Source organism: Pseudomonas sp. FBCC-B1667 (genome assembly GCF_059133255.1).
In genome coordinates this window covers 6,055,272-6,155,000 of record NZ_CP101437.1, presented here as the reverse complement: position 1 = coordinate 6,155,000, position 99,729 = coordinate 6,055,272, and the positions used below count along the sequence as shown (strand labels likewise).

Below are 99,729 nucleotides of genomic sequence, written 5' to 3'. Positions count from 1 at the left end.
CGAATTTTCGGCGAATGTCGTCTTCACAGTATAACCAGATTGCTTGGGGTTATATGGTCAAGTGAAGAAGCGCATACGGTGGATGCCTTGGCAGTCAGAGGCGATGAAAGACGTGGTAGCCTGCGAAAAGCTTCGGGGAGTCGGCAAACAGACTTTGATCCGGAGATGTCTGAATGGGGGAACCCAGCCATCATAAGATGGTTATCTTAAGCTGAATACATAGGCTTAAGAAGCGAACCAGGGGAACTGAAACATCTAAGTACCCTGAGGAAAAGAAATCAACCGAGATTCCCTTAGTAGTGGCGAGCGAACGGGGACTAGCCCTTAAGTGGCTTTGAGATTAGCGGAACGCTCTGGAAAGTGCGGCCATAGTGGGTGATAGCCCTGTACGCGAAAATCTCTTGGTCATGAAATCGAGTAGGACGGAGCACGAGAAACTTTGTCTGAATATGGGGGGACCATCCTCCAAGGCTAAATACTACTGACTGACCGATAGTGAACTAGTACCGTGAGGGAAAGGCGAAAAGAACCCCGGAGAGGGGAGTGAAATAGATCCTGAAACCGTATGCGTACAAGCAGTGGGAGCCCACTTTGTTGGGTGACTGCGTACCTTTTGTATAATGGGTCAGCGACTTATTTTCAGTGGCGAGCTTAACCGAATAGGGGAGGCGTAGCGAAAGCGAGTCTTAATAGGGCGTCTAGTCGCTGGGAATAGACCCGAAACCGGGCGATCTATCCATGGGCAGGTTGAAGGTTGGGTAACACTAACTGGAGGACCGAACCGACTACCGTTGAAAAGTTAGCGGATGACCTGTGGATCGGAGTGAAAGGCTAATCAAGCTCGGAGATAGCTGGTTCTCCTCGAAAGCTATTTAGGTAGCGCCTCATGTATCACTGTAGGGGGTAGAGCACTGTTTCGGCTAGGGGGTCATCCCGACTTACCAAACCGATGCAAACTCCGAATACCTACAAGTGCCGAGCATGGGAGACACACGGCGGGTGCTAACGTCCGTCGTGAAAAGGGAAACAACCCAGACCGTCAGCTAAGGTCCCAAAGTTATGGTTAAGTGGGAAACGATGTGGGAAGGCTTAGACAGCTAGGAGGTTGGCTTAGAAGCAGCCACCCTTTAAAGAAAGCGTAATAGCTCACTAGTCGAGTCGGCCTGCGCGGAAGATGTAACGGGGCTCAAACCATACACCGAAGCTACGGGTATCACTTAGGTGATGCGGTAGAGGAGCGTTCTGTAAGCCTGTGAAGGTGAGTTGAGAAGCTTGCTGGAGGTATCAGAAGTGCGAATGCTGACATGAGTAACGACAATGGGTGTGAAAAACACCCACGCCGAAAGACCAAGGTTTCCTGCGCAACGTTAATCGACGCAGGGTTAGTCGGTCCCTAAGGCGAGGCTGAAAAGCGTAGTCGATGGAAAACAGGTTAATATTCCTGTACTTCTGGTTATTGCGATGGAGGGACGGAGAAGGCTAGGCCAGCTTGGCGTTGGTTGTCCAAGTTTAAGGTGGTAGGCTGGAATCTTAGGTAAATCCGGGATTCTAAGGCCGAGAGCTGATGACGAGTGTTCTTTTAGAACACGAAGTGGTTGATGCCATGCTTCCAAGAAAAGCTTCTAAGCTTCAGGTAACCAGGAACCGTACCCCAAACCGACACAGGTGGTTGGGTAGAGAATACCAAGGCGCTTGAGAGAACTCGGGTGAAGGAACTAGGCAAAATGGCACCGTAACTTCGGGAGAAGGTGCGCCGGTGAGGGTGAAGCATTTACTGCGTAAGCCCATGCCGGTCGAAGATACCAGGCCGCTGCGACTGTTTATTAAAAACACAGCACTCTGCAAACACGAAAGTGGACGTATAGGGTGTGACGCCTGCCCGGTGCCGGAAGGTTAATTGATGGGGTTAGCTAACGCGAAGCTCTTGATCGAAGCCCCGGTAAACGGCGGCCGTAACTATAACGGTCCTAAGGTAGCGAAATTCCTTGTCGGGTAAGTTCCGACCTGCACGAATGGCGTAACGATGGCGGCGCTGTCTCCACCCGAGACTCAGTGAAATTGAAATCGCTGTGAAGATGCAGTGTATCCGCGGCTAGACGGAAAGACCCCGTGAACCTTTACTATAGCTTTGCACTGGACTTTGAATTTGCTTGTGTAGGATAGGTGGGAGGCTTTGAAGCGTGGACGCCAGTTCGCGTGGAGCCAACCTTGAAATACCACCCTGGCAACTTTGAGGTTCTAACTCAGGTCCGTTATCCGGATCGAGGACAGTGTATGGTGGGTAGTTTGACTGGGGCGGTCTCCTCCTAAAGAGTAACGGAGGAGTACGAAGGTGCGCTCAGACCGGTCGGAAATCGGTCGTAGAGTATAAAGGCAAAAGCGCGCTTGACTGCGAGACAGACACGTCGAGCAGGTACGAAAGTAGGTCTTAGTGATCCGGTGGTTCTGTATGGAAGGGCCATCGCTCAACGGATAAAAGGTACTCCGGGGATAACAGGCTGATACCGCCCAAGAGTTCATATCGACGGCGGTGTTTGGCACCTCGATGTCGGCTCATCACATCCTGGGGCTGAAGCCGGTCCCAAGGGTATGGCTGTTCGCCATTTAAAGTGGTACGCGAGCTGGGTTTAGAACGTCGTGAGACAGTTCGGTCCCTATCTGCCGTGGACGTTTGAGATTTGAGAGGGGCTGCTCCTAGTACGAGAGGACCGGAGTGGACGAACCTCTGGTGTTCCGGTTGTCACGCCAGTGGCATTGCCGGGTAGCTATGTTCGGAATAGATAACCGCTGAAAGCATCTAAGCGGGAAACTAGCCTCAAGATGAGATCTCACTGGGACCTTGAGTCCCCTGAAGGGCCGTCGAAGACTACGACGTTGATAGGTTGGGTGTGTAAGCGCTGTGAGGCGTTGAGCTAACCAATACTAATTGCCCGTGAGGCTTGACCATATAACACCCAAGCAATTTGACTACTCGAAAGAGCATCAGATTGCGGTGTGTGAAGACGAAATGAACCGAAAGTTCGACGCTCACAAAACACCGAAAGCTGTCACATACCCAATTTGCTGAAGCGCGGCCAACTGGCCACGACTCAGTACCCGAATTTCTTGACGACCATAGAGCATTGGAACCACCTGATCCCATCCCGAACTCAGCAGTGAAACGATGCATCGCCGATGGTAGTGTGGGGTTTCCCCATGTGAGAGTAGGTCATCGTCAAGATTAAATTCCGAAACCCCTATCTGCGTATGCAGGTAGGGGTTTTGTTTTGCCTGCAGGAAATCCGTCTTGTCGGTTTTCTATGCAACGGCTCGGGGCATGGCTATCATGCGGGCCTCATTGTGAGGCGAAACTTGCATGCTGACGTTGTTAAAGCTACTTAAAGATGGTCGGTTCCATTCGGGCCAAGCCCTGGGCGTTGCCCTGGGAGTCAGTCGTAGTGCGGTGTGGAAGCAGCTGCAGCATCTAGAAGCTGAGCTTGGCTTGTCAATTCATAAGGTGCGCGGCCGCGGATATCAGCTGGCTGCACCGTTGACGCTACTTGATCCTGTGGCCATAACGCGCGACGCGTCTGCTTGTGGCTGGCCAATTCTGCTCTTCGATTCAATAGACTCCACCAACGCTGAGGCTTTGCGCGCTATCGAGCGTGGTCAGGCTGCGCCATTTTTGGTTCTTGCCGAGCGCCAGACCGCAGGTCGTGGGCGGCGGGGGCGCAGGTGGATCAGTCCTTTCGCAGAAAATGTCTATTACAGCCTGGTATTGCGCATTGAAGGCGGAATGCGGCAGCTGGAAGGGTTGAGCCTTGTTGTTGGTCTTGCGGTCATGCAAGCGTTGCGAGCGCTCGGTATTCCAGGGGTGGGGTTAAAATGGCCCAATGATGTTTTGGTGGGGCAAAAAAAAATCGCCGGGATACTGCTTGAATTGGTGGGTGATCCGGCGGATGTATGTCACGTGGTGTTGGGTGTTGGAATTAACGTCAATATGCAGATCACTGAAGAGGTTGATCAATTATGGACGTCAATGCGTCTGGAGTCGGGCAGGGCGTTTGATCGCAATCACCTGGTTTCGGAGTTGGGCTCGATGCTCCAGGAATATCTGGCTCGCCACCAGCATGACGGATTTTCCTCTATCCAGTCGGAGTGGGAGCAAAACCATCTGTGGCAGGGGCGGGCTGTGTCTTTGATCGCCGGCGTAACTCGAATAGATGGTGAGGTATTGGGAATCGACAGTCAGGGGGCTTTGCGCTTGAAAGTAGATGGCGTTGAAAAAGTCTTTAGTGGCGGTGAGCTCAGCTTGAGGTTGCGCGATGATTCTTGAGCTTGACTGTGGAAACAGTTTTATAAAATGGCGTGTGCTCTGTGCAGATGTCAGGCAGGTATTCAGTGAGGGCGTGGTTGATTCGGATGATGCTTTGCTGGAGAGCTTGGGTATGCTGGAAGGGCTCGCACTTGAGCATTGTCGGTTGGTCAGTGTTAGAACGGCCGAAGAAACCGCCGCTTTAGCTTCTATATTGACGCAAGCTTTCGCGGTGTCCGTCGTATGTGCGGCACCAGCCCGCGAAATGGCCGGGGTGCGCAATGGATATGACGAGTTTGAGCGGCTGGGTCTCGATCGCTGGCTCGCGATGCTCGGAGGGTTTCATTTGGCCTCCGGTGCGTGCCTGGTGCTTGATTTCGGTACCGCGGTGACGGCCGACTTCATTGCTCCGGACGGAGAGCATCTTGGTGGCTTTATTTGCCCAGGGATGCCCCTGATGCGCAACCAGTTGCGAACCCATACCCGCAGAATCCGATACGGCGACCTGGATGCCGAGCGAGCGCTTGAAAGTCTTGTGCCTGGCCGTACAACCGTCGAAGCGGTGGAGCGAGGGTGCTCTCTCATGCTGAGGGGGTTTGTCCTGACTCAGCTTGAGTTGGCGCGTAGTTATTGGGGGGAGAGCTTCACTGTGTTTCTCACTGGGGGGGATGCAACATTGGTCTGCGAAGTTGTGCCCGAGGCCAGGCTGGTTCCCGACCTGATTTTTGTAGGTTTAGCGATGGCATGCCCATTGTCCTGAGGTTTTTATGCGTTGGTTGTTTCTGTTGCTGCTGGTTCTCAACGTCTTCTACTACATTTGGCATCAGCAAGAGGCTCCGCTGCGGGCGAAAGATGTAACGCCTTTGAGTTTGTATCAGGGATCGCAACAGGACATCCGCTTGATAAGCGAGGCGGCGGACCTTGCTCGTGACAAAGGAAAATCCACAGTGGCAGGCAATAACTGCCTGTATCTGGGCGGGGTTGTTCGCCAGGAGACAGCATTGGCGGTTGGGCGTCGACTTGGTGAGCTAGGCGTCAGGTATCAGTCTTTGTCAAAAGACACGATTGAATCATCCGGTTTTTGGGTGCGCGTAGCTCCAGAAAGCCAGCGTTTGCTTGATGATTTGCAGCTGTTAAACCTTTCTAAAGAATTCAATGAGTTAAAACATAAAATAATGCCGTGTGAAGGGGTTGCACCGGCTGAATAGTTTGCATAGAATGGCGCCCGCTTCGCAGTGAAGACCTTTAGCGGTCAGCAATGCGGAAGTGGTGTCAATGCAGCTAACCTCAGGTTTTTAATGAGAAAAATGCTTGACAGAAGGCTGGCATGATATAGAATGCCGGCTCGCTTAGGAGGGGTTCCCGAGCGGCCAAAGGGATCAGACTGTAAATCTGACGTCTACGACTTCGAAGGTTCGAATCCTTCCCCCTCCACCAATTTTAGCGAGAGCTGCAAGCTCCGCGGGTATAGTTTAGTGGTAGAACCTCAGCCTTCCAAGCTGATGATGCGGGTTCGATTCCCGCTACCCGCTCCAAGTTTGCAGATCCTGCAAAGTGTTACGCTCTTGTAGCTCAGTTGGTAGAGCACACCCTTGGTAAGGGTGAGGTCAGCGGTTCAAATCCGCTCAAGAGCTCCATATAACAAGGCAGATATGAAAATATCTGCCTTTGTTTTAATGGTTGGTATTGCTTGCTCAATTTTTTTGTTGGGGGTTGTTTCGATGGCTAAGGAAAAGTTCGATCGTTCGCTGCCGCACGTTAACGTTGGTACTATCGGTCATGTTGACCATGGTAAGACTACGCTGACTGCTGCTCTGACTCGTGTTTGCTCCGAGGTTTTCGGTTCGGCCATCGTTGATTTCGATAAAATCGACAGCGCGCCAGAAGAAAAAGCTCGTGGTATCACCATCAATACCGCACACGTCGAGTACAACTCGAAGATCCGTCACTACGCTCACGTTGACTGCCCAGGTCACGCTGACTATGTGAAGAACATGATCACCGGTGCTGCGCAGATGGACGGCGCTATCCTGGTTTGCTCGGCCGCTGATGGTCCGATGCCACAAACCCGTGAGCACATCCTGCTGTCCCGTCAGGTAGGCGTTCCGTACATCGTGGTTTTCCTGAACAAGGCTGACCTGGTAGACGACGCTGAGCTGCTGGAACTGGTTGAGATGGAAGTGCGCGATCTGCTGAGCACTTACGACTTCCCAGGCGACGACACTCCGATCATCATCGGTTCGGCGCGTATGGCTCTGGAAGGCAAAGACGACAACGAAATGGGCACCACTGCCGTTCGTAAACTGGTTGAGACTCTGGACAGCTACATCCCAGAACCAGTTCGTCTGACCGACAAGCCGTTCCTGATGCCAATCGAAGACGTATTCTCGATTTCTGGTCGCGGTACTGTTGTGACTGGTCGTATCGAGCGCGGTATCGTTCGTGTTCAGGATCCACTGGAAATCGTTGGTCTGCGTGACACTACCGTCACCACCTGCACCGGTGTTGAAATGTTCCGCAAGCTGCTCGACGAAGGTCGTGCTGGCGAGAACTGCGGCGTGCTGCTGCGTGGCACAAAGCGTGACGACGTTGAGCGTGGCCAGGTTCTGGTTAAGCCGGGTTCGGTTAAGCCGCACACCAAGTTCACCGCAGAAGTTTACGTTCTGAGCAAGGAAGAAGGCGGCCGTCATACTCCGTTCTTCAAAGGCTACCGTCCACAGTTCTACTTCCGTACTACTGACGTGACCGGTAACTGCGAATTGCCAGAAGGCGTTGAAATGGTAATGCCAGGCGATAACATTCAGATGACTGTTACCCTGATCAAAACCATCGCGATGGAAGATGGTCTGCGTTTCGCTATCCGTGAAGGCGGTCGTACCGTCGGCGCTGGTGTCGTGGCCAAAATCATCGAGTAAATTGTTGTAATGTCTTTTTCGGGCCGGCATAATGGTCGGCCTGATTTTGTTTTAGGTCAGTAGCTCAATTGGCAGAGCGACGGTCTCCAAAACCGTAGGTTGGGGGTTCGATTCCCTCCTGACCTGCCAGATTCACTTGGTGTGTCTGGCTTTCTTTTCACAGGATCTTCATAGATGACTCCTAAAGCTGAAGCTCAAGGCTCTCGCTTCGATCTACTCAAGTGGCTAGTAGTAGTCGCTTTGGTGGTTGTTGGCGTTGTTGGCAATCAGTATTACTCTGCTTCGCCGATCCTGTACCGTGTACTTGCACTGCTCGTCATTGCTGCTGTAGCTGCCTTTGTAGGCCTGCAGACAGTCAAGGGCAAGTCTTTCTTTGTACTGGTTAAGGAAGCTCGCACCGAGATTCGTAAAGTCGTATGGCCAACTCGCCAAGAGACCACGCAGACCACGTTGATTGTTGTGGCTGTTGTTCTGGTTATGGCGTTGCTGTTGTGGGGGCTTGATTCCCTCCTCGGCTGGCTTGTTTCCTTGATTGTCGGCTAAGGGTGTCCCGTGGCTAAGCGTTGGTACGTTGTGCATGCTTACTCCGGTTACGAGAAGCATGTCATGCGCTCGTTGGTAGAGCGCGTAAAGCTGGCTGGCATGGAAGATGGCTTCGGCGAAATTCTGGTTCCCACTGAAGAAGTGGTTGAAATGCGTAATGGCCAGAAGCGCAAAAGCGAGCGTAAGTTCTTCCCGGGTTACGTGCTGGTACAGATGGATATGAACGAGGGTACTTGGCACTTGGTCAAGGATACACCTCGGGTGATGGGCTTCATTGGCGGTACTGCCGACAAGCCTGCGCCGATTACAGATAAAGAGGCAGAAGCGATTCTGCGTCGCGTTGCTGATGGTAGCGACAAGCCGAAGCCGAAGACGCTGTTCGAGCCGGGTGAGTCGGTGCGCGTCAATGACGGGCCGTTTGCTGATTTTACTGGCACGGTTGAAGAGGTTAACTACGAGAAGAGCCGGATCCAAGTGGCAGTGCTCATTTTCGGACGCTCTACCCCGGTAGAGCTAGAGTTCAGCCAGGTCGAAAAAGTCTAGCTGAGCAAGCATCCCAACCCCACAGCCCTAGGCTGTGGGGTTTTGTCGTCACTGGGATAAACGCGCAAGTAACCGGGGAGCCTTTCGAGGCGTTTGAACCCGTAATTGGAGTGCCTCATGGCCAAGAAAATTACCGCTTACATCAAGCTGCAAGTGAAGGCCGCTCAGGCTAACCCAAGCCCACCTGTTGGTCCTGCTCTGGGTCAGCACGGCGTGAACATCATGGAATTCTGCAAGGCCTTCAACGCCCGTACTCAGGGTCTTGAGCCAGGTCTGCCGACTCCTGTGATCATCACTGTCTACAGCGACCGTAGCTTCACTTTTGAAACCAAGTCCACCCCTGCTTCGGTTCTGCTGAAGAAGGCTGCTGGTCTGACTAGCGGTTCCGCTCGTCCGAACACCGTTAAGGTTGGCACCGTGACCCGTGCTCAGCTGGAAGAAATCGCGAAAACCAAAAACGCGGATCTGACTGCAGCTGATATGGACGCAGCCGTGCGTACTATCGCCGGTTCTGCTCGTAGCATGGGCCTTAACGTGGAGGGTGTGTAATGGCTAAGTTGACCAAGCGTCAAAAAGCTATCGCCGGCAAAATCGAAGCAGGCAAGTCCTACAATTTTGTAGACGCTGCTGCTTTGCTGGCTGAGCTGTCGACTGTCAAGTTCAGCGAGTCGTTCGACGTTGCTGTTAACCTGGGTGTTGACCCGCGTAAATCTGACCAGGTTGTTCGTAGCGCTACTGTGCTGCCACACGGCACTGGCAAGACCGTTCGCGTTGCTGTGTTCACCCAGGGTCCAGCTGCTGAGGCCGCTCTGGCTGCCGGCGCTGACCGTGTAGGTATGGACGACCTGGCTGCCGAAATGAAAGGCGGCGATCTGAACTATGACGTAGTTATCGCATCCCCGGATGCAATGCGCGTTGTGGGTCAGTTGGGTCAAATCCTCGGTCCACGCGGCCTGATGCCTAACCCTAAAGTCGGCACCGTAACGCCAGACGTAGCTACCGCGGTTAAAAACGCCAAGGCTGGTCAGGTTCGTTATCGTACCGACAAAAACGGCATCATCCACACTTCCGTTGGCAAGATCGGCTTCGACGCCGTCAAGTTGAAGGAAAACGTTGAAGCCCTGATCGCTGATTTGAAGCGCATCAAGCCAGCTTCCTCGAAAGGCATTTACGTCAAGCGCGTTACCCTGAGCACCACTATGGGCCCGGGTCTGGTCATCGACCAAAGCTCGCTCGACGCGTAAGACACAGGTTGGCGCGAGCGATCGCGCCAATTGAAAGATTGGGGTCCCTGCCTGGCGGGGGCTATCCAAGACCGTAGGCGACGCAAGTCTTAAACCTCAAGCCTACGCAGATGGTGCTCCCGGTTCCTTACCGAATCAGACACCAAAACGACATCCGGCTCCGGCCAGATGAAACGGTAACAAGCAGGAGTTAAACCCGTGGCAATTAATCTCGAAGACAAGAAGGCCATCGTCGCTGAAGTCAACGAGGCTGCCAAAGTCGCTCTGTCCGCTGTCGTGGCTGATGCCCGTGGCGTAACAGTAGGCGCGATGACCGGACTCCGTAAAGAGGCTCGTGAAGCTGGCGTTTACGTACGTGTTGTACGTAACACCCTGCTCAAGCGCGCTGTTGCTGACACTGAATACAGTGTCCTCAACGACGTGTTCACCGGCCCGACTCTGATCGCGTTCTCCAAGGATCATCCAGGCGCTGCTGCCCGTTTGTTCAAGGAATTCGCCAAGAGTCAGGATAAGTTCGAGATCAAGGCAGCTGCGTTCGAGGGCAAGTTCCTCGCAGCTAACCAAATCGACGTACTGGCAACACTGCCGACCCGTGACGAAGCAATTTCTCAGCTGATGAGCGTGATTCAAGGCGCTACCAGCAAGTTGGCTCGTATTCTGGCTGCAGTTCGCGAGCAAAAAGAAGCTGCTGCAGCCTAAGGCTGAGCATCTCCTCTCGCGTATTTTTGTTTATTTCGATGGCCGCGTAGGCCGTCCCCCAATTCAGGAAATACAGTAATGTCTATCTCCCAAGAAGATATCCTCAACGCCGTAGCTGAAATGTCGGTTCTGCAGGTTGTTGAGCTGATCAAAGCTTTCGAAGAAAAATTCGGCGTTTCCGCTGCTGCTGCATCGGCTGGTCCAGCTGCTGCTGCCGCTGTTGTTGAAGAGCAAACCGAATTCAACGTCATGCTGCTGGAAGCTGGCGAGAAGAAAGTAAACGTGATCAAGGCAGTACGTGAACTGACCGGTCTGGGCCTGAAAGAAGCCAAGGCTGTAGTTGACGGCGCTCCTGCCATGGTTCTGGAAGCCGTTTCGAAAGATGCCGGTGACAAAGCCAAAGCTACTCTGGAAGAAGCAGGCGCTAAAGTCGAGCTGAAATAAGCATCGACTTTGCTCCTCCAGCCCAAGCGTAAAGCGAAAGGCTGATGGCTGGTGGCTCTTGCCACCGGCCTTTTTCCGTTATTGGCAGCCGACTGGGTCGGTGCTGATAACGAGCTGTAACCACCCGATGTGGTGGCGCAAACCATGGGGTTTGCACGATTTTCTGGCTGCTCCCGTCGGGAGGGGCCAAACAAGCAGGTGACCAAGCTGGGGAACGCTGATGGCTTACTCATATACTGAGAAAAAACGTATCCGCAAGGACTTTAGCAAGTTGCCGGACGTCATGGATGTGCCGTACCTCCTGGCCATCCAGCTGGATTCGTATCGTGAATTCTTGCAAGCGGGAGCGACTAAAGATCAGTTCCGCGACGTGGGCCTGCATGCGGCCTTCAAATCCGTTTTCCCGATCATCAGCTACTCCGGCAATGCTGCGCTGGAGTACGTCGGTTATCGCCTGGGCGAACCGGCATTTGATGTCAAAGAATGCGTATTGCGCGGTGTAACTTACGCCGTACCTTTGCGGGTGAAAGTGCGCCTGATCATTTTCGACAAAGAATCGTCGAACAAAGCGATCAAGGACATTAAAGAGCAAGAAGTCTACATGGGTGAAATCCCCCTGATGACTGAGAACGGTACCTTCGTAATCAACGGTACCGAGCGTGTAATCGTTTCCCAGCTGCACCGTTCTCCGGGCGTGTTCTTCGACCACGACCGTGGCAAGACGCACAGCTCCGGCAAACTGCTGTACTCCGCGCGCATCATTCCTTACCGCGGTTCGTGGCTGGACTTCGAGTTCGACCCGAAAGACTGCGTATTCGTGCGTATCGACCGTCGTCGCAAGCTGCCTGCATCGGTACTGCTGCGCGCGCTCGGCTATACCACTGAAGAAGTGCTCGACGCGTTCTACACCACCAACGTTTTCCACCTGAGCGGCGAAACCCTCAGTCTGGAACTGATTGCTTCGCGTCTGCGTGGTGAAATCGCTGTACTTGATATTCAGGACGAGAAGGGCAAGGTCATCGTTGAGGCTGGTCGCCGTATTACTGCGCGCCACATCAACCAGATCGAAAAAGCCGGTCTCAAGACCCTGGAAGTGCCTCTGGACTACGTTCTGGGTCGCACTACCGCCAAGGCCATCGTGCATCCGGCAACCGGCGAAATCCTGGCAGAGTGCAACACCGAGCTGAACACCGAGATCCTGGCCAAAATCGCCAAGGCTCAGGTTGTTCGCATTGAAACTCTGTACACCAACGATATCGACTGCGGTCCGTTCGTCTCTGACACACTGAAGATCGACTCCACCAGCAACCAATTGGAAGCGCTGGTCGAGATCTATCGCATGATGCGTCCAGGCGAGCCGCCAACCAAAGACGCTGCCGAGACCCTGTTCAACAACCTGTTCTTCAGCCCTGAGCGCTATGATCTGTCCGCGGTCGGTCGGATGAAGTTCAACCGTCGTATCGGTCGTACCGAGATCGAAGGTTCGGGTGTGTTGTGCAAAGAAGACATCGTCGCGGTACTGAAGACTCTGGTCGACATCCGTAACGGCAAAGGCATCGTCGATGACATCGACCACCTGGGTAACCGCCGTGTTCGCTGCGTTGGCGAAATGGCTGAGAACCAGTTCCGCGTTGGCCTGGTACGTGTTGAGCGTGCGGTCAAAGAGCGTCTGTCGATGGCTGAAAGCGAAGGCCTGATGCCGCAAGACCTGATCAACGCCAAGCCAGTGGCTGCGGCGGTGAAAGAGTTCTTCGGTTCAAGCCAGCTGTCCCAGTTCATGGACCAGAACAACCCGCTGTCCGAGATCACCCACAAGCGTCGTGTTTCTGCACTCGGCCCTGGCGGTTTGACTCGTGAGCGTGCTGGCTTTGAAGTGCGTGACGTACACCCGACTCACTACGGTCGTGTATGCCCGATTGAAACGCCGGAAGGTCCGAACATCGGTCTGATCAACTCCCTGGCCGCTTATGCGCGTACCAACCAGTACGGCTTCCTTGAGAGCCCGTACCGTGTGGTGAAAGACGCTCTGGTCACCGACGAGATCGTGTTCCTGTCCGCCATCGAAGAAGCAGATCACGTGATCGCTCAGGCTTCGGCCACGATGAACGACAAGAAAGTCCTGATCGACGAGCTGGTAGCTGTTCGTCACTTGAACGAGTTCACCGTCAAGGCGCCGGAAGACGTCACCTTGATGGACGTATCGCCGAAGCAGGTAGTTTCGGTTGCTGCGTCGCTGATCCCGTTCCTCGAGCACGACGACGCCAACCGTGCGTTGATGGGTTCGAACATGCAGCGTCAAGCTGTACCAACCCTGCGCGCTGACAAGCCGCTGGTCGGTACCGGCATGGAGCGTAACGTAGCTCGTGACTCCGGCGTTTGCGTCGTGGCTCGTCGTGGCGGTGTTATCGATTCCGTCGACGCCAGCCGTATCGTGGTTCGTGTTGCTGATGACGAAGTTGAAACCGGCGAAGCTGGTGTCGACATCTACAACCTGACCAAGTACACCCGCTCGAACCAGAATACCTGCATCAACCAGCGTCCGCTGGTGCGTAAAGGTGATCGGGTTCAGCGCAGCGACATCATGGCTGACGGTCCGTCCACCGACATGGGTGAACTGGCTCTGGGTCAGAACATGCGCATCGCGTTCATGGCATGGAACGGCTTCAACTTCGAAGACTCCATCTGCCTGTCCGAGCGTGTGGTTCAGGAAGATCGCTTCACCACGATCCACATTCAGGAACTGACCTGTGTGGCACGTGACACCAAGCTTGGGCCGGAGGAAATCACTGCAGACATCCCGAACGTGGGTGAAGCTGCACTGAACAAACTGGACGAAGCCGGTATCGTTTACGTAGGTGCTGAAGTTGGCGCAGGCGACATTCTGGTCGGTAAGGTCACTCCGAAAGGCGAGACCCAACTGACTCCGGAAGAGAAGCTGTTGCGTGCCATCTTCGGTGAAAAAGCCAGCGACGTTAAAGACACCTCCCTGCGCGTGCCGACCGGCACCAAGGGTACCGTCATCGACGTACAGGTCTTCACCCGTGACGGCGTTGAGCGTGATGCTCGTGCACTGTCGATCGAGAAGACTCAACTCGACGAGATCCGCAAGGATCTGAACGAAGAGTTCCGTATCGTTGAAGGCGCAACTTTCGAACGTCTGCGTTCCGCTCTGGTCGGCCACAAAGCCGAAGGCGGCGCCGGTCTGAAGAAAGGTCAGGACATCACCGACGAAGTTCTCGACGGTCTTGAGCATGGTCAGTGGTTCAAACTGCGCATGGCTGAAGATGCTCTGAACGAGCAGCTCGAGAAGGCTCAGGCCTACATCGTTGATCGCCGCCGTCTGCTGGACGACAAGTTCGAAGACAAGAAGCGCAAACTGCAGCAGGGCGATGACCTGGCTCCAGGCGTGCTGAAAATCGTCAAGGTTTACCTGGCAATCCGTCGCCGCATCCAGCCGGGCGACAAGATGGCCGGTCGTCACGGTAACAAAGGTGTGGTCTCCGTGATCATGCCGGTTGAAGACATGCCGCACGATGCCAATGGCACCCCGGTCGATGTTGTCCTCAACCCGTTGGGCGTACCTTCGCGTATGAACGTTGGTCAGATCCTTGAAACCCACCTCGGTCTCGCGGCCAAAGGTCTGGGCGAGAAGATCAACCGGATGATCGAAGAGCAGCGCAAAGTGGCTGAGCTTCGGACCTTCCTGGACGAGATCTACAACCAGATCGGCGGTCGTAACGAAGATCTGGATAGCTTCTCCGACCAGGAAATCCTGGATCTGGCGAAGAACCTGCGTGGCGGTGTTCCAATGGCCACTCCAGTGTTCGACGGCGCCAAAGAAAGCGAAATCAAGGCCATGCTGAAACTGGCAGACCTGCCAGAAAGCGGCCAGATGCAGCTGACTGACGGCCGTACCGGCAACAAGTTCGAGCGCCCGGTGACTGTTGGCTACATGTACATGCTGAAGCTGAACCACTTGGTAGACGACAAGATGCACGCTCGTTCTACCGGTTCGTACAGCCTGGTTACCCAGCAGCCGCTGGGTGGTAAGGCGCAGTTCGGTGGTCAGCGTTTCGGGGAGATGGAGGTCTGGGCACTGGAAGCTTACGGTGCCGCTTACACTCTGCAAGAAATGCTCACAGTGAAGTCGGACGATGTGAACGGCCGTACCAAGATGTACAAAAACATCGTGGATGGTGATCACCGTATGGAGCCGGGCATGCCCGAGTCTTTCAACGTGTTGATCAAGGAAATTCGTTCCCTCGGCATCGATATCGATCTGGAAACCGAATAACACGTGACGCGAATCGAGAGCGGGGCAGGATTGCCCGCTCTCTGCTCCGTCAGGAGGAAAGGCCTTGAAAGACCTACTGAATTTGCTGAAAAACCAGGGTCAAGTCGAAGAGTTCGACGCTATCCGTATTGGATTGGCATCGCCTGAGATGATCCGTTCGTGGTCGTTCGGTGAAGTTAAAAAGCCGGAAACCATCAACTACCGTACGTTCAAACCTGAACGTGACGGCCTGTTCTGCGCCAAGATCTTTGGCCCGGTAAAGGATTACGAGTGCCTGTGCGGTAAGTACAAGCGCTTGAAGCACCGTGGTGTGATCTGCGAGAAGTGCGGTGTTGAAGTCGCGCTGGCTAAAGTTCGTCGTGAGCGCATGGCGCACATCGAACTGGCCTCGCCAGTTGCCCACATCTGGTTCCTGAAATCGCTGCCGTCGCGTATCGGCTTGCTGATGGACATGACCCTGCGTGATATCGAACGCGTTCTCTACTTCGAGAGCTATGTCGTTATCGACCCAGGCATGACCACCCTTGAAAAAGGTCAGCTGCTCAACGATGAGCAGTACTTCGAAGCGCTGGAAGAGTTCGGTGACGATTTCGATGCCCGCATGGGTGCCGAAGCTGTCCGCGAACTGCTGCACGCTATCGACCTGGAACACGAGATTGGCCGCCTGCGTGAAGAAATTCCGCAAACCAACTCCGAAACCAAAATCAAGAAGCTGTCCAAGCGTCTGAAGTTGATGGAAGCCTTCCAGGGTTCCGGCAACCTTCCAGAATGGATGGTGCTGACCGTTCTGCCGGTTCTGCCGCCAGATCTGCGTCCACTGGTTCCGCTGGATGGCGGTCGCTTCGCAACGTCCGACCTCAACGATCTGTATCGTCGAGTGATCAACCGTAACAACCGCTTGAAGCGCCTGCTTGATCTGTCCGCTCCGGACATCATCGTGCGCAACGAAAAGCGTATGTTGCAGGAAGCCGTCGACGCACTGCTCGACAACGGTCGTCGTGGTCGCGCTATCACCGGTTCCAACAAGCGTCCTCTGAAATCCCTGGCTGACATGATCAAGGGTAAGCAAGGTCGTTTCCGTCAGAACTTGCTCGGTAAGCGTGTTGACTACTCCGGTCGTTCGGTAATTACCGTAGGTCCGACCCTGCGTTTGCACCAGTGCGGTCTGCCGAAGAAAATGGCTCTCGAGCTGTTCAAACCGTTCATTTTCGGCAAGCTGGAAATGCGTGGTCTCGCGACCACCATCAAAGCAGCCAAGAAGATGGTTGAGCGCGAGCTGCCAGAGGTTTGGGACGTTCTCGCTGAAGTGATCCGTGAACACCCGGTTCTCCTCAACCGTGCACCGACCCTTCACCGTCTGGGTATCCAGGCGTTTGAACCGGTACTGATCGAAGGTAAGGCTATCCAGCTGCACCCTCTGGTCTGTGCTGCGTACAACGCCGACTTCGACGGCGACCAAATGGCCGTGCACGTACCGCTGACACTGGAAGCCCAGTTGGAAGCGCGTGCGTTGATGATGTCGACCAACAACATTCTGTCGCCAGCCAACGGTGAGCCAATCATCGTTCCGTCGCAGGACGTTGTATTGGGTCTGTACTACATGACTCGTGAAGCGATCAACGCCAAGGGCGAAGGTCGTGTGTTCGCGGATCTGCAAGAAGTTGACCGGGTGTTCCGTGCTGGCGAAGCCGCACTGCACGCCAAAGTCAAAGTGCGGATCAACGAAACCGTCAACGATCGTGATGGTGGCAGCGTCAAGAACACCCGTATCGTCGACACCACCGTCGGTCGTGCGTTGTTGTTCCAGGTTGTTCCACCTGGCCTGTCCTACGATGTCGTCAACCAGCCGATGAAGAAAAAGGCGATCTCCAAGCTGATCAACCAATGCTACCGCGTGGTTGGTTTGAAAGAGACCGTGATCTTCGCTGACCAGTTGATGTACACCGGTTTTGCTTATTCGACCATCTCCGGCGTTTCCATCGGCGTTAACGACTTCGTTATCCCTGATGAAAAAGCCCGCATCATCGGTGCTGCTACCGACGAAGTGAAAGAGATCGAAAGTCAGTACGCCTCCGGCCTGGTAACCCAGGGCGAGAAGTACAACAAAGTGATCGACCTTTGGTCCAAGGCGAACGACGAAGTTTCCAAGGCGATGATGGCCAACCTCTCGAAAGAGAAAGTCATCGACCGTCATGGCGTTGAAGTCGACCAGGAATCTTTCAACTCGATGTACATGATGGCCGACTCGGGCGCACGGGGTTCTGCTGCGCAGATCCGTCAGCTCGCCGGTATGCGTGGCCTGATGGCCAAGCCGGACGGTTCCATCATCGAAACGCCGATTACTGCGAACTTCCGTGAAGGTTTGAGCGTACTTCAGTACTTCATCTCCACTCACGGTGCTCGTAAAGGTTTGGCGGATACCGCGTTGAAAACTGCGAACTCCGGTTACTTGACTCGTCGTCTGGTAGACGTGGCGCAGGATCTGGTAGTAACCGAGATCGATTGCGGCACCGAGCATGGCTTGGTAATGACTCCGCACATTGAAGGCGGTGACGTTGTTGAGCCGTTGGGTGAGCGAGTATTGGGTCGTGTTATTGCCCGCGACGTGTTCAAGCCAGGTACCGAAGAAATCATCGTTCCTGCCGGCACGCTGGTAGACGAGAAGTGGGTCGAGTTCATCGAGCTGAACAGCATCGACGAAGTGATCGTGCGTTCGCCGATCAGCTGCGAAACCCGCTACGGCATTTGCGCCAAGTGCTACGGCCGTGACCTGGCTCGTGGTCACCAGGTGAACATCGGTGAAGCGGTCGGCGTTATCGCTGCCCAGTCCATCGGTGAGCCGGGTACCCAGCTGACCATGCGTACGTTCCACATCGGTGGTGCGGCAAGCCGGACCTCCGCAGCTGATAGCGTTCAGGTGAAGAATGGCGGTACCGTCCGTCTGCATAACCTGAAGCACGTTGAGCGAGTGGATGGTTGCCTGGTTGCTGTGTCCCGTTCCGGTGAGCTGGCGATCGCTGATGACTTCGGTCGTGAGCGCGAGCGTTACAAGCTGCCGTACGGTGCTGTGATTTCGGTTAAAGAGGGTGACAAGGTCGACGCTGGCGCAATCGTGGCCAAGTGGGATCCGCACACTCACCCAATCGTTACCGAAATGAAAGGTACCGTGACCTACGTGGGCATGGAAGAAGGCATCACGATCAAGCGTCAGACTGACGAATTGACCGGTATGACCAACATTGAAGTACTCGACGCCAAAGACCGTCCAGCTGCCGGTAAAGATATCCGTCCTGCTGTGAAGATGGTTGATGACAACGGCAAGGATCTCTTGCTGCCGGGCACTGACGTAATTGCTCAGTACTTCCTGCCTGCTAACGCCCTGGTCGGTGTAGCGGACGGTGCGAAAATCGCGATCGGTGATGTTATCGCTCGTATTCCGCAAGAGACTTCGAAGACCCGTGACATCACCGGTGGTTTGCCGCGTGTTGCCGACTTGTTCGAAGCCCGTCGTCCGAAAGAAGCCTCGATTCTGGCTGAAGTCAGCGGCACCATCGCGTTCGGTAAAGAGACCAAAGGCAAGCGCCGTCTGGTCATTACCCCGAACGACGGTAGCGATCCGTACGAAGAGCTGATTCCGAAGTGGCGTCACCTGAACGTGTTCGAAGGCGAACAGGTAAACCGCGGCGAAGTTATCTCCGACGGTCCGAGCGATCCGCACGATATCCTGCGTCTGCTGGGTGTGAGTGCGCTGGCCAAGTACATCGTGAACGAGATCCAGGACGTTTACCGTCTGCAAGGCGTGAAGATCAACGACAAGCACATCGAGACCATCCTGCGTCAGATGCTGCGTAAAGTTGAAATCGCTGAATCCGGCGATTCCAGTTTCATCAAGGGCGACCAGATGGAATTGACTCACGTTCTGGTAGAGAACGAGCGTCTGGCTGGCGACGAGAAATTCGTTTCCAAGTTCACTCGCGTGCTGTTGGGTATCACCAAGGCGTCGTTGTCCACCGAATCGTTCATCTCGGCGGCTTCCTTCCAGGAAACCACTCGCGTACTGACCGAAGCGGCGGTAACCGGCAAGCGCGATTACCTGCGCGGCCTGAAAGAAAACGTGGTCGTGGGTCGTCTGATCCCGGCTGGTACCGGTCTGGCTTATCACAGCGAGCGCAAGCGTCGCCGTGATGCTGACAAACCGTTGCGCGTAAGCGCCAGTGAAGTGGAAGCTGCACTGACCGAAGCGCTGAACTCTAGCGGTAACTGAGTTCTGCGATAAATGAGCGTAAGGCCCTGGCTGCTCCGTTCATCGAATCGAGACAATTTGTCGAGGTTGGATGGGTGGGGAGGTCGGGGCCTTGCCTTGACTGGGGGCAAGATCCTCTTTAGACTCTTGTACCCCTAAATTTGGCGGGAATTCGTTCCTGCCATTTTGCTTTTCTTGCAAGACAATAGCGTCGCAAGACAACAGTGGAGCTAGTAGATGGCAACTATCAACCAGCTGGTACGTCAGCCGCGTAAGCGTATCGTCGAGAAATCCGACGTGCCTGCGCTGCAGAACTGCCCGCAACGTCGTGGCGTATGCACTCGTGTGTATACCACCACGCCGAAAAAACCTAACTCGGCACTGCGTAAAGTATGCCGTGTGCGTCTGACCAACGGTTTCGAGGTTTCCTCGTACATCGGCGGTGAAGGCCACAACCTGCAAGAGCACAGCGTGGTACTGATCCGCGGCGGTCGTGTAAAAGACTTGCCAGGTGTTCGTTACCACACCGTACGCGGTTCTTTGGATACTTCCGGCGTTAAAGGTCGTAACCAGGGTCGTTCGAAGTACGGTACCAAGAAGCCTAAGTAGTAGCGGCTTTTTGTAAAAACTGATTTTCTATTTTTCTGAGTCGATAAGAGTAAGGTCGGAGGCGTCCCGCAAGGGCACCGATTCCGAGCGAACCTGAAGACCGTTTGAGGGCTTATCCATGCCAAGAAGACGCGTAGCAGCCAAGCGCGAAGTGCTTGACGATCCGAAGTACGGCAGCCAGATCCTGGCCAAGTTCATGAACCACGTTATGGAAAGCGGCAAGAAAGCCGTCGCCGAACGTATCGTTTATGGCGCGCTGGAAAAAGTTAAAGAACGCAAGAACAGCGATCCCCTGGAAATCTTCGAGAAAGCTCTCGACGCCATCGCTCCGCTGGTCGAAGTAAAGTCGCGCCGTGTAGGCGGTGCTACTTACCAGGTTCCGGTCGAAGTTCGTCCGTCCCGTCGTAACGCTCTGGCAATGCGCTGGTTGGTAGACTTCGCCCGCAAGCGCGGCGAGAAGTCTATGGCTCTGCGTTTGGCTGGCGAACTGTTGGACGCCGCTGAAGGTAAAGGTGCTGCAGTTAAGAAGCGTGAAGACGTGCACCGTATGGCTGAAGCCAACAAGGCTTTCTCGCACTACCGCTTCTAATTTTAGCGTCACTAATTTTGCGAGGGCTTTATGGCTCGTACTACACCGATTAACCGCTACCGTAACATTGGTATCGTTGCTCACGTGGATGCTGGTAAAACCACCACCACCGAGCGCGTCCTTTTTTACACTGGCAAAAGCCACAAGATGGGCGAGGTGCATGACGGCGCCGCGACCACAGACTGGATGGTTCAGGAGCAGGAGCGTGGTATTACCATTACTTCTGCTGCTATTACCGCCTTCTGGCAGGGTTCCGAGAAGCAGCACAAAGACCAATACCGTTTCAACGTCATCGACACCCCGGGCCACGTTGACTTCACTATTGAAGTTGAGCGTTCCCTGCGTGTTCTCGACGGCGCGGTCGTTGTGTTCTGTGGCACCTCGGGTGTTGAGCCTCAGTCGGAAACCGTATGGCGTCAAGCCAACAAGTACGGCGTTCCACGTCTTGTTTACGTAAACAAGATGGACCGTGCTGGTGCGAACTTCCTGCGCGTGATCGGCCAGATCAAGCAGCGTCTGGGTCACACTCCGGTGCCAATCCAGTTGGCCATCGGTTCCGAAGACAACTTCCAGGGTCAGATCGATCTGATGGCTATGGAAGCTGTTTACTGGAATGACTCTGACAAAGGCATGGTTCCAGTTCGTAAGCCTATCCCTGCTGAACTGCAGGAGTTGGCTAACGAGTGGCGCGGCAACATGATTGAAGCTGCGGCAGAAGCCAGCGAAGAGCTGATGAACAAGTACCTCGAAGGTGAAGAACTCACCAACGCGGAAATCAAGGCGGCTCTTCGTCAGCGTACTATCGCTGGCGAGATCGTTTTGGCTGTTTGCGGTTCTTCCTTCAAGAACAAGGGTGTTCCCCTGGTTCTCGACGCCGTTATCGACTACCTGCCTGCTCCTTCCGAAATTCCTGCCATCAAGGGTACTGACCCGGATGACGAGACTATCGAGCTGGAGCGTCATGCAGACGACAACGAGCCGTTCTCGGCTCTGGCGTTCAAGATTGCTACCGACCCATTCGTGGGTACCTTGACCTTTGTTCGAGTTTACTCGGGCGTGTTGGCCTCCGGCGACGGCGTGATCAACTCGGTTAAAGGCAAGAAAGAGCGCGTGGGTCGTATGGTGCAAATGCACGCAAACGCCCGTGAAGAAATCAAGGAAGTGCGCGCTGGTGACATCGCGGCCTTGATCGGCATGAAGGACGTCACCACTGGTGAAACTTTGTGCAACGCTGACAAGCCAATCATCCTGGTTCGTATGGACTTCCCGGAGCCGGTTATTTCGGTTGCTGTAGAGCCTAAGACCAAGGATGACCAGGAAAAAATGGGTATCGCTCTGGGCAAGCTTGCTCAGGAAGATCCATCTTTCCGCGTCAAAACCGATGAAGAGACTGGTCAAACGATCATCTCCGGCATGGGCGAGTTGCACCTGGACATCCTGGTTGACCGGATGCGCCGTGAGTTCAACGTCGAAGCCAACATCGGTAAGCCTCAGGTTTCCTATCGTGAGCGCATCACGAAGAACTGTGAAATCGAAGGCAAATTCGTTCGTCAATCCGGCGGTCGTGGCCAGTTCGGTCATTGCTGGATTCGTTTTGCTCCTGCTGACGAAGGTCAGGAAGGTCTGCAATTCGTGAACGAAGTCGTGGGTGGTGTGGTTCCTAAGGAATACATCCCGGCGATCCAGAAGGGTATCGAAGAGCAGATGAAGAACGGCGTTGTTGCCGGCTATCCGCTGATCGGCCTGAAGGCTACCGTGTTTGATGGTTCTTACCACGACGTCGACTCCAACGAGATGGCGTTTAAGGTGGCTGCTTCCATGGCGACCAAGCAACTGGCCCAGAAGGGCGGTGGTGAGTTGCTTGAGCCGATCATGGCGGTAGAGGTTGTTACGCCTGAAGACTATATGGGTGACGTGATGGGCGACCTTAACCGTCGTCGCGGCATGATTTTGGGTATGGAAGACACGGTCTCCGGTAAAGTAATTCGCGCCGAAGTTCCGCTGGGCGAGATGTTCGGTTATGCGACCGACGTTCGTTCCATGTCCCAGGGTCGCGCAAGCTACTCTATGGAATTCAAAAAATACAATACAGCTCCGTCGCACATCGTCGAAACTGTTACCAAAAAACAAGGCTGATTCAGCCCTTTAGGCAAGGAGTTAATTGTCGTGGCTAAAGAAAAATTTGATCGTTCCCTACCGCACGTCAACGTTGGCACCATCGGTCACGTTGACCACGGTAAAACCACGCTGACTGCAGCTCTGACTCGCGTCTGCTCCGAAGTATTCGGTTCGGCCATCGTTGATTTCGATAAAATCGACAGCGCGCCAGAAGAAAAAGCTCGTGGTATCACCATCAACACCGCACACGTCGAGTACAACTCGAAGATCCGTCACTACGCTCACGTTGACTGCCCAGGTCACGCTGACTATGTGAAGAACATGATCACCGGTGCTGCCCAGATGGACGGCGCTATCCTGGTTTGCTCGGCCGCTGATGGTCCGATGCCACAAACCCGTGAGCACATCCTGCTGTCCCGTCAGGTAGGCGTTCCGTACATCGTGGTTTTCCTGAACAAGGCTGACCTGGTAGACGACGCTGAGCTGCTGGAACTGGTTGAGATGGAAGTGCGCGATCTGCTGAGCACTTACGACTTCCCAGGCGACGACACTCCGATCATCATCGGTTCGGCGCGTATGGCTCTGGAAGGCAAAGACGACAACGAAATGGGCACCACTGCCGTTCGTAAACTGGTTGAGACTCTGGACAGCTACATCCCAGAACCAGTTCGTCTGACCGACAAGCCGTTCCTGATGCCAATCGAAGACGTATTCTCGATCTCTGGTCGCGGTACTGTTGTGACTGGTCGTATCGAGCGCGGTATCGTTCGCGTTCAGGATCCACTGGAAATCGTTGGTCTGCGTGACACTACCGTCACCACCTGCACCGGTGTTGAAATGTTCCGCAAGCTGCTCGACGAAGGTCGTGCTGGCGAGAACTGCGGCGTGCTGCTGCGTGGCACAAAGCGTGACGACGTTGAGCGTGGCCAGGTTCTGGTTAAGCCGGGTTCGGTTAAGCCGCACACCAAGTTCACCGCAGAAGTTTACGTTCTGAGCAAGGAAGAAGGCGGCCGTCATACTCCGTTCTTCAAAGGCTACCGTCCACAGTTCTACTTCCGTACTACTGACGTGACCGGTAACTGCGAATTGCCAGAAGGCGTTGAAATGGTAATGCCAGGCGATAACATTCAGATGACTGTTACCCTGATCAAAACCATCGCGATGGAAGATGGTCTGCGTTTCGCTATCCGTGAAGGCGGCCGTACCGTTGGTGCTGGCGTTGTAGCTAAAATCATCGAGTAATTATCTCTTCTGAGATAGCTCGATTTTTTGAGAAGGCCCCCGCTTAGCGGGGGCCTTTTTTATTGGGTTGACACCTATCTGGGGCGTCTATAGAATTGCGCCTCCTTTTAACGGGCGTATTGCGCTCGGTGGGAATAGCAGCCGGAGTCTGAAATCCAATGCAAAATCAGCAAATCCGTATCAGGTTGAAGGCTTTTGACCATCGCCTGATCGACCAATCCACCCAGGAAATCGTGGAAACCGCGAAACGTACTGGTGCTCAAGTGCGTGGTCCAATTCCACTGCCTACCCGTAAAGAGCGGTTCACCGTTCTGGTCTCCCCGCACGTCAACAAAGACGCGCGTGACCAGTACGAGATCCGTACTCATAAGCGCGTTCTGGACATCGTCCAGCCAACGGATAAAACCGTTGATGCTCTTATGAAGCTTGATCTTGCGGCCGGTGTGGAAGTGCAGATCAGCCTCGGCTAAGACTTGGTCTTAGTCGTGTAACGCTCTGAAATGGGCGGCCATAGCGGGTGAAAGCCCCGTACACTCATGAGGTTTACAACATGACTATTGGTGTAGTCGGTCGTAAATGCGGTATGACCCGTATTTTCACCGAAGAAGGTGTCTCCATTCCGGTCACGGTCATTGAGATCGAACCGAATCGCGTCACCCAGTTCAAAACTGAAGAGACCGATGGCTATCGTGCAGTGCAAGTCACTGTAGGCGAGCGTCGTGCTTCGCGTGTTACAGCTGCTCAAGCTGGCCACTTCGCTAAGGCGAACGTTGCCGCTGGTCGTACCGTAATGGAATTCCGTCTTGAAGAAGGCGAGTACCAGGCCGGCGATCTGATCAACGCTGAAATCTTCGCCGCTGGTCAACTGGTTGATGTAACCGGTCAGTCCAAGGGTAAAGGGTTCCAGGGTACGATCAAGCGTTGGAACTTCCGCGGGCAAGATAATACCCACGGTAACTCCGTGTCCCACCGCGTTCCAGGCTCTATCGGCCAGTGCCAGACTCCTGGTCGTGTATTCAAGGGCAAAAAAATGTCCGGTCATATGGGCGCTGAGCGCGTGACCGTGCAGTCCCTCGAAGTAGTGCGCGTGGACGCTGAACGCAATCTGTTGTTGGTCAAGGGCGCTGTTCCTGGCGCTACTGGCGGCAACTTGGTTGTACGTCCAGCAGCCAAGGCTCGCGGTTAAGGGGAAGCTGACATGCAATTAAATGTAAATGACGCTCAAGCGATCGAAGTTTCCGAACTGACATTTGGCGGCGAATTCAACGAGACGCTGGTTCACCAAGCAGTCGTGGCCTACATGGCCGGCGGCCGTCAGGGTTCCAAGCAGCAAAAGACCCGTTCCGACGTTCGTGGTGGCGGTAAGCGCCCATGGCGTCAGAAAGGTACTGGCCGTGCTCGTGCCGGTACTATCCGTAGCCCAATCTGGCGTGGCGGCGGTACCACTTTCGCAGCTCGTCCTCAGGATCACACCCAGAAGCTGAACAAGAAGATGTATCGCGCAGCAATGCGTTCCATCCTTGCTGAGCTGGTGCGTACTGATCGTCTGGTAGTGGTTCAGGACTTCGCTGTTGATGCACCGAAGACCAAAGATCTGCTGAACAAACTGACCGGCATGGGCTTGACTGACGTCTTGATCGTGTCTGAAGTCGTTGATCAGAACCTGTACCTGGCTGCTCGTAACCTGCCACACGTTGATGTACGTGACGTGCAAGGTTCCGATCCAGTTAGTCTGATCGCATACGACAAGGTGTTGATCACCGTGTCGGCCGTGAAGAAATTCGAGGAGCTGCTGGGATGAACCAGGAACGCGTATTTAAAGTTCTGCTTGGCCCGCACGTTTCCGAGAAGGCTACGGTTCTGGCTGACAAGAAAGGCCAGTTCGTTTTCAAGGTTGCAACTGACGCAACCAAGCTGGAAATCAAGAAGGCCGTCGAAAGCCTGTTCAGCGTGAAAGTAGAGCGTGTTACTACCCTGAATGTTCTGGGTAAGAGCAAGCGCACTGCTCGCGGTCTGGGCAAGCGTAATGACTGGAAGAAGGCAGTTATCTCCCTTCAGCCAGGCCAAGATCTCGATTTCAGCAGCAGTGCTGAGTAAGGAAGGGGTGCATCATGGCAATCGTTAAATGCAAACCGACTTCCCCTGGCCGCCGTTTTGTGGTCAAGGTGGTCAACCAGGAGCTGCATAAAGGCGCTCCTCACGCACCGCTGCTCGAGAAAAAATCGAAGACTGGTGGTCGTAACAACAATGGTCGCATTACCACTCGTCACATCGGTGGTGGCCATAAGCAGCATTATCGTCTGGTCGATTTCCGTCGCAACGACAAAGATGGCATCTCTGCCACTGTCGAGCGTATCGAATACGATCCAAACCGTACTGCTCACATCGCTCTGCTGCTGTACGCAGATGGCGAGCGTCGCTACATCATCGCCCCTAAAGGCGTGAGTGCTGGTGACCAGCTGATCGCAGGTGCTCTGGCACCGATCAAGCCGGGCAACGCTCTGCAACTGCGTAACATTCCAGTTGGTAGCACCGTACACGGCATCGAATTGAAGCCAGGTAAAGGCGCACAGATCGCTCGTTCCGCTGGTGCTTCGGCTCAGTTGATCGCTCGTGAAGGTGTCTACGTGACCCTGCGTCTGCGTTCTGGTGAGATGCGTAAAGTGCTGGCTGAATGCCGCGCGACCCTGGGCGAAGTCTCGAACTCCGAGCACAGCCTGCGTTCGCTGGGTAAAGCTGGTGCCAAACGCTGGCGTGGCGTTCGCCCAACCGTTCGTGGTGTTGCCATGAACCCGGTTGACCACCCACATGGTGGTGGTGAAGGTCGTACCTCTGGTGGTCGTCATCCGGTATCGCCATGGGGCTTCCCGACTAAGGGCGCGAAGACTCGTGGTAATAAGCGTACCGACAAAATGATCGTCCGTCGTCGCAAGTAAATAGAGGGATACGACAGTGCCACGTTCTCTGAAAAAAGGTCCTTTTATCGATCTTCACCTACTGAAGAAGATCGAAGTGGCGGCGGAAAAGAATGATCGCAAACCGGTGAAAACCTGGTCGCGTCGTTCGATGATCCTGCCACAAATGGTCGGTTTGACCATCGCAGTACACAACGGTCGTCAACACGTCCCAGTTCTCGTTAACGAAGACATGGTCGGCCACAAACTGGGCGAGTTCGCCGGTACCCGCACTTATCGTGGGCACGTGGCAGACAAGAAAGCCAAGCGTTAAGGGGTTAGGAAATGGAAGTAGCCGCTAAGTTGTCGGGCGCTCGAATCTCCGCCCAGAAAGCCCGCTTGGTCGCCGACCAGATCCGCGGGAAGAAGGTGGGCGAAGCGCTCAACTTGTTGGCTTTCAGCAGTAAGAAAGCCGCCGAGATCATGAAGAAAGTGCTGGAGTCGGCCGTAGCCAACGCCGAGCATAACGAAGGCGCAGACGTTGATGACCTTAAAGTCAGCACCGTTTTCGTCAACGAAGGGCGTTCGCTGAAGCGCATCATGCCACGTGCCAAAGGCCGTGCTGATCGCATCGTCAAGCGGTCTTGCCATATCACTGTCAAGGTTGCTGACAAGTAACGGAGTCGAAGAGATGGGTCAGAAAGTACATCCCATTGGCATTCGCCTGGGAATCGTCAAGGAGCACACCTCCGTCTGGTACGCAGACGGTCGGACTTATGCGGACTATTTGTTCGCTGATCTGAAGGTGCGTGAGTATCTCCAAGACAAACTAAAAAGCGCGTCCGTAAGCCGTATCGATATCCATCGTCCGGCGCAGACTGCACGTATCACCATCCACACCGCTCGTCCAGGTATCGTTATCGGGAAGAAAGGTGAAGATGTTGAGAAACTGCGTCAGGACCTGACCAAGCAAATGGGTGTGCCTGTGCACATCAATATCGAAGAGATCCGCAAGCCGGAGCTCGACGGTATGCTGGTTGCGCAGAGCGTAGCTCAGCAGCTGGAGCGTCGCGTAATGTTCCGTCGCGCTATGAAGCGCGCTGTTCAGAACGCCATGCGCATTGGTGCCAAAGGCATCAAAATCCAAGTGAGCGGTCGTCTCGGCGGTGCTGAAATCGCACGTACTGAATGGTATCGCGAAGGTCGTGTGCCACTGCACACCCTGCGTGCCGACATCGACTATGCCAACTACGAAGCTCACACCACTTACGGTGTGATCGGTGTAAAGGTTTGGATCTTCAAAGGCGAAGTAATTGGTGGTCGCCAAGAAGAACTGAAACCACAAGCACCAGCGCCTCGTAAAAAAGCTGCTAAGTAAGGGGTACGCCAAATGTTGCAACCAAAGCGTACGAAGTTCCGCAAGCAGATGACAGGCCACAACCGTGGTCTGGCACAGCGCGGTAGCAAAGTCAGCTTCGGCGAATATGCGCTGAAGTCTGTAGCTCGTGGTCGTCTCACCGCTCGTCAGATCGAGTCAGCGCGTCGTGCTCTGACCCGTCACGTTAAACGTGGCGGCAAGATCTGGATCCGTGTATTCCCGGACAAGCCTATTTCCAAAAAGCCCCTCGAAGTTCGTATGGGTAAAGGTAAGGGTAGTGTGGAGTACTGGGTTGCCCAGATTCAGCCAGGCAAAGTCCTGTATGAAATCGAGGGTGTTTCTGAAGAGCTGGCGCGTGAGGCTTTTGCCCTGGCTGCTGCAAAGCTGCCGCTCGCCACCGCCTTTGTTAAACGGACGGTGATGTGATGAAAGCGAATGAACTTCGTGAAAAATCCGCACAGCAGCTGAACGAGCAACTGCTCGGCTTGCTGCGCGACCAGTTCAATCTGCGTATGCAGAAAGCAACTGGCCAGTTGGGGCAGTCTCATCTGCTCTCGCAAGTTAAGCGTGACATCGCTCGCGTGAAGACTGTGCTCAACCAGCAGGCAGGTAAGTAATCATGGCTGAAGCCGAAAAAACTGTCCGTACGCTGACTGGCCGTGTTGTCAGCGACAAGATGGACAAAACCATCACCGTACTGATCGAGCGTCGCGTAAAGCACCCGATCTACGGTAAATACGTTAAGCGTTCGACTAAGCTGCACGCGCACGACGAAACCAATCAGTGCCACATCGGCGACAAAGTCACTATTCGTGAAACTCGTCCTTTGGCCAAGACCAAGTCTTGGGCACTGGTTGATGTTCTCGAACGCGCTGTGGAAGTCTAAGGACTAGGGGTCGGAGAAATTATATGATTCAGACTCAATCCATGCTCGATGTGGCCGATAACAGCGGCGCTCGCCGTGTTATGTGCATCAAGGTGCTGGGTGGCTCCCATCGTCGTTACGCTGGTATCGGTGACATCATCAAAGTTACCGTAAAGGAAGCAATTCCTCGCGGTAAAGTGAAAAAAGGCCAAGTGATGACTGCTGTTGTAGTCCGCACTCGTCACGGCGTACGTCGTGCTGATGGCTCCATTATCCGCTTTGATGGCAACGCTGCTGTTCTTCTGAACAACAAGCAAGAGCCGATCGGCACCCGTATCTTTGGGCCAGTGACCCGTGAACTTCGTACTGAGAAGTTCATGAAGATCGTCTCGCTCGCCCCAGAAGTGCTGTAAGGAGATCCGACATGCAAAAGATTCGTCGTGACGACGAGATCATCGTGATCGCCGGCAAAGACAAAGGTAAGCGCGGTAAGGTGCTTAAGGTTCTCTCTAACAACCGTCTGGTTATTGGTGGTCTGAACCTGGTTAAGCGTCATACCAAGCCTAACCCGATGTCGGGCGTACAAGGCGGTATCGTCGAAAAAGAAGCTCCACTGGACGCTTCTAACGTCGCCATTTTCAACGGCGAAACCAACAAGGCTGACCGCGTTGGTTTCAAAGTAGAAGACGGCAAGAAAATTCGTGTCTTCAAGTCGACCCAAAAAGCGGTTGATGCTTGAACACTGCTAGGTAGAAGACCATGGCACGACTAAAAGAGATTTACTGGAAGGAAATCGCACCGAAACTTAAGGAAGAACTTAAGCTTTCGAACGTGATGGAAGTTCCACGCGTTACAAAAATCACCCTGAACATGGGTCTGGGCGAAGCCGTCGGTGACAAAAAAGTCATCGAGCACGCTGTTGCCGACCTGGAAAAGATCACCGGCCAGAAAGTCGTTGTGACCTACGCTCGGAAATCCATCGCTGGCTTTAAAGTCCGTGAAGGTTGGCCGATCGGCGTCAAAGTGACTCTGCGCCGTGAGCGTATGTACGAGTTCCTGGATCGTCTGCTGTCGATCTCCCTGCCTCGGGTTCGCGACTTCCGCGGCCTGAATGCCAAGTCCTTCGATGGTCGTGGTAACTACAGCATGGGCGTTAAAGAGCAGATCATCTTCCCGGAAATCGACTACGACAAGATCGATGCTCTCCGCGGTCTGGACATTACCCTGACCACCACTGCCAAGAACGATGATGAAGGTCGCGCCCTGTTGCGTGCTTTCAAATTCCCGTTCCGCAACTGATTGGAGTAGGAAAATGGCCAAGATGAGCATGAAAAACCGCGAGCTGAAGCGTCAGCTCACGGTTGCCAAGTACGCCAAAAAGCGTGCAGCACTGAAAGCTATCATTGTTGATCTGAACGCAAGTCCAGAAGCACGTTGGGAAGCTACAGTTGCTCTGCAGAAGCAGCCACGTGACGCAAGCGCTTCGCGCATGCGTAACCGCTGCCGCCTGACCGGTCGTCCACACGGCGTTTACCGCAAGTTCGGCCTCGGCCGTAACAAACTGCGTGAAGCTGCAATGCGTGGTGACGTACCTGGTCTGGTTAAAGCCAGCTGGTAAGCACTATCAAAGTCTCGGTGTTCGGAATCGCAAGATACTGACCGCCGGTGACCTTGAACTTGAATCAAGCCCCTTTTGGGGCTTGATTCATTTGTGGGGTGTGTCTAGAATACCCGGCTCGCCTGAGCCCGTGCTTTTTCCGCATGGATGAGCTCGGCGACAAGTAGTAGCCGCAAGGCTAATTTTTTTGTATTAGGAGCGTCTAGCCCATGAGTATGCAGGACCCGTTAGCGGACATGCTAACTCGAATCCGTAATGCCCAGATGGCTGAAAAGTCCGTCGTAAGCATGCCATCTTCTACTTTGAAGGTAGCTGTTGCCAAAGTCCTGAAGGACGAAGGTTACATTGCGGGTTATCAGATCAGCAGCGAAATCAAACCACTGCTGTCCATCGAGCTGAAGTACTTCGAAGGCCGTCCGGTCATCGAGGAAGTGAAGCGCGTTAGCCGTCCAGGCCTGCGTCAGTACAAGTCCGTCGATGATCTGCCAAAAGTTCGTGGCGGTCTCGGTGTGTCTATCGTCTCCACCAACAAAGGTGTGATGACGGATCGTGCTGCGCGCGCTGCCGGTGTCGGCGGCGAAGTTCTTTGCACTGTGTTCTAAGGGGGGATAAGCATGTCACGCGTCGCTAAGAACCCCGTTAAGCTGCCAGCCGGTGTCGAAGTCAAATTCGCAGGCCAACAGCTTTCGGTGAAGGGTGCCAAGGGCACTCTCGAACTGAACATCCATTCGTCCGTTGAGATCGTTGAAGAAGCTGGTGAGCTGCGTTTCGCTGCTCGCAATGGCGATCAACAAACTCGCGCAATGGCTGGTACCACTCGTGCGTTGGTAAACAACATGGTCCAAGGCGTAAGCCAAGGCTTCGAGCGCAAGCTCCAGCTGGTCGGTGTTGGTTACAAAGCGCAAGCAAAAGGCACAGTGCTGAACCTGGCTCTTGGCTTCTCGCACCCAGTGGATTATGAACTGCCGGAAGGCATCACCGCTGAGACTCCTAGCCAGACCGATATCCTGATCAAGGGCATCGATAAGCAGCTGGTAGGTCAAGTGGCCGCCGAGATCCGCGACTTCCGTCCACCAGAGCCGTACAAAGGCAAAGGTGTGCGCTACGCGGACGAAGTCGTCCGTCGTAAAGAAGCCAAGAAGAAGTAGGGCATAGCAAATGACCGACAAAAAAGTTACTCGACTGCGTCGCGCTCGCAAAGCACGCCTGAAAATGCACGAACTCGAAGTCGTGCGTCTCTGCGTGTTCCGCTCGTCGCAGCACATCTACGCCCAGGTCATTTCGGCCGACGGCAACAAAGTTTTGGCATCTGCCTCGACTTTGGATAAAGAACTGCGTGATGGCGCCACTGGCAACATCGACGCGGCCACTAAGGTTGGCCAGCTGGTCGCTACGCGTGCTAAAGCCGCTGGCGTCTCGCAGGTGGCTTTCGACCGCTCTGGCTTCAAGTACCATGGCCGCGTCAAGGCGCTGGCTGATGCTGCTCGTGAAGCTGGGCTGGAGTTCTAAGTTATGTCAAATAACGACCAAAAGCGCGACGAAGGCTACATCGAGAAGCTGGTTCAAGTTAACCGCGTAGCCAAAACAGTTAAAGGCGGCCGTATCTTCACTTTCACCGCGTTGACCGTGGTTGGTGATGGTAAAGGGCGTGTTGGCTTCGGCCGTGGCAAGTCGCGTGAAGTGCCTGCTGCGATCCAGAAGGCAATGGAAGCTGCTCGCCGCAACATGATCCAAGTTGATCTGAACGGCACCACTCTGCAGTACGCAATGAAGTCCGGTCACGGCGCTTCGAAGGTGTACATGCAGCCTGCTTCTGAAGGTACCGGTATCATCGCTGGCGGCGCTATGCGTGCTGTCCTCGAAGTTGCTGGCGTTCAGAACGTTCTGGCCAAGTGCTACGGCTCGACTAACCCGGTAAACGTGGTTCACGCCACTTTCAAAGGTTTGAAAGCTATGCAGTCTCCTGAATCCATTGCCGCCAAGCGTGGCAAAAGCGTCAAGGAGATCTTCTGATCATGGCTACCGTTAAAGTTACGCTGATCAAAAGCATGACCGGCCGTATCCCTAACCACAAACTGTGCGTTAAGGGTCTGGGTCTGCGTCGCATCGGTCACACTGTAGAAGTACTTGATACTCCCGAGAATCGCGGGATGATCAACAAGGCTTACTACATGCTGCGTGTCGAGGGTTAATCGATGAAACTCAATGATCTGAGTCCAGCGCCGGGTTCCCGTCGCGAAAAGCATCGTCCGGGCCGTGGTATCGGTAGTGGTTTGGGCAAGACCGGTGGCCGTGGCCACAAAGGTCAGTCCTCCCGCTCCGGTGGCACCATTGCTCCAGGCTTTGAAGGCGGTCAACAGCCGCTGCATCGTCGCCTGCCGAAGTTCGGTTTCGTTTCCCTGAAAGCCATGGACCGCGCAGAAGTGCGTTTGTCCGAGTTGGCTAAAGTGGAAGGCGACATCGTCACCGTGCAGTCCCTGAAAGATGCCAACGTGATCAACGTCAACGTACAGCGTGTGAAAATCATGCTGTCCGGCGAAGTTACTCGCGCTGTTACCATCGGAAAGGGAATCGGCGCCACCAAAGGTGCGCGTGCGGCTATCGAAGCAGCTGGCGGCAAGTTCGAGGAATAAATGGCTAAGCAAGGTGCTCTCTCTGCGCTCGGCAAAGGCGGTATGTCTGAACTCTGGGCTCGTCTGCGTTTTCTGTTCCTGGCGATTATCGTCTACCGAATAGGCGCACACATCCCGGTTCCAGGTATCAACCCGGACCGACTCGCGGACCTGTTTCGACAGAATGAGGGGACCATTCTTAGCTTGTTCAACATGTTTTCCGGCGGCGCGCTTGAGCGGATGAGCATCTTTGCACTGGGGATCATGCCGTACATTTCGGCATCGATCATCATGCAACTGATGACCGCCGTCAGCCCGCAGTTGGAACAGTTGAAGAAGGAAGGTGAAGCTGGCCGTCGCAAGATCAGCCAGTACACCCGCTACGGCACTGTCGTCCTCGCTCTCGTTCAGGCTATTGGCATGTCCATTGGTCTGGCAGGGCAGGGCGTTGCGTTCACTGGTGACTTTGGCTTCCATTTCGTCGCGGTATCCACTTTTGTGGCTGGTGCGATGTTCATGATGTGGCTGGGTGAGCAGATTACTGAGCGTGGTGTTGGCAACGGTATCTCGATGTTGATTTTTTCGGGTATCGTCGCCGGTCTTCCGAGAGCGATCGGGCAGTCTTTCGAGTCTGCACGTCAGGGTGATATCAACATCTTCGCCCTGGTTGCCATCGGTTTGCTGGCAGTAGCGATTATCGGTTTCGTGGTGTTCATTGAGCGTGGTCAGCGTCGTATTGCTGTTCACTACGCCAAGCGTCAGCAGGGCCGGAAGGTCTTCGCTGCGCAGACTAGCCACTTGCCGCTGAAGGTGAACATGGCCGGTGTTATTCCGGCCATTTTCGCGAGCAGCATTTTGCTGTTCCCGGCTTCGTTGGGTGCCTGGTTCGGTCAGTCTGAAGGTATGGGCTGGTTGCAGGACATCTCGCAGTCGATCGCTCCTGGTCAGCCGTTGAATATTCTGCTGTTTAGTGCAGGGATTATTTTCTTCTGCTTCTTCTATACGGCGTTGATGTTCAATCCGAAAGACGTAGCGGAAAACCTGAAGAAGTCCGGTGCCTTTATTCCGGGCATCCGTCCAGGTGAGCAGTCTGCGCGCTACATTGATGGCGTTCTGACCCGCTTGACCATGTTCGGTGCTCTTTACATGACGGCCGTGTGCTTGTTGCCCCAGTTCCTGGTGGTTGCAGCAAACGTACCGTTCTACCTTGGCGGGACCTCGTTGCTGATCGTCGTCGTGGTTGTGATGGACTTCATGTCCCAAGTACAATCGCACCTCGTTTCGCACCAGTACGAATCCCTGATGAAGAAAGCCAACCTGAAGGGTTACGGCAGCGGCATGTTGCGCTGAGTACCCATAAGGTTCGAGGAGTTGGTGATGAAAGTTCGTGCATCGGTGAAAAAGCTGTGCCGTAACTGCAAAATTATTCGCCGCGAAGGTGTTGTTCGAGTAATTTGCAGCGCGGAACCGCGTCACAAACAGCGCCAAGGCTGAGTGTGATTGTGCTTCAAGCCCGGTAGCTAGTGCGCTACCGGGTTGATTATTTGTTATTACAGCGATATTATCTCGCGCCCTATTTCTTGGCTTCCGGGGCGTAGGTAGCTGTCAATTGGAGTCCCACTGAATGGCCCGTATTGCAGGCGTTAACATTCCAGATAACAAGCATACTGTTATCTCGCTGACCTACATCTATGGTGTTGGTCGCACTACTGCACAGAAGATCTGTGCAGTGACTGGGGTAAACCCAGCCGCAAAGATCAAAGATCTGAGCGACGAGCAGATTGAACAGCTGCGTGGCGAAGTGGCGAAGTTCACCACTGAAGGTGACCTGCGTCGCGAAATCAACATGAAAATCAAGCGTTTGATGGACCTCGGTTGCTATCGCGGTCTGCGTCATCGTCGTGGTCTTCCAGTGCGCGGTCAGCGTACCAAGACTAACGCGCGTACCCGTAAAGGTCCGCGTAAGCCGATCCGCAAGTAATCGCCCCCGCGAATCGACAGGAAAATTATCATGGCAAAACCTGCTGCTCGTCCTCGTAAAAAAGTTAAAAAGACAGTGGTTGATGGCATCGCCCACATCCATGCATCTTTTAACAACACAATCGTGACCATCACCGACCGTCAAGGCAACGCTCTTTCCTGGGCTACCTCCGGTGGTTCGGGTTTCCGCGGTTCCCGCAAGTCCACACCGTTTGCTGCTCAAGTAGCTGCTGAACGTGCTGGTCAAGCTGCGCTGGAATACGGCCTGAAAAACCTCGACGTTAACGTCAAAGGTCCAGGCCCAGGTCGTGAATCTGCAGTCCGCGCTTTGAACGGCTGTGGCTACAAGATCGCCAGCATCACCGACGTGACGCCAATCCCGCACAACGGGTGCCGTCCGCCGAAGAAGCGCCGCGTGTAATCCAGGAGATTGTAAAGAATGGCTCGTTACATTGGTCCAAAATGCAAACTCGCTCGTCGCGAAGGCACCGATCTCTTTCTGAAGAGCGGCGTGCGCGCGATCGAATCGAAGTGCAACATTGAAGCAGCACCTGGTATCCACGGCCAGCGCCGCGGTCGCCAGTCCGATTACGGCACCCAACTGCGTGAAAAGCAGAAGGTCCGTCGTATCTACGGCGTTCTCGAGCGTCAATTCAGCGGCTACTACAAAGAAGCTGCTGGCAAGAAAGGTGCAACCGGTGAAAACCTGCTGCAACTGCTCGAATGCCGTCTGGACAACGTTGTATACCGTATGGGTTTTGGCTCTACTCGTGCCGAATCCCGTCAGCTGGTATCGCACAAATCCGTCAGCGTTAACGGTCAGACCGTAAACGTACCGTCTTACCAGGTTCGTGCTGGTGACGTGGTCGCGATTCGCGAGAAAGCAAAGAACCAACTTCGCATTGTCCAAGCTCTCGATCTGTGTGCCCAACGTGGCCGCGTAGAATGGGTAGAAGTAGACACTGAGAAGAAGTCGGGCGTTTTCAAGAACGTTCCAGCTCGCAGTGATCTGTCCGCCGACATCAACGAAAGCCTGATTGTCGAGCTCTACTCCAAGTAAGGGCTAGAAAATAGGTGCATCCATGCAGATTTCGGTAAATGAGTTCCTGACACCCCGCCACATTGATGTGCAGGTTGTCAGTCCAACCCGCGCCAAGATCACACTCGAGCCTCTCGAGCGTGGTTTCGGCCACACCCTGGGCAACGCGCTGCGACGCATCCTGTTGTCCTCAATGCCCGGCTGTGCAGTAGTCGAGGCCGAGATTGACGGTGTACTCCATGAGTACAGCGCCATCGAAGGCGTACAGGAAGACGTAATTGAAATCCTGTTGAACCTTAAAGGTCTGGCTATCAAGCTGCACGGTCGTGACGAAGTTACGCTGACCTTGTCGAAGAAGGGTTCGGGGGTGGTTACCGCTGCCGATATTCAGCTGGATCATGATGTCGAGATCGTTAACCCCGATCACGTAATCGCTAACCTGGCGTCTAACGGCGCCCTGAACATGAAGCTCACCGTAGCTCGTGGTCGTGGTTATGAACCGGCAGACTCGCGTCAGAGCGATGAAGACGAAAGCCGCAGCATCGGTCGCTTGCAGCTTGACTCTTCGTTCAGCCCGGTTCGCCGTATCGCATACGTGGTGGAAAACGCCCGTGTCGAGCAGCGTACTAACCTGGACAAGCTGGTTATTGATCTGGAAACCAACGGTACTCTGGATCCTGAAGAGGCTATCCGCCGCGCTGCAACCATTCTGCAACAGCAGTTGGCTGCGTTCGTCGATCTCAAAGGTGACAGTGAGCCAGTGGTTGTTGAGCAGGAAGACGAGATCGATCCGATCCTGCTTCGCCCGGTTGACGATCTGGAACTGACTGTACGTTCGGCTAACTGCCTTAAGGCGGAAAACATCTACTACATCGGTGACCTGATTCAGCGTACCGAAGTAGAGCTGTTGAAGACTCCGAACCTTGGCAAGAAATCCTTGACTGAAATCAAGGACGTTCTGGCCTCCCGCGGTCTGTCCCTCGGCATGCGCCTCGACAACTGGCCGCCTGCAAGTCTTAAGAAGGACGACAAGGCGACTGCCTGATCGTCGTAATCACCGAACGTCGTGTTTGGTAAGGAATGAACCATGCGTCATCGTAAAAGTGGTCGTCACCTGAGCCGCACTAGCTCGCATCGCAAGGCCATGTTTCAAAACATGGCAGTGTCGCTGTTCGAGCACGAGCTGATCAAAACTACACTGCCGAAAGCTAAAGAACTGCGTCGCGTTGCTGAGCCGCTGATCACTTTGGCCAAGACAGACAGCCTGGCTAACCGCCGTCTGGCTTTCGACCGTACTCGTTCGAAAGCTATCGTTGGTAAGCTCTTCAACGACCTGGGCAAGCGTTACGCTACCCGTGAGGGTGGCTACCTGCGCATCCTCAAGTGCGGCTTCCGCACTGGCGACAACGCGCCTATGGCGTACGTTGAGTTGGTTGATCGTGCTACTGCCGGCGAAGCTGTATCCGCCGAGTAAGACGTCAGTCTGAAACGAAAAACCGGGCCTAGTGCCCGGTTTTTTGTGCCTGTAGGAAACGCGCTGTTCATACAAGCTTTTCTGCGATCCATGTCGTCATTCTGTGACCGGGCTTCGTTGGTAGTATTTTTCTATTGATCTCTGCAAGTTAATGAATTTGTAGCCTACTTGATCAATGGTCAATACTCCGTCCCAAGCCGATTAGCCGGCAGTTATAGACTGACAAAGGAAGAGATCGCATGAGCCAAAGTAAAACGCTTACCACCGCCAGTGGCGCTCCTGTCGCCGACAACCAGAATTCCCGTTCCGCTGGCCCTCGTGGCCCACTGCTGCTCGACGACTTTCACCTGATCGAGAAGCTTGCCCACTTCAACCGCGAAAACATCCCGGAGCGCCGTGTACACGCCAAGGGCTCGGGTGCATACGGTACTTTCACCGTTACGCGTGACATCACCGAGTACACCAGTGCCAAACTGTTTGAGTCCGTCGGCAAGCAAACCCCTACCTTCCTGCGGTTCTCCACCGTCGGCGGTGAGCGTGGTTCAGCCGATACCGAGCGCGATCCACGTGGTTTTGCCCTGAAGTTCTACACTGAGGAAGGTAACTGGGACATCGTTGGCAACAACACGCCTGTGTTCTTCATCCGCGATCCTTTGAAATTTCCAGATTTCATCCACACTCAAAAGCGCCTGCCGCAAAGCAACCTGAAAAGTGCACAGATGATGTGGGACTTCTGGTCGCATTCGCCCGAGGCGCTGCACCAAGTCACCATTCTGTTTTCGGATCGCGGCATTCCTGATGGCTACCGTCATATGCACGGCTTCGGCAGTCACACCTACAGCCTGATCAACGCCAATGGTGAGCGGCATTGGGTGAAGTGGCACTACAAAACCAAACAAGGAATCAAAAACCTGACCCCGACCGACGCTGCGCGTCTGGCAGGTACCGACCCTGATTACGCCCAGCGCGATCTGTTCGGTGCCATTGAACGCGGAGACTTCCCGAAATGGCGCGTGTGCATCCAGATCATGAGCGAGGCTCAAGCTGCGGCGCACGTCGAGAACCCGTTCGATGTGACCAAAACCTGGTCGCAGAAAGAGTTTCCACTGATCGAAGTCGGCGAGTTGGAGCTCAACCGTAATCCGCTGAATTACTTTGCTGAAGTCGAGCAAGCGGCGTTCGGTCCGAGCAACATGGTGCCAGGTGTTGGTCTCTCGCCTGATCGCATGCTGCAAGGTCGCGTATTCGCTTACGCGGATGCTCACCGCTACCGCATCGGCACCAATCACCAACAATTGCCGGTGAATGCGCCTCGCAGCGCGGTCAACAGCTACCAGCGCGATGGTTCGATGGCGTTTGGCAGTAACGGCGGTGCGGCTCCCAACTATGAGCCTAACAGCTACGTTGGCGCGCCGAAGCAAGCACCTCGCTATGCAGAGCCAGCATTGGCGCTGAGCGGTGCAGCTGATCGTTACGATCATCGCGAGGATACCGACTACTACAGCCATGCCGGTGCCTTGTACCGTTTGATGAGCGACGATCAGAAAGCGTTGCTGGTCAACAACATTGCCGGTGCAATGACCGGGGTTTCCAGCGATGTGGTCGACCGTCAATTGCAGCATTTCTACAAGGCCGATCCGGCGTATGGAGAAGCAATCGCAAAGCTGCTCAACGTACAGCTTAACGAAGTCTAAATGAGAAGCAGAACCGCCCTCGATTGGGCGGTTTTTGCGTTATTTAAGCCACTTTTCTCTGAATATCTTCGCTTTTATCCCGCAAACGGAGTGACCATTCGGTCGACGTGGTTCAAACTACAGACTTTCAAGCAGGGAGATGTAGGGCGATGCAAGGCCACCCAGACGTAATCGATTACCTCAACACGTTGCTGACCGGCGAACTGGCGGCGCGTGATCAGTATTTCGTCCATTCACGGATGTATGAGGACTGGGGTTTCACCAAGCTCTACGAACGTATCAACCATGAGATGGAAGAAGAAGCCGGGCATGCTGATGCCCTGATGCGCCGGATTCTGATGCTCGAAGGCACGCCGCGCATGCGTCCGGACGACCTTGATGTCGGCACCACCGTGCCGGACATGCTCGCCGCTGACCTGCGGCTGGAATACAAAGTCCGCGCCGCGCTTTGCAAGGGCATCAAGCTCTGCGAGCAGCACCAGGACTATGTCAGCCGCGAGATGCTGCGGGTTCAATTGCATGACACCGAAGAAGACCACACCTATTGGCTTGAAAAGCAGATGGGTCTGATCAAGTTGATCGGTCTCGAGAACTACCTGCAATCGCACGCCTGATTCCACTGAATACAAAAAAGCCCCTGTCACCGAGAAAGTGACAGGGGCTTTTTCATGGCCGTGATTCAGGCCTTGTCGCGAGCCAGTAGCGGCTTGAGGTAGAAGCCGGTATGGGATTGCTTCATCTCCGACACTTCTTCCGGTGTACCGACGGCAATGATTTGCCCACCTTTGGAACCACCTTCAGGTCCCAGGTCGACCAACCAGTCCGCGGTCTTGATCACGTCCAGGTTGTGCTCGATCACCACCACCGTGTTGCCGTGGTCGCGTAGGCGATGCAATACATCAAGCAGTTGCTGAATATCCGCGAAATGCAGGCCCGTCGTTGGCTCATCGAGGATATACAGGGTTTTGCCGGTATCGCGCTTGGACAGTTCGCGGGACAGTTTCACCCGCTGCGCTTCACCACCGGACAGCGTGGTCGCCGATTGCCCCAGTTTGATGTACGACAAGCCCACATCCATCAGCGTCTGAAGCTTGCGTGCCAACGCTGGAACCGCGTCGAAGAATACCCGGGCTTCCTCGATGGTCATCTCGAGGGTTTCGTGGATGCTCTTGCCCTTGTACTTGATCTCAAGGGTTTCACGGTTGTAGCGCTTGCTCTTGCAGACATCGCACGGAACGTAGATGTCGGGCAGGAAGTGCATTTCCACCTTGATCAACCCGTCGCCCTGGCAGGCTTCGCAACGTCCGCCCTTCACGTTGAAGGAGAAACGTCCCGGACCATAACCCCGTGAGCGAGATTCCGGCACGCCAGCGAACAGCTCGCGTATCGGTGTGAACAGCCCGGTGTAGGTGGCAGGGTTGGAACGCGGCGTCCGGCCGATCGGGCTTTGGTCGATGTCGACGACCTTGTCCAGGTGCTCCAGGCCCTTGATGCTGTCGTGCGCGGCGGCCTCAAGTGTCGTGGCGCCGTTCAGAGCCGTAGCGCTCAACGGAAACAGCGTGTTGTTGATCAGCGTCGACTTGCCGGAACCGGACACGCCGGTCACACAGGTCAGCAGGCCGATCGGGATGTCCAGGTCGACGTTACGCAAGTTGTTGCCGCGAGCGCCCTTGAGGGACAGCGACAGTTTCTTGTTACGCGGTGTGCGCTTGGCCGGAACGGCGATCTTCACCCGACCCGACAAGTACTTGCCGGTCAACGAGTCAGGGTGAGCCATGACCTCGGCCGGAGTGCCCTCGGCGACGATATGCCCACCGTGTACGCCAGCGCCCGGGCCGATATCCACAACATAATCCGCCAGACGAATCGCATCTTCGTCGTGCTCGACCACAATCACCGTGTTGCCGATGTCGCGCAGGTGCTTGAGCGTGCCCAACAGTCGATCATTGTCTCGTTGGTGCAGACCAATCGACGGTTCGTCGAGGATGTACAGGACGCCCACGAGACCGGCGCCAATCTGGCTGGCCAGACGAATCCGCTGGGCTTCGCCGCCGGACAAGGTGTCGGCACTGCGATCCAGCGACAGGTAATCGAGGCCCACGTTGACCAGGAACTGCAGGCGCTCGCGGATTTCCTTGAGAATCTTGTCGGCAATCTCGCCACGACGGCCTGTCAGCTTCAGCACGCCGAAGTATTCACAGGCGTCGCCAATCGGCAGATTCGTCACCGCGGGCAGGGTTTTTTCGCCCACCCAGACATGCCGCGCCTCACGACGCAGGCGGGTGCCACGGCAATCCGGGCAAGGCTGGGTGCTGAGGAACTTGGCCAGCTCTTCACGCACCGAAGCGGATTCGGTTTCGCGGTAGCGGCGTTCAAGGTTCGGCACGATGCCTTCGAACGGGTGCGAGCGTTTGACGATGTCGCCACGGTCGTTCAAGTATTTGAAATCGACGTTCTGCGAGCCGCTGCCGTGCAGGATGAACTTCTGCTGATCGGCCGGCAGTTCGTTGAACGGCACTTCCAGGCTGAATTTGTAGTGAGACGCCAACGACCCGAGCATCTGGAAGTAATAGACGTTGCGCCGGTCCCAGCCGCGAATCGCGCCCTCGGCCAGTGTCAGCTCGCCGTTGACCAGGCGTTTGATGTCGAAAAACTGCTTCACGCCCAGGCCATCGCAAGTCGGACAAGCGCCGGCCGGGTTGTTGAAGGAGAACAGCTTGGGTTCCAGCTCGCTAATGGCATGGCCGCAGATCGGGCAGGCGAAGCGGGCGGAGAAGATCATCTCTTCACCCGGCTCGTCGTCCATCGGCGCAACCAGTGCAATGCCGTCCGCCAGCTTCAACGCAGTTTCGAACGACTCGGCCAGACGCTGTTGCAGGTCGGCGCGAACCTTGAAGCGGTCGACCACGACATCGATCGAGTGTTTCTTCTGCTTATCCAGCTTCGGCAGCTCGTCCAGTTCGCAGAGCCGGCCATTGACCCGGGCCCGCACAAAGCCTTGCGCGCGCAATTCTTCGAAAACCGACAGATGTTCGCCCTTGCGCTCGCGGATCACCGGCGCCAGCAGCATCAGTTTGCTGCCTTCCGGTTGGGCGAGCACCAGGTCGACCATCTGGCTGACGGTCTGCGCTTCCAGCGGAATGTCGTGATCCGGGCAGCGCGGAATACCCACGCGGGCATACAGCAGGCGCAGGTAATCGTAGATTTCGGTGATGGTGCCGACCGTCGAACGCGGATTGTGCGAGGTCGACTTCTGTTCGATGGAAATGGCTGGCGACAAACCTTCGATGGTGTCGACGTCAGGCTTTTCCATCATCGACAGAAACTGCCGGGCATAGGCCGACAGCGACTCGACGTAGCGACGCTGGCCTTCGGCGTACAGCGTGTCGAATGCCAGGGACGATTTGCCCGACCCGGACAGGCCGGTGATGACGATCAGCTTGTCCCGTGGCAGGGTCAGGTCGATGTTCTTCAGGTTGTGGGTCCGGGCCCCACGAATCAGGATCTTGTCCAAAGTGGCCTCGCTTGGCGGGCGTCGAAAACGTAGGAGTATACGGCCAAATACTGGATGGATGCACACTATCAAACGCGCGGGCTGATGTCTTACATGAAGAGTCTGTCAGCAGAGCGCGTCAAAGCGTCGCGATATACCCCGTCAATCGATGGGACTGGTAGAATCGCGGCCGGTTCACATGAGGTTTTTCCATGCACGATCCCCACAGCGAACGCATGAGTGGCAGTGAGACCCGCGCAGCAAGCGGTCTGGCCCTGGTGTTCGCCTTCCGTATGCTTGGCATGTTCATGGTGTTGCCGGTGCTGGCGACCTATGGGATGGATCTGGCAGGCGCAACACCGGCCCTCATCGGGCTGGCAATTGGCGCTTACGGCCTGACCCAGGCGATCTTCCAGATTCCCTTCGGTTTCATTTCCGACCGCATCGGTCGTCGCCCGGTCATTTACCTGGGGCTGATCGTCTTCGCCCTCGGCAGCGTGCTGGCGGCCAATGCCGATTCGATCTGGGGCGTTATCGCCGGACGAATCCTGCAGGGCGCCGGGGCGATTTCCGCCGCCGTCATGGCCTTGCTGTCAGACCTGACCCGCGAGCAGCATCGGACCAAAGCCATGGCCATGATCGGCATGACGATTGGTCTGTCGTTCGCGGTCGCCATGGTCGTAGGACCGTTGCTGACCCGTGCCTTCGGCCTGTCCGGCTTGTTCCTTGCCACGGGCGGCATGGCGCTGTTCGGTATCGTGATTGTGATGTTCATGGTGCCGAAATCTACCGGACCGTTGCAGCACCGCGAGTCCGGTGTCGCGCGCCAGGCGCTGATCCCGACACTCAAGCACCCGGACCTGCTACGCCTGGACCTCGGCATTTTCGTATTGCATGCGATGTTGATGTCGAGCTTCGTTGCCTTGCCCCTGGCGCTGGTTGAAAAAGCCGGCCTGCCTAAAGAGCAGCACTGGTGGGTCTACCTTACTGCGCTGCTGATCTCCTTCTTCGCCATGATCCCGTTCATTATCTACGGCGAGAAGAAACGCAAAATGAAACGAGTTTTATTGGGCGCGGTGCTGACGCTGATGCTCACTGAGCTATTCTTCTGGCAGTTCGGCGATAGCTTGCGGGCTCTGGTGATCGGGACGGTGGTGTTTTTCACCGCGTTCAATCTGCTGGAAGCTTCGTTGCCTTCGCTGATCAGCAAGGTTTCACCAGCAGGCGGCAAGGGCACGGCGATGGGGGTTTATTCCACCAGCCAATTCCTCGGTTCGGCACTCGGCGGTATCCTCGGCGGCTGGATGTTCCAGCATGGCGGTCTGTCGGTTGTGTTCCTTGGATGCGCGGGTCTCGCTGCCCTCTGGCTGGCCTTTGCTGTTACCATGCGCGAACCTCCCTACGTGACGAGTCTGCGCTTGCCGCTGTCGCCCGAGGCGATCCGCGAAGCGGGTCTGGTCGAGCGCCTGAAGGCTGTCGTAGGGGTAACAGATGCAGTGATCGTCGCAGACGAAGCGGCGATTTACATCAAATTGGACACCGAACTATTGGATCGCACCACCCTCGAGCGCCTGGTGAACAACCCGGCCGAGGCAGCGTGCGTAGCCTAGGAGAACGTTATGGCCCGTGGGGTTAACAAAGTCATATTGGTCGGCACTTGCGGCCAGGATCCCGAAGTTCGCTACTTGCCTAACGGTAATGCCGTGACCAACCTGAGTCTGGCGACCAGCGAACAATGGACTGACAAGCAAACCGGTCAGAAGGTCGAGAAGACCGAATGGCACCGTGTATCGATGTTCGGCAAGGTTGCGGAAATCGCCGGCGAATACCTGCGTAAAGGTTCGCAGGTGTACATCGAAGGCAAGCTGCAGACCCGCGAGTGGGAAAAAGACGGCATCAAGCGTTACACCACTGAAATCGTGGTCGACATGCAAGGCACCATGCAACTGCTGGGCGGCCGTCCACAACAGGGCGACCAACAAGGCGGGGGCAACAACTACCAGCAATCCGCTCCGGCTCCACGCCAGCAGGCTCCACGTCCGCAGCAGTCGTCGGCACCGCAACAGTCGCGTCCGGCTCCACAGCAGCAGGCCGCGCCTCAGCCAGCTCCGGATTTCGACAGCTTTGACGACGATATCCCGTTCTAAAAAGCTGCGATCCATTCAGTAATAAAAAAAGCGAAGCCATCAAGCTTCGCTTTTTTGTGGGCGCTGTTAACTGGATAACGTAGTCACGTTGGCCCGTGCCGAGTGCAGTTTCTTGTAGCTGTCGATCAACCGCAGGTGCCGGTCAAGGCCCTCGAGTTTCATGCTGGTCGGCGTCAAGCCGTGGAAACGCACGCTGCCCTCCACCGATCCGATCGCTGCTTCCGTGCGCTCGTCGCCAAACATCCGGCGGAAATTGGCCTCGTAGTCTTCCAGTTCCAGGTCCTCGTCCAGCTTCATTTCCAGCACCACATTGACGGCCTGGTAGAACAAGCCGCGCTCAACCGTGTTGTCGTTGTACTGCAGGAACATTTCTACCGCCTCTTTCGCCTCTTCATGTTGCTGCAAGGCAAGATAGATCAGCAGTTTCAACTCCAAGATTGTCAGCTGGCCCCACGCCGTATTGTCGTCGAACTCGATGCCGATCAAGGAGGTGATGTCGGTGTAGTCGTCCAGCTCACTTTCCACCAGACGTTCAACCAGCAATTGCAGTTCTTCGTCGTCCAGGCGATGCAGGTTGAGGATGTCGGCGCGGAAGAACAGCGCTTTGTTGGTGTTATCCCAGATCAGATCGTCCGCCGGATAGATTTCCGAATAGTCCGGTACGAGGATGCGGCATGCCGTGGCGCCGATATGCTCGTAGACCGCCATGTACACTTCTTTGCCCATGCCTTTGAGGATGCCGAACAGGGTCGCGGCTTCCTCGGCATTCGAGTTTTCACCCTGGCCGGAGAAGTCCCACTCGACGAATTCGTAATCCGACTTGGAGCTGAAGAAGCGCCACGACACCACGCCGCTGGAGTCGATGAAGTGCTCGACGAAGTTGTTCGGCTCGGTCACAGCATGACCTTCAAACGTCGGTTGCGGCAGGTCGTTGAGGCCTTCGAAACTGCGGCCCTGCAACAATTCGGTGAGGCTGCGTTCCAGGGCTACTTCCAGGCTCGGGTGTGCGCCGAACGAGGCGAACACACCGCCGGTGCGCGGGTTCATCAGCGTGACGCACATTACCGGGAATTCGCCACCCAGAGACGCATCTTTCACCAACACCGGGAAGCCTTGCTCTTCCAGTGCCTGAATACCGGCCAGTATGCCGGGGTACTTCGCCAGCACGTCGGCCGGCACATCCGGCAGGGCAAATTCGCCTTCAATGATTTCGCGTTTGACCGCACGCTCGAAGATCTCCGACAGGCACTGCACCTGAGCTTCGGCCAGCGTGTTGCCGGCGCTCATGCCGTTGCTCAGGAACAGGTTTTCAATCAGGTTGGACGGAAAATACACCACCTCGCCGTCCGACTGACGCACGTACGGCAGCGAGCAGATGCCGCGCTCTTCATTGCCCGAGTTGGTGTCGATCAGGTGGGAACCGCGCAGTTCGCCGTCGCGGTTGTAAATCTTCAGGCAGTATTCGTCGAGAATCTCGGTGGGCAGTGCATCTTTGCGGCCAGGCTTGAACCAGCGCTCGTCCGGGTAATGCACAAACGGCGCGTTGGCGATGTCTTCGCCCCAGAACTGGTCGTTGTAGAAGAAGTTGCAGTTCAGACGCTCGATGAACTCGCCCAGCGCCGACGCCAACGCGCCTTCTTTGGTCGCACCTTTGCCGTTGGTGAAACACATCGGCGAGTGCGCATCGCGGATGTGCAGCGACCACACGTTGGGCACGATATTGCGCCACGAAGCGATTTCAATCTTCATGCCCAGGTCCGCCAGAATGGCCGACATGTTGGCGATGGTTTGCTCCAGCGGCAGATCCTTGCCCGCGATATAGGTGTGCGCCTCGGAACTGGAGGCCGGCATCAGCAACGCCTGGGCATCGGCGTCGAGGTTGTCCACTTCTTCGATCACAAACTCAGGCCCGGCCTGCACCACTTTTTTCACGGTACAACGGTCGATGGAGCGCAGGATGCCCTGGCGATCCTTGTCGGAGATGTCCGCCGGCAACTCGACCTGGATCTTGAAAATCTGGTTGTAGCGGTTTTCCGGGTCAACGATGTTGTTCTGCGACAGGCGGATGTTTTCGGTGGGAATGCTGCGAGTGTCGCAGTACAACTTCACGAAATAGGCCGCACACAACGCCGAGGAAGCCAGGAAGTAATCGAACGGACCTGGTGCCGAGCCATCGCCCTTGTAGCGGATAGGTTGATCGGCGACCACGGTGAAGTCATCGAACTTTGCTTCAAGCCGAAGGTTGTCGAGAAAGTTGACCTTGATTTCCATGGGGGATTACCAGAATAACGGGCTAGACGAAATTGGCCGCCATTATCCGGCTTTTCAGGCGTATGTCTTGTCGTTGTCGGATCCTGAGCCTGGTTTACGCCTGTTTCAACCTGACGCCCGATACACGGTATCGGGCGTTTTGTGAGCGATTTGATGCTCAGTCGAGGATCAGGTGGGGCAAAAAGCGGCTCGAATCCTTGGTGATCAAGCTGTTGTCTTCCCGCACGCCAATCCCGGCGGCCTGATCGCCAATCACCCAGGAGCCGATCAGCGTATAGCTGTCGCCAAATTTAGGCAGCGGGGCAAATTCCTGAAGGATAAACGGCGCATCGGTGTAGGGGCCGTCCTCTTTCACGATCAGCCCCTCGGCCGTTTGCAGTTCGATGTTGGCGCCTTCGCGGGAGAAGAACGGTTTGCGCACCCAGCCCTTGGGCACGGCTTTGCTCGGATCCGTGTCCAGATGCGCCGCGAGCAGGTTCGGGTGACCTCTGTTGAATTCCCACAGCAACGGCAGGATGCCCTTGTTGGAAATAATGGATTTCCACGCGGGCTCAAAAAACTGCGTATCACACTGGGCAATCGCGGTGCCGAAGGGCTCTTGGAAGATGAACTCCCAGGCGTGCAGCTTGAACAGGTGAGGAATCCAGCGATCCTCAAGGTCGACGAAGCGTCCGTCACTGGTCAGGCCGATGTCTTCGATGTCGATGTGCCGTGATTCGATGCCGACCTTCTCCGCGACCAGCCGCAGGTAATCGGTGGTGCCTTTGTCTTCAACCGAGTGTTTCATCGAGGCGAAATAGAACGGCTGCTTCAACTGCAACTGGGCGAAGGCCAGATGCAGTTTGGTGTCGATGCTGTTGAACTGGTCTGCCTGCTTGGGCAATAGACCACGTTCAATGCATTGCTCCAGCCAGCCCCACTGAAATGCCGCGGCCTCATACAGGCTGGTCGGCGTGTCGTAGTTGAGTTCCAGCAACTTGGCCGGCCCGGCGCCGTCGTAGGAGAAATCCATGCGCCCATACAGGTGCGGGTGGCCTTCGAGCCATGACGTGCGAATCATGTCGTAGAACGCCGGGGGAATGCTCAGGCGTTCGAGCAATTCTTCGTTCTGCACCACCCGGGCGACCATGTCCATGCACATTTCATGGATCTCGGTGGTCGGGTCTTCCAGATCGTTTTCGATCTGCTTGAGCGTGAACTGGTAATACGCGCTCTCGTCCCAGTAGGGTTCGTCGTCGATGGTGTGAAACAGAAAGCCGAGGCCTTCGGCGGTCTGTTTCCAGTCATGACGCTCAGCGCAATGGATCTTCTTCATGGCCCGGTTTCCTTAACTGCTCGACCCGCCGCCCCAGCCGCTGCGTGCGCTGGCCTTGCTGCCGAAGCCGCCGCGCGACGTCGACGAGGCAACGGACGAAACCGGCTTGCTGGCCGACTTGCTGATGGTGGAGCTGTAGCTGCTGCCGGATCGCGCCTGGTTGGAGCGGCCAAACGTTGAACCGTTGGCGACACGCTGGCTGAGCGTTGAATTGCCGTAGTTACCGCGATCGTCGCGGTAACGGTACACCGGCTGCGAGTAATAGCTGTTGCGGTTGTTGCTCAGCATGTTGCCGATCAACAGTCCGGTCAGCAGGCTGCTGGTGGAGAAGCCCGAACCGCCGGTGTTGGCTTCCGACGCCGGCAATTGCGCCTTGGCGGCGTCGACCTGGGATTGCGTCACCTGGCCATCGGCGGTCAGCTCGAAGCCGCCGAGCCGGGGGATGAACTTGCCGGTCGAATCCTGCTGGCACCAGTCGGCGACGAAGTCGGCATCACAATCGGCCTGATTGTCGTACACCGGCGCAAGGCGGCGATGTTCGGCCATGGCGGTCATGTAGGCGTCCGAGCAGACGTCCACCGGGAGCTTTTCATCGGCGCATTGCTGAACGGACTGGAAGTTGTACTTCTTCTGCACCGCGTAGGTTTTTTCCGTAGGTCCGCAACCGGATATCGCCATGGCGACCGATGCGGCCAGCGAGAGCTGAACGTACTTGCTTCGTTTCATCAGGATCTCCGCTGCGCAATCAGTTCTGGGAAGGGGTCATGCACGCGGCGTTCAACATGCCGACGCTGATGGCCACTGCCGCGACATAAATGCCCGCCGCGATTTCACCCTTCTTGATGCGTTCCGAGGTGCCTTTGAGCACCAGGCTGGTCATCAGGAACGCCAGCAGTTGCACGAATGCGGCAATGACGGCCCAGACAACGAAGTCGAGGAGGCTGATCGAGTAGGCAATCACATTACTCGCAGGAATGGCAAAACCAATGATCGCGCCACCCAGTGCAATCGCAGCCGCCACGTTGCCCGAACGGATCAGTTCGAACTCTTTGTGCGGTGTGATGCGGGTGTAGATGAACTGGAACAGCGCGAACAGCACGGCGGCGCCGAGGATGTAAGACAAAAACCCGAGCACGGCTGCCGGGTTCAGAGAGATGGACAGTGCTTCTAGCATGGACGGCTTCCTTGTTAAAAAGTATTCAGGTCGGTGGTGTACAGCGAGACGCCCAGCGACGTGCTCAAACTGATGGTGCCTTCGGCGTCTTCTTCGACGGAAAACAACAGGAACTCCCGGCGATCGGTCAGGCCGGTTTCGCGGGCATACAGCATTGAACGGTGCTCGATGCTGTAGCTGTCTTCCGGGTTTTTCAGGTGTTCGCTCAGCTCGACCAATTCCGTCTGACCGTTCTCGGTGCCCCATTCGCGGGTGTATTCGACACCGTTGTGGGTGTAGGTCGGCAATCCGATCAGGCTTTGCGGGCCGGCCAGTCGACGCAGCTCCGCTTCGCTGCTGATAGTGACGTAGCTGAGGTAATTGAACAGGATCACCGACTCGACCTGGCCGGCGATATCGCCGGTGGTGTGCACTTGCAGCCAGTACTCTTCATCGTTCATGTAATAGCGCGACAGCCAGGTCGACTGCCCGAGATCGATGGTGCCGTTGCTCCAGATTTGCTGGGAGCCCGGGATCGTCACCGTGGTGTTGCCGTCGAGCAACAATTTCAGGGTCGTGTCGAACATCACCCCTTTGCCCAACGCCAGGCCCAGCGGGCCAGTGGCGGGTGGCGAGGTTTCGTTGGCAGTCCATTTCGATTGGGTGTTTGTGTCCGTCTTCGGAGCCTCAAGCCCCAGCAATTGTTTAAACCATCCCATTGGAGATCTCCTTCAGGCGAGTGGAGGCAATGTAAAAGAGTTCGCCGCCCTGGACGCGTGTGGCGCAGGGCGGGTTGATTGAAGGTTGTTGGGCACCTTTGGCGCGATAGCCGATGAGGGTGGCGTTGTGGCGCTGTTTCATCTGCGCGTACAGGTCGCCAAAAGTCGCCTCATAAGTGTCGGGCAGTTTCATCAGGTATTGAGTGGCGCCTTCACCCACGCACAGCAATTCGTTGATGACCACGGATGAGCCGGGATCCTGGGAGGCGCGCACCAACATCTCGATGGCCATGCTTGAGGTGCATTCCAGGCTGGGCGCGTAGGCGCTGGCGAGTGCGGCGATTTCACTTTCATTGAAGTGGGCGACCACATGCCCGACCGGGTTCAGTTGATTGACCGCCAGCACGGTGGCCAGGGTCAAATCGTCTGACGGGGTGCGCACCAACACGCGCTCGGCGCCGGGAACACCGGCTCGCAGTAACAACGCTACGGAAGACAGGCTTTCACCTCTTATGAAGTCTGCCTTGCCCGGCATGGGGTTTTCTTCGAGGGTGCAGTCGCAAATGACGATCAGGTTGTCATTCGAGGTTTCGTCCGCCAGCAACAGTTCAATGACCCGCTCGCTGGACGCGCCTTCCCAGCCGATGAGCACGGTATGGCCGACCTTGCCGGTGAAATCGCCTTTACCCTTCATGCCCTTTCTCCATGCATCAATAACACTGCTGGTGGTTTTGCCGATGGCCGCCGTCAGCAGCGCAATGCCGCCGAGCATGACCCAGGTCGCCACGAAAATTCGCCCGGCCGCTGTCTGTGGCGCGAGATCGCCATAGCCCACGGTCAGCGTCGTCGTGAGATAGAAGTAGGTGAACGTGGCGGGGGCGGTGAGGGGGTGTTCGCCTAGAAACACCAGGCCCAGCCAGGCGGTGCTCAGGTGTACGCCCAACGCAATTAGCAGGCCCGCCCAGCCGAACCGGTGGAAGAGGGACGAGGCGTACATGCGCAATAACAAAAAAATCGACATGGGGTCCCTGACTCCGTGGGGGTACTCGTTCCTGGCGATAGGGTCGCATTGGCATCCGAGTGCTCAAGTGCGCTTACCGGGCGGCATTAAACCGGCTGCGCGGTGCAGATAACAGTACTTTGGCAGCGATAAATCCGGCGAAGGCCCCAAACAGATGCCCTTCGAACGAAACGCCCCGGCGAGGCAGGAAGCCAAAGATCAGGCCGCCATACAGCAGCGCCACGACGCCCGCCGTGAGCACATTGCTCCAGCTTTTCTGGAACCAGGCGCGCGCCAGAATGTACGCCCACAGCCCGAATACCCAGCCGCTGGCGCCGATGTGTACACCTGCAAAACCGAACAGCCAGACCAGCAGGCCGCCCAGCAAAATAATGATGGCGCTGACCGCCATGAACCGATTGAGCCCTTCAACCATCACCAGCGTACCCAGGACCAAAAAGGCCACAAGGTTGGCGCTCAGGTGTGAAAAGGACGCGTGCAAAAAAGGTGAAGTGATGATGCCGAGCAGTCCATGCGCGGTTCGCGGGATCAGGCCGAATGCCATAAGGCTGTAGCCGGTCGCCGCGTTGATCACTTGCAACGCGGCCATGAAGAGGGCCACGCCGGCGATAATCTTGAAACCCTTCAGGGCATCCATCCTTTCCTCTACTCGACAAAACTGAAACGCCATTCCCATTGTGGGAGCAAGCCTGCTCCCACAGGTTACCGGTCGATTACTCGGCCGATTTTTGCTTCAGGCGTTCCAGGATTGCATTGGCGCTGCCTTCGTTCGGCGTGATGCCGGCGTCGCGCAGTTTGCGTTCCAGGTCGGTACCGGTCGACGCGTCGGCCAGTTCGTCCTGCGCTTGCAGTTCGGCGGCGCGTTGCTGCTGCTTGGCCTGCAAACGGTTCAGGGTACCGACGGCAGTTTCCAGCTTGCCGTTGGCGCCGCCGCTGGCGATGGAGGCGCTGACCTGGGCTTTCTGTACGCTTTCACGGGCCTTGGCCATGTCCACTTGCTGGCGCAGGCTCTTGATGCGGCTTTCGGCCTTGGTGATGTCTTTACGCATGTTTTCCGCGTAACCGCCGAATTCGGTGGCCTGCTTCTGCTCGACATCCAGTTCGTTGGTCAGGGTCGAAATCGCTTCGGCCACTTCCATCGCCAGGTCTTCGCGGCCGGCGTTCAGGGCGGCAACAGCTTTGGATTCCAGGTCCTTGATTTTGGCGTTGTACTCGCTGACGCGGTCGGCTGACAATTTGTGCTTGGCCATGATGGTGATCAGTTCACGCTTGGCGTTGGCCAGCGCGGTGTCAGCATCGCGAATTTCCTGGTCGAGGATGCGCAGGGCCTGCTGGTCGACGATGGATTCGCCCACTTCAGTGGCGCCGCCGCGCAGTGCGGTGAACAATTTGCTCCAGATAGACTGAGTCATTGGATCTTCCTTTCCTGATAATTACTTGAAGAAGCGTTCAAAGGCTTCGATGGCACGCTGGACGTTGTCGACGAGCGTTTTCACCTCGGTCACCACGTTGGTCAGGCTGGAGTCGGAACTCAGCGCGCCGAACATGTTGTAAACCACCTGGCCGTTGGGCATGGACTCGATACCGATCGAGGACAGCGGGAACATTTCCCGGCTGCGCAGCACGGCATCGTTGAACGCTGGCACGTCGCGGATGGATTCGACGTCGACCAGAACGGTGTCGACGATGATCTGCTCACCGGCGACGGCAATGTGAATCGGCAGACCGCCAAACTCGTTCATCTCCAGCTTCAGGCTGGGTTCGGCGCTCTGGATCAGGGAGAGCGTGATCTCTTGCGAAGCCACCTCATCAAGGGCCTTGAGGGCGTTGTAGAGGCTATCGATGTTCCAGTTGTTGCCTGCGCTCATGTAATTCTCCGACATGAATGAGCCCGCCAGAATCGGTTGGCGTAGCTGTTGCTCCATCTGCTTGAGCAAGCTTCGATTTTCGGGAAGCACCCAAGATTCGTGTTTCACATAACCGGCGGCTGCCAGGCCGGCGCGCATCTGCTTCATGTAGAAGCTCGATGGTTTTTTCGCGGACGGTTTCGTGCGGCTTTGCATGGCAGTGACTCCGTTGTGAAAATCTCACGCGTGAGAAACCCTACGCCCAATGCTCAACGTCATCAATGACTCACGCGTGAGTTTTTTCCGCCAAGCGCCAGAAGGCCCGCGGCATGGCGGGCCTTGTGGTATTTCAAAGTATTTCCTGATCGCTAATGAGGGTTGGGATGTTCACATTTACCGGGTTTAATCACGCAGAAACTCATCGGTGGACACTACGTTGGCATAAGCAAAGCCCAACGCCGACATGAACGCCGCGTGAACATGGGCGGCCGGCACAGTAACGCCGTTGAATTCCAGGTCACGGGTGGCACAGGCGTCATGAATCACCGTGACGCTGTAGCCAAAATCCGCCGCCGCGCGGGTGATGCCATCGACGCACATGTGGCTCATGCTGCCGACCACTACTAATTCCTTGATCCCTTGTTCGTCGAGGATCGATTTCAGCTCGGTTTCGCGGAACGAGTTGACGAAGTGCTTGAGGACCACGGGCTCATTGGCGAGGTTGAGCACTTTGGGGTGCAGCTTTGCGCCTTCGGACCCAGGGGTAAAGAACGGCGCCTCTTCGGAGGTGAACTCATGGCGGATGTGCACCACCGAATCACCGGCCTCGCGAAAAGCCTTGAGCACACGAACGGCGTTATCTGCCGCGGCGTCAGCGTCGACCAGCGGCCACTTGCCTTGTGGGAAGTAGTCGTTTTGGATATCAACTACGATGAGCGCTTGCTTGGCCATGAGTGTTTCCTCGAAATGCTGGTGGGTGTGGAATGAAGTATTGGGCCTGGCGGGCTGTCCGAGGATTGGCCGCACCGACAATTGAAGGGGGAAAACTGACAATGGACGCAGAAAGGGCAACCGTCGAACTGGGCGTGCTGATCTATCCAGGCGCGCAGATGGCGGCGGTGCATGGGCTGACGGACCTGTTCGACGTGGCTAACCGGATCGCCGCCGAGCATCAGTCGGCGCGGTTGCCGCTGCTGCGGGTCAGCCATTGGCAGGTTGAGGGCGATCAGGCCCCGGTTCGGGTCTACGACAGTCATCCGGCACCGGACGCGGCCTTGGTGGCCGTGTTGATCCCGCCCTCGATCGCCAGTTTCTACGCCGGTCAGGTGCCGCAGGCGTTGCTCCAGTGGGTACGTCAGCAGCACGCGAACGGCGCAACCCTCGGTGGCGTCTGTGTAGGCTCGATTCTCTTGGCTGAAAGTGGCTTGCTTGATGGCCGTAGCGCCACCGCGCACTGGACCTCGGCCAGCGCTTTCGCCGAACGTTACCCGGCGATCAAACTCAAGGCTGATACGCCGATTGTCGACGACGGCGACCTGATCACCACGGCCGGGCTGATGGCCTGGTCCGAGTTGGGGCTGCGCCTGGTGGATCGTTTGCTGGGGCCGAGCATCGCGACCGGCACCGCACGCTTTATGGTGGTGGAACACAGCGATAGCGCCAGCGAGTGCGGCAGCAACTTTGCGCCGATTCTCAGCCATGGCGATGCGTCGATTCTCAAGGTCCAGCATTGGCTGCAAAGTACCGGCGCGACCGAGGTGTCGCTGACCGCCATGGCTGAGCGGGCCGGGCTGGAAGAGCGCACGTTCCTGCGTCGGTTCCGCACGGCGACCGGGCTCAAGCCGACCGAATACTGCCAGCACCTGCGGGTCGGCAAGGCCCGGGAAATGCTCGAGTTCACCAACGGCACCATCGATCACATTGCGTGGACCGTGGGGTATCAGGACCCGAGTGCATTTCGGGCGACGTTCAAGAAAATTACCGGGCTGGCGCCGAGTGATTATCGAACGCGGTTTGGTGTGTCTCCGACGGCTGCCGTGCCACGGTAGCCGCATAACCTCAACTCTCCTTGTGGGATCGGTGTCGAGTTTGGATCGTGCAAAATGCAGGAGGTGAATCGACGGTCGTGCAGAATAAAACAGGCCTGATGCCATTACCCTTTCCACAACTATCTGATTTAAAAGTTGTTTGCGACGCCCGCCGCTTGGCCTGATCTCTGCACCTTTCCCTCCACACTCATCAAGCGCCCATTGAAGGGGGATGCATGACCCCAACAAACCGCAACAAACTGGTGGTTGCTCATTCCGTGCACCCCGACGCGCCACAGCATGAAGTCGAAACCAATCGCGCCCTCGCCCGTTGGCTGGCGCACATACTGGGCCTTAAATACGGCGGCAGTTTTGATCAGAACCTGCATGACGGCCGGGATCTCTACCTGCTGCCGACCCAGACCCTGATAGGCGCCGCTGCCGCCCGGAAAATGGGCGTCAAAGGGCCGGAAGATTTGTGGGGCGGTTACGTCGACTACGATTTCATCTGCACCAAAGCCATCAGCCATGGCTTGCTCAACAAAAATGCTTACGCCCCGCCAGGCTGGTCACCGCTGTTCTCTGAGCGCGTGCGCAACGTGGTGCTGGATGGCCTCAGCGTGTTCTCCCTCGACGATGCGCGGCCTGCAGCCGAACACCTGCTCTACAACGGCCCGATCCGTCTCAAGCCGGTGCATGCCTGCGCCGGGCGAGGACAGGAAGTGATCGAAAGCCTCGACCAGTTCGACGCCGTCCTCGCCAGACCCGATGCCAGCAAGCTGTTCACCGAAGGTGCAGTGTTGGAGCAGGACCTAAGCAACGTGATCACCCACAGTGTTGGCCAAAGTTTTATCGACGGCACCGTGTTGAGTTACTGCGGTGATCAATACTTGACCGAAGACGGGCAGGGTGAGTGGGTGTACGGCGGCTCCAACCTGCTGGTGGTGCCGGGTTACTACGAAGACCTGCTTGAGCTGCCGCTGCCTGACGACGTGCGGTTGGCGATCCGGCAAGCGCAGGTATTTGATCGCGCCGCCGATGAAGCCTATCCCGGTTTTTATGCGTCCCGGCGCAACTACGACATTGCCCAAGGCCTGGACAGTAACGGCAAGCAACGCAGCGGGGTACTGGAGCAATCCTGGCGGATGGGCGGTGCCAGCAGCGCGGAAATCGCCGCGTTGCAGAGCTTCGTCAACGATCCGCGGATGCGCGCGATCCGCGTGTCCTCGGTAGAGACTTACATCGATCAACCACTGCCGGCGGACGCCATCGAGGTGTATCGCGGCCCCGCGGAAGACAGTGACTTTCTTCTCAAGTACGTAACGGTCAAATCTTATGACGGCTAGAAGCGAAACCATCCAGATCGACATCGACGATGAACAGATGAGCGGGACTTTTCTCAGCCCCAAATCCAAGGTCCCCGGCGTGCTGTTTGTGCACGGTTGGGGCGGCAGCCAGGAGCGGGACCTGGAGCGGGCCAAAGGCATCGCCGGTCTGGGCTGCGTGTGCCTGACGTTCGACTTGCGCGGTCACACCGGCGGCACCGGAATCCCGCTGACGCGCGTCACCCGTGAAGACAACTTGCGCGACCTGCTGGCGGCGTACGACCGGCTGCTCGCGCACCCGGCGCTCGACACGTCGGCCATCGCCGTGGTCGGCACCAGTTATGGCGGTTACCTGGCCTCGATCCTGACGTCATTACGCCCGGTGCGCTGGCTGGCGCTGCGGGTGCCGGCGCTGTATCGCGACGATCAGTGGCACACGCCCAAGCGTGACCTGGACAAGACCGATCTGCGCGATTACCGCAGCACGCTGATCCGCGCCGACAGCAACCGCGCACTGCATGCCTGTTCGCAGTTCACGGGTGACGTGCTGCTGGTTGAGTCCGAGACCGACGACTATGTGCCCCACGCGGCGATCATGAGTTACCGCGCGGCCTGTCAGCAGACCCACTCGCTGACCCACCGGATTATCGACGGCGCCGATCACGCCCTGAGCGACCCGGTTTCGCAGCAGGCGTACACCTCGATCCTGGTGGACTGGATTACCGAAATGGTGGTGGGTGAGCGGTTGAGCATTATTCAATCGAGCTGAAATTAGCAGTGCCCTTTCGACCATTCGCGAGCAAGCCCGCTCCCACAGGTAGACCGCAACCCAAATGTGGGAGCGGGCTTGCTCGCGAAGGCAGCCTCAAACTCACCACATCCCTCAAGAAGGTTTCTTGGTGATCCGCAACGACTTGGCCTTGGCCTCAACCACCAAATACATCACCAACGTAATCAACAACGGCAAAATAAAATAAATCGCCCGATACGCCAGCAACCCCGCCACCAGGCTCCCCCGCGAGACCTCATGTTGCAGCAGCGCCACAAACACCGCCTCCAGCACGCCAAGCCCCGCCGGAATATGCGTGATGACGCCGGCGATGGCGCTGATCAGCAACACTCCCAGCACCAACGGATAGTCCAGTTTGCTCGGCAACAAAGTAAAAATCACCGCCGCCATCAGCGACCAGTTCAAGGCCCCTAGTGCCAATTGCAGTACCGCCATGCGCAGCGATGGCAGGTTGATTTCCACGCCGCGAATCGCCCACTCCCGACGCTTGGAAAACCGACAAGCAGCCAGATAGCCTGCACTCACCAGCAGCAGCACCACACCGACGCCTTGCAAGGCATCGCTGCTCAATTTCCACCCGGGCGGCATGCGCACCAGGCCGCTGCTGAACACCGCGCCGGCAATCACCATGTAGCCGAACCAGTTGGTCGCCAGGCTCAAGCCGAGGATTTTCGCGATGTTGCCCTTGCTCACACCTAAACGTGAATACAGCCGGTAGCGCATGGCGATGCCACCCACCCATGCACTCAGATTGAGATTGAAGGCGTAGCTGATGATGCCCACCGGCAGGATCTGTTTCCACGTCAGGTCCTGGCGAATGTAGGTGCGGCCGATCAGGTCGAAACAGGCGTACACCAGAAAACTCAACAGCGTCAGCCCCGAGGCGATGATCAGCGTGCGTACTTTGAAATCGGCCAGGGTGTCGAACACTTCATTCCATTCGAGACGCTGGGCGAGCATCGTCAACAAGACGATTAGCGCCAGGAAAAACAGCATCGTCAAGGGACGCTTCCAACGGCTCCAGCGCGTCTTCACCGGGTGCTCGGTGTGTGGGGTCGAATGAGCTTCAGCGCGGGACATGGTGATCGCTCCCGGTCGGCTCGGTGAAGGGTTTCAGGCGCGGTTTGTGCGCCGGCAGCCAACCCGCCCACGCCGGGAAATGCCGCAGGAAGTGGAACACCAGGAAGCCGACCGTCATGTGCCAGATGCGTCCGCGTGGGGCCTTGTCGACGGACATCGCTTTGCAGTGGTTGTCGCTCAGGTGTTCAAGGCGTTCGAACAGCGTGCGGTTGAACGCACGGTCGCGGATCAGCACGTTGGCCTCCAGGTTCATCGACAGGCTCAGCGGGTCGAGGTTGCTCGAGCCGACGGTGCTCCAGTCCTCATCGACCAGCGCGACTTTGCCGTGTAGCGGCCGCTCGCAATACTCGTGAATCTGCACGCCCGACTTGAGCAGATAGTCGTAGGTCATCCGCGCTGCGAGCTTGGCCACCAGCATGTCCGGCTGGCCTTGCAGGATCAGCCGTACGTCGACGCCACGCCTCGCCGCGTTGCGGATCTCGCGCAGCAAGCGATAACCGGGAAAGAAGTAGGCGTTGGCGATCACCACCCGGCGCTTGGCGCTGCGCAGCCCCAGCCGGTAAACCTTTTCGATGTCGGTGCGATGGTCGCCATTGTCGCGGTACACCAGGCGAACCTGGCCATCATGATCGTTGAAGGCCAATTCCGAGCGTCGTTGCCGGCGCCGCTGCCACCAGTATTTGGCACGGGCGGGTCGACCGCATTGCAGCAGCGCGAAGTGATGGATGTCGGCCACCGCCGGGCCTTGCACTTCGACGGAATAATCCTGCTTGGCTTCGGGACCGAAGTCGCCCAAATGGTCGGCGGAGAAGTTGATTCCGCCGATGAAGGCAATCGTGCCGTCGACCACCACGATCTTGCGGTGCAGGCGGCGGAACCAGTTGGTGCGAATGCCCAGGTGCTTCGGCGCCGGATCGAATATCTGGATGTGCACGCCGGCCTCGCTCAACGCGGCGAGGAACCCGGTGCTCAACTCGCCGCAGCCAAAGCCGTCGAGACTGGCAGTGACCCGCACGCCGCGCCGCGCCGCGTCGATCAGCACTTGCTGCAGCTCGTTGCCGACCTTGTCCTCGAACACGATGAAGGTTTCCAGGAGTATTTCCGTGGTGGCCTGACGCATGGCCTCGAACACCCTCGGGAAATACGCTTCACCGTTTTCCAGCAACTCGATCCGGTTGTTGCCTTGCCAGCCGTAGTCGACATCGACCACGCCGGGTTCACCGGTGGTCTGAGTTGTGGAGAGATGTTCCACACCGGTTTCTTCCATCGACGGGATGCTCATAGCTCAATCTCCACCGACAGCGGGGCGTGGTCGGAAAGGTGTGACCAGGGTCGGGCGGCCAGCACTTGCGGACGACTGGCTTTGAGGTTGCGTACGTAGATGCGGTCCAGTCGTAAAGCCGGCATTCGCGCCGGAAAACTGCGCGCCGGTTTGCCGTGATGTTCGGCGAATACTTCGCGCATGCCACAGGGCTTGAGCAGCGCATCGGCGCGCTGGCGCCAGTCATTGAAGTCCCCGGCCACGATCACCGGCGCGTCGTCCGGCAACTCTGCAAGACGTCGGCTCAACAACTTGAGTTGTTCCGTACGATGGGATTCGCGCAGTCCCAGGTGCACGCAGATGGCGTGAACTTCCTGGTCGTCCCCGGGAAGGCGCAGCACGCAATGCAGGAGGCCACGGTTTTCATGGCCGCTGATTGACACGTCCAGGTTGTCATGGCGAATGATCTGGAATTTCGACAACAGCGCATTGCCGTGATCGCCCGCCGGGTAGACCGCGTTGCGGCCATAGGCGAACTGCGGCCACAAAGTGTCGGCGAGAAATTCGTATTGCGGCATCGCCGGCCAGTTGCTGTAGCGCATGGGATGCTGTTCATGGGCGCCGTGGACTTCCTGCAAAAACACCACGTCGGCGGACACGCTGCGCACCGCTTCACGCAATTCCGGCAGGATGAAACGCCGGTTCAGTGCGGTAAAACCTTTATGCGTGTTGACCGTCAGCACCGTGAAGCGGCGCACTGCGGTGAGGGTGGGTGACGGCTCATCCGCGGCGTCGAGCGGCTCGGGAATATTCATGGCAACACGCCTTCGGCTGCTGGCTCACCGGGGGCGGTGGCGAGTTGGTCGTCGAGATGGAAACGCTCGAGCAGGCGCCGCGCATCGAAGGGCGCGCGGACCTTGATGTCGTTATCGAAATAGCAGAACACCTCGCGGGATTTACGCGCCTTGGGTTTTTGCCGAGGGGCGATCAATTGCGCGTCCGAGGGTTGCTCGCCATGCACCCAGGCATCGATCCGGTCGCCCCAGCGTTTCAGTGCCTGCGGGGTGTAGCCGCTGGCATAGAGCTCTTCGGCGCCGTGCAGGCGCAGGTAGACGAAATCACTGGTGAGGTCTTCGCGGTACGGCCATTTCCCCGCCGTATCGGCAATCACCAGCGCGGCGTTGTAGCGTTTGAGCAAACGGATGAACGCCGGGTCGACGAAGCTTTCGTTCCTGATTTCCACGGCGTGGCGCACGGGGTGTTTCTTGTGAGCCTTGAGGCTTGCGTGGCCGTTGACGTGTGAATCGTGCTGACGGGCGAGGGCGGCTGCTTGTTGGGTGTTGTGAGGCAATTGTTCGAGGAAGCTTTCGAACACGTCGGCATCGAATTTGAAGTTGGGCGGGAATTGCCAGAGGATCGGGCCGAGTTTTTCCTTGAGTTCCAGCACTCCGGAGGCGAAGAAGTTCGCCAGTGGATGATGGATGTCGCGTAGGCGTTTGATATGGGTAATGAAGCGCGGACCTTTGACGCTGAAGATGAAACCCGGCGGGGTGTCGGCGTACCACTCGGCGTACCGTTCCGGCCGTTGCAAGGCGTAAAACGATCCATTGATTTCAATGCTGTTGACCGCCCGCGAGGCGAATTGCAATTCGCGCTTTTGGGTCAGCCCCTTCGGGTAGAAATCCCCCCGCCAAAGCGCATAACGCCAGCCTGAAATACCGATATGAATCGCCGCCATGTCGCCTCCCGCCTGATGGTCCTCGGACAGCCGTGTCTTTTGATGACTGCCGGGCGGGCGAGAAAGTTTCGACGGGGCTACAAGCGGTACGGCAGACGGTACGGCCTCACACAAATCGAATGTGGGAGGGAGCCTGCTCGCGAAGACGGAGTGTCAGTCAACATTTTCGGCGACTGAACCCCCGCTTTCGCGAGCATGCTTGCTCCCACAGGGGGGCATCAGTGTCCGGCGACGATGCTGGTTGAGCCTTGATGCACCGGCCCCAACCGATCAAGCCGCCCGCTCCACGCCGTCAGCGCCAATGCCACCAACACCACCAGACCACCGATCCACGCGGTATGAATCAGCCCCACGTGTGCAACGATCAACCCACCTCCCCATGCACCACCGGCAATACCGAGGTTGAACGCCGCGATGTTCAGCCCTGACGCCACGTCCACTGCCTGTGGCGTGTGATGTTCAGCCTGACGCACCACATACACTTGCAAGCCCGGTACATTGCCGAACGCGACAGCGCCCCAGACCAGCACCGTGCCCAGTGCCATCCATGGGTTGCCGGCGGTGAAGGTCAGCACGAACAGCACGGCGGCCAGCGAGGCGAAGATGATTTTCAGCGCGTTGATCGGGCCGCGTTTGTCCGCCAGTTTGCCGCCCCAGATATTCCCCACCGCCACCGAAACGCCGTAGACCAGCAGCACCAGGCTGACCGTGCCGGCGCTGAAGCCGGAAATGTCCTGAAGAATCGGCGCCAGGAAGGTGAAGGCGATAAACGAACCGCCATAACCGACCGCCGTCATGGCGTACACCAGCAACAAGCGCGGTTGTTTGAGCACCTGCAATTGCTGCAACAGCGAAGCGGGTTTGCTGTGGGCGATGTTTTTCGGGACGTAGATCAGGCTGCCAATGAAGGCGATAACGCCCAATGCCGACACGGCAAGGAAGGTTTCACGCCAGCCGAAATGCTGGCCAATGAACGTCCCCAACGGCACGCCGGTGACCAGTGCCACGGTCAGGCCGGTGAACATGATGGCAATCGCGCTGGCGGCTTTCTCCTTGGGCACCAGGCTAGTGGCGATGGTCGAGCCAATCGAAAAAAACACCCCGTGGGCCAGGCCGGTGACGATCCGCGCAATGATCAGCGACTCGTAGCTCGGCGCTTGCCAGGCCAGCAGGTTACCGAGGGTAAACAGCACCATCAGCGACAGCAGCAGCATTTTGCGCGGGACTTTGCCGGTCAAGGCCGTCAGTACCGGGGCGCCGATGGCCACGCCCAGGGCGTAGAGGCTGACCAGCAGGCCGGCGGACGGCAGGCTGACGCCAAGGTCAGCGCCGATGGTGGGTAACAGGCCAACGATGACGAACTCGGTCGTCCCTATGGCGAAGGCGCTGAGGGTCAGCGCGAGTAAGGCAATGGGCATGACTGCAACTCCGGTGGGTTTGGGTGAATGGAGCGCAGTGTCGGGGTTGCGGTTGTGCGGAAAAATACGGCGGGGAGCATTTGATATTTGCGTTAAGGTCAAATATCGACAGTGCTATACAGTTCTCTGCTCCCACAAGGAATCGCGTAGTCCTTTATCCCGCGGCCAAAACAGAACTTGCCCGCTATTTTTCGATCAGTCTCTTACAGCCTTTTCCGACGGAGCTTCCCGTTTTGCTCAAGTTCAAGACTGCGATATTGCTGGCACTGCTTCTGTTCACTTGCAGCGTCGGCCTGCACGCGGCAACGCTGCCGGGCCTGCCTGCGACCAGCACCGCCGCGACGCCAGCGGCTCACCCGGAACCACTGGTCCAGGGTGGTTTGCTGGGGGCAATCAGTTCGAGCATCGATCAGGTCGAGAGCAAACTCGATCTCAACGAAGACCTGGTCGACGCCTGGCGTCTGCGCGCCGACCGCGCGGCCGATGAGGTCGATCAATTGGTCAATCATCCCTCGGCGCGTTCCAGCTGGAGTGTGGCGGGGGATTTCCTGATTTTGTCCGGTGTATGGATGAGCGTCTTTGCGTTGCTCTGGCTGCTCGGCGGAATGCTCGCCACGCGACTGAGCGAGCACCGCTTGCTGCTCACCCGTGAACGCGGCCAGGCCGTGCTCGGTTATCTGTTGCCCTTCAGCCTGCCGGCGCTGATCAGCCTGCCGGTGACGATTTTTGTCAGCCACTACCTGCCGGTGTCTGCCGGTCGGGCACTGGCATTGTGTTTCGCCTACGCCACCAGCAGCGGCATTTTCGCCGCCTCGCTGGTGCTCACGTTGGTGGTCCTGTTCAACACCGGCCACCAGCGCAGGGCGGTGCAGATCCTTCGCAATTACACCCCGCGCCCGCTGTTTGGCATCGGCTTCCTGGTCGCTCTCAGCGATGCCTTGACCAGCCCGCAAATCGCCCACCAATTAGGCAGCAACCTGACCAGCAGCATTGCGGTATTTACCGGGTTGGGGGCCTCGATTTCCTTTGGTTTGCTGGTGATCAAGATGCGCCGCCCGGTGGCGCACCTGATCCGTATTCTGCCGCTGGCCCAGCGTCTCAATCAGCCGGCTCTGCGCGAGACGCTGCGGATTTTTTCGGGGCTGTGGTATTGGCCGATTCTGTTGATGGTGATGGTCTCGGTCATGAACCTGATCAGCATCAGCGATGACAATCAACAGGTGCTGCGCAGCGCACTGTTCACCACCGTGTTGTTGATCGCCACAGTGTTTCTCAGCACCACGTTGCATCACCTGTTCAAGACCCGCAGCGAGCAAGCGGCGCGCCGCAGCAATGCCTACAAAGAGCGTTTCCTGAGCCTGTCACACGCTTTGCTGCGGATCGGCATGGCGATTGTGTTCATCGATATCCTTGGGCGTATCTGGGGGGTATCACTCCTGGAATTCGCGATGAGCAACACGGTCGGGCGCGCGATCAGTGATTCGCTGAGCCGCATCGGCCTTATTTTCCTGGTGACCTGGATGGTCTGGGTGGTGCTCGACACGGCGATTCAGGAAGCCTTGAAACCACCGGTCAACAAGCGCTCCGCACGCCAGCCGAGTACGCGGGTGAAAACCATCCTGCCGCTGCTGCGCAATGCGATCAAAATCCTGCTGGTGGTGATCTGTGCGATCACCACCATGGCCAACCTGGGGATCAACGTCGCGCCATTCCTGGCCGGTGCCGGGGTGGTGGGGCTGGCTATCGGTTTTGGCTCCCAGCAACTGGTGCAGGACGTCATCACCGGGCTGTTCATCATCATCGAAGACACCTTGTCGATTGGTGATTGGGTGGTGCTCGATTCCGGGCATGCTGGGACGGTCGAAGGCCTGACCATTCGCACCCTGCGTCTGCGCGACGGCAAGGGCTTTGTGCACTCGGTGCCGTTCGGCCAGATCAAAGCCGTGACCAACCAGTCCCGGCAGTTTGCCTTTGCGTTCTTCTCGGTGCAGTTCACCTACGACACCGATGTCGACAAGGCGATTGAACTGATCCGCGAGGCCGGTCATTCGATCAGCGACGACCCGTTTCTCAAGTACAACCTGCAAGGGCCGCTCGACGTCTTCGGGGTCGACAAAATGGACCTCAATGGCGTGGTGCTCACGGCGCAGTTCCGTACGGTGTCGGGCGGGCAATACGCGGTGAGCAGGGCGTTTAACCAGCGCTTGAAAAAGCTTGTGGATAACAGCCCGTGGGTGCATTTCGCGCAGACTTATCCACAGCAGGTTTTTATGCCGCAGCGGCAGATCGATGGGGAGGGCGAGTTGGCGCAGGAGCATTCGGCGGTGTTGCTGCCGGATCAGCCTAGAACTCAGTGATTTGTGTTGACGCTGATGGCCCTATCGCGAGCAAGCTCGCTCCCACAGGTTGTATGAACGACGCACATCCAATGTGGGAGCGGGCTTGCTCGCGAAGAGGCCCACCCGGACAGCATCAGTGCCGGATCAGTTTGCTATGCAATGCAGCACTCGATGGCTGATCCAGCTCCAGCCAAAAATGTGGCTTGCCGGCAATCTCCGCCGCCGCCGGCAGCCCATCGCGGTACACCAGCCGATTACTCGCCAACGCCGGTACCTTCGTCCCCGGCAACAGCGTCCCGGCCAGGTTCAGCGGATCAACCCCGCACACCGCAATCAAACTCCCGTCATGCGGTCGCCGACGTACTTCGCGCAACAGTGGAATCGCCTCGGGCAACGCAAACTGTTCACCGGCCAAGCCACTGACAAACCGCCCGCCACGTATCTCGCCCCGAGCCTCCAGCCGATGAAAGGTGCGCAACAATTCGCGCCAGCTCGGCAGCCAATCCGCCTCCCGTTCCAGCAAACGCCAGAACACCACGCCATAGCGTCGCAGCAACGTCATGGCGATATGTTCCAGTGTTTCGACTGGCGTGGGCGCCGGACGCTGGTTATCCACAACCGGTGCGGCAGTCCCGCGGCGTAACAGGGCCCAGCGCCCGGCATCGTCCATCCCGCCGACAAACGCACCGCGTCCGCGTCGGCTGCTGCGAGTCTGACGTTTGCTGGCCGGGGTGATCAGTGCGCGCAAGCCAGCGAAGCTGTCGGCATTCACCAGTCCGGCGCCGACCAGTTCCTGCAAGGCGATTTCCAGTTCCGTGCGCAGCACGTGAGCTTCGTGAATCAGCTCGTCGAAAAACAGCGCGCCATGTTGGCTGAGCGCTTCGTGAACCTTTTGTGTTTTGGGCGACAGTTCGCTGACCGCTGTCTGCTCGGTCAAGCTACTCCACAAGCCGACCTGACTGCGCGGCAGCAGCAGAATCGGCGTGCTGCGCAGGGCCGTGCCGGTGCTTTTGTTGGGGGCCGTCAGGCGAGTCCAGACCAGTTTTCCGCTGCGGCACAGGTCGTCCAGCCAACCGGGTGAATAGTCTTTGACCCGCGCCGGCAGGATGTCGCTGTCCCAGGCCGATGCAGCGGCGGGGTAGCCTTCGAACTGACTGACAATCGCCGGCAACACCGCGCTGCCCTGGCCCTGAGTTGTCGACGACAGGTGCTGCCAGTCGAACAGGAAACGCATGAAGTCCTGCAACGCCACCGGTTCGATTTCCCGGCGCAAACGCTTGACGGTGTAGCGGTGAATCCGCGCCAGCAGATGCCGTTCGCACCACTCCTCATCAGCCGCGCCGGCCGAGAACCGGCCGCGCATCACATAGCCTTCGCGTTCCAGTTGTGCCAAGGCCTGGGTGACGTGATTGGCCGCCAAGCCCAGCGGTTCGGCAATCGTGATGAGTGGCATCGGTCCGAACGCAGTGAGCCGAGCACGGATCACTTCAACAATGGCGTCTTCTGACGCCCAGGCCTCATCGAAATCGGGCAACGCTTGCAATTCCGGCAACAAAATCGCCTGTGGATAAATCGCCTGCAAGCACGTCAGTCGCTCCAGGGCCAGCCACAACGATTGCCCGGCGTTGATCTGCATACGGCTGGCGCGACCGCTATCAGCCAGTGCGTTCAACCAGTCGAGCCAGTGCGCATTGGCCTGCGCCTCGGCATCGGTGATGCACGCGAGGCTCATCAACGCCTCGTGCATTTCATCGACGCCGGTGGGCGTCGGCCATGCCTCGTCACGCACCGCTTGAATCGCTTCGGCATCCAGCGCGCCGAGGTCATCCGTGGACTGTGGATCGGTCCAGCGCCGGTTGAGCACGGCTTGCGTGCGGCGCTCTTCCAGCGGTGCATCGTCGAGAAAGGTGTAAGGCCGGGCACTGAGGATTTCCGCCGCCAGTGGGGAGGGCGCCGGCAAGTCGCGACTGATCAGCCGCACTTCACCACGTTCCATGCGTCGCAAGAGTTCGAGCCAGCCTTCGCTGTCCATCGCCTCGTGCAGGCAATCGTCGAGGGTCTGGTCCACCAGCGGATGTTCGGGAATTTCGCGCTCGCCGGCGAGGTTTTCCACGCAGGCAATCTGATCGGGGAAGACGCTGGCGATCAGGTCTTCGCTTTTCATCCGCTGGATCTGCGGCGGCACTTTGCGTCCGCCGCTGTAACGCGGCAGGGCCAGGGCAACGCCGGCATTCCAGCGCCACCGCACGCCGAACAGAGGCGCGTCGAGCACCGCTTGAATCAGCAGGTGCTCGGCGCTGTTGCTGTGCAGGTAACGCCAAACGTCGTCGAGTTCAAAACTGTGGCTGGTGGACAGCGACAGCACGATGGCGTCTTCGCTGGCAGCGGCCTGCAGTTCGAAGTTGAACGTGCGGCAGAAACGCTTGCGCAGGGCCAGGCCCCAGGCGCGGTTGATGCGGCTGCCGAACGGGGTGTGGATGATCAGTTGTGTACCGCCTGATTCGTCGAAAAACCGTTCCATCAGCAGCGTGTCTTGTGACGGCAGCGCGCCGAGGGTCAGGCGCGCACGAGCGAGGTAATCCGTCAGTTGCTCGGCGCTGGCCAGGTTCAGGCCGAGAGTGTCGGTCAGCCAGTCGAGGGCCGGTTGCAGGTTGCCGGGCGTAGCGGCGAGTAGTTCGTCGAGGTGCGCTTGCAAACGGGCGACGGCAAATGACAGTTCCGCGCTGCGCCCCGGCGCTTCACCGAGCCAGAACGGAATGGTCGGAGGCTGTCCCTGAGCGTCTTCGACCCGCACCTTACCGGTGTCGACCCGCAAAATCCGATAGGAGGTATTGCCCAGCTGGAACACGTCCCCGGCGATGCTTTCCACCGCGAAGTCTTCGTTGACGCTGCCGATGTTCAGGCCTTGGGGCTCCAGCAAAACGCTGTAGTCGGCGTTGTCCGGAATGGTCCCGCCGCTGGTCACCGCACTCAGCTTTGCGCCTCGACGACCGCGCAGGGTGCGAGTGACTGCGTCGCGATGCAGATAAGCGCTACGGATGCCCTGGCGACCGTTGTAACCCTCGGCGAGCATGTGCAGCAGCGCCTGATAATGTTTTTCATCGAGTCCGGCATACGGCGAGGCGTTGCGGAATATCTCCAGCAGCGCCTGCTCCGGCCATTCCCGGCAACTGACCTCGGCGATGATTTGTTGCGCGAGTACATCCAGCGGCGCGGTGGGGATCTGCAACGTGTCGAGTTCGCCCCGCCGCACACAATCGAGCAGCGCGGTGCATTCGATCAGGTCGTCGCGCGTGGTGGCGAACAAGCGGCCCTTGGGGGTCCCGCCGACGTGGTGCCCGGAGCGCCCCACTCTTTGCAGAAACCCGGAAATCGAGCGCGGCGAGGCGATTTGGCACACCAGGTCGACGTCGCCGATGTCGATGCCCAACTCCAGCGAAGCGGTGGCGATCAGCACTTGCAGGTCACCGCGCTTGAGCCGCTGCTCTGCGTCCAGACGAAACTCTTTGGCCAGGCTGCCGTGATGCGCGGCCACCGCGTCCTTGCCGAGGCGTTCGCTCAGATGGCGGCTCAGGCGCTCGGCGAGGCGCCGGGTGTTGACGAAAATCAGCGTGGTCCGGTGTTCGCGGGCGAGGGTCGCGAGGCGGTCGTAGACCAGTTCCCAGACGTCATTGGCCATGACTGCCGACAACGGCACGGGCGGTACTTCGATGCCCAGGTCCCGTGGGCGGGCGTGGCCGATGTCGATGATGGCGCAAGGACGGTCACGGCCGACGAGGAAACGCGATACCGCTTCGATGGGTTTTTGCGTGGCGGACAGGCCGATGCGCACCAGCGGTTCGGCGCACAACGCCTGCAACCGTTCGAGGCTCAGGGCCAAATGACTGCCGCGTTTACTGGCGGCAATGGCGTGAATTTCATCGACGATCACGGTGCGCGTAGTGCCGAGCATCTGCCGGCCGGAATCGGAGCCGAGCAGCACGTAAAAGGATTCGGGGGTGGTCACCAGAATGTGCGGGGCGGTCTTGCGCATGGCCAAGCGATCTTTCTGCGGGGTGTCGCCAGTACGCACGGCGGTGTTGATCTGCAATTCGGGCAAGCCCATTACGCCCAGTTGCTCGGTGATCCCGGCGAGCGGGTTTTGCAGGTTGATCTGGATGTCGTTGGACAAGGCCTTGAGCGGCGAGACATAGACCACCAGGGTTTCGTCGGGCAGTCCGGTGTCGGTTTCCAGGCCGCGGTGGACCAGGTCGTCGATGACGGCGAGGAAGGCGGTAAGGGTTTTGCCGGAGCCGGTGGGCGCGGCGATCAGGGTCGAGCGGCGCTGGCGAATTAACGGCCACGCACGGGCCTGGGCGGCCGTGACCGTCGGGAAGGTGCTGCTGAACCAGGCGCTGACGGCGGGGTGGAAGCCTGCCAGGGCGCTGTCCGTCGGAATTGGCAGATTCATGAAGCAATTTATGCGGGTGGGTTGGGCAAGTTGCAAGTACCGCTTGAGACCTTCGCCGACCTCCAGGGCCTCTTCGCGAGCAAGCCCGCTCCCACATTTGAACTGTGTCATTCACACATATTGAGTTCACTGCAGATCGAGTGTGGGAGCGAGCTTGCTCGCGATAGGGCCAGTAGCCACACCACAAATCCCGGGGATCTACACTTTACGGATGACGGTTGCGCACTAAACCCGCAAAATGCAACGATTCCGGCATCTATCAACGGCATTGCCCGCGGGCCGTGCCGATACAGCCATCGTTCCAATCAGACTGGGCCTGCTGACTCTATGCGAATGCGCCTTATGTTACTGGGCGGCGGAAATGCCCTTGGGCAGGCGCTGATTCGCCTCGGTGCGGAGGAAGATATCGGTTTCCTCGCCCCCCGCCCCCCCCAAGACGGCTGGGATGCCGCGAGCCTGACACAACTGCTCGACGACACCCGCCCGGACGCGCTGATCAACCTCGCTTACTACTTCGACTGGTTTCAGGCGGAAGCAGTCAGCGAGCAACGTCTGGCCGGGCAGGAGCGCGCGGTCGAGCGTCTGGCCGAACTGTGCCAGCATCACAACATCGTCTTGCTGCAACCCTCGAGCTATCGCGTGTTCGATGGCTCCCGTGCCACCGCCTATAGCGAAAAAGACGAACCGGTGCCGCTGGGGCTGCGCGGTCAGGCGCTGTGGCGCATCGAGCAAAGCGTTCGCGCGACCTGCCCACAGCACGTACTGCTGCGTTTTGGCTGGCTGCTCGATGACAGCCCTGACGGGACGCTCGGGCGTTTCCTGGCTCGGGCCGAAACACCCGACGAACTGCTGCTGGCCGATGACCGCCGGGGCAATCCGACGCCGGTCGACGATGCGGCCCGGGTGATCATCTCGGTGCTCAAGCAACTCGATTGTGCAGCACCGCTGTGGGGCACCTATCATTACGCCGGGCATGAGGCGACCACGCCGCTGGCACTGGGTCAGGCCATCCTGACCGAAGCACGCAGCCTGCATCCGCTGGCCATCGAAGCACCGACCGCCCAGGCACACGCCGCGCGCCCGGATGCCGCCGAAGAGCCGCAACACGCGGTGCTGGCCTGCAAGAAAATTTTGCACACGTTCGGGATCAAGCCTCGCGCTTGGCGCGCTGCACTCCCAGGCTTACTGGACAGGTTTTATCGCCATGGCTGACGGACCCGTTTTAATCACTGGCGGCGCCGGTTTCATCGGCTCGCACCTGACCGATGCCTTGCTCGCCAAGGGCCATTCGGTGCGGATTCTCGATGACTTGTCCACGGGCAAACGCAGCAATTTGCCGCTGGACAACCCCCACCTCGAATTGATCGTTGGCGATGTCGCCGATGCTGCGCTGGTGGCCCAGGCGATGGCCGGTTGCAGCGCTGTGGCGCACTTGGCCGCGGTGGCTTCGGTACAGGCCTCGGTGGACGACCCCGTGAAGACTCACCAGAGCAACTTCATCAGTTCGCTGAATGTCTGCGAAGCCATGCGCCAGGCCGGCGTCAAACGCGTGCTGTTTGCGTCCAGTGCGGCGGTTTACGGCAACAATGGCGAAGGTGAATCGATCGATGAAGACACCGCTAAAGCGCCGTTGACGCCGTACGCATCGGACAAACTGGCGAGCGAATACTACTTCGATTTCTATCGGCGACAGCATGCACTGGAGCCGGTGATTTTCCGCTTCTTCAACATCTTCGGCCCGCGTCAGGATCCGTCCTCGCCGTATTCCGGGGTGATCAGTATTTTCAGCGAGCGGGCTCAGAAGGGCCTGCCGATCACCGTGTTCGGTGACGGTGAGCAAACGCGCGATTTCGTCTACGTCGAGGATCTGGTGGACCTGCTGGTGCAAGCCATCGAAAAACCGCAAGTTGAAATCGGCGCGGTAAATGTCGGCTGGAACCAGGCGACCAGCCTCAAGCAAATGCTTCAGGCGCTGGAGGCGGTGGTCGGCAAGTTGCCGGCGATCAGCTACGGCCCGGCGCGTGCTGGCGATATCCGTCATTCCCGGGCGAACAACCGGCGTTTGCTGGAACGCTTTAGCTGCCCCGCGCCGACATCGATGAGTGTCGGGCTGGCGCGACTGATGGGACGCTGAGTTTTACGCAGCCACAAAAAAGGCGCCTCGGAAGGCGCCTTTGTTTTGGCCGGTGTAGTACTTGTGGCGAGGGGGCTTAGAACTTGTAACCCAGGCCAACCATGTAAATGAATGGGTCCACGTCGACATTGACCTTGGCCCGGGTGCCCGGCGCAATCGAGTTGTTTTCAACGGTCGCGGTGGTGTCGATGTCGATGTAGCGCACCTGGGCGTTGAGCAAAATGTTGTCGGTGATCATGTAATCAGCACCGACTTGAAACGCCAGGCCCCATGAGTTGTCTGCTTCGAAGTTACTGAAGCCCTTGGCCTGGGCTTCGCTGCCGACGTGTTCGTCGTAGATCACGGTGTAGTTGATGCCGGCGCCGAGGTACGGCTGGAAATCGGACTTCGAGTCCAGTGGGTAGTACACGACGCTCAACGTCGGCGGCAGGTGTTTCAGGGTGCCGAGTTTGCCATTGGCCGCTGAACCCAAAGCAGTGCCTTTGAGTTTCACTTCATGCTCGAACGGTGTGGCCGCGAGCAGCTCGATCCCCCAGTGGCTGTCGAACATGTACGCGAAGTTCAGACCCAGTTGGGTGTCGCTGTTCATGGTGGCTTTGCCACCCAGGTTGGTACCGGCGAGCGGGCCTTGATCGACCTTGACGCTGGAGCTGTCGGCTTTCGGGTTGACGGTGATTGCACCGGCACGAATGAGGATGTCGCCGGCCTCGAAGGCGTGGGCGAGCGGGGCTGTCAACGCTAAGGCAAACAGCGAAGCGCTGAGCAAGGACTTGTGCATGGAGGGCTCCAAAGGACGTTAAAAATTTTCGATGTCCAATGGTACAAAGCGCTCTGATACGGTCTTTTGATTCAGCTCAATGAAACTGTGATGGGGTTGTTTTTAGTGGTCGCTCCGAGGGCCCCTTCGCGAGCAAGCCCGCTCCCCTATATGATTTTTGCATTAACGCAAAACGAATGCGGAAGCGGGCTTGCTCGCGAAAGCTATGAAACAAAAACCACATGACCACCGGATTCACTCCGGCAATTCATACACATAAATCTTGTCCGCCTCCATCTGATACCCGGCATCCGCCAGTTCGCTGGTTGACGCCTTGACCTGCATCGCCCCCTCGATCCAGTACGGCTGATACAGCTCATCCAGCTTCACGCCGACTTCACTTTTCACATGCACGATCTGGTTCGACGGCGGCGGTGGCACGTGGATGCAGGCGCCGAAATACGGCACCAGCAGAAAATCCGTGGTACGCCCGTCTTCACTCACTTCCAGCGGCACGATGTAGCCCGGCAGGCGAATGTTTTGGCCATCCAGGCTTTTCACCACCGGTGCATTCGGCATGCCCTGTTTGGCCGCAGGCGCCGACTCGGCCGCCAGGGTGCTGCTCATCTGCGACAGGTCGTGCAGGGGCGTCATGTTCGGTACTTCCGGCGCGGCGTCCGGCGGGATCATTTCTGACCAGGTCAGGTCTTTCGGCTCGGCCGCCCACAGGGGCAAGGCAACCAGCATCAGCAGCGCAAGTAAGGCGCGGGGCATGTTCAACGTCCTCATAGTCGGATCGACAGGCCATCGGCCAACGATTGGCGATAGGCGCGCCAGGCCGGCACGCTGCCCATCAGCAAAGCGGCGATCAGGATGCCACCGAGCAGCGTCCATTCATACTCGCTCGGCCACGCCAGCGGCAGGTACAAGCCATAATTGGCTTGCACGTAACCTTGGGCGGCGGCGATGCACACATACAGCAACGCCACGCCGGCAATTACCCCGGACAGCGCCAACGCAAACGCCTCCAGCACCAGCAAGGTCGCGATGTGCCACGGTCGGGCGCCCACCGAACGCAGAATCGCCATCTCCCGCCGACGTTCGTTGAGGCTGGTGAGAATCGCCGTGAGCATGCCGATCAACCCGGTCAGCACCACAAACAACGAGACCACGAACAAGGCTTTTTCCGCCGTGCTCATCAGACTCCACAACTCTTGCAGCGCCACACCCGGCAGGATCGCCAGCATCGGCTCACCGCGGAATTCGTTGATCTCGCGTTGCACTGCGAAAGTCGAAATCTTGCTGTTGAGGCCGAGCATGAACGCCGTGATCGCTTGCGGCGTGAGGTCCATGTTGCGTGCCTGATCGGCGCTGATCCGGCCTTCGCCCCGGGCCGGCACGCCGTTGTGCCAGTCGATGTGAATCGCTTCCATGCCGCCGAGGCTGATGTGCAGCGTGCGGTCCACCGGGGTGCCGGTGCGCTTGAGAATGCCGACCACGGTGAACGGTTTATCGTCGTGCTTGACCAGGCTGATCACCGCCACGCCGTGGGACAGCACCAGTTTGTCGCCGAGTTTGTAATGCAATGCATCGGCGACTTCGGCACCGAGCACCACGTCAAACGGGTCGTTGGCGAAGGCGCGGCCGTCGGCCAGTTCCAGGTGCTGTTGATGGCCGTACTGGTAATGCTCGAAGTAGGCCTCGGTGGTGCCCATCACCCGATAACCGCGATGGGAATCGCCGAGGGACATTGGAATCGCCCACTTCACTTTCGGGTTGTTGGCGAAGTGTTCGAAGCTGTCCCAGCGGATGTTGTTGGTGGCATTGCCGATCCGGAACACGGAGTAGAGCAACAGGTTCACCGAACCTGAACGCGCGCCGACGATCAGGTCGGTGCCGCTGATGGTGCTGGCGAAACTGGCTTTGGCTTCGGTGCGCACACGCTCCACCGCCAACAGCAGGCATACCGACAGGGCGATGGCGAACGCGGTGAGAATCGCGGTGAAGCGCCGGTTAGCCAGGCTGGCCATGGCTAGACGAAACAAATACATCTCAGACCTCGGACGGGGTGGCGGCGCGATTGAGCTCGGCCAGCGACAGGTTGCGATCGAACAGCGGCGCGAGGCTCTGGTCATGGCTGACAAACAACAGGCTCGACCCGGCTTCACGGCATTCGGCGAACAACAGGCGAATGAAGTTTTCCCGAGCGTCGTAGTCCAGCGCCGACGTCGGCTCATCGGCGATGACCAGTTCCGGCTGGCCGATCAGCGCTCGTGCAGCGGCCACACGTTGTTGCTGGCCGATGGACAACGAATCGGCGCGACGGCTGAGGAGGCTTTCATCCTTCAAACCCAAATGGGCGAGGAGGGTGGCCGCGGCCTGATCGACGCTGCCGTGGCGCTGCTTCGCCCGTTCGGCGCGCAGTTTGGAGAAGTGGCAGGGCAGTTCAACGTTCTCGCGCACTGACAGGAACGGCAGCAAATTAAACTGCTGGAAAATGTAGCCGGTGTGGTCGACGCGGAAGCGGTCGCGCGCGCCGGCACCGAGTTCGGTCAATTCCTGGCCGAGCAGGCGAATGCTGCCGCGATCAGGTTTCTGCACGCCGCCGAGCAGGCCGAGCAGAGTGGTTTTGCCACTGCCGCTGGGACCTTTCAGGAACAGGGTTTCGCCAGGCTCCAGGCGAAACGCCGGGATGTCCAGCAACGGCGGGTGACCAGGCCAACTGAAGCCCAGGTCGGACAGTTCGATGAGTGCTTGGGTCATGGCGCCGATTTCATGGGTGTTGATGATCTGTAGGAGTGAGCCTGCTCGCGATGGCGGTGTAACAGTCAATGCAGAGGTTGAATGTTATGGCCTCATCGCGAGCAGGTTCACTCCTACCGGGGATTTGCGCTGGATTTAGAATTTAAGGGCTGCAGCCTTGGCCGTCACTTCAACGCCTTGCTGCCCGCTCGGGCTGATCAGTTGTACCTGAATTTTCTGGGTCGCCGGGAACGTGTTGAAAATGTTCGACAAGTCCAGGGTTTTCAGTGCACCCGGCGCTGCGCAGGTGAATTGATAGTGCGCGTGGATTTCGCTGTGGTCGTGATGATGTTCGTCTTTGGCATCTGCATCGTGATCATCGTCGGCGTCCGGCTTGTCACCGAACAGCGGGCTTTCCAGTTCTTGCATGGCGACTACGCAACCAGCGGCTTTCGGCAGGTTGAACAGCACCAACGGTTTCTCCAGTTGGGCGCGGACGGCGGCGACCTTGGCTTTGTCGGCATCCGTGGAGGCGACGTGTTCGAAACCCACCAGGTTCATCGCCGGGCTTTCCAGTTCCAGCTCCAGGGTCTGGCCGTCCAGCGCTGCGTTCAAGCGGCCGACGCCATGTTCGTGGGCGCCGAGGCTGCCGTGCTCATGATCATGTTCATCGGCGGCGTGGGCGACGGCCAATGGCAAGAAGGCAAACGGCAAAGCGAGCAACAGACGACGCATGGCGGGGCTCCGGAAAGTAAAGTGAAGAGTTTGTTATGTAATCTTATAACGTAAGTGCGAGGAGTTTGACCGGCTACTTGGCGTTGCACAAGTCCCATGGGAGCATGCAGCTCAGAAATGTGCAGGAGCGGACGTATGTTGCGAATTCGCGGAAGCATCGGCGACTGGCCGGTGGATCTGACGCTGGAGATGGATGATGGCGATTGGGCGAAGCTCGGTGAACAATTGCAGGGGAGCAAGCCCGAGGCCAGTGTCGCTCCGGTCAAACCGGTGACTCAGGATGAGGCGCTGTGGCAGATCGCCAAGGACCTGCTGCGCAAGGCCGGGCAATTGAGCGGGCCGGATTTGCTCGATCAGCTGGAAGGGCTGACCGGCAGTGCGGCGTCGGGCAAACGCCTGTTGGTGCGCCTGCGCCATAGCGCCGATGTGAAAGTGTCGAGCGGCGGGAATACGCCGCTCTACAGCTGGATCGAACCGGCTTAGTACAGCGCAGCGAACAGCTTGCGGCGATAGGTGGTCACCAGCGGATGATCATTGCCCAGCAGTTCGAATACCTGCAGCAAGGTCTTGTGCGGCAACCCTTCGCTGTAGCTGCGGTTGCGGATGAACAGCTTGAGCAATGCATCCAGCGCCGCGTCGTATTGCTGGCGAGCCAGTTGCTGAATCGCCAGTTGATACACCGCTTCATCGTCCTGCGGGTTTTTTGCCAGACGCGCTTTCAGGTCTGCCGCGTCTGGCAAATCCTTGGCCTGACCGAGAAACTGGATCTGCGCTTTGGCCCCGGCCAGGGCCGCCTTGTGTTCATCGCTCTTGACCGCGTCGAGCACAGTCTGCGCTTCACCCAACTCGCCGCGCTCCGTGAGGCAGCGGGCGTAAAGAATCAGTGCCTTGGCGTTGGTGTTGTCTTCGCCCAGCAGCACTGTGAGCAGGGCTTCGGCGTCGGCAAAACGGCTTTCGTCAAACAGCGCCTGAGCCTGTTCGAACGGATCGGCCGCTGCCGGTGGCGGCATTTTAACGTGCGGCTCAAGCATCGCCCGCACGGCGGATTCCGGTTGCGCCCCGGCAAAGCCGTCGACCGGTTGACCGTCCTTGAACAGCACCACGGTCGGCAGGCTGCGAATGCCGAAGCGAGCAACGATGTCTTGTTCAAGGTCGCAGTTGACCTTGGCCAGCAGCAACTCGCCCTGATAGCTCTCGGCAATAGTCTGCAGCAATGGCATCAGCACTTTGCAGGGCGCACACCATTCGGCCCAGAAATCCACCAGCACCGGTTTGTGGAAAGAGTTCTCGATCACCGACTGGTCGAAATCAGCAGTCGTGGCGTCGAAGATGTACGGCGTTTCCTGACTCATGGGGGATCTCGTAAAAGCGTGAATGGGGCAACTATACGGCTAGGCACGCCGCGCATGGTAGAGGCTCACATGCCGAAACTCTTCAGGCTCAGCCAGATCCGGCAAGGTCATCGCCTCCAGCATTTCAATACGCTGATACAACGGGTGGCGGAAATCCCGGACCCGCGAATCGGCCACCAGTGCCTCTTTACCACGGGTCAAAAATTCGTCGAGCAACGGCAGGTTCGCCCGGTCGTAGAGCACGTCGGCGACCAGGATCAGATCAAACCGGTCCGCCTCGGCGAAAAAGTCGGTCGAGTAGGTGAGCTGGACGTCATTGAGTTGGGCATTCGCCCGGCATGAGGCAATTGCCAACGGGTCGAGGTCACAGGCCACCACTTCCAGTGCGCCGGCCTTCACGGCGGCAATCCCCGCCACCCCCGAACCGGCACCGAAATCCAGCACCCGTTTGCCTTTGACCCACTCGGGGAATTCGGCGAGATAACGCGCCACCGCCAGGCCACTGGCCCAGCAGAAACTCCAGTAAGGCGGTTCATGCAGGATTCGCCGGGTTTCTTCAGGGCTGAACGCGCGGTCCATGTTATCGCCGTCGATCAGCCAGAGTTTCAGGTCGGTATCGGGCAATGCAACAGGCACAAGCTGCGCATCACCGAGCAGTTCACCCAACGCCTGTTGCAGGTCGAGCGGTGCAATCATGGCGCTTTGACGAATTGCAGCTGTCCCAGGGCCTGCGTGGTGGGCTGGGAGATGACCTGCGACGGCAGATGCAGAATCAGCTGACCGGACTGGCTGGCACGGCCGCGCAGTTCAACGCGGGCACCGGTCGGGAATGATTCCGGGTTGAAGCGCACGTGAAACGGCAACGCTTGATTGGTGCCGATCAACGTAGAACTGGCGAGCAATTGTTGCGGGCGATCTTTTTCGTCGATCACCAGCAGCGCCAGTTCGACTTCTGCGCCAGCCGGCACGCCTTGCAAGGTGCCGCTCAATTCTCGCTGGTACGCGGGCAGCGGGCCGAGGTTGGCCGACTCCTGGGCTTTTTTCTGCGCAGCCTGCGGGGCGGGCCCGGGCGTCGGCGGCTGGGGCTTGGGCGCATCACTGCTGCAGGCCACCAGCAGGCTGAAAAGACTGAGCAAAACGAGCGGTCTCAAGGACATTTACGGCTCCAGCAAGGTGAAATCCATGGATCAAGCACTATAGGCGTCTGTATACCGTAAACCCTATGGCTTGTCTTGCCACCGGGATGCGCTACCATGGCCCTCCCTTTTTTTGTTGCCTGCCACCATGCACTGTCCCTTCTGCGGTGCCAACGACACCAAGGTCATCGACTCGCGTCTGGTCGCCGAGGGCGAACAGGTGCGCCGCCGGCGTGAATGCCTGGCCTGCGGCGAGCGTTTCACGACGTTCGAGACCGCCGAACTGGTGTTGCCGCGCCTGATCAAAACCGACGGCAGCCGTCAGCCCTTCGACGAAGAAAAACTGCGTGCCGGCATGCAGCGAGCGCTGGAGAAGCGCCCGGTGAGTGTCGAACGCCTCGAATCGTCGCTGGTGCACATCAAACACAAACTGCGCGCCACCGGCGAACGAGAGGTCAAATCCCTCGTGGTCGGCGAGCTGGTGATGGCCGAGCTGCAGAAGCTCGACGAAGTCGCCTATATCCGCTTCGCCTCCGTGTATCGCCGCTTCCAGGACCTCAATGAGTTCCGCGAAGAGATCGATCGCCTGGCCCGTGAGCCGGTGAAAGAATGAACACGCCCGCCGAACACGCCATCCTCGACGCTCATTACATGGCCCGTGCACTGGAGCTGGCGCGCAAAGGCCATTACACGACGCACCCCAATCCTCGGGTGGGCTGCGTGATTGTGCGGGACGGGCAGATTGTCGGCGAAGGCTGGCACGTGCGCGCCGGCGAGCCGCATGCCGAAGTCCATGCCCTGCGCGCCGCCGGCGATAAGGCCCGTGGCGCCACGGCCTACGTGACCCTTGAACCGTGCAGCCACCACGGCCGCACGCCGCCCTGCGCCGATGCGCTGGTAAATGCCGGGGTCGCCCGGGTGGTCGCGGCGATGCAGGACCCGAACCCGTCGGTTGCCGGTCGTGGTCTGCAACGCCTGGCGCAGGCCGGGATTGCCACCGAAAGTGGTGTGCTGGAAGGCGAGGCGCGCAAGCTCAATCAAGGTTTTCTCAAGCGCATGGAACACGGCTTGCCGTTCGTGCGGGTCAAGTTGGCCATGAGCCTGGACGGTCGTACCGCAATGGAAAGCGGTGAAAGCCAATGGATCACCGGCCCGGCCGCACGCTCGGCGGTGCAACGTCTGCGTGCCCAGGCCAGCGTCGTGCTGACCGGCGCCGACACGGTGCTGGCGGACAACGCCCGGTTGACCGTGCGCGCTGACGAATTGGGCCTGGATGCGGAGCAAACTGCTCTGGCGATGAGTCGTCCGCCGCTGCGCGTGTTGATCGACGGTCGCCTGCGCGTGCCGCTGAATGCGCCGTTCTTCAAGGCCGGTCCGGCGTTGGTCGCCACTTGCGTGGCAGTGGAGGAGCAGTACGCCAATGGCCCTGAGTGCCTGATCGTGCCCGGCGTTGATGGCCAGGTCGATCTGCGCCAATTGCTGGTCGCGCTCGCTGCCCGTGACGTCAACGAGGTGTTGGTTGAAGCCGGGCCGCGTCTGGCCGGCGCTTTCGCGCAGCAAGGCCTGGTGGATGAATTCCAGATTTTCGTCGCCGGCAAGTTCCTCGGCTCATCGGCGCGGCCGCTGCTCGACTGGCCGCTCGCGCAAATGAAGGATGCGCCCGAGCTTAAAATCACCGAAATTCGCGCGGTTGGCGATGACTGGCGGGTCACTGCCATTCCTTCGCCACCTGCCAGCGTATAATTCCCGGCCATCGTTACAGCGCTGGCTTTGTTCTCGAGGAGAACCTCATGTTTACCGGCATCATCGAATCCATCGGCAGTATTCGTGCATTGACCCCAAAGGGCGGTGATGTGCGGGTCCACGTAGAAACCGGCAAGCTCGACCTGAGCGACGTCAAGCTGGGCGACAGCATCGCGGTCAACGGCGTCTGCCTGACCGCGGTTGAATTGCCGGGCAACGGCTTTGCCGCTGACGTCAGCCGCGAAACCCTCGACTGCACCGCCATGAACGATCTCAAGAGCGGCAGTCCGGTGAACCTGGAAAAAGCCCTGACCCCGACCACTCGCCTCGGCGGGCATCTGGTCAGCGGTCACGTCGATGGTGTGGGCGAAGTGGTTGCCCGTACCGAAAACGCGCGTGCCGTGGAATTCCGCATCCGCGCGCCGAAAGAACTGGCCAAGTACATCGCCCATAAAGGCTCGATCACCGTCGACGGCACCAGCCTGACTGTGAATGCGGTCGATGGCGCCGAGTTCATGCTGACGATCATTCCGCATACCCTGAGCGAAACCATCATGGCGTCGTACCAGCCAGGTCGCCGGGTGAACCTGGAAGTCGACTTGCTGGCACGTTATCTGGAGCGTCTGTTGCTGGGCGACAAGGCTGCTGAACCAACGGCCGGCAGCACCATTACTGAAAGCTTTCTGGCCCAAAACGGCTACCTCAAATCCTGAAGCTCAAATTTCAAAGAAAGGGGGTGCCTTGTGGCGCTCAATAGCATCGAAGAACTGGTCGAAGACATCCGCCAAGGCAAGATGGTCATCCTCATGGATGACGAAGACCGCGAGAACGAAGGCGACCTGATCATGGCCGCCGAGTGCTGCAAGCCCGAGCACATCAACTTCATGGCCAAGCACGCCCGCGGCCTGATCTGCATGCCAATGAGCCGCGAGCGCTGCGAACTGCTGAAGCTGCCATTGATGGCGCCACGCAACGGTTCCGGCTTCGGCACCAAGTTCACTGTGTCGATCGAAGCGGCCGAAGGCGTGACCACCGGTATCTCCGCCGCCGACCGCGCACGCACCGTGCAAGCGGCTGCCGCGAAAGATGCCAAGGCTGAAGACATCGTCAGCCCCGGCCATATCTTCCCGCTGATGGCCCAGGCCGGCGGCACGCTGGCCCGCGCTGGCCACACTGAAGCCGCTTGCGACCTGGCGCGCATGGCCGGTTTCGAGCCGAGCGGTGTGATCTGTGAAGTGATGAACGACGACGGCACCATGTCCCGTCGCGCTGAACTGGAAGCCTTTGCCGCTGAACATGACATCAAGATCGGTACCATTGCCGACCTGATTCACTACCGGATGATCCACGAACGTACCGTTCAGCGGATTGCCGAGCAGCCACTGGACAGCGAACTGGGCCAATTCAACCTGGTGACCTATCGTGATTCCGTGGAAGGCGACGTGCACATGGCCCTGACCCTGGGCAACGTGTGTGCCGAAGAACCGACCCTGGTTCGCGTGCACAACATGGACCCGCTGCGCGACCTGCTGATGGTCAAGCAACCGGGTCGCTGGAGCCTTCGCGCCGCCATGGCTGCGGTTGCCGAGGCTGGTAGCGGTGTGGTGCTGTTGCTCGGTCACCCGCTCGATGGCGATGTGTTGCTGGCGCACATTCGCGAAACCGCCGACCAGGCGGCCGTGAAAAAACCGACCACCTACAGCATCGTCGGTGCCGGTTCGCAGATTCTTCGGGACCTGGGTGTACGCAAAATGCGCCTGATGAGTGCGCCAATGAAATTTAATGCGATATCCGGTTTCGATCTGGAAGTTGTAGAATACGTGCCCTCCGAATAATGACCGGTTGTTTCCAGTCCTTGATTCGCGGCAAACAAATCACTGAGGGATGCGTAGAAAACGCATCCCGGCTCTTTAAGAGATCTAACGAATGACCCTGAAGACCATCGAAGGTACCTTCATCGCCCCTAAAGGCCGCTACGCTTTGGTAGTGGGCCGTTTCAACAGCTTCGTCGTTGAAAGTCTGGTCAGCGGTGCAGTGGATGCCCTGGTTCGCCACGGCGTAAGCGAAAGCGACATCACCATCATCCGCGCACCTGGCGCCTTCGAAATTCCGCTGGTTGCGCAGAAAGTCGCTCAAAAAGGCGAGTACGCGGCAATCATCGCCCTGGGCGCGGTCATTCGTGGCGGTACTCCGCACTTCGAATACGTGGCAGGCGAATGCACCAAGGGCCTGGCCCAGGTGTCCATGGAGTTCGGCGTTCCAGTCGCTTTCGGCGTGCTGACCGTTGATTCCATCGAGCAAGCCATCGAACGTTCCGGCACCAAAGCCGGTAACAAAGGTGCTGAAGCTGCCCTGTCCGCTCTGGAAATGGTCAGCCTGCTGGCGCAGTTGGAGGCCAAGTGATTAGCGACGATAGCGATCGTTTCAACCCGCGCGATCCAAAGCCTGCGGATGCCGGCAAGCCATCGAAAAGCGTCAAGCGTCGCGAAGCCCGTCAGCTCGCGACCCAGGCGCTGTACCAATGGCACATGGCCAAGCAGTCTTTGAACGAGATCGAAGCGCAGTTCCGGGTCGATAACGATTTCAGTGATGTCGACGGTGCCTACTTCCGCGAAATCCTTCACGGGGTTCCGGCACAGAAGGACAAGATCGATGCGGCCCTGACGCCTTGCCTGGACATCACCATCGAAGAGCTGGACCCGGTTGAACTGGCCGTTCTGCGCCTGTCCACCTGGGAACTGCTCGAGCGTGTCGACGTTCCTTACCGCGTTGTGATCAACGAAGGTATCGAGCTGGCGAAAGTCTTCGGTTCCACCGACGGCCACAAGTTCGTCAACGGTGTACTCGACAAGCTGGCCCCGCGCCTGCGTGAAGCTGAAGTGAAGGCGTTCAAGCGCTAACCGGCGCTTGAATACTTTGTCTCAGCCATGGGCGAGTTTGAGCTGATCCGCAATTTCTTCGCCGCCGCGCCCTGTGCGCAGGGCGGCGAAGGCGTTGCTCTTGGGATCGGCGATGACTGCGCCTTGCTGGCTGTTCCCCCCGGGGAGCAGTTGGCCATTTCCACCGACACGCTGGTTGCCGGCGTGCATTTCGCAGACCCCTGCGACCCGTTCCTACTCGGTCAGCGCTCGCTGGCTGTGGCCGTCAGCGACCTCGCTGCCATGGGTGCCACCCCCGTTGCCTTTACCCTCGCCTTGACCTTGCCGACAGTGACCGCCGATTGGCTGGAAGCGTACTCCCGTGGTTTGAACCTCATGGCGCAACGCTGTGGCGTGGCGCTGGTAGGCGGAGATACCACCCGCGGACCGCTGAGCCTGACCATGACCGTGTTCGGTCGTGTGCCGGCCGCTCAGGCGTTGACCCGCAGCGGCGCGAAGCCTGGCGACTTGCTCTGTGTGGGCGGTGAGTTGGGTAATGCCGCCGGTGCTTTGCCTCTGGTCTTGGGGCAGCGAACTGCTGACGCAGCCGTTGCCGAGCCGCTGCTGGCGCATTACTGGTCACCGCAGCCGCAACTGGCGTTGGGGCAGGCTTTGCGGGGTAAAGCCACCTCGGCGCTGGACATCTCCGACGGTCTGCTCGCCGACTGTGGGCACATCGCGCTGGCGTCGAAGGTCGGCATTCAGGTTGAGCGGAGTAAGCTGCCAGTGTCAGCGGCGTTATTGGCCTTCCTTGGCCATTCCGGTGCCGAAACGGCAGCCCTGAGCGGCGGTGACGATTACGTGTTGGCCTTCACCTTACCGTCCGTCGAGTTACCGTCATTGCTGGCGGACGGCTGGCCGGTCCATGTGGTCGGGCGTGTCGTGACGGGGCAGGGCGTGGCGCTGCTGGATGCCGATGGACAAGACATCACCCCGCAAACCCGGGGCTATCAACATTTTCGGGAGACACCGTGACAGATCATCCCAAACAGGTCCCGGCGGAGTTCGTACCGCCCTCGGTCTGGCGCAATCCCTGGCATTTCCTGGCGTTCGGCTTCGGCTCGGGCACCTTGCCAAAAGCACCGGGCACCTGGGGGTCGCTGGTTGCGCTACCCTTTATCCCGTTATGGCAAATGATGCCCGATTGGGCCTATTGGCTGATGTTGGGCATCACCATGCTGTTCGGCTTCTGGCTGTGCGGCAAAGTGGCCGACGATTTGCGCGTGCACGATCACGAGGGCATCGTCTGGGACGAAATGGTCGGGATGTGGATCACTCTGTGGCTGGTGCCGGAAGGTTGGTACTGGTTGCTGGCGGGTTTTCTGATGTTCCGCTTCTTCGACATTCTCAAGCCATGGCCGATTCGCTGGATCGACCGGCATGTGCATGGCGGCGTCGGGATCATGCTCGACGACGTGCTGGCAGGAGTATTTGCGTGGTTGGCAATGCAAGGGCTGGTAAGGATTTTCGCCTGACGGGCGAGGCAGGGGACTGGGATGGTTCGGCGCTGGTTGGCGGTGGTTTTCGCAATGCTTTGCTCCCTAGCCCAGGCGGGGGACGTTGCGCCGACGCCGTCCGTGATTCTTCTGGCCAGCGAAGAATGGGGAGACTACACCGCCGCTGATGGGCATGGCCTGGGCTGGGACGTGATGCGAGCCATCTTCGAGCCAGCCGGGGTCAAACTCGACTTGCGTACCGAGCCTTACACGCGCGCGGTGGGCTTGGCCCAGCGCGGTGAAGTGGATGCTTGTGTCGGCTCTTACCGAGACGAAGCCAGCGAGGTGCTTTATCCACGCTGGAATTACGATACCGATCACATCTACGCCCTGGGTCTGGCGAGTAATCCGGCACCGACCCCGCAGACCCTCGGCAGCTATCGACTGGCCTGGGTCCGTGGTTACGAGTTCCAGAAATACCTGCCCAACGTGCAGCGCTATAACGAGGTCGTGCGACGCACCGGCATTTTGTCGATGCTGACTCACAACCGCGCCGATTTTTACATCGACGCGCTGAGCGAGATCGATTACATCGTCAAACGGGCCAAGGATCCTGCCCAGTTCCGTCGCACTCCTATCGCTGAATTGCCGCTGTACCTGTGCTTCGCCGACAACCCCAAGGGCCGCGCCTTGATGGCGTTATTCGATCAGCGCATGGACCTGCTGGTAAAAAACGGCACGCTGAAACCCATCTTCAAACGCTGGAAACAGCCTTACCCGTTCGACGCGAACTGAACACGGCCCGTGTTGCAGAACCTGCACACACCGGGTTGTGGTGGCCTGAGATCTAACATTTTGATCGTTATGCCCCATAATTCAGCCTAAGCGTCTGTAGGAACCTGCTGTTACAATGCCGCGTCTGCGAATATCCAGTAATTATGATCAGGAGCACATCGGTGCCTGTCGTTTTCGTCGCCGCTTCCAAGCTGCCAACGCCTTTTGCGCAATTCACCATGCACGGCTTTCTCGATGAAGAAAACGGGCGCGAGCATGTTGTGCTGAGCCTGGGTGATTTCGCCGACGGTGCCCCGGTACTCGGCCGATTGCACTCTGAATGCCTGACGGGCGATGCCTTGTTCAGCCAACGTTGCGACTGCGGCTCGCAACTTGAAGCCGCGTTACAGGCCATCGCTCGTGAAGGCCGTGGCGTGTTGCTGTACTTGCGCCAAGAAGGCCGTGGCATTGGCTTGCTGAACAAGATCCGCGCCTATGAGTTACAGGACGGCGGCGCCGACACTGTTGAAGCCAACGAGCGCCTGGGCTTTGCTGCCGACCAGCGTGATTACGCCATGTGCCTGCCGATGCTTGAGCACCTGGGCGTTAAATCCCTGCGCCTGATGACCAACAACCCGCGCAAGGTCAAAGCCTTGACCGACATGGGCATTGTGGTCGCCGAGCGCGTTCCGCTGCACACCGGTCATAACCCGCACAACAAACTCTACCTGGCGACCAAGGCGAGCAAACTCGACCACATGATGGGCAACGAGCATCAGGGTGAGGCGGATCCGGCATGACCCGCGGTCAGGTTCGGCGGCGGTTGTCGTTCAGTTGGTGGCAATACCTGGCGTTGGCCTTGTTGCCACTGTTCGTGATCAACGGGGTGTTCGGCCAGGGCGAGGCGATTCTACCGGTGCTGGCGATGCCGTTGTTCATCGCGGGTGTGGCGTCGATGTTTGTCAGCCTGAAGTTTTTCGGTGGCTACAAATACGCCCTGATTGCTACGCAAAAAGCCCTCGATACGCCTGAAGAACCCGCCGCCTGGATTGTCCTGGCTGCCAAGCGCCGTACCGCCTTCCTGGCGGCTGCATTGCCGGCCTGGATTGCTGCGTTGGCGGTGTTTGTCGGCCTCGAAGCCGTTCCATTGGTGCTGCTGGCGCTGTCGACCACAGTGCTGTTCTATCTCTACCGTATTCCGCGTCAACTCGGCTGATGCGTCGGGCCTGGCTGGCGGTTCTGTTGTTGGCCGCCAGCGCCTCGGCGATTGCCGTCGAACGGGTTGTCAGCCTCGCGCCGTCTCTCTCTGAAATCGTGGTTGAACTGGGTTCAGCTGATCTGCTGGTCGGCGTGCTGGATGCCGGTGAGCGTCCCGTCGAACTCAAAAACCTTCCTTCGGTTGGCCGCTACGGTCAGTTGGACATGGAGCGTTTGCTCAGCCTCAAACCCGATTTGCTGCTGCTCTGGCCGGGCAGTGTTGGCCCGGCTCAGCGTGAGCAACTCAAGCGCTTGAACATTCCCACCTACGTCGCCGAACCCCACACGCTCGATCAGCTTGCTGCACAGATTGAAGCAATCGCCACGCAACTCGGCCGGTCCGAACAGGGCGTGAGATTGGCGGCCGACCTGCGGCAAAAACTCGATAGTCTGCGTCAGCGCTATCGACGGGATGAGCCGTTGCGCGTGTTTTATCAGGTCTGGGATCGACCGCTGTACACCGTGGGTGGCGGGCAGATCATCAGTGATGCGCTGCAAGTGTGTGGGGCGCGCAACGTGTTTGCCGATCAGACATTGCCGGCGCCGCAGGTCAGTGTCGAGGCCGTGTTGCAGCGTAATCCCGAGGTGATTCTGGCCAGCGATCAGGCCCAGCTCGATGCGTGGAAGGTGTGGCCGCAGGTGGCGGCGGTGGCGCGGGGACAATTGCTGTTGGTGACGGACAAGGGGCTGGAGCGACCGAGTGGGCAGATGGTCGAGGCGACGGCCAAGCTTTGCCGGCTTATCGCGCCAGGCCAGTGAGACCGAGGTGCGGCCATCGCGGGCAAGCCACGCTCCCACATTTTGAATGCATTCCACTGTGGGAGCGTGGCTTGCCCGCGATGACGTCCGCCCGGATGCAGCCGACTTCAGGTCAGATCTCTGGTGTCCAGGTCACCCCAAACATCAACGCCCGACCTTCCTCGCGATACCCATACTGGCTGCCCTCATGGCTATACAGCGCCCGGCTATAGCCCTTATCCAGCGCGTTATCCAGCTTCAGCTCAAGCTTGATCTCACGATCGAGCTCCCAGCTGCTGCGCAACCCCAACAAGGCGTATCCACCCAGTGTCTGTTGATTGTTCAAGTCGTCGTAACTGCTGCTGACCGCTTGCCAACTGACGCCGAAGCCCAGGCGATCAAATTGTCGATCCAGGTCCAGGCTCAATGTCCGCCGTGCACGACGGGCGAGGGTGTGGCCAGTGTCGCGGTCGCGCGGGTCGATGATCGCCACGCCAAGGTTGCTCTGCCAGCCGAACAGTTCCTGTTTCAGCGCGGCTTCGAAACCGTTGATTCGCGCCGACGCCACGTTCTCTGGCCGCGAATTGCTGCCGAAAATAATCGCATCTTCAAGGTCGGTGCGGTAAAGCGAAGCTTCCAGGCGACTGCTTTCTGTTAATTGGCTGCGCCATTGCAGCTCATAGCTTTTCGACGTCTCGGGTTTCAAATCCGGGTTGCTGAAATCGGGGTAGTACAAATCATTGAAGGTGGGTGCGCGAAAACCCTCGCTGTAGGTCAGCAGTACGTCGTTGTCCGTGTTAACCGGCAAGGTGAGGGTGCCGCTCCAGCTGTTCTGGCCACCGAACTGCTGGTTCTCGTCGTGACGAAGCCCCAGCTCAGTGGAAAAGCTGTCCGCCCGATAGTGATGCTGGATAAACGCCGCACGGTTCCAGCGGCTGTCTTCATCGAACGCTGTGCTGCTGTTGATCCGGTCTTCGTACCAGTCGCCGCCCAGGAGCAGGCTGTTGCGGTCGCTGAGCGTCAGGTCGTTCTGCCAGTTCACCGAGTCGCGGTAGGTGTCGAAGACGCTGCGTTCATCGCTGAGCTTGTCGAGGGTCTTCTCGCGGTTTTCGCTGTGGCCGAATTCGACGCGGGTCTTCCAGGCATCGTTAACCCGCGCGTCGATGTAACTGCTGACGCTGCTCACCTCGAAATCGCTGTAAGGCTGTTGCTGTACGGACTCGAAGGTGGTGGTGTCGAAGCGGCCAAACGGGTTGTCGAACTCGCTTTTGCCTCGGTTATCAAGGACATTGGCGCCGATTTCCAGGTCATCGGTGAGTGCGTGACTGACGCTGAAACTGACCGATTGATTGCGGTATTCATCGTGATCGCTGTCGCTGGGATAGGACTCGTGCGTGCGATTGATCCCGGCCGTTTCATTGAGGCTGGTGCCGAGGTTGAAGCGGGTTTTGTCATCGCCGCCGGACAGTCCGAGGCTGCGCTCCCAAGTCTGGTTGCTGCCAAACCCCACGTGCATCCGCGGTTGCAGACCTTGCACGTCGCCACGTCGGGTGAAAATCTGGATCACCCCGCCAATCGCATCGCTGCCATAAATCACCGAACGGGAGCCGCGCAACACTTCCACGCGCTCGACCTGTTCGATGTTGATGTGCTGCAAGTTGCTGTCGCCCGAGGTCGAATTGCCGATGCGTTGACCGTCTACCAACACCAGGCTTTGCGCCGACTGGGTGCCGCGAATGTAAACCCCCGGCAGACTGCCGCGCCCGCCGGTTTGCGCCACTTGCACGCCCGGCACCCGGTTGAGCAGATCGGTGATGCTGTTGGGTTGCAGGCGGTCGATGTCTTCGCGGGTGAACACTGTGTTGGCGGCGCTGCTGTCGTTGCGCGCTTCGACCTGACGGTTGGCGGTAATCAGCACGTCGGGCAGTTTCAACGCTTGATCGCGTTCGAAGGTATCGGCCAGCAGTTGGCCGGCCGGCAGCAGAGTCAGCGTCAGGGCGAGGGGGGAGAGCTTCATCGGTAGTCCGTTGAATCGTTCTTGCGAACACAATTTTGATAGGTCCACAAAACACTGTGGGAGCGGGCTTGCCCGCGAAGGCGTCGGCACAATCAACATTGATGTTGGATGTGACGGCCTCTTCGCGGGCAAGCCCGCTCCCACAGGGAGAGTGTGTTTAGCGGTTCAGCAGTTGCAAGCGCTCGCGCACCGCGGCTTCGATCCCCGCCTCATCCAGTCCGCACTCGGCCAGCATCTGCGCAGGCTTGGCGTGTTCGACGTAGAGGTCCGGCAAACCCAGGTGCAGGATCGACTTGAGGATGTTCTCGCGGGCAAGGAATTCGCTGACCGCGCCGCCGGCGCCGCCCATGATCGCGTTTTCTTCGACGGTCACCAGCAGTTCGTGGCTGTCGGCGATGTCGCGCACCAAAGCTTCATCCAGTGGTTTGACGAAACGCATGTCGACCACGGTTGCATCCAGCGTCTCGGCGACTTTCAGCGCCTCGGCCAATTGCACACCGAACACCAGAAAGGCAACTTTGCTGCCATGGCGACGAACAGTGCCTTTGCCGATTTCAATCGGTTGCAGGTCTTTCTCGATAGTCGCATTCGGACCCGCGCCGCGCGGATAACGCACCGCCGCCGGGCCGTTGTAGAGGTGGCCGGTGGTGAGCATTTTGCGCAGTTCGTTTTCGTCGCTCGGCGTCATCACCAGCATGCCGGGGATGCAGCGCAGGAACGACAGGTCAAAGCTGCCCGCGTGAGTCGGGCCGTCTTCGCCCACCAGACCGGCGCGGTCGATGGCGAACAGCACGTCGAGGTTTTGCACCGCGACGTCATGAATCAATTGATCGTAGCCGCGTTGCAGGAATGTCGAATAAATCGCCACCACCGGCTTCGCGCCTTCGCAAGCCATGCCGGCAGCAAAGGTCACAGCGTGTTGCTCGGCAATCGCCACGTCGAAGTAGCGCAGCGGGAAACGTTCGCTGAACGCCACCAGGTCGGAGCCTTCCTTCATGGCCGGGGTAATCCCGACCAGGCGTGGATCAGACGCCGCCATGTCGCACAGCCATTCACCGAACACACCGGAATACTTCGGTCCGCTGGCCTTTTTCGGGGCGGCGGCCGGTGCGTCCAGCGGTTCGAGCTTGGTGATGGCGTGATAGCCGATCGGATCGACTTCCGCCGGAGCGAAGCCTTTACCTTTCTTGGTGACGACGTGCAGGAACTGCGGGCCTTTCAGGTCGCGCATGTTGCGCAACGTCGCGATCAGGGTCGGCAGGTCGTGGCCGTCGATAGGGCCGATGTAGTTCCAGCCCAGCTCTTCGAACAGCGTGCCGGGAACCAGCATGCCTTTTGCGTATTCTTCAGTGCGGCGGGCGATTTCCCAGGCGCCGGGCAAGCGCGACAGGACCTTTTTGCTGCCTTCACGCATGCTGGCGTAAGTGCGGCTGGAAAGGATTTTCGCCAGGTAATTCGACAGGCCACCGACGTTGCGCGAGATCGACATGTCGTTGTCGTTGAGGATCACCAACATGTTGGCGTTCACTTCAGGCGCGTGGTTCAGTGCCTCGAAGGCCATGCCGGCGGTCAACGCGCCGTCGCCGATCACGGCAATGGCTTTGCGGTCACTGTTTTGCAGACGGGCTGCGATGGCCATGCCCAGCGCTGCGCTGATCGAGGTGCTGGAGTGGCCGACACCAAAGGTGTCGTACTCGCTCTCGGAACGACGCGGGAAGGCGGCGACCCCGTCCTTCTGGCGCAGGGTGCCCATGCGCGCGCGCCGGCCGGTGAGGATTTTGTGCGGATAAGCCTGATGACCCACGTCCCACACCAGCCGGTCGTCCGGGGTGTCAAAGACGTAATGCAGCGCGATGGTCAGCTCGATGACGCCCAGGCCGGCACCGAAATGCCCGCCGGTCTGACCGACCGTGTAGAGCAATTCCAGGCGCAACTCATCGGCCAGGGTTTCCAGCTCGGCTTCGCCTAACCGGCGCAGGCCGTCCGGCGTGTTGGCACGGTCGAGCAGAGGCGTGGTCGGGCGCTTGCGGGGAATCTCATGAAACGTCGTGGGCATCAGGCGAATCGTTATAGGTATAAAAGATGCGGCAGTTTACCTGATGCATCGCCCCCTGCCCACGCGTTGCTTTTAACTTGGCCGATACGCTGTCAGCTACGCCGGTCGACGATGTAGCGGGCCAGGTCGCGCAAAGGCTCGGCGGCCGCGTCAAACGGTCGCAGCGCGTGCAGGGCCTGATCGCGCAGTTCCAGAGCGTAAGCCTTGGCCGCGTCGAGGCCGAGCAGGGCCGGGTAGGTCGGTTTGTCGCGAGCGATGTCGGCGCCCTGGCGTTTGCCGAGGGTTTCGGTATCGCTTTCAACGTCGAGAATGTCGTCCTGCACCTGAAACGCCAGGCCGATGGCTTGTGCGTAGGTTTGCAAGGCTTTCAGCTCGTCCTTTTCGGCGCGGCCGCTGGCCAGGGCGCCGAGTCTGACGCTGACTTCAATCAACGCGCCGGTCTTGTGCCGGTGCATGTACTCAAGGGCTTTCTGATCGAGTTTGAGGCCGACAGAGCCGAGGTCGATGGCTTGGCCGCCGACCATGCCCGCCGGGCCTGCCGCGACAGCCAGGGCGCTGACCATCTGCAGGCGGATCTCGGCGTCCGCCCCGTTCAGGCGCGGGTCGAGCAGGGCACTGAAGGCCAGGCTCTGCAAGCCGTCACCGGCGAGGATGGCGCAGGCTTCATCGAATTTCTTGTGCGTGGTCGGCTGGCCGCGACGCAGATCGTCGTCGTCCATGGCCGGCAAATCGTCGTGCACCAGGGAATACGCGTGAATCAGCTCCACCGCGCAGGCCGCGCCGTTGGCGTGTTCAGCCTTGCCGCCCAGCGCTTCGCAGGCCGCGTAAGCCAGTAATGGACGTACGCGTTTGCCGCCATTCATCACGCTGTAGCGCATGGCCTCATAGAGGCGGGCGAGCTCGGGACTGGGAGCGATGAACAGGGTTTCCAACGCCGCGTTGACACGGGCCTGGCTGGTCGCCGAATACGCTGCAATCATTCTGGCTGATCCGCGTCGAAGGGTTCCTCGGCCAACGCGCCATCGCGCTCGAGCAGCACTTGAACCTTCTGCTCGGCCTGGGCCAGCGCCGCCTGGCAATCGCGGGTCAGACCGATGCCTTGCTCGAAAGCCGTCAGCGAGTCTTCCAGCGACAGTTCGCCGTTCTCCAGACGCTCTACCAGCGTTTGCAGGTCAGCGAGAGATTGTTCGAAATCCAGTGCAGCTTTTTTGCGGGCCATGGCGGCTATTTCCGGTTGACGTTAAACCGGCGCGACACTAGCAGACATGGGGATTATGGGCAAATGAGCGGGGCATTTCGGCCAGTGCGTCGGCAACCACCGTGGCACCTGCACCGCGCTCTTTGTAGCAGCAGGCTTCGCCAGCTGCTACAGATTCGTATTACGGCTCAACTCAGCGGTTTATTCGGCTCATCTTGTGAGCCGAATAAGGTCGCTATTCGGCTCACGTCCCCACTTCTTCGTGATGCCCACAGCAAATAAAGAGGTATCCGATTGTTAAAAAACTGCCGAATCGCTAACCTTCGCGCCTTCTACGACCCGATAGTCACGGGTCTTTTTGACGAAACGCAGTATTTGGATCTGTAACGCGCCGAGGATCGGGCGCAAGGTTTCGTTATGCATGGCAGGAGGCGTCACATGCGTTCATTACTTTTGCTGCTGATGGGGCTGGCCTGCGCGAGCGCTGCCTGGGCCGAGCCGACGGCTGAGCTGTCGGAACCGGTTGGCGGCTGGCGCTATAACGGCCTGCTCGACCGCAGCGAAAACCCGCAAGTCGCCTACCCCACGCCGCCCATCGACCGCGGTGTGCAGCGCAATCGCACGATGATCGAAGGCCAGCTCAAGGCCATTGGCACGCAACGCGGCCCGCACACCCTGGCGGTCAACGGCAATCCACTGAATCTGTACACCGACGACGAAGGGCGTTTCGCCCGGCCGTATGCGTTTGGCGCGGGCTCTAACAGCGTCGAAGTGCGCAGTGCCGAAGGCCAGTCGCTCAAGCGTGTTCAGTTCTATGAAGCCAATGACCTGCGCACGCCGGCACGGATCCGTGTGGTGCTCGGTTGGGACGACCCGAAAGCCGAGCTCGACCTGCACATCATCACTCCCGACGGCCAGCATGCGTTTTTCGCCCACACGGCGTTGACCAATGGCGGCGGCCTCGACCCGGACGGCGTCGATGGCCCCGGCCCGGAAATGTTCACGATGACCGCGCCGTTGCATGGCACCTACCTGGTTTACGTGAACTATTGGGGCAACTTCGGCAGCGAAGGCTATAACTTCGATGAGACCAGCAACCAGAACGAGGTCATCACCTCGCAGATCAACCTGGTGCTCAACGAAAACACTGTCGACGAAAAACGCGAGACCTTCATCGTGCCCCTGCGGGCCATCGGTGACCTGTTGCTGGTCAAGACTTTCAACTATTAAGCATCCCGCACCACGGATGAATTGGGCGTTGTGAACATGAGCGATAACACTGTATCTCCGGCTGCGCAAACACCGGCCGCCAAAAATCCTCGCCGCTGGCCGGCGCTGCTGGTCGGCCTGGCCCTGGTGGCCGGCGTCGCGGGCGGATTGGGGTGGTTCATGCACAAACCCAAGGCGCCGCCGGCGGAATTGGCCAGCGACAAACTGGGCATGAGCCGGCCGGACGGTCTGCTCGAAACCCACTCCTTGAGCCAATTGCCCAAGGACCTGCTGGCGGTGCCGTTCCTCAAGGAAACTCTGACCGAAGACTTCGTCTTCTATTACGAAGCGCATGTCGATCGCCTCGGCTTGATCGGCAGTCTGCGGCGGATCATTTACGAACATGACCTGAAATTGCAGGACAGCCTGATCGAACAACTTTTCGATCAACCCGCCGACGTGGCGCTGTGGCGCGGGGCGGATGGCCGGCTGAAAGATTTCCTGTTGGTGATGGATCGCGGTGGCTTGGCCAAGGTGCTGGAACCGCTGGCCAAAGTGGCGCTGGACGATTCGCAGCTGACCCAACTCAGCGATGTGAAAGTCGGCGCCGACGACGTGACGCTGTATCAGCTCACCTACAACAACAAAGCGCTGGTGTTCGCCTCCCATGGCGACAAACTGGTGGTGCTGTCCAATCCCGCCAAACTCTATGATCCCGGCAACGGCCCAAGCGATGAGCGCGGCAGTGTCTCGACCACGGCCATCGCCGCGTTGCTCAACGGCGACAAACTGTTCCCCGAAGCCTTCGGCCTGCCACCCCGTGCGCCGGAAGTGAAGCAACGCCTATCGGTCAGTTCCGGCGTCCTGGCCATGGGTTACCAGCGCTTTATCCCGAATTTCGCCGGGCTGCGCTTCGACATGGACGACAAGGGCTGGCACAGCTTCCTCGCCATGGATGAACTGGACGACCAGCCGGATTTCGATTTCAAACCGATCTGGCAAGCCATGCCGATGGGCGCCAGTGCCTGCGTGGCTTTGCCGCTGGCTGCGGAACAGCAGAAACCGTTGTTGGTGAAACTCGGCGCCGAAGAGCCTGTGGCCCAGGCGTTGACCGAACACATGGCCGGCGCGGCGGGCCTGTGCTGGTACGCCGATTCGCGTCTCTATACGCCGTTGCTGGTGGCCAGCCTGAATGACAAGGACAGCGCCAAACTCGATGGCGACCTCGGCAGTTTGTTCGGCTCGATGGTCGGCGCCTATGAGCCGAATGTCGAAGAACATGCGTTTCCGGTGATCGAGAAACAGGACGGCTCCACTCACCAGTGGCAGCGTCAGGTCAGCTCTAACTTTGGTCCTTACAAAGCCAGGGAGGCTGAAAATCCGGACGCGATCTCCGGCAAGGCGTTCATGAAAGTCAGCCTCGCCCGTCACGGTTCGACGCTGCTGTTCTCCCTCGACGACAAACTCGTGGACAAGGCCCTCGGCACCCTCGACAAGCGCTTCCCGCCGATGGCCGAAGTGGTGCCCAAAGATCTTCTGATGCCGTTCTACTTCGGCCCGGAGTCCATGGCGCAGCTGATGCAACAGGAAACCCTCGACAGCCTGCCGCAGGACATGGAACCGGTGTTTTACAACGCCGCGCAAACCTACCTGATGCCGAAACTGCGCCAGCTCGGCGGCTACGGCAAGTACGCCCTGACTTTGCCCGAAGGCAGTGAACCCGACGGCCACTGGCAATGGCTGCCGCTGGAATGGAAAGCCCTGTGACCGCACTCATTCGCGGCCTCGGTCTGCTGGCGATGTTGCTGGGCAGTCGCGCCTTTGCCACTGAGGCTGCGCCGCTGGATCCGCAGCAATCCCAGGTGTTCCGCGCCTGGTTCGTGCGCATCGCCCAGGAACAACTGACCCAAGGCCCAAGCCCGCGCTGGTATCAGCAGGACTGCGCCGGTCTCGTGCGGTTCGCCGCCAACGAAGCGCTGAAAGTCCACGACGACAAATGGCTGCGCAGCAATGGCCTGTCCAATCGCTACCTGCCACCGGAACTGCAATTGAGCGAGGCGCAACGCGGTTTCGCCCAGCAGTGGCAACAGGGCGGTGGCAAGGTCGGGCCGTACGTCAACGCGATCAAACTGATTCAGTTCAACAGCCATCTGGTGAGTCGAGACGTGGCGCAAGCCCGGCCCGGCGACCTGATGTTTTTCGATCAGGGCGACGACCAGCACCTGATGATCTGGATGGGCCGCAATATCGCCTATCACACCGGCACCACCACCCCCACTGACAACGGCATGCGATCCGCGAGCCTGCAGCAACTCATGACATGGAAGGACACCCGATGGATACCCGACGCAGCCAACCCCAACTTCATCGGCGTCTATCGACTGAATTTTCTCTCCCAATGATCGGTGCCCGCATGGTGCGTTTTCTGCCTCTGCTGTTGGTTTTGCTGCTGCCGTTTTCGGCGGTCAACGCCGAAGACACCGTCGAGCCGAGCGGCTATACGCCGGTGACCGGTGAAAGTTTTTTCCTGCTGGCCGACAGCAGTTTCGCCAGTGACGAACAGGCGATGGTGCGCCTCGAAGCGCCGGGACGTGACTATCGCCGCTTCCGCATGGAGCCTTATGGCGGCGCCGACATCCGCGTGTACCGCATCGACAAGCCGCTGGATTTCCTCAAGCGCCAGAAGAACCTGCACCGCGTGGTCAGTGACGGTCAGTTCAAGGGTGAAGGGCTGTCGAATACCCTCGCGTACTTGTGGGACAACTGGTACCGCAAATCCCGTCGCGTGATGCAACGGGCGTTTTCCTACGAGTCGCGTCAACAAGTCACCGAGGAAGTGCCGGAACTGAGGATGGGCACCGCCATCGCCGCGCCAACGCCTTACGACGCGCAGCCGCAATTCTCCCTGATCCCGGGCCTGCCGGTGGTCAGTCAATTCCGCTATCCGCTGTGGCAAGCCAAACCGATCCAGCCACCGGAAGGCGTGAACCTGGCGGGGTCTTCCAGCGAGTTCGTCAGTGTTGCGCCAGGCAATGTGTACATCCCGCTGGGCAACCTGAAACCGGGTCTGTACCTGGTTGAGGCATTGATCGGCAAGTACCGCGCGACCACTATGGTCTTCGTCTCGAACACCGTGGCCGTGAGCAAGATTGCCGGTGATGAGCTGGTGGTCTGGGCGGCGCGCAAACACGAAGGCAGTTCGGTGCCGAAAGTGAATGTGCTGTGGACCGATGGCCTCGGCGTGATGAGCAGCGGCGCTACCGATGCCGATGGTTTGCTGCGTCTGAAACATGTCAGCCCTGAGCGTTCGTTCGTGATTGGCGAGGATGAAGAGGGCGGGGTATTTGTCTCCGAAAATTTCTATTACGACAGCGAAATCTACGACACCAAGCTCTACGCCTTCACCGACCGGCCGCTGTACCGGCCGGGGGATTGGGTGTCGCTGAAAATCGTCGGGCGCGAGTTCAAGAATGCCCGGGATTCCGTCGCGCCGACTGCAGCTGACGTCAACGTGACCGTGCTTGATGCCACCGGCACGGCGCTGCAATCGCTGGCGCTGAAACTTGATTCCAGGGCCGGCACCCAAGGCCGGTTCCAGTTGCCGGACAATGCGGTGGCGGGCGGTTATGAACTGCGTTTCAACTACAAGGATCAGGCCTATAGCAGTGCGTTCCGCGTGGCCGAATACATCAAGCCGCACTTCGAGATTTCGCTGAACCTGGCCAAGCAGGATTACCACACCGGCGAACCGGTGAAGGGCAGCCTGGTGCTGCTGTACCCGGACGGCAAACCGGTGGCCAACGCCAAGTTGAGCCTGAGCTTGCGCGCCCAACAATTGTCGATGGTCGACAACGAACTGCAATACCTCGGGCAATTCCCGGTGGAGCTGACCAGCACCGAACTGACCACTGACGCCAAGGGCAACGCGACCCTCGACTTGCCGGCCGCCGAGAAACCGAGTCGCTACATGCTGACGGTTTTTGCCAGCGATGGCGCGGCGTATCGGGTCAAGACCACCAAGGAAATCCTCATCGACCGCGGCGCGGCGAGTTTCAGTTTGAGCGCGCCGCAACGGTTCAGTGCGGTGGGCGACAAGGTTGCGTTCAGCTACGTCAATGAAGGCGCCAGCGAGCCGAGCAAAACCGTGACGCCGAGCAGCTACAGTTGGGTGCGTCTGGAAGATCAAACCACCGGCGACGGCAAACTGGCTGCCAAAGACAAAGGCTTCACGGTGGCCTTCGACCGTCCCGGCACTTACAACCTGACGTTGAAGGACGACCATGGCCGCGTCATCGGTGCGACCGGTCATTCGGTCACTGGCGATGGCGTCAAAGCGGTGCCGGGCACCGTGGAAATTGTCCTCGATAAACCGGAGTACAAGGCCGGTGATGAAGCCCTGGCCCTGATCACTTTTCCGGAACCGGTCAGCGATGCACTGCTGTCGCTGGAGCGCGACAAGGTCGAGGCCACTGCGTTGCTGTCCAAGGGCGGTGACTGGCTGAAGATGGAAAAACTCAGCGACACCCAATACCGCGCGCGCATCCCGGTGAAGGACAATTTCGCGCCGAACCTGACCTTCTCCGTGCTCTACACCAAGGGTGGCCAATACAGCTTCCAGAACGCCGGGATCAAGGTGGTTGCGCCGCAGATCGACGTGGCCATCGCCACCGATAAAGAGGCCTACCAACCGGGTGAAACCGTGTCGGTCGACCTGACCACGCAGTTCGCCGGCAAGCCGATGCCGGCGCACCTGACGGTCAGCGTGGTCGACGAAATGGTCTACGCGTTGCAACCGGAAGTCGCGCCGACCATCGACCAGTTCTTCTACCACCCGCGGCGTAACAACGTGCGCACCAGCGCCAGTTTGTCGTTCATCAGCTACGACGTGGCACTGCCGGGCAGCCCTGGCGCGCCGGGCAAAGCCAACCGCAGCGAGCGCGGCGTGAAAGTGCTCGAGCGGCCGCGTCGTGAAGACGTCGACACCGCCGCGTGGCAGCCGGAACTGGTGACGGATGCCAACGGCAAAACCCGCTTCACCTTCAAGATGCCGGACTCGTTGACTCGCTGGCGCATCACCGCCCGGGCCATCGCCGATGACGGGCAAGTCGGGCAGAAGAAGCAATTTGTGCGTTCGGAAAAACCGCTGTACCTCAAGTGGAGTGGGCCGACCAAATTCCGCAGCGGTGACAAACCAGTGCTTGGGGTGTTTGCCTTCAGTCAGGCCGAGAAACCGGTCAAGGCTGAACTGGTGATTCATGTCGGCGGCGCCGATCAGCGTGTGCCGGTGACCCTGAACAACGGCATCAACTACATCGCGTTGCCTGAATTCTCGTTGGCGAGTGGCGAGTGGACCGCCGAGCTGGTGCAGGACGGCAAAACCGCTGACGCGCTGGCCGTGCGCCTGACCGCGACCGGTGAAGGTTGGCAGGTCACGCAAAGCCAAAGTCTGGATGTCGCCAGTGGCGATACACCGCTGACGCTGCCGGCCGACGCGACGGATATTCGCCTGCGTCTGGATGACAGCCCGCAAGCGCTGTTCCGTTCGGCGCTGGATGATCTGCTGAGCTATCCGTACGGCGGTGTCGAGCAGACTGCCAGTCGTTTGCTGCCGTTGAGCATCGCCTATCCGACCTTGGCCTCGAACCCGCAAATCCGTGATCGCTTGCGCCTGATCATGCAAAACAGCCGTTTGCGGCTGGTGCAAATGGCCGGTCCTTCCGCGAGCTTCACCTGGTGGGGCATGGACGGCGAGCCGGATGCGTTCCTCACGGCTTACGCTTATTACGCCGACTGGAACGCCAG

The 99,729-nt window shown here is 58.2% G+C and carries 100 protein-coding genes, 4 tRNA genes and 2 rRNA genes (1 of these 106 cut by a window edge); 77 read left to right on the top strand and 29 right to left on the bottom strand.

Annotated features, from left to right (window positions below; all coding sequences use genetic code 11):
• The first annotated feature begins 55 nt into the window (after positions 1–55).
• From NL116_RS28500 to bfr, 52 genes are all read left to right on the top strand, one after another.
• Positions 56–2,947: ribosomal RNA gene (locus tag NL116_RS28500) — 23S ribosomal RNA — on the top strand.
• Positions 2,948–3,104: 157 nt separating this feature from the next.
• Positions 3,105–3,220: ribosomal RNA gene (gene rrf / locus NL116_RS28495) — 5S ribosomal RNA — on the top strand.
• 135 nt (positions 3,221–3,355) lie between these two features.
• Entirely contained in the window at positions 3,356–4,315 is a 960-nt protein-coding gene (birA, locus tag NL116_RS28490; RefSeq protein WP_494374975.1) for a bifunctional biotin--[acetyl-CoA-carboxylase] ligase/biotin operon repressor BirA, read from the top strand.
• Positions 4,305–5,054, top strand: a complete 750-nt coding sequence (locus tag NL116_RS28485; protein ID WP_494374974.1) for a pantothenate kinase — start codon at positions 4,305–4,307, stop codon at positions 5,052–5,054. Before birA ends, NL116_RS28485 begins: the two co-directional genes overlap by 11 nt.
• A gap of 7 nt (positions 5,055–5,061) precedes the next feature.
• Positions 5,062–5,502: a hypothetical protein gene (locus tag NL116_RS28480; protein ID WP_494374973.1), complete on the top strand. Its 441-nt coding sequence runs from the start codon at positions 5,062–5,064 to the stop codon at positions 5,500–5,502.
• A 144-nt stretch (positions 5,503–5,646) separates the two neighbouring features.
• Positions 5,647–5,731: transfer RNA gene (locus tag NL116_RS28475), tRNA-Tyr, on the top strand.
• Between the two features lie 24 nt (positions 5,732–5,755).
• Positions 5,756–5,829, top strand: a tRNA-Gly gene (locus tag NL116_RS28470).
• A 26-nt stretch (positions 5,830–5,855) separates the two neighbouring features.
• A tRNA-Thr gene (locus NL116_RS28465) sits at positions 5,856–5,931 on the top strand.
• An 84-nt stretch (positions 5,932–6,015) separates the two neighbouring features.
• Complete coding sequence (tuf, locus tag NL116_RS28460) at positions 6,016–7,209, top strand: elongation factor Tu (protein ID WP_027924378.1); 1,194 nt, start codon at positions 6,016–6,018, stop codon at positions 7,207–7,209.
• Between the two features lie 53 nt (positions 7,210–7,262).
• Positions 7,263–7,338, top strand: a tRNA-Trp gene (locus NL116_RS28455).
• Between the two features lie 45 nt (positions 7,339–7,383).
• Positions 7,384–7,752, top strand: coding sequence for a preprotein translocase subunit SecE (gene secE / locus NL116_RS28450; protein ID WP_007896620.1), 369 nt, complete (start codon positions 7,384–7,386; stop codon positions 7,750–7,752).
• Positions 7,753–7,761: 9 nt separating this feature from the next.
• Positions 7,762–8,295, top strand: coding sequence for a transcription termination/antitermination protein NusG (nusG, locus tag NL116_RS28445; RefSeq protein WP_007896622.1), 534 nt, complete (start codon positions 7,762–7,764; stop codon positions 8,293–8,295).
• Between the two features lie 117 nt (positions 8,296–8,412).
• Entirely contained in the window at positions 8,413–8,844 is a 432-nt protein-coding gene (gene rplK, locus NL116_RS28440) for a 50S ribosomal protein L11 (RefSeq protein ID WP_003176435.1), read from the top strand.
• Positions 8,844–9,539: a 50S ribosomal protein L1 gene (gene rplA / locus NL116_RS28435; protein WP_008041297.1), complete on the top strand. Its 696-nt coding sequence runs from the start codon at positions 8,844–8,846 to the stop codon at positions 9,537–9,539. The genes rplK and rplA overlap by 1 nt, the downstream gene beginning before the upstream one ends.
• Positions 9,540–9,737: 198 nt before the next feature.
• Positions 9,738–10,238 carry a 50S ribosomal protein L10 gene (rplJ, locus tag NL116_RS28430; protein WP_007946141.1) on the top strand — a complete coding sequence of 167 codons (501 nt, stop codon included), beginning with the start codon at positions 9,738–9,740 and terminating at the stop codon, positions 10,236–10,238.
• 78 nt (positions 10,239–10,316) lie between these two features.
• Complete coding sequence (rplL, locus tag NL116_RS28425) at positions 10,317–10,682, top strand: 50S ribosomal protein L7/L12 (RefSeq protein ID WP_007946140.1); 366 nt, start codon at positions 10,317–10,319, stop codon at positions 10,680–10,682.
• A gap of 220 nt (positions 10,683–10,902) precedes the next feature.
• Complete coding sequence (gene rpoB, locus NL116_RS28420) at positions 10,903–14,976, top strand: DNA-directed RNA polymerase subunit beta (RefSeq protein ID WP_007946139.1); 4,074 nt, start codon at positions 10,903–10,905, stop codon at positions 14,974–14,976.
• A 64-nt stretch (positions 14,977–15,040) separates the two neighbouring features.
• Positions 15,041–19,240 carry a DNA-directed RNA polymerase subunit beta' gene (gene rpoC, locus NL116_RS28415; protein ID WP_007896632.1) on the top strand — a complete coding sequence of 1,400 codons (4,200 nt, stop codon included), beginning with the start codon at positions 15,041–15,043 and terminating at the stop codon, positions 19,238–19,240.
• A gap of 216 nt (positions 19,241–19,456) precedes the next feature.
• Positions 19,457–19,828, top strand: a complete 372-nt coding sequence (rpsL, locus tag NL116_RS28410) for a 30S ribosomal protein S12 (RefSeq protein WP_002555494.1) — start codon at positions 19,457–19,459, stop codon at positions 19,826–19,828.
• 118 nt (positions 19,829–19,946) lie between these two features.
• Positions 19,947–20,417 carry a 30S ribosomal protein S7 gene (gene rpsG / locus NL116_RS28405; protein ID WP_002555493.1) on the top strand — a complete coding sequence of 157 codons (471 nt, stop codon included), beginning with the start codon at positions 19,947–19,949 and terminating at the stop codon, positions 20,415–20,417.
• Between the two features lie 30 nt (positions 20,418–20,447).
• A complete protein-coding gene (gene fusA / locus NL116_RS28400; RefSeq protein ID WP_494374972.1) occupies positions 20,448–22,553 on the top strand; it encodes an elongation factor G in 2,106 nt (701 codons plus the stop codon).
• 30 nt (positions 22,554–22,583) lie between these two features.
• Entirely contained in the window at positions 22,584–23,777 is a 1,194-nt protein-coding gene (tuf, locus tag NL116_RS28395) for an elongation factor Tu (RefSeq protein ID WP_027924378.1), read from the top strand.
• A 158-nt stretch (positions 23,778–23,935) separates the two neighbouring features.
• A complete protein-coding gene (gene rpsJ / locus NL116_RS28390; protein ID WP_003186070.1) occupies positions 23,936–24,247 on the top strand; it encodes a 30S ribosomal protein S10 in 312 nt (103 codons plus the stop codon).
• An 80-nt stretch (positions 24,248–24,327) separates the two neighbouring features.
• Positions 24,328–24,963: a 50S ribosomal protein L3 gene (rplC, locus tag NL116_RS28385; protein ID WP_003186059.1), complete on the top strand. Its 636-nt coding sequence runs from the start codon at positions 24,328–24,330 to the stop codon at positions 24,961–24,963.
• A gap of 12 nt (positions 24,964–24,975) precedes the next feature.
• Positions 24,976–25,578 carry a 50S ribosomal protein L4 gene (rplD, locus tag NL116_RS28380; protein WP_007896707.1) on the top strand — a complete coding sequence of 201 codons (603 nt, stop codon included), beginning with the start codon at positions 24,976–24,978 and terminating at the stop codon, positions 25,576–25,578.
• Complete coding sequence (gene rplW, locus NL116_RS28375; protein WP_002555488.1) at positions 25,575–25,874, top strand: 50S ribosomal protein L23; 300 nt, start codon at positions 25,575–25,577, stop codon at positions 25,872–25,874. The genes rplD and rplW overlap by 4 nt, the downstream gene beginning before the upstream one ends.
• A 14-nt stretch (positions 25,875–25,888) precedes the next feature.
• Positions 25,889–26,713, top strand: a complete 825-nt coding sequence (gene rplB / locus NL116_RS28370; RefSeq protein WP_003176423.1) for a 50S ribosomal protein L2 — start codon at positions 25,889–25,891, stop codon at positions 26,711–26,713.
• Positions 26,714–26,729: 16 nt separating this feature from the next.
• Positions 26,730–27,005, top strand: coding sequence for a 30S ribosomal protein S19 (rpsS, locus tag NL116_RS28365; protein ID WP_002555486.1), 276 nt, complete (start codon positions 26,730–26,732; stop codon positions 27,003–27,005).
• An 11-nt stretch (positions 27,006–27,016) separates the two neighbouring features.
• Positions 27,017–27,349, top strand: a complete 333-nt coding sequence (rplV, locus tag NL116_RS28360) for a 50S ribosomal protein L22 (RefSeq protein ID WP_003103908.1) — start codon at positions 27,017–27,019, stop codon at positions 27,347–27,349.
• A gap of 13 nt (positions 27,350–27,362) precedes the next feature.
• On the top strand, positions 27,363–28,049 hold the full coding sequence (rpsC, locus tag NL116_RS28355) for a 30S ribosomal protein S3 (protein ID WP_003176422.1): 687 nt from the start codon (positions 27,363–27,365) through the stop codon (positions 28,047–28,049).
• Positions 28,050–28,061: 12 nt separating this feature from the next.
• The gene (rplP, locus tag NL116_RS28350; protein WP_007943783.1) at positions 28,062–28,475 is read left to right on the top strand and encodes a 50S ribosomal protein L16; all 414 of its coding nucleotides are present in this window, start codon (positions 28,062–28,064) and stop codon (positions 28,473–28,475) included.
• Complete coding sequence (gene rpmC / locus NL116_RS28345; protein ID WP_002555481.1) at positions 28,475–28,666, top strand: 50S ribosomal protein L29; 192 nt, start codon at positions 28,475–28,477, stop codon at positions 28,664–28,666. Before rplP ends, rpmC begins: the two co-directional genes overlap by 1 nt.
• 2 nt (positions 28,667–28,668) lie before the next feature.
• Positions 28,669–28,935: a 30S ribosomal protein S17 gene (gene rpsQ / locus NL116_RS28340; protein WP_003176419.1), complete on the top strand. Its 267-nt coding sequence runs from the start codon at positions 28,669–28,671 to the stop codon at positions 28,933–28,935.
• Between the two features lie 23 nt (positions 28,936–28,958).
• On the top strand, positions 28,959–29,327 hold the full coding sequence (gene rplN / locus NL116_RS28335; RefSeq protein WP_002555479.1) for a 50S ribosomal protein L14: 369 nt from the start codon (positions 28,959–28,961) through the stop codon (positions 29,325–29,327).
• 11 nt (positions 29,328–29,338) lie between these two features.
• Positions 29,339–29,653, top strand: a complete 315-nt coding sequence (gene rplX, locus NL116_RS28330) for a 50S ribosomal protein L24 (RefSeq protein WP_494374971.1) — start codon at positions 29,339–29,341, stop codon at positions 29,651–29,653.
• A 20-nt stretch (positions 29,654–29,673) separates the two neighbouring features.
• Positions 29,674–30,213, top strand: a complete 540-nt coding sequence (gene rplE / locus NL116_RS28325) for a 50S ribosomal protein L5 (protein WP_003176415.1) — start codon at positions 29,674–29,676, stop codon at positions 30,211–30,213.
• A gap of 13 nt (positions 30,214–30,226) precedes the next feature.
• Positions 30,227–30,532, top strand: a complete 306-nt coding sequence (gene rpsN, locus NL116_RS28320; protein ID WP_003176414.1) for a 30S ribosomal protein S14 — start codon at positions 30,227–30,229, stop codon at positions 30,530–30,532.
• A 209-nt stretch (positions 30,533–30,741) separates the two neighbouring features.
• A complete protein-coding gene (gene rpsH / locus NL116_RS28315; protein WP_003186040.1) occupies positions 30,742–31,134 on the top strand; it encodes a 30S ribosomal protein S8 in 393 nt (130 codons plus the stop codon).
• Between the two features lie 12 nt (positions 31,135–31,146).
• Positions 31,147–31,680 carry a 50S ribosomal protein L6 gene (gene rplF / locus NL116_RS28310; RefSeq protein WP_003176412.1) on the top strand — a complete coding sequence of 178 codons (534 nt, stop codon included), beginning with the start codon at positions 31,147–31,149 and terminating at the stop codon, positions 31,678–31,680.
• A 10-nt stretch (positions 31,681–31,690) separates the two neighbouring features.
• Positions 31,691–32,041, top strand: coding sequence for a 50S ribosomal protein L18 (gene rplR / locus NL116_RS28305; protein ID WP_003186037.1), 351 nt, complete (start codon positions 31,691–31,693; stop codon positions 32,039–32,041).
• A 3-nt stretch (positions 32,042–32,044) separates the two neighbouring features.
• A complete protein-coding gene (gene rpsE, locus NL116_RS28300; protein ID WP_007943782.1) occupies positions 32,045–32,545 on the top strand; it encodes a 30S ribosomal protein S5 in 501 nt (166 codons plus the stop codon).
• 2 nt (positions 32,546–32,547) lie between these two features.
• Positions 32,548–32,724, top strand: coding sequence for a 50S ribosomal protein L30 (rpmD, locus tag NL116_RS28295; RefSeq protein WP_003186033.1), 177 nt, complete (start codon positions 32,548–32,550; stop codon positions 32,722–32,724).
• Between the two features lie 3 nt (positions 32,725–32,727).
• The gene (gene rplO, locus NL116_RS28290) at positions 32,728–33,165 is read left to right on the top strand and encodes a 50S ribosomal protein L15 (protein ID WP_007896782.1); all 438 of its coding nucleotides are present in this window, start codon (positions 32,728–32,730) and stop codon (positions 33,163–33,165) included.
• On the top strand, positions 33,166–34,494 hold the full coding sequence (gene secY, locus NL116_RS28285; protein WP_003228718.1) for a preprotein translocase subunit SecY: 1,329 nt from the start codon (positions 33,166–33,168) through the stop codon (positions 34,492–34,494).
• Between the two features lie 27 nt (positions 34,495–34,521).
• Positions 34,522–34,638 carry a 50S ribosomal protein L36 gene (gene rpmJ, locus NL116_RS28280; RefSeq protein ID WP_002555468.1) on the top strand — a complete coding sequence of 39 codons (117 nt, stop codon included), beginning with the start codon at positions 34,522–34,524 and terminating at the stop codon, positions 34,636–34,638.
• Positions 34,639–34,768: 130 nt separating this feature from the next.
• On the top strand, positions 34,769–35,125 hold the full coding sequence (gene rpsM, locus NL116_RS28275; RefSeq protein WP_003186020.1) for a 30S ribosomal protein S13: 357 nt from the start codon (positions 34,769–34,771) through the stop codon (positions 35,123–35,125).
• Positions 35,126–35,155: 30 nt separating this feature from the next.
• The gene (gene rpsK / locus NL116_RS28270; protein WP_002555466.1) at positions 35,156–35,545 is read left to right on the top strand and encodes a 30S ribosomal protein S11; all 390 of its coding nucleotides are present in this window, start codon (positions 35,156–35,158) and stop codon (positions 35,543–35,545) included.
• Positions 35,546–35,563: 18 nt separating this feature from the next.
• A complete protein-coding gene (rpsD, locus tag NL116_RS28265; RefSeq protein WP_003210056.1) occupies positions 35,564–36,184 on the top strand; it encodes a 30S ribosomal protein S4 in 621 nt (206 codons plus the stop codon).
• Positions 36,185–36,206: 22 nt separating this feature from the next.
• The gene (locus NL116_RS28260; protein WP_003186012.1) at positions 36,207–37,208 is read left to right on the top strand and encodes a DNA-directed RNA polymerase subunit alpha; all 1,002 of its coding nucleotides are present in this window, start codon (positions 36,207–36,209) and stop codon (positions 37,206–37,208) included.
• 42 nt (positions 37,209–37,250) lie between these two features.
• The gene (gene rplQ / locus NL116_RS28255) at positions 37,251–37,637 is read left to right on the top strand and encodes a 50S ribosomal protein L17 (protein ID WP_007918448.1); all 387 of its coding nucleotides are present in this window, start codon (positions 37,251–37,253) and stop codon (positions 37,635–37,637) included.
• A 239-nt stretch (positions 37,638–37,876) separates the two neighbouring features.
• The gene (locus NL116_RS28250; protein ID WP_494374970.1) at positions 37,877–39,331 is read left to right on the top strand and encodes a catalase; all 1,455 of its coding nucleotides are present in this window, start codon (positions 37,877–37,879) and stop codon (positions 39,329–39,331) included.
• A 149-nt stretch (positions 39,332–39,480) separates the two neighbouring features.
• Positions 39,481–39,945 carry a bacterioferritin gene (gene bfr / locus NL116_RS28245; protein ID WP_010467276.1) on the top strand — a complete coding sequence of 155 codons (465 nt, stop codon included), beginning with the start codon at positions 39,481–39,483 and terminating at the stop codon, positions 39,943–39,945.
• A 65-nt stretch (positions 39,946–40,010) separates the two neighbouring features.
• Here the strand turns inward: bfr and uvrA are convergent, their stop codons facing one another.
• The gene (gene uvrA / locus NL116_RS28240; protein WP_123433348.1) at positions 40,011–42,845 is read right to left on the bottom strand and encodes an excinuclease ABC subunit UvrA; all 2,835 of its coding nucleotides are present in this window, start codon (positions 42,843–42,845) and stop codon (positions 40,011–40,013) included.
• A 191-nt stretch (positions 42,846–43,036) separates the two neighbouring features.
• Here uvrA and NL116_RS28235 point away from each other — a divergent pair, with 191 nt between their 5' ends.
• Positions 43,037–44,434, top strand: a complete 1,398-nt coding sequence (locus NL116_RS28235) for an MFS transporter (RefSeq protein WP_494374969.1) — start codon at positions 43,037–43,039, stop codon at positions 44,432–44,434.
• 9 nt (positions 44,435–44,443) lie between these two features.
• Complete coding sequence (locus NL116_RS28230; RefSeq protein ID WP_017341065.1) at positions 44,444–44,971, top strand: single-stranded DNA-binding protein; 528 nt, start codon at positions 44,444–44,446, stop codon at positions 44,969–44,971.
• A gap of 66 nt (positions 44,972–45,037) precedes the next feature.
• Here the strand turns inward: NL116_RS28230 and NL116_RS28225 are convergent, their stop codons facing one another.
• From NL116_RS28225 to NL116_RS28180, 10 genes are all read right to left on the bottom strand, one after another.
• On the bottom strand, positions 45,038–47,242 hold the full coding sequence (locus NL116_RS28225; RefSeq protein ID WP_494374968.1) for an OsmC domain/YcaO domain-containing protein: 2,205 nt from the start codon (positions 47,240–47,242) through the stop codon (positions 45,038–45,040).
• A gap of 157 nt (positions 47,243–47,399) precedes the next feature.
• Entirely contained in the window at positions 47,400–48,557 is a 1,158-nt protein-coding gene (locus tag NL116_RS28220; RefSeq protein ID WP_494374967.1) for a glutathionylspermidine synthase family protein, read from the bottom strand.
• Positions 48,558–48,569: 12 nt separating this feature from the next.
• Positions 48,570–49,283, bottom strand: a complete 714-nt coding sequence (locus NL116_RS28215; RefSeq protein ID WP_494374966.1) for a DUF1190 domain-containing protein — start codon at positions 49,281–49,283, stop codon at positions 48,570–48,572.
• 19 nt (positions 49,284–49,302) lie between these two features.
• A complete protein-coding gene (locus tag NL116_RS28210) occupies positions 49,303–49,731 on the bottom strand; it encodes a DUF350 domain-containing protein (protein ID WP_123433352.1) in 429 nt (142 codons plus the stop codon).
• A 14-nt stretch (positions 49,732–49,745) separates the two neighbouring features.
• Positions 49,746–50,429: a DUF2491 family protein gene (locus tag NL116_RS28205; protein WP_494374965.1), complete on the bottom strand. Its 684-nt coding sequence runs from the start codon at positions 50,427–50,429 to the stop codon at positions 49,746–49,748.
• Complete coding sequence (locus NL116_RS28200) at positions 50,416–51,450, bottom strand: ion channel (RefSeq protein ID WP_494374964.1); 1,035 nt, start codon at positions 51,448–51,450, stop codon at positions 50,416–50,418. Before NL116_RS28200 ends, NL116_RS28205 begins: the two co-directional genes overlap by 14 nt.
• A 73-nt stretch (positions 51,451–51,523) precedes the next feature.
• Positions 51,524–52,087, bottom strand: coding sequence for a rhomboid family intramembrane serine protease (locus NL116_RS28195; protein ID WP_494374963.1), 564 nt, complete (start codon positions 52,085–52,087; stop codon positions 51,524–51,526).
• Between the two features lie 76 nt (positions 52,088–52,163).
• A complete protein-coding gene (locus NL116_RS28190) occupies positions 52,164–52,862 on the bottom strand; it encodes a PspA/IM30 family protein (protein WP_494374962.1) in 699 nt (232 codons plus the stop codon).
• A gap of 21 nt (positions 52,863–52,883) precedes the next feature.
• The gene (locus NL116_RS28185; protein WP_027924365.1) at positions 52,884–53,465 is read right to left on the bottom strand and encodes a YjfI family protein; all 582 of its coding nucleotides are present in this window, start codon (positions 53,463–53,465) and stop codon (positions 52,884–52,886) included.
• A gap of 234 nt (positions 53,466–53,699) precedes the next feature.
• Positions 53,700–54,248 (bottom strand): cysteine hydrolase family protein, encoded by a 549-nt coding sequence (locus tag NL116_RS28180; protein WP_494374961.1) that lies wholly within the window; start codon positions 54,246–54,248, stop codon positions 53,700–53,702.
• Between the two features lie 101 nt (positions 54,249–54,349).
• Here NL116_RS28180 and NL116_RS28175 point away from each other — a divergent pair, with 101 nt between their 5' ends.
• The 3 genes from NL116_RS28175 to NL116_RS28165 all read left to right on the top strand — a co-directional run bounded on the left by NL116_RS28175 (position 54,350) and on the right by NL116_RS28165 (position 57,418).
• On the top strand, positions 54,350–55,345 hold the full coding sequence (locus NL116_RS28175) for a GlxA family transcriptional regulator (protein WP_494374960.1): 996 nt from the start codon (positions 54,350–54,352) through the stop codon (positions 55,343–55,345).
• 215 nt (positions 55,346–55,560) lie between these two features.
• Complete coding sequence (locus NL116_RS28170; protein WP_494374959.1) at positions 55,561–56,670, top strand: DUF3182 family protein; 1,110 nt, start codon at positions 55,561–55,563, stop codon at positions 56,668–56,670.
• Positions 56,660–57,418 carry an alpha/beta hydrolase family protein gene (locus NL116_RS28165; RefSeq protein ID WP_494374958.1) on the top strand — a complete coding sequence of 253 codons (759 nt, stop codon included), beginning with the start codon at positions 56,660–56,662 and terminating at the stop codon, positions 57,416–57,418. The genes NL116_RS28170 and NL116_RS28165 overlap by 11 nt, the downstream gene beginning before the upstream one ends.
• Positions 57,419–57,532: 114 nt before the next feature.
• On the opposite strand, the gene NL116_RS28160 is transcribed toward NL116_RS28165, so the two are convergent.
• The 5 genes from NL116_RS28160 to NL116_RS28140 form a co-directional block, all read right to left on the bottom strand.
• Positions 57,533–58,519, bottom strand: coding sequence for a lysylphosphatidylglycerol synthase domain-containing protein (locus tag NL116_RS28160; RefSeq protein WP_494374957.1), 987 nt, complete (start codon positions 58,517–58,519; stop codon positions 57,533–57,535).
• The gene (gene clsB, locus NL116_RS28155) at positions 58,506–59,801 is read right to left on the bottom strand and encodes a cardiolipin synthase ClsB (RefSeq protein WP_494374956.1); all 1,296 of its coding nucleotides are present in this window, start codon (positions 59,799–59,801) and stop codon (positions 58,506–58,508) included. Before clsB ends, NL116_RS28160 begins: the two co-directional genes overlap by 14 nt.
• Positions 59,798–60,595, bottom strand: coding sequence for an endonuclease/exonuclease/phosphatase family protein (locus NL116_RS28150; RefSeq protein WP_494374955.1), 798 nt, complete (start codon positions 60,593–60,595; stop codon positions 59,798–59,800). Before NL116_RS28150 ends, clsB begins: the two co-directional genes overlap by 4 nt.
• Positions 60,592–61,518, bottom strand: coding sequence for a DUF72 domain-containing protein (locus NL116_RS28145; protein ID WP_494374954.1), 927 nt, complete (start codon positions 61,516–61,518; stop codon positions 60,592–60,594). Before NL116_RS28145 ends, NL116_RS28150 begins: the two co-directional genes overlap by 4 nt.
• Before the next feature lie 218 nt (positions 61,519–61,736).
• Positions 61,737–62,936 carry an MFS transporter gene (locus NL116_RS28140; RefSeq protein WP_494374953.1) on the bottom strand — a complete coding sequence of 400 codons (1,200 nt, stop codon included), beginning with the start codon at positions 62,934–62,936 and terminating at the stop codon, positions 61,737–61,739.
• A gap of 233 nt (positions 62,937–63,169) precedes the next feature.
• Between NL116_RS28140 and NL116_RS28135 the strand changes: the two genes are divergently transcribed.
• Entirely contained in the window at positions 63,170–65,293 is a 2,124-nt protein-coding gene (locus NL116_RS28135) for a mechanosensitive ion channel family protein (protein ID WP_494374952.1), read from the top strand.
• Between the two features lie 115 nt (positions 65,294–65,408).
• Here the strand turns inward: NL116_RS28135 and NL116_RS28130 are convergent, their stop codons facing one another.
• Positions 65,409–69,725: an Lhr family helicase gene (locus NL116_RS28130; protein WP_494374951.1), complete on the bottom strand. Its 4,317-nt coding sequence runs from the start codon at positions 69,723–69,725 to the stop codon at positions 65,409–65,411.
• Between the two features lie 327 nt (positions 69,726–70,052).
• Between NL116_RS28130 and NL116_RS28125 the strand changes: the two genes are divergently transcribed.
• Together NL116_RS28125 and NL116_RS28120 are read left to right on the top strand one after the other, a co-directional pair.
• Positions 70,053–70,937 carry a sugar nucleotide-binding protein gene (locus NL116_RS28125; protein WP_123433369.1) on the top strand — a complete coding sequence of 295 codons (885 nt, stop codon included), beginning with the start codon at positions 70,053–70,055 and terminating at the stop codon, positions 70,935–70,937.
• Entirely contained in the window at positions 70,930–71,859 is a 930-nt protein-coding gene (locus NL116_RS28120; RefSeq protein ID WP_494374950.1) for an NAD-dependent epimerase/dehydratase family protein, read from the top strand. The genes NL116_RS28125 and NL116_RS28120 overlap by 8 nt, the downstream gene beginning before the upstream one ends.
• Positions 71,860–71,935: 76 nt before the next feature.
• Here NL116_RS28120 and NL116_RS28115 read toward each other — a convergent pair whose 3' ends face one another.
• The 5 genes from NL116_RS28115 to NL116_RS28095 form a co-directional block, all read right to left on the bottom strand.
• Entirely contained in the window at positions 71,936–72,637 is a 702-nt protein-coding gene (locus tag NL116_RS28115) for an OmpW/AlkL family protein (protein WP_140671966.1), read from the bottom strand.
• A 234-nt stretch (positions 72,638–72,871) separates the two neighbouring features.
• Positions 72,872–73,390, bottom strand: coding sequence for a DUF3299 domain-containing protein (locus NL116_RS28110; protein WP_494374949.1), 519 nt, complete (start codon positions 73,388–73,390; stop codon positions 72,872–72,874).
• An 11-nt stretch (positions 73,391–73,401) separates the two neighbouring features.
• Positions 73,402–74,667, bottom strand: a complete 1,266-nt coding sequence (locus tag NL116_RS28105) for an ABC transporter permease (RefSeq protein ID WP_494374948.1) — start codon at positions 74,665–74,667, stop codon at positions 73,402–73,404.
• A 1-nt stretch (position 74,668) separates the two neighbouring features.
• Complete coding sequence (locus tag NL116_RS28100; protein WP_494374947.1) at positions 74,669–75,379, bottom strand: ABC transporter ATP-binding protein; 711 nt, start codon at positions 75,377–75,379, stop codon at positions 74,669–74,671.
• Between the two features lie 135 nt (positions 75,380–75,514).
• Complete coding sequence (locus NL116_RS28095; protein WP_494374946.1) at positions 75,515–76,093, bottom strand: DUF2796 domain-containing protein; 579 nt, start codon at positions 76,091–76,093, stop codon at positions 75,515–75,517.
• A gap of 135 nt (positions 76,094–76,228) precedes the next feature.
• Here NL116_RS28095 and NL116_RS28090 point away from each other — a divergent pair, with 135 nt between their 5' ends.
• Positions 76,229–76,576: a hypothetical protein gene (locus NL116_RS28090; RefSeq protein WP_494374945.1), complete on the top strand. Its 348-nt coding sequence runs from the start codon at positions 76,229–76,231 to the stop codon at positions 76,574–76,576.
• Here NL116_RS28090 and trxA read toward each other — a convergent pair.
• The 3 genes from trxA to NL116_RS28075 are packed head-to-tail and all read right to left on the bottom strand — an operon-like array spanning position 76,573 to position 78,602.
• A complete protein-coding gene (gene trxA, locus NL116_RS28085) occupies positions 76,573–77,445 on the bottom strand; it encodes a thioredoxin (protein ID WP_494374944.1) in 873 nt (290 codons plus the stop codon). The genes NL116_RS28090 and trxA overlap by 4 nt on opposite strands.
• 39 nt (positions 77,446–77,484) lie before the next feature.
• A complete protein-coding gene (locus NL116_RS28080) occupies positions 77,485–78,141 on the bottom strand; it encodes a class I SAM-dependent methyltransferase (protein ID WP_494374943.1) in 657 nt (218 codons plus the stop codon).
• Positions 78,138–78,602 carry a hypothetical protein gene (locus tag NL116_RS28075; RefSeq protein WP_494374942.1) on the bottom strand — a complete coding sequence of 155 codons (465 nt, stop codon included), beginning with the start codon at positions 78,600–78,602 and terminating at the stop codon, positions 78,138–78,140. The genes NL116_RS28080 and NL116_RS28075 overlap by 4 nt, the downstream gene beginning before the upstream one ends.
• 127 nt (positions 78,603–78,729) lie before the next feature.
• Between NL116_RS28075 and nrdR the strand changes: the two genes are divergently transcribed.
• The 12 genes from nrdR (at position 78,730) to NL116_RS28015 (ending at position 87,468) form a co-directional block, all read left to right on the top strand.
• On the top strand, positions 78,730–79,194 hold the full coding sequence (nrdR, locus tag NL116_RS28070) for a transcriptional regulator NrdR (protein WP_003228656.1): 465 nt from the start codon (positions 78,730–78,732) through the stop codon (positions 79,192–79,194).
• A complete protein-coding gene (gene ribD, locus NL116_RS28065) occupies positions 79,191–80,324 on the top strand; it encodes a bifunctional diaminohydroxyphosphoribosylaminopyrimidine deaminase/5-amino-6-(5-phosphoribosylamino)uracil reductase RibD (RefSeq protein ID WP_494374941.1) in 1,134 nt (377 codons plus the stop codon). The genes nrdR and ribD overlap by 4 nt, the downstream gene beginning before the upstream one ends.
• Positions 80,325–80,371: 47 nt before the next feature.
• Positions 80,372–81,037: a riboflavin synthase gene (locus NL116_RS28060; protein ID WP_140669558.1), complete on the top strand. Its 666-nt coding sequence runs from the start codon at positions 80,372–80,374 to the stop codon at positions 81,035–81,037.
• A 30-nt stretch (positions 81,038–81,067) separates the two neighbouring features.
• The gene (gene ribBA, locus NL116_RS28055) at positions 81,068–82,159 is read left to right on the top strand and encodes a bifunctional 3,4-dihydroxy-2-butanone-4-phosphate synthase/GTP cyclohydrolase II (protein WP_123433382.1); all 1,092 of its coding nucleotides are present in this window, start codon (positions 81,068–81,070) and stop codon (positions 82,157–82,159) included.
• Between the two features lie 91 nt (positions 82,160–82,250).
• Entirely contained in the window at positions 82,251–82,727 is a 477-nt protein-coding gene (ribH, locus tag NL116_RS28050; RefSeq protein ID WP_003185938.1) for a 6,7-dimethyl-8-ribityllumazine synthase, read from the top strand.
• A complete protein-coding gene (nusB, locus tag NL116_RS28045) occupies positions 82,724–83,224 on the top strand; it encodes a transcription antitermination factor NusB (protein WP_310270401.1) in 501 nt (166 codons plus the stop codon). Before ribH ends, nusB begins: the two co-directional genes overlap by 4 nt.
• 27 nt (positions 83,225–83,251) lie before the next feature.
• Positions 83,252–84,217: a thiamine-phosphate kinase gene (thiL, locus tag NL116_RS28040; RefSeq protein WP_494374940.1), complete on the top strand. Its 966-nt coding sequence runs from the start codon at positions 83,252–83,254 to the stop codon at positions 84,215–84,217.
• Positions 84,214–84,717 (top strand): phosphatidylglycerophosphatase A family protein, encoded by a 504-nt coding sequence (locus tag NL116_RS28035; RefSeq protein ID WP_123433385.1) that lies wholly within the window; start codon positions 84,214–84,216, stop codon positions 84,715–84,717. The genes thiL and NL116_RS28035 overlap by 4 nt, the downstream gene beginning before the upstream one ends.
• Positions 84,718–84,738: 21 nt before the next feature.
• Positions 84,739–85,473: a substrate-binding periplasmic protein gene (locus NL116_RS28030; protein ID WP_494374939.1), complete on the top strand. Its 735-nt coding sequence runs from the start codon at positions 84,739–84,741 to the stop codon at positions 85,471–85,473.
• A 161-nt stretch (positions 85,474–85,634) separates the two neighbouring features.
• Complete coding sequence (gene ribA, locus NL116_RS28025; protein WP_494374938.1) at positions 85,635–86,252, top strand: GTP cyclohydrolase II; 618 nt, start codon at positions 85,635–85,637, stop codon at positions 86,250–86,252.
• The gene (locus NL116_RS28020) at positions 86,249–86,668 is read left to right on the top strand and encodes an MFS transporter (RefSeq protein WP_494374937.1); all 420 of its coding nucleotides are present in this window, start codon (positions 86,249–86,251) and stop codon (positions 86,666–86,668) included. The genes ribA and NL116_RS28020 overlap by 4 nt, the downstream gene beginning before the upstream one ends.
• The gene (locus tag NL116_RS28015) at positions 86,668–87,468 is read left to right on the top strand and encodes a cobalamin-binding protein (RefSeq protein WP_494374936.1); all 801 of its coding nucleotides are present in this window, start codon (positions 86,668–86,670) and stop codon (positions 87,466–87,468) included. The genes NL116_RS28020 and NL116_RS28015 overlap by 1 nt, the downstream gene beginning before the upstream one ends.
• Before the next feature lie 112 nt (positions 87,469–87,580).
• Here the strand turns inward: NL116_RS28015 and NL116_RS28010 are convergent, their stop codons facing one another.
• The 4 genes from NL116_RS28010 to NL116_RS27995 form a co-directional block, all read right to left on the bottom strand.
• Positions 87,581–89,464, bottom strand: coding sequence for a TonB-dependent receptor domain-containing protein (locus tag NL116_RS28010; protein WP_494374935.1), 1,884 nt, complete (start codon positions 89,462–89,464; stop codon positions 87,581–87,583).
• A 157-nt stretch (positions 89,465–89,621) separates the two neighbouring features.
• Positions 89,622–91,520, bottom strand: a complete 1,899-nt coding sequence (dxs, locus tag NL116_RS28005; RefSeq protein WP_494374934.1) for a 1-deoxy-D-xylulose-5-phosphate synthase — start codon at positions 91,518–91,520, stop codon at positions 89,622–89,624.
• Positions 91,521–91,612: 92 nt separating this feature from the next.
• Positions 91,613–92,500, bottom strand: coding sequence for a (2E,6E)-farnesyl diphosphate synthase (ispA, locus tag NL116_RS28000; RefSeq protein ID WP_494374933.1), 888 nt, complete (start codon positions 92,498–92,500; stop codon positions 91,613–91,615).
• Positions 92,497–92,739, bottom strand: coding sequence for an exodeoxyribonuclease VII small subunit (locus tag NL116_RS27995; RefSeq protein ID WP_494374932.1), 243 nt, complete (start codon positions 92,737–92,739; stop codon positions 92,497–92,499). The genes ispA and NL116_RS27995 overlap by 4 nt, the downstream gene beginning before the upstream one ends.
• A gap of 417 nt (positions 92,740–93,156) precedes the next feature.
• Between NL116_RS27995 and NL116_RS27990 the strand changes: the two genes are divergently transcribed.
• The 4 genes in view from NL116_RS27990 to NL116_RS27975 are tightly spaced (at most 36 nt apart) and all read left to right on the top strand, a layout consistent with a single transcriptional unit that may run on beyond the window.
• A complete protein-coding gene (locus NL116_RS27990; protein ID WP_494374931.1) occupies positions 93,157–93,948 on the top strand; it encodes a YfaP family protein in 792 nt (263 codons plus the stop codon).
• Between the two features lie 36 nt (positions 93,949–93,984).
• Positions 93,985–95,694, top strand: a complete 1,710-nt coding sequence (locus tag NL116_RS27985) for a DUF2138 domain-containing protein (protein WP_494374930.1) — start codon at positions 93,985–93,987, stop codon at positions 95,692–95,694.
• Positions 95,679–96,329 carry a DUF1175 domain-containing protein gene (locus tag NL116_RS27980; RefSeq protein WP_494374929.1) on the top strand — a complete coding sequence of 217 codons (651 nt, stop codon included), beginning with the start codon at positions 95,679–95,681 and terminating at the stop codon, positions 96,327–96,329. The genes NL116_RS27985 and NL116_RS27980 overlap by 16 nt, the downstream gene beginning before the upstream one ends.
• Positions 96,326–99,729: the 5' portion of an alpha-2-macroglobulin family protein gene (locus tag NL116_RS27975; protein ID WP_494378148.1), read on the top strand. 1,162 nt of this gene lie beyond the right edge of the window; 3,404 of the gene's 4,566 nt are visible here — the first part of the coding sequence; the start codon lies at positions 96,326–96,328; its stop codon lies beyond the right edge, outside the window. The genes NL116_RS27980 and NL116_RS27975 overlap by 4 nt, the downstream gene beginning before the upstream one ends.

What these genes read in the sequence shown, in the direction of transcription:
- thiL (WP_494374940.1), top strand. Translation starts at nt 83,252, where the DNA reads ATGGGCGAGTTTGAGCTGATCCGCAATTTCTTCGCCGCCGCGCCCTGT.
- bfr (WP_010467276.1), top strand. Translation starts at nt 39,481, where the DNA reads ATGCAAGGCCACCCAGACGTAATCGATTACCTCAACACGTTGCTGACC.
- NL116_RS28220 (WP_494374967.1), bottom strand. Translation starts at nt 48,557, where the DNA reads ATGAAGAAGATCCATTGCGCTGAGCGTCATGACTGGAAACAGACCGCC.
- NL116_RS28485 (WP_494374974.1), top strand. Translation starts at nt 4,305, where the DNA reads ATGATTCTTGAGCTTGACTGTGGAAACAGTTTTATAAAATGGCGTGTG.
- rplL (WP_007946140.1), top strand. Translation starts at nt 10,317, where the DNA reads ATGTCTATCTCCCAAGAAGATATCCTCAACGCCGTAGCTGAAATGTCG.
- rpsG (WP_002555493.1), top strand. Translation starts at nt 19,947, where the DNA reads ATGCCAAGAAGACGCGTAGCAGCCAAGCGCGAAGTGCTTGACGATCCG.
- NL116_RS28125 (WP_123433369.1), top strand. Translation starts at nt 70,053, where the DNA reads ATGCGAATGCGCCTTATGTTACTGGGCGGCGGAAATGCCCTTGGGCAG.
- NL116_RS28230 (WP_017341065.1), top strand. Translation starts at nt 44,444, where the DNA reads ATGGCCCGTGGGGTTAACAAAGTCATATTGGTCGGCACTTGCGGCCAG.
- NL116_RS28075 (WP_494374942.1), bottom strand. Translation starts at nt 78,602, where the DNA reads ATGTCCTTGAGACCGCTCGTTTTGCTCAGTCTTTTCAGCCTGCTGGTG.
- NL116_RS27990 (WP_494374931.1), top strand. Translation starts at nt 93,157, where the DNA reads ATGCGTTCATTACTTTTGCTGCTGATGGGGCTGGCCTGCGCGAGCGCT.
- ribH (WP_003185938.1), top strand. Translation starts at nt 82,251, where the DNA reads ATGACCCTGAAGACCATCGAAGGTACCTTCATCGCCCCTAAAGGCCGC.
- rplE (WP_003176415.1), top strand. Translation starts at nt 29,674, where the DNA reads ATGGCACGACTAAAAGAGATTTACTGGAAGGAAATCGCACCGAAACTT.
- rpsJ (WP_003186070.1), top strand. Translation starts at nt 23,936, where the DNA reads ATGCAAAATCAGCAAATCCGTATCAGGTTGAAGGCTTTTGACCATCGC.
- rplV (WP_003103908.1), top strand. Translation starts at nt 27,017, where the DNA reads ATGGAAGTAGCCGCTAAGTTGTCGGGCGCTCGAATCTCCGCCCAGAAA.
- rpsH (WP_003186040.1), top strand. Translation starts at nt 30,742, where the DNA reads ATGAGTATGCAGGACCCGTTAGCGGACATGCTAACTCGAATCCGTAAT.
- birA (WP_494374975.1), top strand. Translation starts at nt 3,356, where the DNA reads ATGCTGACGTTGTTAAAGCTACTTAAAGATGGTCGGTTCCATTCGGGC.
- clsB (WP_494374956.1), bottom strand. Translation starts at nt 59,801, where the DNA reads ATGAGCATCCCGTCGATGGAAGAAACCGGTGTGGAACATCTCTCCACA.
- NL116_RS28235 (WP_494374969.1), top strand. Translation starts at nt 43,037, where the DNA reads ATGCACGATCCCCACAGCGAACGCATGAGTGGCAGTGAGACCCGCGCA.
- NL116_RS28170 (WP_494374959.1), top strand. Translation starts at nt 55,561, where the DNA reads ATGACCCCAACAAACCGCAACAAACTGGTGGTTGCTCATTCCGTGCAC.
- rpmC (WP_002555481.1), top strand. Translation starts at nt 28,475, where the DNA reads ATGAAAGCGAATGAACTTCGTGAAAAATCCGCACAGCAGCTGAACGAG.
- NL116_RS28190 (WP_494374962.1), bottom strand. Translation starts at nt 52,862, where the DNA reads ATGACTCAGTCTATCTGGAGCAAATTGTTCACCGCACTGCGCGGCGGC.
- NL116_RS28090 (WP_494374945.1), top strand. Translation starts at nt 76,229, where the DNA reads ATGTTGCGAATTCGCGGAAGCATCGGCGACTGGCCGGTGGATCTGACG.
- NL116_RS28010 (WP_494374935.1), bottom strand. Translation starts at nt 89,464, where the DNA reads ATGAAGCTCTCCCCCCTCGCCCTGACGCTGACTCTGCTGCCGGCCGGC.
- rplF (WP_003176412.1), top strand. Translation starts at nt 31,147, where the DNA reads ATGTCACGCGTCGCTAAGAACCCCGTTAAGCTGCCAGCCGGTGTCGAA.
- NL116_RS28140 (WP_494374953.1), bottom strand. Translation starts at nt 62,936, where the DNA reads ATGCCCATTGCCTTACTCGCGCTGACCCTCAGCGCCTTCGCCATAGGG.
- dxs (WP_494374934.1), bottom strand. Translation starts at nt 91,520, where the DNA reads ATGCCCACGACGTTTCATGAGATTCCCCGCAAGCGCCCGACCACGCCT.
- NL116_RS28180 (WP_494374961.1), bottom strand. Translation starts at nt 54,248, where the DNA reads ATGGCCAAGCAAGCGCTCATCGTAGTTGATATCCAAAACGACTACTTC.
- NL116_RS27995 (WP_494374932.1), bottom strand. Translation starts at nt 92,739, where the DNA reads ATGGCCCGCAAAAAAGCTGCACTGGATTTCGAACAATCTCTCGCTGAC.
- rpmD (WP_003186033.1), top strand. Translation starts at nt 32,548, where the DNA reads ATGGCTACCGTTAAAGTTACGCTGATCAAAAGCATGACCGGCCGTATC.
- rplC (WP_003186059.1), top strand. Translation starts at nt 24,328, where the DNA reads ATGACTATTGGTGTAGTCGGTCGTAAATGCGGTATGACCCGTATTTTC.
- rpsN (WP_003176414.1), top strand. Translation starts at nt 30,227, where the DNA reads ATGGCCAAGATGAGCATGAAAAACCGCGAGCTGAAGCGTCAGCTCACG.
- NL116_RS28480 (WP_494374973.1), top strand. Translation starts at nt 5,062, where the DNA reads ATGCGTTGGTTGTTTCTGTTGCTGCTGGTTCTCAACGTCTTCTACTAC.
- NL116_RS28195 (WP_494374963.1), bottom strand. Translation starts at nt 52,087, where the DNA reads ATGGATGCCCTGAAGGGTTTCAAGATTATCGCCGGCGTGGCCCTCTTC.
- NL116_RS28105 (WP_494374948.1), bottom strand. Translation starts at nt 74,667, where the DNA reads ATGTATTTGTTTCGTCTAGCCATGGCCAGCCTGGCTAACCGGCGCTTC.
- rplA (WP_008041297.1), top strand. Translation starts at nt 8,844, where the DNA reads ATGGCTAAGTTGACCAAGCGTCAAAAAGCTATCGCCGGCAAAATCGAA.
- NL116_RS28150 (WP_494374955.1), bottom strand. Translation starts at nt 60,595, where the DNA reads ATGAATATTCCCGAGCCGCTCGACGCCGCGGATGAGCCGTCACCCACC.
- tuf (WP_027924378.1), top strand. Translation starts at nt 6,016, where the DNA reads ATGGCTAAGGAAAAGTTCGATCGTTCGCTGCCGCACGTTAACGTTGGT.
- NL116_RS28260 (WP_003186012.1), top strand. Translation starts at nt 36,207, where the DNA reads ATGCAGATTTCGGTAAATGAGTTCCTGACACCCCGCCACATTGATGTG.
- rplK (WP_003176435.1), top strand. Translation starts at nt 8,413, where the DNA reads ATGGCCAAGAAAATTACCGCTTACATCAAGCTGCAAGTGAAGGCCGCT.
- NL116_RS28165 (WP_494374958.1), top strand. Translation starts at nt 56,660, where the DNA reads ATGACGGCTAGAAGCGAAACCATCCAGATCGACATCGACGATGAACAG.
- NL116_RS28120 (WP_494374950.1), top strand. Translation starts at nt 70,930, where the DNA reads ATGGCTGACGGACCCGTTTTAATCACTGGCGGCGCCGGTTTCATCGGC.
- rplB (WP_003176423.1), top strand. Translation starts at nt 25,889, where the DNA reads ATGGCAATCGTTAAATGCAAACCGACTTCCCCTGGCCGCCGTTTTGTG.
- NL116_RS28130 (WP_494374951.1), bottom strand. Translation starts at nt 69,725, where the DNA reads ATGAATCTGCCAATTCCGACGGACAGCGCCCTGGCAGGCTTCCACCCC.
- fusA (WP_494374972.1), top strand. Translation starts at nt 20,448, where the DNA reads ATGGCTCGTACTACACCGATTAACCGCTACCGTAACATTGGTATCGTT.
- NL116_RS28115 (WP_140671966.1), bottom strand. Translation starts at nt 72,637, where the DNA reads ATGCACAAGTCCTTGCTCAGCGCTTCGCTGTTTGCCTTAGCGTTGACA.
- NL116_RS28200 (WP_494374964.1), bottom strand. Translation starts at nt 51,450, where the DNA reads ATGTCGATTTTTTTGTTATTGCGCATGTACGCCTCGTCCCTCTTCCAC.
- rplW (WP_002555488.1), top strand. Translation starts at nt 25,575, where the DNA reads ATGAACCAGGAACGCGTATTTAAAGTTCTGCTTGGCCCGCACGTTTCC.
- NL116_RS28185 (WP_027924365.1), bottom strand. Translation starts at nt 53,465, where the DNA reads ATGAAGCAGATGCGCGCCGGCCTGGCAGCCGCCGGTTATGTGAAACAC.
- NL116_RS28215 (WP_494374966.1), bottom strand. Translation starts at nt 49,283, where the DNA reads ATGAAACGAAGCAAGTACGTTCAGCTCTCGCTGGCCGCATCGGTCGCC.
- rplP (WP_007943783.1), top strand. Translation starts at nt 28,062, where the DNA reads ATGTTGCAACCAAAGCGTACGAAGTTCCGCAAGCAGATGACAGGCCAC.
- NL116_RS28145 (WP_494374954.1), bottom strand. Translation starts at nt 61,518, where the DNA reads ATGGCGGCGATTCATATCGGTATTTCAGGCTGGCGTTATGCGCTTTGG.
- NL116_RS28250 (WP_494374970.1), top strand. Translation starts at nt 37,877, where the DNA reads ATGAGCCAAAGTAAAACGCTTACCACCGCCAGTGGCGCTCCTGTCGCC.
- NL116_RS28210 (WP_123433352.1), bottom strand. Translation starts at nt 49,731, where the DNA reads ATGCTAGAAGCACTGTCCATCTCTCTGAACCCGGCAGCCGTGCTCGGG.
- NL116_RS28160 (WP_494374957.1), bottom strand. Translation starts at nt 58,519, where the DNA reads ATGTCCCGCGCTGAAGCTCATTCGACCCCACACACCGAGCACCCGGTG.
- rpsQ (WP_003176419.1), top strand. Translation starts at nt 28,669, where the DNA reads ATGGCTGAAGCCGAAAAAACTGTCCGTACGCTGACTGGCCGTGTTGTC.
- nrdR (WP_003228656.1), top strand. Translation starts at nt 78,730, where the DNA reads ATGCACTGTCCCTTCTGCGGTGCCAACGACACCAAGGTCATCGACTCG.
- rpsM (WP_003186020.1), top strand. Translation starts at nt 34,769, where the DNA reads ATGGCCCGTATTGCAGGCGTTAACATTCCAGATAACAAGCATACTGTT.
- rpsE (WP_007943782.1), top strand. Translation starts at nt 32,045, where the DNA reads ATGTCAAATAACGACCAAAAGCGCGACGAAGGCTACATCGAGAAGCTG.
- secY (WP_003228718.1), top strand. Translation starts at nt 33,166, where the DNA reads ATGGCTAAGCAAGGTGCTCTCTCTGCGCTCGGCAAAGGCGGTATGTCT.
- NL116_RS28060 (WP_140669558.1), top strand. Translation starts at nt 80,372, where the DNA reads ATGTTTACCGGCATCATCGAATCCATCGGCAGTATTCGTGCATTGACC.
- NL116_RS28080 (WP_494374943.1), bottom strand. Translation starts at nt 78,141, where the DNA reads ATGATTGCACCGCTCGACCTGCAACAGGCGTTGGGTGAACTGCTCGGT.
- NL116_RS28095 (WP_494374946.1), bottom strand. Translation starts at nt 76,093, where the DNA reads ATGCGTCGTCTGTTGCTCGCTTTGCCGTTTGCCTTCTTGCCATTGGCC.
- rplX (WP_494374971.1), top strand. Translation starts at nt 29,339, where the DNA reads ATGCAAAAGATTCGTCGTGACGACGAGATCATCGTGATCGCCGGCAAA.
- rplD (WP_007896707.1), top strand. Translation starts at nt 24,976, where the DNA reads ATGCAATTAAATGTAAATGACGCTCAAGCGATCGAAGTTTCCGAACTG.
- rpsD (WP_003210056.1), top strand. Translation starts at nt 35,564, where the DNA reads ATGGCTCGTTACATTGGTCCAAAATGCAAACTCGCTCGTCGCGAAGGC.
- NL116_RS28205 (WP_494374965.1), bottom strand. Translation starts at nt 50,429, where the DNA reads ATGGGATGGTTTAAACAATTGCTGGGGCTTGAGGCTCCGAAGACGGAC.
- NL116_RS28110 (WP_494374949.1), bottom strand. Translation starts at nt 73,390, where the DNA reads ATGCCCCGCGCCTTACTTGCGCTGCTGATGCTGGTTGCCTTGCCCCTG.
- NL116_RS28225 (WP_494374968.1), bottom strand. Translation starts at nt 47,242, where the DNA reads ATGGAAATCAAGGTCAACTTTCTCGACAACCTTCGGCTTGAAGCAAAG.
- rplR (WP_003186037.1), top strand. Translation starts at nt 31,691, where the DNA reads ATGACCGACAAAAAAGTTACTCGACTGCGTCGCGCTCGCAAAGCACGC.
- NL116_RS28020 (WP_494374937.1), top strand. Translation starts at nt 86,249, where the DNA reads ATGACCCGCGGTCAGGTTCGGCGGCGGTTGTCGTTCAGTTGGTGGCAA.
- rplO (WP_007896782.1), top strand. Translation starts at nt 32,728, where the DNA reads ATGAAACTCAATGATCTGAGTCCAGCGCCGGGTTCCCGTCGCGAAAAG.
- ribD (WP_494374941.1), top strand. Translation starts at nt 79,191, where the DNA reads ATGAACACGCCCGCCGAACACGCCATCCTCGACGCTCATTACATGGCC.
- NL116_RS28030 (WP_494374939.1), top strand. Translation starts at nt 84,739, where the DNA reads ATGGTTCGGCGCTGGTTGGCGGTGGTTTTCGCAATGCTTTGCTCCCTA.
- trxA (WP_494374944.1), bottom strand. Translation starts at nt 77,445, where the DNA reads ATGAGTCAGGAAACGCCGTACATCTTCGACGCCACGACTGCTGATTTC.
- NL116_RS27980 (WP_494374929.1), top strand. Translation starts at nt 95,679, where the DNA reads ATGGAAAGCCCTGTGACCGCACTCATTCGCGGCCTCGGTCTGCTGGCG.
- NL116_RS27985 (WP_494374930.1), top strand. Translation starts at nt 93,985, where the DNA reads ATGAGCGATAACACTGTATCTCCGGCTGCGCAAACACCGGCCGCCAAA.
- NL116_RS28015 (WP_494374936.1), top strand. Translation starts at nt 86,668, where the DNA reads ATGCGTCGGGCCTGGCTGGCGGTTCTGTTGTTGGCCGCCAGCGCCTCG.
- rpsL (WP_002555494.1), top strand. Translation starts at nt 19,457, where the DNA reads ATGGCAACTATCAACCAGCTGGTACGTCAGCCGCGTAAGCGTATCGTC.
- NL116_RS28175 (WP_494374960.1), top strand. Translation starts at nt 54,350, where the DNA reads ATGGACGCAGAAAGGGCAACCGTCGAACTGGGCGTGCTGATCTATCCA.
- ispA (WP_494374933.1), bottom strand. Translation starts at nt 92,500, where the DNA reads ATGATTGCAGCGTATTCGGCGACCAGCCAGGCCCGTGTCAACGCGGCG.
- rplN (WP_002555479.1), top strand. Translation starts at nt 28,959, where the DNA reads ATGATTCAGACTCAATCCATGCTCGATGTGGCCGATAACAGCGGCGCT.
- secE (WP_007896620.1), top strand. Translation starts at nt 7,384, where the DNA reads ATGACTCCTAAAGCTGAAGCTCAAGGCTCTCGCTTCGATCTACTCAAG.
- rpsC (WP_003176422.1), top strand. Translation starts at nt 27,363, where the DNA reads ATGGGTCAGAAAGTACATCCCATTGGCATTCGCCTGGGAATCGTCAAG.
- rplQ (WP_007918448.1), top strand. Translation starts at nt 37,251, where the DNA reads ATGCGTCATCGTAAAAGTGGTCGTCACCTGAGCCGCACTAGCTCGCAT.
- rpmJ (WP_002555468.1), top strand. Translation starts at nt 34,522, where the DNA reads ATGAAAGTTCGTGCATCGGTGAAAAAGCTGTGCCGTAACTGCAAAATT.
- NL116_RS28100 (WP_494374947.1), bottom strand. Translation starts at nt 75,379, where the DNA reads ATGACCCAAGCACTCATCGAACTGTCCGACCTGGGCTTCAGTTGGCCT.
- rpsK (WP_002555466.1), top strand. Translation starts at nt 35,156, where the DNA reads ATGGCAAAACCTGCTGCTCGTCCTCGTAAAAAAGTTAAAAAGACAGTG.
- rpoB (WP_007946139.1), top strand. Translation starts at nt 10,903, where the DNA reads ATGGCTTACTCATATACTGAGAAAAAACGTATCCGCAAGGACTTTAGC.